Consider the following 115343-nt stretch of genomic DNA (forward strand, 5'->3'; position numbering starts at 1 on the left):
GTTCTCGCCCCCGTCATTGCCGCCCTCTGGATGATGGCCGCACCCAGTGTCGTGGCCGAAGGCGGCAGCCAGAGCGCACATCATCATCACGCCGTTACCCAGACCGGCGACGCCAGCCACCAGAGCGTCATCAATGGTGGGGGCGCCAAGCTCAACAACCAGTGGTGATGCGGCCTCTGCCTATCGGGTACCCCAATGCCATGACGGGGCTCTCAGCGCGTCAAGTCCCACGATCTGCGTCTCGCCCCAGTCTTTGACGAGTTCGAGCCGCACCGCTGATCCCGCATCGTCGAATCGATCCTCATCGCCGGCGAGGATCTCGCGCAGCGGCCGCGCCGCAAGATGATCCACCAACGCATTGGCGTGGGTGATTACCACCACCTGGGTTTTCGCCGCAGCGGCGCGAATGAGTGTCGCCAGCGGTGCGATGAGATCCGGATGCAGCGACGTCTCGGGCTCGTTGAGCACCATCAGTGGTGGTGGTTCAGGGCTCAGCAGCGCCGCCGCCCACAGCAGGAAACGTAGAGTGCCATCGGATAATTCGGCCGCACGCAATGCGCGCAGCATGCCGGCCTGCTGCACCTGCAGATCAAAGACCCCGTCGCGTACCGCGACGGCCACCGAGGCGCCGTCGAATGCGTCGGCGATGACCCTGTCCAGGGTGTCACTGCGAGTCTCGATGATGGTCTGGATAGCGGCGGCCACATCGCTGCCGTCATTCGAGAGCACCGTTGTGCGCGTGCCGATCTGGGGCTGACGTGCCGGGGAGAGCATGTCGACACGGAAACCGTCGTAGAACCGCCAGCCGCGCAGCGTGTCCCGGACGGCGCCCAATTCAGGAAACCTGCCGGGGAATTCAGAGAGCATGCTGCGGTAGGTCGGCAGCGAGCGACTGAAATCCTTGAACCCGCGCCCCGACTCCGCGCGGGCTTCAACCACGGGGCGGGTTCTGCGGGCCAGGGTCGAACTCGGGCGAACCGATGGTCCGGTGAATACGACCTCGCGCTTGATCTCCGGGTCGCGGCCGAAGGCGGAATCGCTGGGTATCGGCAGGCCGAGGTCCACCAAGTAACCAAAATCTGTTGACGCAAAACCTAATTCGATGGATACGGGACGTGTGCGGATCGTGGGCTGAACGGCGCCTGTGCGTCGTGCGCCCTTGAGAAACTCCGGCCCGGCCCACATCGCCGATTGCAGTCCACCCTGGCGCGCCAGCGAGCCGATGACCTCGCCGCGGCCGCAGTCGGCCAGTAGCTGCAGTGCCCGGTACAGGGAGGATTTTCCGGTGCCGTTAGCGCCGGTGACGACCGTGAGTTGGGTAAGCGGCAGCACAATATCGCGCAAGGACCGGTATCCCCGGATGGCGACGGTGGTGAGCACGGCGTCAGGTTAGCCAAGGGCACCGACATCTGACGGTGAACGGTTACGCTGCGACTGTGCTCCGGGTACGAGGCTTGTTCGCGGTTTTCGCGGCGCTGCTCTGCGCTGCGGGGGTGCCGTCGTGCCGTGTCGGCACCGATTCGCTCGCGCAGTGCAGGAACATCCTCAGTAGCGCCGGTGCCAAGAACTGCGAGTTCACCTCGACCGACGCGCTGGGGCTCCGGTTCGAGAAACGGATTGTTGGTACATCTGCCCGGATTCGCATCTTCACGCGTTCCGGAGTGATGGTTCAAACGGTCAGCCACGCCATCGAGGACTCGCTCGAATCCGGCATCATGCTGTTGCGAGATTTGGACGGCGACGGCCGCGATGAGCTGCTCCTTTCATTGGACACCGGTGGCGCGCATCCGAATTCGCACTGGGCGCTGTGGCGGACGACGGGTAACTCCACACAGTTCCGTGCGGTGCGTGCTCCGCACCTGCGTGATGACGTGATGCATGATGTCGGTGCACTGTTCGGCAGTGACTTCTGGCATGCCGGAGACGGTTTTATCGCGGAGTACGGGACCGGCCCAACACGCAGCTGGCTCACGCGGATCTATCGGTTCGATGGTGACGAGCTTGCGCCGATCGTGTCGGTTCAGAACGATGGAGTCGGCATGGACGGAAGCATGAGTCCGTGCCAGTTGGAGAAGGTGTACGACCTTGCGCGCACCGGTCTCGCGGCCGACGAGGCGCGGGATCGTTTCTGCACCAGCACCGAAGAGCGTGAACGGCGCTAGAGATCACCAGGTTCTACGCCTCAAAGGTGTTCGGTACCATCATCCGGCATGGGACCCGGGGGGATGCGCAGGCTAGCCATCGCGACAGCCATTTTGATGATCAACCTGGTCGGATCACTTTGTTCCGTTGCGCCGGCGAACGCGGACCCCGCGTTCCCGGACATCGACTCGCTGCCCATGGCCTCGATCAAATATCCCGCGGGCTTCGATCCGACCGACGGGAAACAGTGGCCGATCGAGAACATCTTCTCGCCCGCCGATGGGGTGTATTGCCGGTTACGTCTGCAGGCATGGGGGACCTTCCAAATGCCACCCGCTGATGTCGCCTGCGCGGGTCAGTTGCCGGGAATGCCGAGCGGCGAGAACATCGCCCGTATTGATATCGGTACCTCAGGCGCCCCTTATGCAAGATTCCTCAAAGGATCTAACTCCTTGGGGGACCTCAATACGTACCCGCACTTTTCTGCCGGGAAACAATTGCAGGTGTTCCTCAATACTCGGAGCATTCTGATGTCGTGCGGTAGCGGCAATGGGGACGATTTCATCTTCGCCTGCCATGCCTGGCAAAGCCTTGGCCAGGCTGATTTCCCTCCGCACGGCTTTGTGCTGGCCGCGTCCGGCAGCTGGGTGTTCTGAGGGGCGATGAAGCCCTCATTGACCTGGCACAGCTTGGCGATCGAACAATTCAGGAAGGGGATCACGTACTGATCGACGTTGCCGAATACGTGATTTGGTACATCGATCCGGCCCCACGAACGCTCAATATCGAACCAGGTATGACCCCGGCTGTCCTGATGATCCGGAAGCCCGAGGAGGATTTCCGTTCCGCCTACCGTCCGAAACCTGCGTTGCGCAACGCATCGGCCATGGAGCCACCGGGCCGGGTCTCTTCTCGCGGACGGGAATTCTTGCTGCGGTTCTGGTTTGGCCGTCCCTGATTCCTGTCGTCGCGTCGGGGAGTGCTGGCGCGGTCGGGACGCTTACCCTGCTGCGGATCGTCATTGAGGCGCAGGGTCAGACCGATGCGCTGACGCGGAATGTCGACCTCGGTGACCTTGACCCGCACCACCTGGCCGGACTTGACCACCTCATGGGGGTCCGACACATACCGGTCTGCCATTGCGGAAACATGCACGAGGCCGTCCTGATGCACGCCGACATCGACAAAAGCGCCGAAGGCGGCGACGTTGGTCACCACACCCTCGAGCACCATGCCGACCTTCAGATCCGAGACCTTCTCGACGCCCGCGGCGAAGGTGGCCGTGGTGAACGCGGGCCGCGGGTCGCGTCCGGGCTTCTCCAGCTCGCCGAGAATGTCTGTCACGGTAGGAATCCCGAACCGGTCGTCGGCGAAATCGGCGGGTTTGAGCGAGCGCAGCGAGCGCTCGTTGCCGATCAGTTCGGCGAGGGTGACACCGGAGCGGTCCAGAATCTTGCGCACCACCGGGTAGGACTCGGGATGCACGCCGGATGCATCGAGCGGGTCGTCGCCTTCACGGATACGCAGGAACCCGGCGCACTGTTCAAAGGCTTTGGGGCCCAGACGGGGAACCTCCAACAGGCCCTTGCGGCTACGGAATGCACCCACCTTCTCGCGGTGCGCGACGATGGACTCTGCCAGGGATTCCGTCACCCCGGAGACTCGCGCCAGCAGCGGTACCGAGGCGGTGTTCAGGTCGACACCAACGGCATTGACCGCGTCTTCGACGACGGCATTGAGGCTGCGCGCGAGGGTGCCGGGAGTGACGTCGTGCTGGTATTGCCCCACGCCGATCGATTTGGGCTCGATCTTCACGAGTTCAGCCAGCGGATCTTGCAGGCGCCGCGCGATCGAGACCGCACCCCGCAGCGTCACGTCGAGTTCGGGGAGCTCATGCGCGGCGTAAGCGGAGGCCGAATACACCGATGCGCCCGCCTCACTGACCATCGCCTTCGTCGGGGCCTTGGCACCGGCGGCCTTGATGTCGGCGATGAGTTCGGCTGCCAGGGCATCGGTTTCGCGTGAGGCTGTGCCGTTGCCGACGGCGATCAGCTCGACACCATGGCGAGCGACGAACGCCGCGAGCGTGGCCTTGGCCTCGTCCCACTTCTTCTGCGGCTGATGCGGGTAGACCGCGCAGGTGTCGACCACCTTGCCGGTGCCGTCCACCACGGCCACCTTGACGCCGGTCCGGAACCCGGGGTCCAGGCCGAGGGTGGCGCGCGTGCCGGCGGGGGCCGCGAGCAGCAGATCCTTGAGGTTACGGGCGAAGACGCCGACGGCGTCTTCCTCAGCGCGTTGACGCAGCTTGAGGCGGGCATCGACGGAGGCAGAGAACATGAGCTTGGCCCGCCAGGCGACCCGGACGGTACCGGCCAGCCACGGCGTTGCCGGGGTCTTGGCGGTCAGGTTGACCCCGAGCGACTGCGCGACCATGGCCTCATATGGTGCGTCGTCGCCGCCGTCGAAATTCAGGGCCAGGACCTGCTCCTTCTCGCCGCGCATGACGGCGAGCACGCGGTGCGAGGGCATGGTCTCCAGGGATTCGGAGAACTCGAAGTAATCACGGTACTTCTGTGCCGCTTCGGTTTTCGCGGCGTCCTCCGACCACGGGGCGGTGCGCAGCGCGCCGTCTGCCCAGAACTTGGTGCGAGTGGCGCCGACGAGCTCGGCATCCTCGGACGCGCGCTCGATCAGGATGTGGCGCGCGCCGTCGAGGGCGGCGTTGGCGTCGGCGACCTCCTCGGTGAGGAACTCGGAGGCCACCTCATCGGGCACCAGGTTCGGGTCCGCCAGCAGCCGGTCGGCCAGCGGCTCCAGCCCAGCCTCACGGGCGATCTGCGCCTTGGTGCGACGCTTGGGCTTGTACGGCAGATAGATGTCTTCGACACGCGCCTTGGTATCGGCCGAGAGCAGTGCCACCTTGAGCTCGTCGGTGAGCTTGCCCTGTTCCTCGATGGAGGACAGCACCGCGGCGCGGCGCTCATCGAGTTCCCGCAGGTAGCGCAGCCGCTCTTCCAGACTGCGCAGCTGGCCGTCGTCCAGGCTGCCGGTGACTTCCTTGCGGTAACGCGCGATGAACGGGACCGTCGCGCCCTCGTCGAGCAGCCGCACAGCCGCCGCGACCTGGGCCTCGGCGACCTCCAGTTCAGCAGCGAGGCGGGCATTTACAGATTTCACGGTCACGCTCTGAGTCACGCCGAGGGACCCTACCCAATCCGGAGGACAAGCTACGCTCACCGGGTGCGTGTCTGGAGCGTGTTGTGCCTGATCTTCCTGGTCGCGGGTTGTGTCGCACACACGCAGCAGCAGGCGCCGACCTCCTCCACATCTCCATCCGCCAGCGCACCGTCCACGGCGCCGGCAACAACGACGTCGACGGCCACGACAGCCCCGGGCACGGAGGCGTCCGTGGAGTCGGTGACCCGTTGGATCGAGGCGGGTGAGCCCGTCGACGCCGAGAAATTTCGCACGGTCGATCAGGACGGCGCACCGTCTCAGCTATCCGAAGGTGGGGTGGCGTTCCGCTCACCCGGTGAGCTTGGCCCCCGGATCATCGGGGGATGCATCACAGCGTTCAAGTACAAGATGCCGCTGTCCTGTCTGCCGGGGATTCGCAATGCGCCGCCCCGTCCTCCCGATTTACCCGGCCAATGGATCTCGGGCTGGGTGAGTTTCGATGGAGCGACCGTCACCGTGGGCAGCCTGCATGGAGACCCCGGGCCGTTCAGCGAGGGAGTGGGCCTGCCGTTGGAACACGGCAAGCGGCTGAAATTTGGTGACTACCAATGCAGATCGGACCAGAAGGGTCTGTGTTGCGTGAACTACCCGCATCACTCGGCTATCCGAATGAGCGACGAGCTTGAGGTGTACGGATGCACCAAGCGGGCAACTCCGCCGCGCGGTATCGGAGTGCAGTACGACTGCGGGTGAGTGCCGGTCAGCTATGGCATACGTCAAGAACTACCGCCGCTTCGTCATACATTTGAGCGATGAGCTTGGTGTAGGCGTCTTGCTGCCGTAGCTGCTCGAGTTGCGTTCCTGGTTCTTGACGGATCTGGCGGACAACAGAGACGGCGTGCTCCGACAACTCGGCAACGTGTTGTGCCCGCGGCGCCAGATCGGATCTGGTCACCTGAGCCGCCCGAGTGCGAATCTCGTTCGACCACTTCTCGTAGTCGGCCAGGCTCGGCCCGCCGGGGAGGATAGATCGAGAGTCCGTGAGATCCTCGCGCTCGCTGAAGACAGCCAGGGTTGCTATTGCCTTACCGCATTCGCTGTCCTTTGTGACGCCATGTCCGGGCTGCGTGCGCTCCATTGAATAGGCGGCGGCACCGGCGATTACGGACATGGCGATCACGACGCCGACGACGATCAGCCACACCTTCCGTGACGGCGTCACCGACGGGTACTCGGACTCGGCGAGGGCGGGAACGTCTCCGAGTGACGAGGCAGCTGTGGCACGTAACAGGTTCAGCTGCTGTTGCAGTCGACGCAATGTGCGTGCATCCCACCAAAAAATCACCGCCATCAGCACGGCCACCGCAAGCCACGCCATGGCGCGCCAGACATCGTGATCTACGAGGCGGGCGACTGCGATGAGCGCTGCACCTGCTGGAACTAGGTATGCGACCCATCGCGCCCATGTGGGTGTCCGCAGCCTGGTTCCAACAAGGAGCGCGCACAGCCGCACAGCCGCCGACAGCACCGGCGCCTCGGTGGGTGCGGCACCGCGCTGGGTTGCCCCGATGGCCTGGCGTCGCTGCGTCGCGTCCAACCCATCAAGGACGGCGAGAAAGGACTGGCGGAATCGTTCCTGAACAACGATGAGCAGGGTTGCAACACCGATGCTGAACACCGGTATCTGCACCGCGCGGGCTTTCCAGTCCGATCCGTCGTCGGGCATGAGGAAGATCCACAGCGGGCCGCCGATTGCTGTCATGAGGGCGACCATCACCAACCAGCGCACCCACCGCGGAGCAAGTAGCAACCGAATGTTCACAGCAAACATTCTGACAGGTCGAATGGTTGTCGTGTGTCCGGGTAGCCACTGCTACATCAACGAGGCCGCTGCTGCTTCAGCAAGGTCGCGGAGAACGGTTACGCCGGCTGGGGTGGCGCGGGGTTCAGCGCATTCGGGCACAGCTCACTTTGCAGAATGTCGACATACACGTTGGGGGCGGGTGCGGGCGCGACACCGGAGCCCACCGGGAACTGCGATCCCACTTCTTCGGGTGGCACACCGTTGCGTAGATCGCGGCAGGCCTGGTGTCCCGCCTGAACCACATACGGTTCGGCATCCTTGTGGATGAAGACTCCCGCGGCGCGCAGGCTGTCCAGGAATGTGTGGTCATTAGCCTGCGCAGTCCCCATGCCGAACAGGCCGCCAGCTGACATGCCAGCGGCAGTGATCCCGACGACGATCCTGGTGCATAGCTTGCCCATCGTTGATTCCTTCCGGCCACCAGCATTATTGCCAGGGGAGCGGGCCCTACATCGGCGAACGGGCGAAGAAGGGCCGTTTAGTTCAGGCCGCCACCGATGACCAGGATCTCTCCAGTGATCCACGAGGCGCGGTCCGAGGCCAGGAATGTCAATGCTGGTGCGATGTCCTCCGGGATGCCGATCCGGCCAAGGGGTGTGATCTTCTCAATCTCGGTGCGGAATTCGCGGCTTGAGAAGGCGCTGGATTGCATGCCGTCGGTCACGGTCAAGCCGGGATTGACCGAGTTCACCCTGATGCCTCGTGGGCCCAGCTCCTTGGCGAGTGTGCCGGTGATCGCGTCCACCGCCCCCTTCGAGGCGGTGTACACCAGCGAGTTGGCGGGCGTGAAGCTAGTGACACTCGATCCGATGTTGACGATGCTCGAGCCGGGTCCAAGGGCGCTGCCGAGTGCTTCGGTGATTGTGATGGTCAGGCCGAAGACGTTCAGGCCGAACTGGCGTTGAAGTTCATCTGCCGTCACTGATTCAACCGCGCCCATCTCGTACACCCCGGCGTTGTTAACCAGGATGTCGAGTGCCTCGAACTGAGTGCTGAGCTCGGCGAACAGTCCTTTGACGCTGGCCGGATCAGAGATATCGGCTTGGAGCGCGAAGGCTTGTCCGCCAGCGTCGCGTATTGACTTCACGACATGATCAGCGCCACTCTTGCTTGACGAGTAGTGGACTGCCACGTGCGCGCCCGCCGACGCGAGGTCTCGCGCGATGGCCGCCCCGATTCCCTTCGACGCGCCCGTGACAAGTGCCGTCTTGCCTGCCAGTATGCCCATTGATTCCTCTCTTTCGTTTGGCCGCAATATGTTTCGCCTCTATCTGATTGCTTTTCAGCGTAGATTTGCGCGCGTCGGCGTGGAAGGGTGTGCTGCTCCTACCCAGGCACCTGTTGCGGCCGAGGTGATGCGTCACTGGGTGGGTGTATTACACCCTGGTTGGGTCGCTTTGCCGTGAGTATGTTGAGGACATGGATCGGCGAAATGAGTTGGGCGACTTTCTGAAGGCGCGCCGTGCTCTGGTCTCGCCGCGGCAAGCGGGGCTGCCGGAGGATGAGCCGCGCCGTGTCTTGGGCCTACGCAGGCAAGAGGTTGCCGCGCTGGCCGGGGTGAGTGCCGACTACTACAGCAGGCTTGAACAAGGGCGTGAGCGGCATCCCTCAGACCAGGTGCTGCGGGCGATTTCCCGTGCACTGCAGTTGGATACGCATGCGACTGAACACCTGGCGAGCCTTGCGCGGCCGTCTGGAGCAGCACCCGATGCGGCTGGCCTACGCGATGCCAGCGAGGGGACCATGAGGATCGTCAACAACGTGGTGCACGCCCCGGCATTGGTAATCAGCCCGGCGCTGGACATTCTGGCCATGAACACTCGCGCGCAGGCTCTTTACAGTGACTTCTCGGAAGTGGACAACTTGGCGTACATGGTCTTCCTCGACCCGGTGGCCAGGCAGTTCTACGCAGAATGGGACGACGTTGCGCGGGATACCGCCCGAAACCTGCGCGCGATGTCGGTGTCGTTTCGTGATGACCCGCGCATAGCAGAAGTTGTGGGTGAGTTGACGATTCAGAGCGACGTCTTCACCTTCGTGTGGATGCAGCATGACGTCCGGCCGCGCACGAGCGGGACCAAACGCTTCCGCCACAGCCAGGTCGGGGACATCAACCTTCAGTACGACAGTTTCGCGGTAGGTGGGGCACCGGGGCAGCAGCTGCTCATCTACTCGGGCGACCCTGGCAGCGCCGATGCCGATGGGCTTGAGCTACTGGCCCGGCTTGCGTTGGACCAGCAGCCCGAATCGCAGTAATCACATCCAAATCCATGTGAGGTGAGCGATATTCGCCACCTCATGAGTTCAGATTGCGCAGGATCGAATCGTGACATCAACACGGCCCGTCGGAGCGGGAACGCTCACTCTCGGCGGCGATATCACCGTTAATCGGCTTGGCTACGGCACGATGCAGCTGACCGGGGCAGGGGTGTGGGGCCCGCCGCGAGATCCGGCATCGGCGGTGCGGGTGCTCAAACGCGCGGTTGAGCTAGGAGTCAATTTTCTGGACACCGCTGATGCGTACGGCCCGCAGACCGTCGAAGACTTGATCACCGAGGCGCTGCACCCGTATCCCGGTGATCTCACGATCGCCACAAAAGTCGGTCTCGTACGCACTGGCCCGGCGGAGTGGGGCTGGATTCCGTTGGGGCGGCCCGAATACTTGCGCCAGCAGACGGAAATGAGCCTGCGTCGCCTGAGGCTGGAACGCATCGACCTGCTGCAGCTGCATCGAGTCGATCCCACTGTTCCCTTCGAAGACCAGATCGGCGAACTCAAGCTCCTGCGAGACGAAGGCAAGATCCGGCATATCGGGCTCTCAGAAGTCTCGGTGAGCCAGTTGCACGCGGCACGGCAGATCGTGCCCATCGCCTCGGTGCAAAACCTGTTCAACCTCGCCAATCGGTCAGCGGCTGACGTGGTGGACTACGCCACTGCTCACGGCATCGCGTTCATCCCATACTTCCCGCTGGCTACCGAGGGCCTGGAAGGTCCCGGCGGTGCTCTGGATCTCGTGGCGCATGCCCACGGCCGTACCCCAGCGCAGATAGCCCTGGCATGGCTGCTTCGCCGCTCACCGATTGTGTTGCCGATCCCGGGAACATCGTCGGAAGCGCACCTCGCGCAGAACGTTGCCGCGGCGGACATCGCGCTGAGCGATGCCGAGTTCGAGGTCCTTTCCGCAGCGGTACCGCCGCTGGACGACAAAGAGGTTTAGCTTCATGCGGATTGGTGTTTTCACCGCGCTCACCGACGAAAGCCTGGAGCCCGGTGAACTAGCGGTCGAGATCGAGACGCGCGGTTTCGAATCCCTTTTCGTGCCAGAGCACACGCACATTCCCGTGACGATCGAAGCGATCCATGACGGTTGGGATGAGATACCCCACGACTATTGCCGCACCCTCGACCCGTTCGTAGCGTTATCCTTCGCGGCGGCCGCGACGAGGGACCTGCGCATCGGTACCGCTGTGGCGCTGCTTGTTCAGCGAGATCCGATCACGTTCGCCAAAGAAGCCGCGACCCTGGACAGGGCATCGGGCGGACGGCTGGAACTGGGAATCGGCGTCGGGTGGCTGCGCGAGGAGATACGAAATCACGGCACCGACCCGCGCACGCGGGTGGCATTGCAGAGCGAGCGCATCCAAGCGGTCAAGAAGATATGGACGGAAGAAGAGGCCGAATTTCACGGCAAGTATGTGGCTTTCGATTCGATCCGTTCCTGGCCCAAGCCTGTTCAACGACTACACCCGCCGGTGTGGTTAGGAGGTTGGGGGCGGTCTACCCACGAGCGGATACTTGACCACGCCGACGGCTGGATGGCACCGACAATGCTTGGAGTCGAAGAGCTTCAGAAGGGGATCGGTGAACTCAACCTGCTGGCAGCGCAGATGGGCAAGCCGACGGTTCCGGTAACCGCGACCATCCTGGCACCCCAGCCTGGAGATATCGAACGCCGAGCCGACCTTGGCGTGCATCGTGTGCTGTTGGGGCTGCCGGTGGATTCCCGCGACACGACATTGCGCAACCTGGACCGCTTGGCCGCGCTGACGGCGTGAGAACGTTGTGGTTCCGTCAATACCTCATCGGATATGGCGGTGATGATTACGATGCGAACAGACTCAGCTATTCGAGCTAAGGGCGGTGCACATCGTGGACGCAGTATGGGCCACCGGGGCATTGCCGAACTGCTCGAAGGTCCTGTAGAAGATGGCCGGATCCGCGGGTGTAGACGCCATCGAACTCGCGGAGTTGGAGTTTTTCGCAGGTAATCCGGCCAGTGCGCTTGCTCCGCTAGCCGAGCTTCTTTCGCCCCTTGAAGCGGCTCCCGGGCAGGTGCTGATGCGTCAGCGTGAGCCGGCCGATTGGTTCCTGCTCGTCGGCTCGGGTGGCGGCGAGATCCTTCACGCCGGCGACAACGGAGATTCGGTCGTCGCGCATCTGGTGCCCGGCATGGTCGTCGGTGAGATCGCGCTCCTGCGTGGGAACGCCCGGACGGCGACCGTCGTGGCGACCGAACCGCTTCGCGGCTGGGCTGGTGGCAGCGATGCGTTCACCGCGATGCTTGAAATCCCTGGTGTGTCAGATGCATTGGTATCGACTGCGCGTCAACGGCTAGCCGCATTCGTCACACCTATTCCGGTGCGGCTACGCGACGGCGCTCAGTTCTACCTGCGGCCGATCCTTCCCGGTGACAGGAGGCGGCTGGCGAGGATGTCGCGACGCACGGTGTACCGCCGGTTTCTGGGAGTGCCGAACAAGCGGATGATTACCTATCTCTTCGAAGTGGACTATCGCGACCACTTCGCATGGGCACTCACCGCTGGACCCGACGGTCTTGTCGTGGCCGATGCTCGATTCATCCGCCATCTCGATGAGCCCGACAGTGCCGAACTGGCTTTCACTGTCGGTGACGACTACCAGGGCCGTGGGATCGGAACACTGCTGATGGAGGCGTTGGCGGTGTCGGCCCATGCCGACGGTGTCCACAGATTCACGGCCTCGGTGCTCTCAGAGAACTACGCGATGCGCAGCATTCTGAATCGATACGGTGCGCAGTGGGAATCGGATGGGCCGGGGGTGGTCACCACAGTCATCGATGTTCCCCATCTGAGGGAACTCAGTCTTTCTTCCCAGTTGTTCCGGCAGATCCATGTCGCTACGCGGCAGGTGGTTCAGACGTTGTGTTGATGATTCGGTAAGCATTTCCGGCAGGAATCGGATCTGCGGGAATCGTTGATTTCTCGTACCTTGACGCGCTGGGTCGGCTGGCTGACGGGCTTTGAGCAACATTGAGGGAGTAGTTGTCCGCTGGTGGGGGCGTGATTGATCTTGGTGGTTCTACGGCAGGGTGGGCTATGTAGATGCTGTTTGCCACCGCTGCTCACGCGATCTTGACTATTGGCTTATGCTGGTCTGATTGGTGGGTCGCAATGCACATTGTGATTGCGGAAGTGGGGAAGGTGACCGTCGGTGGGTTCCGTGGATCGTAATGTGACCGAGGCGACAAAGGTTCTGACATGTCGTGATCTGACGCACTCCAGCGAATCGAAGACGGCACCGTTGGCTGGTTCTTCCACTACAGGTGACCCGGGTCGCCGCGTGGCTGCCGTGGGGGCCGGCGCCGTGTTGACGGTAGCGGCGGTCGCTGGCTTGCATGGTTTGTACCGGGCAGGTGGCGATGTTGCGGCCTGGGGTGTGTGGGTGGTGCTGCTGCTGGCCGGTATGACGGCACTGGGCGGCGGGGTAAAGCTCATCATGTGGGGTGCCAAGCCGATGATCGCGGCCGCGTCCACGGCCGGTAAACAAAGGTTGTCTGAACCGCTGCAGGCCGTGATTGCCGCTGTCGGGCTGATCGCCGGGTCTTTGGGTGTGTGGTGGACGCTGCGCGGCGGCTACAGCAGCTGGTGGCAACACCTTTCTGGGGAACCCCGCTGGACACTGATCCTGGGCATCGGGCAGATGCTGGTGGCCGTTGTGGCGGGGGCTGGATTGTTCGCGGGCGGTAAGTACCTGACCGGACTGATCAAAGAGGTATTGACGGACGCCGGATTGCTCGGCGCTCGTGACCGCGCCGCTGTTGTCGATGGTGTTGGGGCACATCGCCAACCAGTTGGCATGGATTCTGGGGGCCGGGAGAGGCTGTGGCATCCGGGCCTGGTGGCGGCGTTGATCGGGGGTGGTTTGGGGTTGGTGTTGCTGACTGCTGGGATTGCTCCGCGGTTGTATGTGTGGATCACGGGTCCGGATGTGTTTCCTGCGGTGGCGGCGATCACTCTGGTCCTTCTGTGGGCAATCGCCTCCAATTTGGGGTGGTGGAAAGGTCTTGTGGGTCTGTGGAAGTGGGCCATGGATGCTTCGCAGAAGGCTGCCGCGACTGCGGGTGTGGTTGCGGTGTTGATGTTTTCGGCAAGTGGTTTGGGTTTGGGGTGGTTTTCCCCGGCGACGGTGCCGCAGGCGCGGGCGGCGTGTCCGCCGGATTGTGGTGGTCCTGGTGGTAGTGATGGTCCGCCTGGGGGTGGGCAGATGTTTCAGCCGCCCAGTCAGGGTGGGCCGCAGATGCCGGATTATCAAGGTGGCATCAATCAGGCGCCGCTGGATCAGAACAACGGCATCAGTATCTATAACACTCAGGCACCCTCGGTCAGCAATAACGGTGTGAACGGGTCTAGTGGGCAGCAGGGCTCTCAGCAGGGGTGGGATCAGCCCGCACACGGTACTCAGATTCCGGATTATCAGAACGCGACGCCGTATACCCAAGGACCGGGTAAGCCGAATCCGGATTTCAACGGCGGACAAACTAACCCCGGTAGCAATGCGGGATCGCAAGGTGGTCAATCGAATCAGGGCGGGCAGCAGCCAGCCCAACAACCGCAGCAGGGCGCGCAGCGGGCACCTCAGCAGCAGCCGCCGCAACAAGATGCGGGGCAGCAGCCGAACCAGTCACCGGATCAGCAGAAGATCGATGACCTGACCAAGCAGCTGCAGGAAAAGCAGCAGCAGTCCGGTCAGGATCGGCAGCGCATTGACGATCTGACTAAACAGCTGCAACAGGGAAAGCAGCAGAACGGCAATCAGAAGCTCCCCAAGGCTCCGTCCAAGGACAAAAAGAAGGACGACAAAGAGGACGAGCAGCAGGACCGTGACGAGCAGTCGGGCACAACGGATCTGGCATCGCTTCTACTTGGTGCTGGTTCGACGCGACGCCGCAAACAAGACGACCAACAGCAAGAGCAGGGGCCAGACACCCAAGCCCGCGCCGAAGACGGGGCACAGTTGGGCCAATCCTTGCCAGGCGACATCGCCAACACGGTGTCCGACAGCGTAAATCTGGGGCAATCGGCGGGATCAGCGGCTCAGAACTTCGGCTCGGCTGCCCAAGCCGGAGCTTCGCTGGCATCCTCCGCACAGTCCGGCGCGGTCAACCCAATGGACGCAGTTGCCTTGGTGCAGGGAGTTTCTGGGGGCATCAGTGACACGGCCGACGCCGTGAGTTCTGGGGCTTCGATCGCGTCCACGTGGATCAACAACGCGGGTCAGGGTGCGCAGCTGGCTGCCGATGCCAACCCACAACTCAAACCGCAAGCCGAACAGGTGCAGCAGCTCACCCAGGCCGGTGGCCAGGTCGCCGACCTCACCGGCCAGGTCGCTGGCGGCGTCTCCCAGGTCTCCGGGGTGGTCAACACCGTGTCCAGTCTCGGCGCCTCCGGGATGCCCGACACCTCTGGTGCCACTGATGCGTTGTCGGGGACTGCGACAGCCGTCAACGGACCCACCGATGTCCCCAAACCACCCACACCACCGGCACCGTCATCAAGCTCGACGCGAATCGCAACCGCCACCGATGCGACCAAGCCGGCCCCTCTGCCGGGTGATCCGGGCTTTATCGGGCCTGTTGCTGTGCCGGATTCGTCGTCTCAGCCCTTCATATCTGCCTCGCAACGCGAGTTGTTCCGCAAAGAGCTGTTAAATACCGGCGTACCAGCGGACCAAGTGGATAAACGGCTCGATGATCTGATTGACAGGGCATCCAAAATGCCAGTTCCACGAGCCGAGAACTATCAACCGAGTGATTCAGGGCCCGCTGACATATCGCCGCAGAAGTTCTTTGAAGGACTAGTGGGCCGTGGTGTTGACGAGTTCAAGTCCAACTGGCAGTTCATGAAGACCGCCGACCCAATGATTTCCAGTGTTCGGGGCATTATCGACCCACAAGGCCTAGCGCAGGACCGAACCCAAATGGCACAAGGTCTTGCACCGCTGGTGGGAGCTGGCGGTGACAATGCCCCAGGTGTCGGTCAGTCTTGGACAAATGTAGGCAAAGACGCCATCTCGTATGACGAGTGGAAAGACGGTAATCCCGTCAAAGCTGCGGGGCAAAACGCATTCGATGTCCTCGGTGCCATGATTGGCGGCAGAGGTATTAACAACGCTGCCCGGGCCCCTGAACGCGCCGTTACCGAAGGGGCTGTTGAGAGAGCTGTGCCCGTCTCGCCAGTAACAAGCTTTGCTACAAAAACAGAGTTTACATCCGCTGACATAGACGGTGTGGCAGCTCATTTGGGTCGCATGGACCCATTTGAGCCAAACGATGCTATGATTTCGCGCATACGCGACGCCATTTCGCAAGGTAAGCCGCTAAGTGACACTCAAGTAAACTTCATGCGGCATGAACTGACAGAAAATAGCCTTATGAAGCAAGGTATGGACTATGAATCAGCACATACAAAGGCGCTAACGACACATCCTCCTGGAAAGAATTACGATCTCGATCTCATACAGGAAAATCCTCTATTTGGCCGATGGTGGAAGCAGATGAACGGATTACTACCGGAATGATACTGAACATTGATCGCGCTGGGGCGGCGGCTGTAAGTGTCGATATTCCACAAGCTGCATATAAAACCACTGCGGAAGTCGGGTTTTCATTGCAGGCTTCGACAGACTTACGTGTAGTAGCTCATGGTGTGCGATACACCGTGGAAGTGCAAAGAAGAGGTGGAATAACGCCACGCGCCCTTCTTGGTGGTGAATTTCTGGTTTCTACCGGTGACGCCTCGACCGTCAATATTCTTGTGGGTGATCCTTGGGATGAAGCAGGTAAACATGTCATTAAGAGCGAATTGAACCGGTTGAGGGGGTTTGTTCCCGGACTGCCGACAGATTTCGTGGAAGGCGTTCGTTCCGGTCTTATGCAAAACGATTGGCCACTCCCTCCCGGGGTGCTGACTATCGACCGTGCTGGATACGATGTAATGGAGTCTAGCTCGCCGATATTTATGGCGGCAGCAATGGTGTTGCGGGCTTGTATTAGTGCAGAATTTACCGGTCATGCGGTAGAACATAATGCGAAGGAAGCTATGCTTAAATTTGCGTCGATGGTATATCCTTCGGGACGCGAAGGCTGACAATGGATATTAACGCTGACGCATAAGATCCATTGCGGACTGGCTGCGTACTGGAGAAGCTCGTTGTAGGAAGAAGCCTGTATCTGACAGCGCCCCCGGCAGGAATCGAACCTGCGACCTAGGGATTAGAAGGCCCTTGCTCTATCCAACTGAGCTACGGAGGCATGCGGCGCTAGCCGGACCGCAGTCTATCGAACCGGTGACCGTGCGGATCGCATCTCGCCATACCCTTGACTGGTGACCACCACCTCCACCGCCAGCAAGACCGATTCGCCGATCTGGACGATCGTCGTCGGCCTTGCGGGACTGGCGGGCCTGGTCGCGGCCGCCATCGGCGCGCTGTCACTGGCAGAGGCCCTGCTCGCGACCGGTCTGCCCAACCCTGGCCCCGTCACCTCGTACGGTCTACCGTTCGTGCGCGCGGCCGCCGAAATCGTCGCCGTGGTTGCCGTCGGTGCGTTCCTGCTCACGGCCTTCTTCGTCCCACCGCAGTCCACCGGCGTGCTCGACGTGGATGGCTACCGCTCGCTGCGCGTCGGCACCGCGGCATCGACTGCGCTTGCGGTGCTCTCGGCGGTCATGGTGCCGTTGTCGATCTCCGATGTGGCCGGTCAGCCGGTGAGCGATTTCGGGCTCGGGGAGCTGTGGACGCTCGCCGGTGAGATCGAAACCGTGAATGCCTGGCGCTGGATGGCCTTCATCGCGGCCGGGGTCGCGATCGCCAGCCGGGTGGTGCTGCGCTGGTCGTGGACACCGCTGCTCGTGGTCGGGTCGGTGGCGACGCTGATGCCGCTGGCCCTGGTGGGGCATTCGGCCACCGGCGGCGCACATGATCTGGGCACCAACAGCCTGATCATCCATTTGGTATCGGCGGCGCTGTGGGCCGGCGGCCTTGTCGCATTGCTGATCCACGCGCTGCGCGGCGGCGGCTATCTCGACGTGGCCGCACGCCGATTCTCCACACTGGCCCTGTGGTGCTATGTCGCGATTGGGCTCAGCGGAATCATCAACGCGCTTATCCGGGTCCAACTTTCGGACCTGTTCACCACCCGCTACGGCTGGCTGCTGGTGGGTAAGGCCACCGCGCTGCTAGTCCTCGGTGTCTTGGGGTATCTACAGCGGCGATCGGCGATCACGGCACTGAGTGAGGAACCGCAGAACCGTCGACCGCTGATCCGGCTCGCCGGGATGGAGGCCGTCATCTTCGCGGTCACGTTCGGTATCGCCGTCGGCCTGGGTCGCACCCCACCGCCACCTCCGGTCAATCTCAACCCCTCACCGGTCGAGGTCGCTATCGGCTATACGCTCGACGGCCCGCCGACCCCGCAGCGGTTGATGTTCGACTGGCGCTTCGATCTCATCTTCGGAACGGCCGCCATCGTTTTCGCGGTCACCTACTTGGTGGGCGTCCGTCGCCTCAAGGCACGTGGCGACGCGTGGCCCGTGGGGCGCACCATCGCCTGGCTGTCCGGCTGTGCCTTCCTGCTCATCGCCACATCCTCGGGTGTCGGCCGGTACATGCCCGCGATGTTCAGCATGCACATGGTGGCGCACATGATGCTCTCGATGCTGGTGCCCGTGCTGCTGGTCCTCGGTGGCCCCATCACGCTGCTACTTCGCGTGTTACCCGCTGCAGGCAAGGGGGATCCGCCGGGTCTGCGTGAATGGGTGCAGCTGCTGTTGCACAGCAGCTTCTCTCGCTTCCTGACCCATCCACTGGTGGCGACATCGCTGTTCATCGGCGGGTTCTACGGCCTGTATCTCAGCGGGCTCTACGACGCCGCCGTCGATGTGCACGCTGCGCACCTGGCGATGAATCTGCACTTCCTGCTCAGCGGATACCTGTTCTATTGGGTGGTCATCGGCATCGACCCGTCGCCGCGCCGCCTGCCGCCAGTGGCCAAGCTGGGCATCGTGTTGGTGTCGCTGCCACTGCATGCCTTCTTCGGTGTCATCTTGATGGGCACGAAATCGATTCTGGGCGAAAAGTTCTACAGCAATCTGGCCCTGCCGTGGCGGATCGACCTGGCCTCCGACCAACACATGGGCGGCGCCATCACCTGGGCAACGGGAGAGCTGCCGCTGCTGGTGGTCATGATCGCCCTGGTCATCCAGTGGTCGCGTTCGGACGAACGGCTGGCCCGCCGACAGGACCGCGCCGCCGACCGTGACGACGACGCAGACCTGGCCGCCTATAACGCCATGCTCGCCAAAATGGCTCAGCTGGACGAGAACTCGCGTTAGTTCACCGCGCCCGCAGCGATGGCCGCCGGCCAGCTGCCATGTTCGCTGATGTCGATACCTGCCTGCGCGGCGGCACCGTCACACCCGAAGCCGGTGCGCCACACGCCGTCTTCGCACTCCACCTTGCCCAGCAGCATGGGCTCGGGCAGCTGCGCGAGGAAAGTGCCCAGTGCTGCGGGGGACAGGCGCCAGATTTCTCCGCCGATGCTCACCCCGTCCTCTTCCGAGCGGGTCAGGCCAGGCTTAGGTGGAGTGGTGCGCAGCGCCGCCATCCGGTACTTCGAAGCGGTACGGACCGGACCCACCCAGCGCGCACCCAGATCGGTGAGCTGAAACTCCAAGGGACCGCCCTTGAGATGCGCGCCGAACACCGCGAGCTCATAGGACAAGGTGATCGCGGTCGGCCAAACATCTTGTTCTGCAGCATCTCCGGTGATCAGAGCGGCGATGTCCAAGGCCACCGCATCATCGAAGGCGCGCGCCAGGACCGTCACCCCGAACTGGGCGTCACCGGCGGTACCGGCAGGCACCGCGACCGCGCACAGGTCGAACAGGTTGCAGAAGTTGGTGTAGGTGCCCATCGTCGCGTTGACGCCGATCGGGTCGGCCTGCACCTGCTCGATCGTCGGATGCAGCGGCGCTGTGGGTACCAACAGCGCATCCGCGCCCGCCAGGGTGGCCATGGCCTCGTCGCGCAGGCGCTGCACCTCGGCGCGATCGCGCACCAAGCGGTGTGCGGGGATGTCACGTGCACCGGAAACAATCTGCGCAACAGTGGGATCGAGTGCCGCCCCGGGATTGGCGTCGATGAACTCGCCGACGGCCGCGTAACGCTCACTGACCAGAGCGCCCTCGTACAGCAATTTCGCGGCGGCAAGGAACGGGGCCAGATCGATTTCGACGATCGTCGCGCCCGTCGCGCGTAGACGCTCTACGGCCGCGTGAAAAGCGTTGCCCCACACCTCGTCGAGTGCGGGCAGCTCACGCGGGACGGCGACGGTGGGCTGAGGAGGCGCCGCGAGACGGGTGTTGGCGGGCCAGAGCCGGGGCCCTGACGCGGCACTCATGGCGGCCATCGCCCGATTGGCGGTAGCCAGTGACGCGGCGAAAATAGTTACACAGTCATAGGATTCACAGGCCGGGACCACACCTTGGGTGGAGATGACGCCGACGGTCGGTTTGACCCCGACAATGCCCTGCAGCCCCGCAGGGACGCGCCCCGAGCCGGCGGTGTCGGTACCGATCGCGATATCGACCTCGCCGGTGGCCACGGCTACGGCGGAACCCGAACTGGAGCCACCGCTGATGTATTCGGGACGGCGTGAATCCGGCACCGGGCCGTACGGGGAGCGCGTACCGACGAGGCCAGTCGCGAACTGGTCCAGGTTGGTCTTGCCGACGACAACGGCACCGGCCGCGCGCAAGGCCGCGACCACCGGTGCATCGTGCTCGGGAATGTAGGCGTACTCCGGACAGGCGGCCGTGGTCGGCACGCCACCGACGTCTACGTTGTCTTTCACCGCGAGCCGAATACCGGCCAACGTCCCTGATGAGGCCTGCAATTCGGCGGCGATGTCGTCCTCGGGGCGCTGCATGATCCAAACCGTCATGTCAAGCAAGGTACGGGGGGCCGGACTCATCGGCCAGTTGTCCCCAATCTCGCATTCATCCACAGCTGTCACCGGAACGTGCCCACATGTCGGTCCGCGGTGTCGGTGCGTGGCGGGTTACTGGAGTGGCCAAGGGCACCCGTTCGGCGGTGCCGAGAAGAGATATAGAGATTGAGGAAAGGCACGAACCATGTTTGAAACTCCAGTGACTGTGATCGGCTCCATCGTCGGAGACCTCAAGCGGCGCCAGGTCGGCTCCGACGAAATGATCAAGTTCCGCGTCGCCAGTAATGCACGCCGACGGCGTGACGACGGCAGTTGGGTGAATTCGAACTCTCTCTTCATCAATGTCACCTGCTGGGGACGTCTGGTCACCGGGGTGGGTGCCGCGCTGGGGAAGGGTGCGCCGGTGATCGTGCACGGTCATCTGCACACCAGCGAGTTCGAGGACAAGGACGGCAACCGCCGTCAGGTCACGGAGATGAAGGCGATCGCCGTCGGGCCGGATCTATCGCGGACCATCGCGCGGATCGAGAAGGTGGGCTACACCGGCAAGCAGGAGGGCGCTGAGGCGCCGGAGCAACCCGATACCGGCACCGAAGACGCCACCCCGGAGCTCTCGGAAACCGACGAGAGCAGCGAGGAGTCGGTGAACCTGCGCCTTAGCGCGTGATCTGCGAGCTGACACCGGCGACCGCGCGGTCGCCTCTCACCTAGGATGGTTCGGGCAGCCCACCAGAATGGTCGTGAGCTGCGGCTAAAGAACTTAGAGGAGAGGCGACAGCGCGGCAATGGCTGAGTACATCTACACGATGATGAAAGTCCGCAAGGCGCATGGCGACAAGGTCATCCTCGACGATGTCACCCTGAACTTCCTGCCCGGCGCCAAGATTGGTGTGGTCGGTCCTAACGGTGCCGGTAAATCCAGCGTCCTGAAGATCATGGCCGGGCTGGACAAGCCGAACAACGGCGAAGCATTCCTGGCCAACGGGGCCAGCGTCGGAATCCTGATGCAGGAGCCGGAGCTGGACGAAACGAAGACGGTGCGCGAGAACGTCGAGGCCGGCGTCGCGCTCAAGGGCAAGCTGAATCGGTACAACGAGGTCGCCGAATTGATGGCCACCGACTACTCCGATGAACTCATGGAAGAGATGGGCAAGCTCCAGGAAGAGCTGGATGCCGCCGATGCCTGGGACATTGACTCGCAGCTGGAGCAGGCCATGGACGCGCTGCGCTGCCCGCCACCGGACGAGCCCGTGACACATCTGTCCGGTGGCGAGCGCCGCCGGGTCGCGTTGTGCAAGCTGCTGCTGTCCAAGCCTGATCTGCTGCTGCTCGACGAGCCCACCAACCACTTGGACGCCGAGAGCGTGCTGTGGCTTGAACAGCACCTGGCCAGCTACCCGGGTGCCATCCTGGCCGTCACCCACGACCGGTACTTCCTGGACAACGTGGCCGAGTGGATCCTCGAGCTGGACCGCGGCCGCGCGTACCCCTATGAGGGCAACTACTCCACCTACCTGGAGAAGAAGGCCGAGCGCATCGCCGTACAGGGGCGCAAGGACGCCAAGCTGCACAAGCGCCTGCAGGAAGAGCTCGCATGGGTGCGTTCAGGCGCCAAGGCCCGTCAAGCCAAGAACAAGGCACGGCTCGGGCGCTACGAGGAGATGGCCGCCGAGGCGGAGAAGACGCGGAAGCTCGACTTCGAGGAAATCCAGATTCCCACCGGCCCGCGCCTGGGCAATGTGGTGGTCGAGGTGAGTCATCTCGACAAGGGATTCGAGGAACGCGCCCTCATCAAAGATCTCTCGTTCACGCTGCCCCGTAACGGCATCGTCGGCGTGATCGGCCCCAACGGTGTCGGTAAGACCACCCTGTTCAAGACCATTGTCGGGTTGGAGAATCCCGATGGCGGCGAGGTCAAGGTGGGCGAGACCGTCAAGCTGAGCTACGTCGACCAGAGCCGTGCCGGTATCGACCCCAAGAAGAACGTCTGGGAGGTTGTTTCCGACGGGCTCGACCACATTGTGGTCGGTCAGAATGAAATGCCTTCGCGGGCTTATGTTTCCGCATTCGGCTTCAAGGGGCCGGATCAGCAGAAGCCTGCGGGCGTGCTCTCCGGCGGTGAGCGCAACCGTCTGAACCTGGCGTTGACCCTCAAGCAGGGCGGCAACTTGATCCTGCTCGACGAGCCCACCAACGACCTGGACGTCGAAACCCTGAGCTCACTGGAAAACGCGCTTGAGCAGTTCCCGGGCTGCGCGGTCGTCATCTCGCACGACCGGTGGTTCCTGGACCGCACCTGTACGCACATCCTGGCGTGGGAGGGAAGCGACGATAACCCCGCTTCCTGGTTCTGGTTTGAAGGCAACTTCCAGGCCTACGAAGAGAACAAAGTGGAACGTTTGGGTATCGATGCAGCCAGACCTCATAGAGTTACCCACCGCCGCCTGACACGCGACTAGGGTGAGATTGCGTGCCGAAACCCGGTACGCAAACTCGGCCAGGAGCGTTCTGCGTGACTGTTAACACAGGGACCACAACTTCCGAAAACACGCCATCTGCCAATGGATCTGGCGTGCCCACCATCGAGGCGCTGAGCGCTGCGTTCAGCCACGCCCGGTACGCGGGGGAGATGGATTGGGACGAGGTGGTCGACGCAGATGGGCACACCGCGACACCGGCGCCGCCGGTGCGCGAGGCCCTCATGCGCGCGCTGCTGCGGTTGGCCGCACGGCGAGCGCCGCACGAGATAACGATGGCCACCTATCGCAACGGTGACGACGCGGGGCTGGGAACCGCTCTACAACTGGTCACCGATTACACGCCGTTGCTGACCGAATCCATCACGGTGCTGCTGCGCCGTCAGGGTGTGGCGATCGTCGACCTGATGGACCCGGTCTTCACCGTGAAACGTGCCGCCGACGGCACGCTGCTGTCGGCGGTCCCGGTGGAAAACCTGCAAAGCGATATCGCGCCCGATACCGAGTGCTGGATCCACCTGCAGCTGCCGCCCTCCATCGACGCCGAGCGTCTGGGATTCATCGAAACGCAGCTGCCGCACACCCTGGAGGACGGCAGCCACGTCGCCGCGGATACCGATGCCATGCGCGATGCGGTTGTCGAGCTGTCCGGCGCTCTGGACGCCTCGGCCGGTAGCGCCAGGTTCTCGTCCGCCGAGCTGACTGAGGTCGCCAACCTGCTGCGCTGGCTCGTCGACGGAAACTTCACCATATTGGGCTACCAGCGCTGCACCGTCGAGAACGGTCGCGCAACCGCTGACGAGTCGAGCCGGCTCGGCCTGCTCAAACGCCGCGAAGAGGTGCTGCCGCAGCTCACCCACAACGACCAGCTGCTGGTCCTCGCGCAGGCCACCACACCTACCTATCTGCGATACGCCATCTATCCGAACATCGTGGTGATCAGACAAGAAGACGGCAACGGTCCGGCCGTCGAGCATCGCCTTGTCGGTGTCTTCACCGTCGCCGCGACCAACGCCGATGTGCTGGCCATCCCGGTGATCTCCGACCGCGTGCATCAGGTCCTCGGCCGCTCAGACGCCAGCCAGGACTCGTTGGCGGGCCACATGCTGATCGAGTTCATGCAGAACCTGCCTCGTGCCGAGCTGTTCGCATCGAGTGTCGATCGGCTCTACGACGTGGTGACCGCCGTGAGAAACATTGGTGCGCATCCGGGTTCACTACTGTTCCTGCGCGCCGACGAGTTGGGGAACTTCGTCACGGCGCTGGTATACCTGCCTCGCGACCGCTACACCACCACGGTGCGGCTGGCCATGCAAGACATCTTGGTGCGCGAACTCGGCGGTACCGGTATCGACTACACCGCCCGTGTCAGCGAATCACCCTGGGCATTGGTTCATTTCACTGTCCGCATGCCGGAGAACAGCCTGCACGGCAGCGTCGACACCTCGGAAGCCAACCGGGTACGCATCCAGGCGTTGCTCACCCAGACCACCCGGACCTGGAGCGATCGTCTGGTCCGCGCGGTGCGCCCCAATTCACCGATCGACCGCGCCTGCGCGGAGCGGTACTCAGTCATCCTGCCTGAGGTTTTCAAGACAAATGTGCCGCCCGCTGAGGCCATTGCCGACATCGCAAGAATCGAAGGGCTGCAAGAGAACTCTATCGACCTGGCCTATGACGCCGACGAGCTGGGCACCGGCGTGCTCAGCATGTACCTCGGTGGTCGCTCGGCCTCCCTGAGCCAGGTGCTGCCGGTGTTGCACAGCATGGGCGTCGACGTGCTCGAAGAACGCCCGTATCACTTCACCCGGCCGGACGGTCTGGCGGTCTCGCTGTACGCATTCCGCATCGTGGTGCACCCGGCGATCACACGTACCTTCGATGCCGAGGGCACCGCGCGCCGCGCCGAGCTGCTCACCAACGCCATCGACGATGTGTGGCACGGCCGTGTCGAAATCGACAGATTCAATGAGCTGGTGCTGCGCGCCGGGCTCACGGCCGGTCAGATCACGATTCTGCGCGGTTATGCCAAGTACCTCCGGCAGGCCGGCTTCCCCTACAGCCAGGCGCATATCGAGACGGTCCTGGCCGATAACTCCCAGACCGCACGCGATTTCGTCGAACTGTTCGAGGCCCGGTTCGACCCCGCCGTCACCGACGACACGCTGGCCGATGCCAAGGCCGCCCAAGTGCTCGCCGAGATTGACAAGGTGGTCAGTCTGGATACCGATCGGGTGCTGCGCGCGTTCTTCGGCCTGATCCAGGCCACCTTGCGTACCAACTACTTTGTGACCAAGCCGGATTCGGCGCGCGCCAACGGTGTGCTGTCCTTCAAGCTCAACCCGCGCGAGATCACCGAGCTGCCCGAGCCACGGCCCCGCTTCGAGATCTTCGTGTACTCCCCGCGGGTGGAGGGAGTGCACCTGCGCTTCGGCCCGGTCGCCCGCGGCGGGCTGCGCTGGTCGGACCGCCGCGAGGACTTCCGCACTGAGATCCTGGGTCTGGTCAAGGCGCAGGCCGTGAAGAACGCGGTCATCGTTCCGGTCGGCGCCAAGGGCGGATTCGTCGTCAAGAATCCGCCGGCCAGCACCGGCGACGCCGCCGTCGACCGCGACGCGTTCCGCGCCGAGGGAGTCGAGTGCTACCGGCGCTTCATCAGCGGTCTGCTCGATATCACCGACAACCGCGACCGCGCCACCAATGCGGTCGTGGCCCCCGAGGGAGTGCGGCGCCGCGACGGCGACGACCCCTACCTCGTTGTCGCCGCCGACAAGGGCACCGCCACCTTCTCCGATATCGCCAACGATGTCGCCCTGTCGTACGGGTTCTGGCTCGGCGACGCGTTCGCCTCGGGCGGCTCCGTCGGCTACGACCACAAGGCCATGGGCATCACCGCCCGCGGCGCCTGGGAGAGCGTGAAACGTCACTTCCTGGAAATGGGGATCGATACCCAGACACAGGATTTCACTGTCGCAGGCGTCGGCGACATGAGCGGAGATGTCTTCGGCAACGGCATGCTGCTGTCCCAGCACATCAAGCTGGTGGCTGCCTTCGACCACCGGGACATCTTCTTAGACCCGAACCCCGATCCGGCATCGTCCTGGGCTGAACGTAAGAGGATGTTCGCGCTGGAACGCTCCAGCTGGGCCGACTACAACTCGGCGCTCATCAGCCCGGGAGGCGGTGTCTTCAGTAAGGCACAAAAATCCATACCGATCAGCCCCGAGGTTCGTGACGCGCTCGGAATCGACAGCGACGTCAAAGAAATGACACCTCCGCAGCTCGTCCGCGCGATCCTGCTGGCCCCGGTCGATCTGTTCTTCAACGGCGGCATCGGCACCTACGTCAAGGCCGAGAGCGAATCACACGCCGACGTGGGGGACAAGGCCAACGATGCCGTGCGCGTCAACGGAAACCAAGTGCGCGCGCGAGTGATCGGCGAAGGTGGCAACCTTGGACTGACATCGCGGGGCCGTATCGAGTTCGAACTCAACGGCGGTCGGGTCAACACCGACGCACTGGACAACTCCGCCGGAGTGGACTGCTCGGACCACGAGGTCAACATCAAGATCCTGATCGATTCGCTGGTCAGCGCCGGCAAGGTCGAAGCCTCCGAACGGACGGCATTGCTGGAGTCGATGACCGACGATGTTGCCACCCTTGTGTTGGCCGACAACGAATCCCAGAACAACCTCATGGGCACCAGCCGGGCCAACGCGGCCTCGCTGCTGAGCGTGCACGCGCGCCAGATCGCCTACCTGGTTGCCGAACGTGGACTCGATCGTGAACTGGAGGCGTTGCCTTCCGAGAAGGAGATCGAGCGCCGCGCGGCACTCGGGATCGGTTTGACCTCACCGGAATTGGCAACCCTCATGGCGCATGTCAAGCTCGGGCTCAAGGACGATCTGCTGGCCAGCGACGCCCCGGATCAAGAGGTCACCCTGCGCCGCATGGTGCACTACTTCCCGAACGTGCTGCGTGAACGGTTCGACGCGGAGATCCGACAGCATCCGCTGCGCAAAGAGATCTACGCCACCATGCTGGTCAATTCGGTGGTCGACTGCGGCGGAATCACCTACGTGTACCGGCTCTTCGAGGATGCCGGAACGGGTTCGGTGGACGGGCTCAAGACCTATGTGGCCGTGGAGGCCATCTTCGGACTGCGCTCATTGTGGGACCGCATCCGGCATGCCGATGTGCCAGTGGCGGTTTCGGATCGGCTGACGCTGGACATGCGGCGCCTGCTGGACCGCGCATCGCGGTGGCTCATCAGCTACCGGCCGCAGCCTCTGGCTGTCGGCGCCGAGATCAACCGGTTCGCGCAGGGTATCGCCGAGCTGACCCCAATGCTCACCACATGGCTGCGTGGTCACGACCTGGAGATCGTCACCAAGCAGGCCGAAGACCTGATGGAGCTGGGCGTTCCGGCCGATCTTGCCCGTGATGTGGCCGGCTGCCTGTACGGCTTCAGCCTGCTGGACATCATCGACATCGCCGACATCGCCGATCGTGACGGTGCGGAGGTTGCCGATCTGTACTTCACCCTGATGGACGACCTGCGGGTGGACGATCTGCTGACCGCGGTCTCCCAGCTCGAGCGCAATGACCGTTGGCATTCCCTGGCCCGGTTGGCGATCCGCGACGACATCTACTCCTCGTTGCGGGCGCTCACCATGGATGTGCTCTCCGTCGGCGAGCCCGATGAGACCGGCGAGCAGAAGATCGCCGAGTGGGAGTTCACCAATGCCTCGCGCCTGGAACGGGCCCGAGGCACGCTCGCGGAGATCTTCGCGTCGGGTGAACCGGACCTGGCGACGTTGTCGGTGGCAGCACGCCAGATCAGAGGGATGATCAGGAGCAGCATCAGCGGTCCTGCATGATGGTGCGATGAGCTTTAGCGGAGAGCAGCAGACACCGGTGAGCATCGACGACAAGCCAGGTTATGTCGCGGCGGTGCCGGTCCGCTGGTCCGATATCGACATGTACCAGCACGTGAACCACGCGACGATGGTGACGATCCTGGAAGAAGCGCGAGTGCCGTTCCTGCGGGACGTGTTTGGCGCCGAGATCACCACCACGGGCCTGCTCATCGCCGATGTCCACGTGAAATACAAGGGGCAAGTGCGGCTCGCCGACTCTCCACTGCAGGTGACCATGTGGGTCTCGAAGATCAGAGCGGTGGACTTCACGATCAACTACGAGGTGCGTTCGGTGAACGCGGCGCCGGATTCCAAACCCGCGGTGATCGCGGACACCCAGCTGGTGACTTTTCACCTGGACAGCCAAACCCTGTTGCGTCTCACCGACACCCATCGCGAGTACCTGCAACGCTGGTCGCGACCGTGACCGAGGCCCCGCTGCGGGTGCCCGACGCCTTCGACCGCAAGGACCTGGCGACGTTCCTCACCCGCGCCGCACGACTGGACGAGTCCGCAGTGGTGCGGCTGCGTCTTCGAGACGACGGCCGGATAGTCGTCTGGACCGCAACACAATTCGACGTGCTGGCCTGCCGCGCCGTGCGCGGTGAGCTGAGAACCCCCGATATCACCGCCGCAGTCGACGAAGTGCTGCGCGGCCTACAGGCCCCGGACGCAGACGGCTACGTGCACACGGGTTTCCCGATGGACTCGGTGTGGCGGGGTGCGTTGCCCGCCGATAGCGGATTTGAGTATCTGGACGACATTCCGGCACGGACAGTGCTCGAACTGGCGCAGCGCGGGGGAGAGCTGGCACGCGAACACGGCAGTGCCCACGGTCCACCGGTGTCGCTGCTGGACCAATCCGTCGTGACGGTCGATGGAACCGATGGCCGACCGGTCGACGTGCCGATGCGATGCGTATTTGCTTTGGCAGCAATGGGATTTGTGCCCACCAACCCCGCCGAGGATGAACCGGTGCGGGTGCGCGCCGTGCCCGCATGGTTACGGCTGGACGCCCGCTTCGGGTCGGTGTACCGCCGCCGGACCGATCTGACGCTATCGGTCCGCTAGACGATCCAGGCCGCGGTGTTGCGTGGCAGCTTGCCGTTGACGAGCGGCCCGCTGGTCAGGATGACCTCGCCCGCAGGCAAGTCCACCAGGTCACTGCTGACATTCAGGGCGCAGGTCAGTCCGCCGCCCTTGACGCGGAACGCCAGCGCACCCGGTGGGCTGCCATACCACTCCAGGCTGGTGCCGTTGAATTCTTTTCGGTTCTTGCGTAATTCGATGGCACGCCGGTACAGCGACAGCGTGGAGTCGGCCTGTTCCAGCTGATGTTCGACGGTGAAGTCGGCCCAGCCATGGGGCATCGGCAGCCAGGTCTGATCGTTGGACGAGAAGCCATACGGGGGATCGGTGCCCTCCCAAGGGATCGGAACCCGGCAGCCGTCGCGACCCCGTTCGGTGTGGCCGGAGCGTTCCCATACCGGGTCCTGCAGGGCCTCGTCGGGTAGATCCACATTCGGCAGCCCCAGTTCGGAACCGTTGTAGATGAACACAGTTCCGGGCAGCGCCAGCATCACCAGGGCCATGGCGCGGGCCCGCCACTGGCCGATCTGGCCGTTGCCGTAGCGCGTCACCTCGCGCTCCACGTCATGGTTGGACAGCGTCCAGGTGGGGGTTGCGCCTACGGAATCGACTGCAGCAAGCGAATTTTCGATGGCGGCGCGGATCTTGTCCGCGTCGAAGTCGGCCTCTACCAGCTTGAAGTTGAATCCGAGATGCAGCTCGTCGGGCCTGACGTACTCGGCGAAGCGAGTGTTGTCGTTCACCCAGATCTCGCCGACGGCGACCACATCGCGGTACTGGTCGAGCACCTTGCGGATCTTGCGGTGGTACTCGTGTACACCCTCGTTGTTGAAACGTGGGTCCTCGTCGGCGATGTGCAGCATCGAGGTCTCGGTGTCCTCGATATCGGGAAGGCCCGGCGGCTTGGCCATGCCATGGGCGACATCGAGCCGGAAGCCGTCAATGCCACGGTCCAGCCAGAACCGCAGGGTCTCGGCGAAGTCATCGAACACTTCCGGGTTGTCCCAGTTGACATCTGGCTGTTCCGGGGCGAACAAATGCAGGTACCACTGGCCGGGTGTGCCATCGGGCTCGGTCACCCGGGTCCAGGCCGGACCGCCGAACACCGAAGGCCAATTGTTAGGCGGCAGTTCGCCGTTGACGCCCTTGCCGTCGCGGAAGATGTAACGCGAGCGAGCCTCACTGCCAGGTTCGGCGGCGAGAGCCTCGATGAACCAGCGATGCTCGGAGCTGGTGTGGTTGGGCACCAGGTCCATGATGACCTTGATGTTGTGGCGGTGGGCGGAGGCGATGAGCCGGTGCATCGCGATCGATCCACCGAACAACGGGTCGATCTCCCGGGGGTTCGACACGTCGTAGCCGTGGTCGGCCATCGGAGATTTGGTAACGGGATTTAGCCAGATCCCTTGGATGCCGAGCAAATCAAGGTAGCCGAGTTTTGCTGATATGCCATCGAGATCACCGACGCCATCGCCGTCGCTGTCGCCGAACGAGCGTGGGTAGATCTGATAGAAGACGGCTCGCGACCACCAGGGGTCGTCATGTTGGCCCAAGTAGGCGGCGGTCACGGTTGATCATTCTGCACCACGACGGCGCTGGCCTCGAATCGCGATCGACGTATCAGAACGGTGAGTTGACCATCGACTGCGCCGCCATCTCCAGGTAGCTCCACAGCTGGGCGCGATGGTCGTCGTCAAGGGTGTTCCGGTCGATGGAGTCAACGGCGGTCCGCATGCAGCGCAGCCACGCGTCACGCTCGATGGGGCCGATCCGATACGGCGCGTGGCGCATCCGCAGTCGAGGATGTCCGCGCTGGTCGGAGTAGGTGCGCGGGCCGCCCCAATACTGTTCCAGAAACATCCGCAGTCGATCCTCGGCGCCGGTGAGGTCTTCCTCCGGATACAGGGGCCGCAGTACCTCGTCGTCGGCGACAAGCTCGTAGAAACGAGCCACGATCGCATGGAAAGTGGCGGCGCCACCGACGGCGTCGTAGAAGTTTTCAGGGGTGGGGGCTGCCACGTCGTCCATTGTGCCGGTACGCACTTGGGTCGGTCAGCCGGGTTGGTTACGCGATGTTCATTGGATTGACCTGCGAACACGGCGCAAATTGTCGTGCGAAGACCGCCGAATCGTGGTGCACTGGTTGTAATGGTGCAACACAAGAAGAGCCGCGGGCACCGGCATAACAGTGCCAGCGCTGGGCCGACCCAGAACGGGTCGGCCCGAATACTGCACAGTGTCCCAGGGACGAGGGTCCCCGGGACCATCCCCCCACAGCAATCCAACGACGCCGGTTCCCTATGGGGCCGGCGTCGTGTGTTATTGCTGAACTCCACATATGAGCCGCTCACAGCGCTGCCGATGCGCCGTGCGGTGATCATGTTGCTGTGCGGCAAGGCCGATGTGGTGCACGACGATCCGGGTGCTCCCGTCATCCATTCGGCCACCACGTCGGTGGCGGTGCCGTCGGTGATCAGGCTCAGGACCTTCGTGCGTGTGCCCTACCGGGCCCGGGTTCCGATGACGCGGGCCGCGCTGATGCATCGCGATCGGTTCCGCTGCGCGTACTGCGGTGGACGCGCCGACACCATCGATCACGTCATCCCGCGCAGTAAGGGCGGCGCGCATTCCTGGGAGAACTGCGTGGCCTGCTGTTCGTCGTGTAATCACCGCAAGGCCGACCGGCTGCTGGCGGACTTGGGCTGGGCGTTGCACACCACACCGATGCCGCCGAAGGGCCAGCACTGGCGGCTGCTGTCGTCGGTCAAGGAACTCGACCCGGCATGGGTCCGATATCTAGGGGAGGGCGCGGCATGACTTCCCGGCGCGGTCGGCTACGGTTTGCATCGTGAGCTTTCTCAACAGCCCCACATACATCGGGATGCCGGTCTGGGTAGCCCTGATCACGCCCGTCTTCTTTGTGCTCGTCGGATTGTGGACGATGCGCAAGAAGGGCCCGCACCCCGCGACCTTCAACATGAACGACGGCTGGACGCACGCCCCGATCCTGTGGGCCGCTGTCGACGAGAACATTGGTGACGCGCACGGGCATGGCCACGGCCATGGACACGCAGGCACCGAGGCGATTGGAGGGTCCGCAAGTGGCAAGTGGTGAAGTCATCAAGACTGCTCCCGCCGATCTGCCGCGCGGGTGGGCCGAGACCATCAGCGGACGCCTCTCGGGGGTTACCGAGCCGGGCGCGCTGTCGGTCGAGTACCCGTTCCCCAACTACGAGCTAGCCACACTCGACGATGCGCTGACCTACGGGTCGCGTCAGTCGAAGGCGCGATTTTCCGTGTACATCGGCGATCTGGGATCGGACACCGCCGCAGGAGCACGCGATGTGTTCCTGAAGGTGCCGACGCCGGATGAGGCCGTGCTGATCGCGGTGTCGCCCAACCAGCATGTCGTGGAGGTCGTCTACGGCGAGGGACTCAAGGGTCGCGGTGCCGAGTCGGCCGCCGACCTGGGGGTCGCTGCTGCTGTGGCGTCGTTCAAGGAAGGCAACCTGCTCGACGGGATCATCAGCGCGGTGCGCGTGATGAGCGCCGCCATCTCGCGCCCCTGATCCCCACCTCTCTCTGCGCCGAGCGCATACCGCATGCATGCGAAATCTCTGAATTCGCTGCTTCTGGTATGCGCTCGATGCTTTTGTCGGTGGCCTGTCGCATGATTCGGCGATGGGGAGCGGGGTAATCCTTGGGAGCGAGGCGATTCACGCGGGTTTGGTGACCCGGCATGAGCTGTCGACGACGTACGTGGCCAGGCACAAGGACGTCTACGTTCCGCGGGGCATCGCGGTAACGCCGACCATCCGTGCGGAGGCGGCATGGCTGCGATCGCGTAGGCAGGGAGTGCTTGCAGGGTTCTCTGCGGCAGCACTGCACGGTGCGCAATGGGTTGACCCATCTCGACCGGCGGAGATTGTTGACGACCACAACCGGCGTCGCGAGCCAGGCGTAGTGACTCTTCGATGCACCCTCCAGGACGACGAGGTGTGTGTAATCGGCGGGATGCGGACCACGACCGCGGCTCGCACGGCGGTTGATCTCGCCTGCCGCTATCCGCAGGGCGTCGCGGTGGCCGCGCTGGACTCTCTTGTGCGCGCTACGCAACTCGCACTGTCAGACGTCGCTGAACTCGCGTCGCGACATCCGGGCATGCGTGGCATTCGTCGGGCGCATGCGGCGCTTGATCTGGTGGATGCTGGGGCGCAGTCGCCCAAGGAGACCTGGCTGCGGCTGCTGCTGGTACGGGCCGGGTTGCCGCGCCCTGCCACGCAGGTCATGGTGCACAACGGCGACTTCGTTGCGCTCGCGTACATCGACATGGGGTGGGAGGACCTCATGGTCGGCATCGAGTACGACGGAGACCAGCACCGCAGCGACCGTCGGCAATACCTCAAGGACATCAAGCGTCTGGAGATGCTCGAGGGCATGGGCTGGCTGATTGTCAGGGTGGTCGCGGAAGACCACCCGGACGACATCATCCGGCGCGTGCGCGAGGCCCTGGCTCGCCGAGCGCATACCGCAGGCAGGCGAATCGCGTGAAAGGCCTGCGCCTGGTATGCACTCGGCGTCAAACGAAGGGGCGCTACTGGGCGTCGAACTCGCGGGCCCGCAGTGACCTGACGATGCCCGCGCGCCCCTCGGAGACCAGACGACGCAGCGCCGACGGGATCTCCTTGGCCAAGAAGCCATCTGCTGACTCCACCGCACGCTGCGAGATATCCCACGACGGGTACAGGCCGATCACCACGGTCTGCGCCACCTCGCTGGAACGCCGTGCCCACACATCCTCGATGACATCGAAGTAGCGACCCGCGAACGGTGCCAGCAGCTCAGCCTGTCCGGGCTGCACGATTCCCGCGATGACCGAACGCGCGGTGATGTTCGGCAGCGTGTCATCTTCGATGACCTGCTTCCACGCCGCCTCTTTCACCTCCGCGACCGGCCTGGCCGCGCGAGCCTGGGCCGCCTGACGCTTGCCTGCGGCCGTCGGGTCGCGCTCCAGCTCGGCATCGATGAACACCGACGCGTCCGGCTCCAGCGCTCCGGAGGCCGCCAGCGCGTTCACGATTCGCCACCGTAGGTCGGTGTCCACCGTCAGACCGGGCAGATCCAGCGACGCCGGATCGGAGTCCAGCAGCGCCTGCAGCACGACAGTATGCCCCGCCGACAACACCGAGTTGGTGAAGGCATTCACGAATGCCAGCTGGTGATCCGAGCCTGCCTCGGCGGCGCGCGCCAGTTCCAGCAGACGATCGGCGAACGCCGGCCAGCCATGCTCGCGTGCCCACTCGGGCTCCACATACGAGCTCAACGCCGTCTGCGCCTGCAGCAGCAGACGCTGCGCCACACCGACTTCCGACTCGGCATGCACACCCGAGGACACCAGTGCCACGAAGTCGCGCGCCCGCAGCTCGGCCTCGCGGGTCATCTCCCATGCTGCCGACCACGCGAGCGTGCGCGGCAGCGGCTCGGCGATATCGGCTACCCGCGAGAGCACCGTCTGAAGTGACTCGTCGTCCAGGCGCAGTGAGCAGTAGGTCAGATCGTCGTCGTTGACGATGATCAGCTTCCCGCGGGAAACACCAACCAGCCCGGGCACATCCGTCGAGGATCCCTCGACATCCAACTCAAGCCGGTGCGTGCGCACCAGCTTGCCGTCCACGTCGTCGTAGATCCCGACGGCCAGGCGATGCACCCGCGTCTCGCCGGCACCCGGGGCGGCCCCGGACTGCTTGACGGCGAACCGGGTGAACTTGCCGTCCGCGTCCACCTCGAAGTCGGGGGAGAGCGTGTTCAGTCCGGTGGTCTTGAGCCACTGCGTGCCCCAGTCCGACAGATCGCGTCCTGAGGCCTCTTCCAGCGCGCCCAGCAGGTCGTCGAACGTCGCGTTGCCGAACGCGTGCGCCTTAAAATACGCGCGCAGACCAGATAGGAAGTTCTCCAAACCGACATACGCCACAAGCTGTTTGAGCACACTGGCGCCCTTGGCGTAGGTGATGCCGTCGAAGTTCACCTCCACAGCGGCCAGATCGGGGATGTCGGCGGCCACCGGATGGGTCGACGGCAGCTGATCCTGGCGGTACGCCCACGACTTCTCGACATTGGCGAACGTGGTCCATGCCTCGGTGTACTCGGTGGCCTCTGCCTGGCACAGCACCGAGGCGAAGGTCGCGAAGGACTCGTTGAGCCACAGGTCATCCCACCAACGCATGGTGACCAGATCGCCGAACCACATGTGCGCCATCTCGTGCAGCACGGTCTCGGCACGTCGCTCATAGGAGTACTTGGTGACCTTGGAACGGAAGACGTAGTCCTCCAGGAAGGTCACCGCACCGGCGTTCTCCATGGCGCCCGCGTTGAACTCGGGCACGAACAGCTGGTCGTACTTGCCGAACGCGTACGGAGTGCCAAAGTTCTTGTGATAGAAGCCGAATCCCTGCTTGGTTTCGGTGAAAAGCCGGTCGGCGTCCATGAACTCCGACAGTGAGGCGCGGCAGTAGATGCCCAGGTCGATGGTGCCGTGGTCATCGGAGTACACGTCGTTCCACCGCGCGTACGGCCCGGCGATCAGCGCGACCAGGTAGGTGCTCATCTTGGCGGTGGTCGCGAAGGTGTGCACACCATCAGCAACCGACAGCGGGGCACCGTTGGAGATCACCTGCCAGTGCGCCGGGGCGGTCACCGTGACATCGAAGGCAGCCTTGAGATCGGGCTGATCGAAGCACGCGAACATGCGCTTGGCATCGGCGGTTTCGAACTGCGAGTACAGGTACACCTCGTCGTCCACCGGGTCCACGAAGCGGTGCAGACCCTCACCGGTGTGCGAGTACTCGAGGTCGGCCTCGACCACCACGGTGTTCGTGGCGGCCAGCCCGTCCAGTGTGATGCCGTTCTCCTCGTCGTACCCGCTGACGTCCAGTTCGACGCCGTTGAGCTCGGCGCGGCGTACGGTGCGGGCCGCGATATCGATAACCGTTGAGGCCCCCGGCTGCGCGGTGAAGGTGACGGTGGTCGACGAGTGAAAGGTTTCTTCGCTCGGACCGCCGTTACCGTCGGTGAGGTCGAGGGTTATCGCGTAATGCTCGACGTCGATCGCAGCGGCGCGGGCCGCGGCCTGGTCACGGGTGAGGTTGGGGAGTGCCACGTACCCAACGTAGCCGGTAGACGCGTCGGGAACACGGCGGCGGGAACGTGAGTTGGGACAAACTGGAGCTAACCCTGCCCGACTCACATCCGAAAGGCGCGCAATGTCTGCAGACAAGAAGGATCTCGCCGAGTTCTGGTTCGACCCGCTATGTCCGTGGTGCTGGATCACCTCGCGGTGGATCCTGGAGGTCCAGAAGGTTCGCGATATCGACGTGAAATTCCGGGTGATGAGTCTGGCCGTCCTCAACGAGGGCCGCGAGGACCTGCCGGAGCGCTACCAGGAACTCATGAAGACGGCCTGGGGACCGGTGCGGGTTGCTATCGCCGCCGAGCAGGCCAAGGGCCCCGAGATCCTCGAGCCGCTGTACACCGCGCTGGGCACCCGGATCCACAACCAGGACAACAAGGACCTCCCGGCGGTCATCGCGGAGTCCCTGGCCGAGGTGGGCCTGCCCGCCGAGCTGGCCGATGCGGCCGAGTCGACCGAGTACGACGCGGCGCTACGCGAGAGCCACCACGCCGGCATGGACAAGGTGGGCCCGGATGTGGGCACCCCGACGATCCACGTCAATGGTGTGGCTTTCTTCGGTCCGGTGATCTCCAAGATCCCGCGTGGTGAAGAGGCGGGGAAGCTCTGGGATGCGTCGGTGATCTTTGCCTCGTACCCGCACTTCTTCGAGCTCAAGCGCACCCGCACCGAGCCGCCGACGTTCGACTAGTAGCGCGGCGGCGGATTGTCGAAGGTGTACGCCTGCTGATGCGGCAGGTAGCCGTGCGGTATCGGCGGCGGCGCGGGCGGTAGCAGCGGCGGCACCGGAGGAATGGGAGTCGGCGGCAGCAGCTTGGGCCGGAAGAACAACGACCCGGCCTGCTGCCGATTCCGCAGCGCCGCCGCGCGCCAGGTGTGCACAGGATGGCTGGAGAGCATGTTGACCAGCCAGACGAAGAACCCCGTCTCCAGGGTGGCGCGGTTGGCCAGTGTGTCGAACTCGACCCGCTTGAGCAGGTACTTACCGGCCGCCATGACGCCGATCGCCCCCTGAATTCCGGTGGGGCGCATGGCGTATCCGTGGTTGTCGGCGGTGTACTCCATGGACCGCGACAGCGAGGTGCCCAGGAACGGGACGAAGTTCATCGCGGTCTGGGCGAACTGTCGCCAATAGGAGGCGTGCCCGGCGGCGATGTGGCCGACCTCGTGCCCGATGATGAAGGCCAGGGCCTCCGGATCACGCGCCTCGCCGCCGATCTCGAACAGGTCGCTGTAGACGACGACGAACCGGCGGAAGCCGTGGCCGCTGGCGAAGGCGTTGATCTGGCCGTTGCCCAGCACGACGTAAGCGTCGGGCAGCTCCTGCAGACCGAAACGCTGCGCTGCCTCGACGACCAGCGCGTACCCCTCGGGGAACTGGGTGGGGGACATCTTCACGCCGTTCACCCGCTGCTGCCCGTAGAGAATGCCTCGACCCAGGTACAAGGTCAGGGGGGTGGCGGCCAGCGCGACGATGATGATGTTCAGATCGGCGTTCTCGGGGTCGGCGAGATACCCGACGATGCTGAAAATCGCACCGATGTACAGCAGCACTGTGAACAGGATCACGACGACGAGCAACCCGATCTCCCAGGGATGTCGACGTGGGGGATAGGTGTACTGGGGCAGTCCGACCGGGTACATGCGCGCCACGGTAACCGACCGCAGGGCAACCTGACACAATCAGCGGCATGCGCGTCTATGTCGGAGCCGATCACGCCGGATACGAGTTGAAGCAGAAGATCATCGAGCATCTTCGTGGCCGTGGCCACGAGCCGGTGGACTGCGGTGCCTTTGAGCTGGACCCGCAGGACGACTACCCGGCGTTCTGCATCGATGCCGCGCGGCGCACCGTCGCCGATCCGGGCAGCCTCGGCATCGTGCTGGGCGGTTCGGGTAACGGTGAGCAGATCGCGGCCAACAAGGTCCCCGGCGCTCGATGTGCGCTGGCCTGGAGCCTGGAGACTGCGGTACTGGCCCGCGAGCACAACAACGCCCAACTGATCGGCATCGGCGGACGCATGCACACCGTGCCCGAGGCACTGGCCATCGTCGACGCCTTCCTTGCGGCCAAGTGGTCGGAGGAGCCGAGGCACCAGCGCCGCATCGACATCCTGGCCGAGTACGAGACCACCCACGAAGCGCCGCCGGTACCGGGCGCCGACGCGTAAACGCCTGTGCCGGAGGGGCATACCCTGCACCGGCTGGCGCGGCTGCACCAGCGCCGGTTCGCCGGTTCGGCGGTGGCTGTCAGTAGTCCGCAAGGCCGATTCACCGAAGGAGCGGCCGCGGTCAACGGACGCACCTTGGTGAAGGCCCATGCCTGGGGCAAGCATCTGTTCCACGATTACGGCCCAGCCGGTGTGGTGCATGTGCACCTGGGGTTGTACGGCACGTTCACCGAGCTGCCGGTTCCGATGGGTGTGCCGGTGGGACAGGTGCGGATGCGCATCGAGGGCCCGCAGTTCGGTACCGATCTGCGCGGCGCGACGGCATGTGAGCTCATCGACGCACCGCAGGTCGACGCCATTCTGGCGCGCCTGGGTCCCGACCCGCTGCGCCCCCGATCCGACCCGTCATCGGCCTTCGAGCGGATCGTTAAGTCGCACAGGCCAATCGGTGCGCTGCTGATGGACCAGAAGATCATCGCCGGGGTTGGCAATGTGTATCGCAGCGAGGTGTTGTTCCGTCAGCGGATCGACCCGTACCGGCCCGGCAGCCACCTGCAATCCGAAGAACTCACCGCATTGTGGGATGACCTTGTGGACCGCATGCGTGTCGGGCTGCGCGTCGGGAAGATCGTTGTCGTCGACCCCGAATACGACCATGGCGAGCCCTCGTACGCACCGGACCGCCCGCGCACCTACGTGTATCGGCGCGCGGGTGCGCCGTGCCGGGTGTGCGGCACGTCGATCCTCACCGCGGAGATGGACGCGCGAAACCTGTTCTGGTGTCCCTCATGTCAAAACGCGTGATGTCAGCCACGGTGACGTGTCGAGTTGTAAGCTGCACTGGGTGGGACCGCGAGTACCAATAACCCGAAGGGGAGCTCATGACGCGACCGGGTGCGCCATTGGGAAAGCTCATGGCGCGCGCGGTACGCGGACTGGGTTCGCACCCCGAACCCGACGATATCGAGATCCGGTTGCTGGACGCCGCCATTGAAGTACTGGCCGAGCGAGGCACGCAGACGGCCACTATCGACGAGGTCGCGCGGCGGGCGAAAGTGGGCCGCGCCACAGTATTTCGGCGGTTCTCCAGCAAGGATCAATTGTTCGAGCGAGCCCTTGCTCAAGAAATGCAGAAGTTCCTGGACGAGCTGCAGGAACGCGCGGGCGGTTTCGACGACATCGGCGAGCGGGTTGCCGAGGGGTTCGCGGTTTGCATCGAGGTTGTGAATCACCCTCTGCTGCGCGGTGATTCACTCATCGCGAGGATGACGGCCATAGAAGCGATCACGCAGGGTGACCCTGCCCCCATCGAGCTGGCACGGAACTATCTCGCCGCCCAGATCGACCAGATGCGGGCGGAAGGGCGTATTCCGCCGGGCGATTCCAGGCGGCAGGTCGATGTCTTGATTCATCTGGTGTTGGGATACATGGCCTCGCCCGCGACAACGATCGACCTCGGCAACACCGAAGAGGTGCGTGCGCTGGCGCGCGAGACATTCGCGCCGATCCTGCTCGCGCCCAATGTGCCCGTCAACGCGCAATAGCGCGCCCTAGAAGTCGCCGAAGTCCCCGCCGAAGTCGCCGCCGCCACCATCCCAACCGCCGCCGTCCCAGCCGCTGCCGCCGCCCTGGTCCCAGCCTCCGCCGCCTTGATCCCAGCTGGAACCACCCTGGTCCCAGCCGCCTTGATCGGCCCCGCCCGAACCCTGATCCCAACCGCCCTGATTCGCGCCGCCGTCGTTGCCTGCGTTCAGGCCGGCGTCGTATCCGTCCGAATAGCCCTGGCCGAAACCGCTCTCGAAGCCCGAGGCGCCGTACCCGACACCGTGCATACCGGAGAAGAGCGAGTTGAACAGCAGTGCCGAACCCACGCCCCAGGCACCGGCGACAAGAGCGGGCTTCCACCAGGGTTCGGAGTACCAGCCCGCGGGTACGGGACGTCCGGCGACGGTGCCGCCGGGGTAGTAGTTGGGGGTGCGGCCCGACGGCTCCGGGGAAGCCTCGATCTCGCGTCCCTCGAAGTTGATGCGCCGATCCTCGCTGACGGATCCGGCCTTGCTCTGCCCGGCGGTGGAGGGGAGTTCGGGTCCGGGGTCCATGCCCATGGCCAGGCGGGCTGCTCGCACGTAGTACAACCCCTCGATGGCGCTTTCCTTGGCCAGCGTTGCCTGCGCGGGGGTCCGGGCCTGCTCGATGGCCGAGGACGCTGCGGTATAGCGCTCGGAGGCGTCGGCGAGTGCCTGCCGGGACGCGTCATCGTTCCCGCTCAGCCCCAGCACCTGACCGCCGAGGCGTTCGGTGAGGCGGCGGGCGTCGGCCTTGGCGTCCTCGAGCTGGTCGCCACGTCGGCGGCTCGATCCCTGTGTGTAGATGATCGCGCCGCCGACGATCACGCCGAGGAGAAGCAGGCCCAGGATGATTTCCATGGCACCTACGGTACTGATGTGTGGAGCGGGTGACGGGAATCGAACCCGCGTAGCTAGTTTGGAAGACTAGGGCTCTACCATTGAGCTACACCCGCATGCTTGCGAGGTTGTCCCGCACGCGCTGACGAATGTACAGCGCCGGGGCGGATCAAATCCAATTCATGCCGTTGCATGTCGAGGCCGTAAGATCGCTTGGTCTCGTACGGAGTCTTGGACGAAGTATGGACGCAGGTCCGACGGGGTGTAGCGCAGCTTGGTAGCGCATCCGCTTTGGGAGCGGAGGGTCGCAGGTTCAAATCCTGTCACCCCGACAGCACGACAGCACGAAGAACCGCAGGTCACGACGATCTGCCGCGAACCATAAAGGAGCACTGCACGTGAAGAGCACCGTCGAAAAGCTGAGCCCGACCCGGGTTCGCATCAACGTCGAGGTTCCCTTCGCAGAGCTCGAACCAGATTTCTCAAAGGCCTACAAGGAGCTCGCTCAGCAGGTCCGCCTGCCCGGTTTCCGCCCTGGCAAGGCCCCCGCGAAGCTGCTCGAGGCACGCGTCGGCCGCGCCGCGGTGCTGGAGCAGGTCGTCAACTCGGCGCTCCCGGGCCGCTACAGCGAGGCCGTCACCGCGTCCGACGTCAAGCCGCTCGGACAGCCGGAGATCGAGGTCACCAAGATCGAGGACGGCCAGGAGCTGACCTTCACCGCCGAGGTGGATGTGCGTCCCGAGATCGAGCTGCCCGACCTGAGCACCGTCGCGGTCACTGTTGAGCCCGTCACCGTCGAGGACACCGAGGTCGACGCCGAGCTGGAAGCGCTGCGCGCGCGGTTCGGAACCCTCAAGGGTGTCGAGCGTGCCGCCGAGAACGGCGACTTCGTCTCGATCGACCTGTCGGCCACCGTGGACGGCAAGGAGGTCGAGGAGGCCTCGACCACCGGCCTGTCTCATGAGATCGGCTCCGGACAGCTGATCGACGGCCTCGACGAGGCCATCATCGGCCTGAAGTCCGGCGAGGAGAAGGTGTTCACCACCAAGCTGGCCGCCGGCGAATTCGCCGGACAGGACGCCGAGGTCACCGTCAAGGTCGGCTCCGTCAAGGAGCGTGAGCTTCCTGCCGCTGACGACGATTTCGCCCAGCTGGCAAGCGAATTCGACACCATCGGCGAGCTCAAGGACAGCCTCATCGAGCAGGTGAAGGGTCGCAAGCGGATCGCGCAGGCCGACGAGATCCGTAACGAGACCATCACCGCGCTGCTCGACCAGATCGAGATCCCGGTGCCCGAGAAGATCCTCGAAGAGCAGATCGGCAACAGCCTGCACGAGGCCGTCCACGGTCTGGACCACAACGAGGAGCGCCTCAACGAGCTGCTCGAAGAGCAGGGCACCTCGCGTGAAGAGTTCGACAAGGACATGCGTGAGTCCGCCACCAAGTCGATCAAGACCGAGCTGCTGCTCGACGTGATCGCCGACAAGTTCGACATCAACGTCGACCAGCAGGACCTCACCGAGCGTTTGGTCCTGATGTCGCGTCAGTACGGCATCGAGCCGCAGCAGCTGATCCAGTACCTGACCCAGCAGCAGCAGCTGCCCGGCCTGTACGTCGACGTGCGCCGCGGTAAGGCCATCGCCGAGGTCATCCGCCAGGCCAAGGTGACCGACTCCACCGGTGCGAACGTGGACGTCGACGCCGTGCTGGGGCCGCGTCGCGGTGGGGCCGACGAGGCCGCTGCCGAGCCTGATGCCGAGGAGAAGCCGGCCAAGGCCAAGAAGAGCGCGGACAGCGAGAAAACAGACAAGTCCGAAAAGGCCGAGAAGAAGGCCAAGAAGAAGAGCAAGGACGACGACGCCGAGTAGTCCGCGTCACGCTCTGAGCGAACTCGCCCGTGGCGGGGAGTGCGCAGCACCCGATGTTGGTTAATGTCGGCAGTACACGGAATTGGTTTCTTAAGCGGAATCCCGAAGAGCTAGACGAAGGCAGGTTGCACAGTGACTGAAATGCGTTCGGCGACAGCCGGGCTCAACCTGATCGACTCGGTGTATGAGCGTCTGCTCTCCGAGCGCATTATTTTCCTGGGCCAGCAGGTGGACGACGACATCGCCAACAAGCTGTGCGCGCAGATCCTGCTGCTGACGGCCGAGGACCCCACCAAGGACATCCACCTGTACATCAACTCTCCGGGTGGGTCGATCAGCGCCGGCATGGCGATCTTCGACACCATGCAGCTCTCGGAGTGCGATATCGCGACCTATGCGATGGGTATGGCCGCGTCCATGGGCGAGTTCCTGCTGGCCGCCGGCACCAAGGGCAAGCGCCACGCCCTGCCGCACGCCCGCATCCTGATGCACCAGCCCCTCGGTGGTGTGACCGGAAGCGCCTCGGACATCGCCATCCAGGCCGAGCAGTTCCAGGTCATCAAGAAGGAAATGTTCCGGCTCAACGCCGAGTTCACCGGCAAGAGCATCGAGCAGATCGAACAGGACTCCGACCGCGACCGCTGGTTCACCGCCCCGGAGGCACTCGAATACGGGTTCGTGGACAAGATCATCACCCGCGGCAATCTCAACGGCAGCAAGGGAGCCTCCAAGTGATCTCGAAGCACCTCAACCCGGAACTGGCTCCGCAGGCCCGCTACATCCTGCCCTCGTTCATCGAACACTCGAGCTTCGGTGTCAAGGAGTCGAACCCCTACAACAAGCTGTTCGAGGAGCGCATCATCTTCCTCGGCGTGCAGGTGGATGACGCCTCGGCCAACGACATCATGGCCCAGCTGCTGGTGCTGGAGTCGCTGGATCCCGACCGTGAGATCACCATGTACATCAACTCCCCGGGTGGTTCTTTCACCTCGTTGATGGCGATCTACGACACCATGCAGTACGTCCGCTCCGACATCCGCACAGTGGTACTGGGCCAGGCCGCCTCGGCCGCCGCGGTGCTGCTCGCCGCCGGTACCCCCGGCAAGCGGATGGCGCTGCCGAACGCGCGCGTCCTCATCCATCAGCCCGCGCTGTCCGGTGTGATCCAGGGTCAGTTCACCGACCTGGAGATCCAGGCCAAGGAGATCGAGCGCATGCGGGTGTTGCAGGAGACGACCCTGTCCCGGCACACCGGTAAGGATGCGGAGATCATCCGTAAGGACACCGACCGCGACAAGATCTTCACGGCCGAGGAGGCCAAAGAGTACGGGATCATCGATGTCGTCCTGGAGTACCGCAAGCTCTCCGCGCAGGCAGCTTCGTAGCTGCCTGCCGGCGGGCCCGGATAACAGTTGCAACACACCGGTCTCGGGTGCGCGTCATCGGCAGCTTCGGTCGGTGCGAGGCGATATGTTCTCCAGCACGGCAGGGTGTAAATGCCGTCGGTGCTATTCGGTTTATCGGTCGCGGGGTGTCCGGTATAGCGGGTAGCGTCGGGACCAACAGGTCAGAGGACGTGCTGACACCACGATCCACCACCATGTGACAGGAAGTAGGACTGGCCACCATGGCACGTATCGGAGACGGCGGCGACCTGCTGAAATGCTCGTTCTGCGGAAAGAGCCAGAAGCAGGTCAAGAAGCTCATCGCCGGCCCCGGCGTGTACATCTGCGATGAATGCATCGACCTCTGCAACGAGATCATCGAAGAGGAACTGGCCGACGCCGACGACGTCAAGCTCGATGAGCTGCCCAAGCCCGCGGAGATCCGTGAGTTCCTGGAGAACTACGTCATCGGCCAGGACACCGCGAAGAAGACGCTGGCAGTCGCCGTCTACAACCACTACAAGCGCATCCAGGCCGGTGATAAGGCCCGCGACGCCCGTGGTGAGACCGTTGAGCTGGCCAAATCCAATATCTTGATGCTGGGCCCCACCGGTTGCGGCAAGACCTACCTGGCTCAGACGCTGGCCAAGATGCTCAACGTGCCGTTCGCCATCGCCGACGCCACCGCCCTCACCGAGGCCGGATACGTGGGCGAGGATGTGGAGAACATTCTCCTCAAGCTGATTCAGGCGGCCGACTACGACGTGAAGCGTGCCGAGACCGGCATCATCTACATCGACGAGGTCGACAAGATCGCCCGCAAGAGCGAAAACCCGTCGATCACCCGCGACGTCTCCGGCGAGGGTGTACAGCAGGCGCTGCTGAAGATCCTGGAAGGCACGCAGGCTTCGGTGCCCCCGCAGGGCGGCCGCAAGCACCCGCATCAGGAGTTCATCCAGATCGACACCACCAACGTGCTGTTCATCGTGGCCGGCGCCTTCGCGGGCCTGGAGAAGATCGTGTCGGACCGCGTCGGCAAGCGCGGCCTGGGCTTTGGTGCCGAGGTCAAGTCGAAGGCCGATATCGACACCACCGACCACTTCGCCGAGGTCATGCCCGAGGATCTGATCAAGTTCGGGCTGATCCCCGAGTTCATCGGTCGTCTGCCGATTGTCGCCTCGGTGACCAACCTGGACCGCGAATCGCTCATCACGATCCTGTCCGAGCCGAAGAATGCGTTGGTGAAGCAGTACACCCGTCTCTTCGACATGGATGGCGTCGAGCTGGAGTTCAGCCAGGATGCGCTGGAAGCCATTGCCGATCAGGCCATCCACCGTGGCACCGGTGCTCGCGGTCTGCGCGCCATCATGGAAGAAGTGCTGCAGCCGGTGATGTACGACATCCCCAGCCGTGACGATGTCGCCAAGGTTGTCGTGACCGGGGAGACCGTCATCGACAACGTGCTGCCGACGATTGTGCCGCGCAAGCCCTCCCGTGCCGAACGGCGCGATAAGTCCGCGTAGTTCGCCGTGCTGAGCGCCATGGAGCTGGCGCGGGCCGAACGTATCGACCTCGCCGATTTCCTGGCGGGTCTAACCCCCGAACAGTGGGATGCGCCGTCGTTGTGTACCAAGTGGCGGGTGCGCGATGTGGTGACACACATGATCGGCTACGAGGACCTCAACCGGGCAGAGTTCTACTCGCGGGTGGCCAAGGCGGGTTTCAACCCGAATAGGGCCAACGCGAATCGTGTTGCCGAACTGGCCGGGCGGACCCCCGCGCAGCTGCTGGAAATGGTTCGGGAGGCGGAAGTGCCGGGAGTGTTGACATCGGGATTCGGTGGCCGGATTGCCCTGCTGGACGGCATCGTTCATCAACAGGACATCCGTCGCCCACTCGGGCTCCCGCGCGACATTCCGGCAGAGCGGATGCGCGTCGCCATGGATTTCGCGCGCTGGGCACCCCCGATCCGGGGCGCGTTGCGCGCCCGCGGTGTGCGGCTTGTGGCTACCGACATCGACTGGTCACGCGGCAGCGGGCCCGTGGTCACCGGCCCCGCCGAGGCGCTGCTGATGGCAATGGCCGCGCGGCCCTGTGCGCTCGCAGATCTCGAAGGCCCGGGTAAATCGACCCTGGCGCAACATATTTCGTAAACCCTCGTAAGCTGGTAGCGATGTCCACCGAGTTCATGAGCCAGCCGACGCTAGAGGGGCCAACGCTCACCCTGCGTCCATTGGCAGACGACGACCTTGAGCCGCTGTACCGTGCCGCCAGCGATCCGCTCATTTGGGCGCAGCACCCGAGCTCGGACCGTCACCAGCGGCCGGTCTTCGAGAAATGGTTTCTGGAGGCCCTCGCCGCAAAATCGCTTGTCATCATCGATCACTCCACCGGGGAGATGATCGGCTCATCCCGTTTTTACGAGTGGGACCCGGACAAGCGCGAAGTGGCGATCGGATACACCTTCATCACGCGCGAATACTGGGGCGGCACGGTGAATGCTGAGCTCAAGACCCTCATGCTGGACTACGCGTTCATCAATGCCGACCTGGTGTGGTTCCACGTGGCTGCCGACAACGTGCGGTCGCAGAAGGCGCTCGCCAAGATCGGTGCCCGCGAGCATCACCGCCAGAAGAGGGAAATCAACGGTGCGCTGGAGGATTACGTGTACTTCACCATCACCGCCACCGACTGGCGAGACGCCTCCGACTGAGCGCGACGTCCACTGCGAAGTGGAACGTCGCGCTCAGCCGATGACCGATCAGTGCGTAGCCGGATCCTCGTCGACGTCCACGGCGTCCCGAGACTGATCCTGCTCGGCGCGCTTGGCCGCCTCGCGCATCTCGAAGGCGTCGGTGGCGATCTCGCCGATCTGCCGGGTGACATCAACCACCGCGTTGGTGATGATCTTGGCGATCTCGCCGACGTGCTCGGCGGTTGACGATACGACCTCTTGGGCCAGGTCCTTGTTGCGTTCGAACTTGCTCACCACCTCACCTAACTTACGCGTCGACCAGCTCACCGCGCTCGTCGACGACAACGACCTCTGGTTCGGCGGCAGCTTCCTTGCGCTTGTCCCGCTCGATGTGCACGACGAGCTCCTCGTCGTCGCGGAACCAGCCGTTAGGCAAGGACAGGCGAGCGATCTTCTTCCAGGTAGACGAGAGCTGGTCGAAGAGGCTCCCCGTGTTGTAGGGCAGGCCGTACTTCTGGCACAGCTCGCGCACCTCGGTGGCCATCTCCGGATAGCGATTGGCCGGCAGATCCGGGAACAGGTGATGCTCGATCTGGTGGGACAGGTTGCCGCTCATGATGTGAAACAGCCTGCTGCCCTCGATGTTCGCCGAACCAAGCAACTGCCGGATGTACCACTCGCCGCGCGTTTCGTTGGCGGTCTCCTCCTTGGAGAAGGTCTGGGTGCCGGACGGGAAATGCCCGCAGAAGATGATCGAGAACGTCCACACGTTGCGCACGAAGTTGGCGGACAAGTTGCCCAGGAAGGTGATCGGAAACAGCGGGCCGGTCAGCGCCGGGAAGATCACGTAGTCCTTGAGAACCTGCTTACTGGCCTTGCGCCACATGCCCTTGATCAACGGCTTGAGGTCGTACCATTTGCGCTTGCCCCTCACGATGTTCTCGGCCTCAAGCTCGTGCACCATGACGCCCCACTCAAAGAACACCATCAGGGCGGTCGCCCAGGCCAGGTTGCCCAGGTAGTAGGGGTTCCACTTCTGCTCGGGCGCCATCCGCAGGATGCCGTAACCCACGTCGCGGTCCATGTCGACGATGTTGGTGTAGGTGTGGTGCATGTAGTTGTGCGAGTGTCGCCACTGGTCGGCGGGGCACACGGTGTCCCATTCGAACTCGCGTGAGTTGAGGCCCTTTTCGCGCATCCAGTCGTACTGGCCGTGCATGACGTTGTGGCCGATCTCCATGTTGTCGAGGATCTTGGAGACGGACAGCGCGCCCACCGCGGCGAGCCACACGGGCGGGATGAATCCCAGGTACATCAGGGCGCGTCCGGCGGCCTCGCAGCCGCGTTGGGTCTTGATGATCGAGTAGATGTACTCGCGATCGCGCTCGCCCAGATCGGCGACAATGCGGTCGCGCAATTCATCGAGATCCTTGCCCAGCGCCTCGATATCCGATGCGCTGATGGTGATTTCGTTGCTTGGCATCTGGCTGCTCTCCTTGGGGTCTGTTTAGAGGTTGATCGAGACGTCACCGACGGGGGCGGTGATGCAGAGCTGGATGTGCTGATCGGGGTCGTCGTTCTCATCGCCGGTGCGCAGGTTCCGGGTGCATCCGGATGTCTTCACCGCCGTGCAGGCGAAGCAGATTCCCATCCGGCAGCCGAATTCGGGCTGCAGCCCGGCGGCCTCGGCCTGTTCGAGGATCGGCCTGCCGTCGTTTTCGGCGGTGATATCGGAGGTGGCGAACCGCAGCACGCCTCCGGCCTCCCCGGTGGAGCTCGACGTGGTGACGTAGAACTCCTCGGTGTGCAGACGGTCGGAGAGTCCACGCTCGGCGTACAGCGTGCTCACCGCGTCGTGCAGCGAGGGCGGTCCGCACAGGAACGTCTGGGCATCCGCGCTCCAGGGCGCGAGCGCATCGAGCTGCTCGGCACTGAAGTGCCGGCCGCCGTCACGGGTGTACACCGTCTGCACCGTCACCGAGGGCACCTCGCCCAGGGCGGTGAGTTCGCGTGCGTAGGCGTTGTCTGCGGCTGTCGGTGCGTAGTAGAGCACCGCGAGCTGTCCGGGATATCCATTGCCGATGAGGGTTCTCGCCATTGAGAGAACGGGTGTAATCCCACTACCGGCCGCGATCAGAACGGTCCGAATGGGGCGCGGCGACGGGAGGACGAACGTGCCGGCGGCCGGGGTGATGCTGTACACGTCACCCACCGCGGCGTGCTTGTACAGGTAGTTCGACACCAGCCCTTCGGGCCTGCGGGCGATGGTCAGCTCGATGAGGTCGCGGGCGTCGTCGGCGCCGGACGGCGAGAAGCAGCGGACGTGGCGCACGCCATCGATCACGACACCCAGCTGTACGAACTGACCTGCGCGAAAGCCCTTGAACTGGTGGGTTGTGCGCAAGGTCAAGGTCACCGATCGGGTGGTGCGGCGCTGCACGCGAACGACGCGGGCGCGAGCCTCTTCCCAGGTGATCATCGGGTCGACCAGCTCGAGATACCGGTCGACGGCGTGCGGGGTGAGGGCGGCGGTCAACAACCGGCCCAGTGACGACTCGGGGGTGAGGATGCGTCGGGTGGCTTTAGTTAGAAATGTCATTCGAACTCCCTCCGTTAGGTTAACGAATGTACACTGAAATTGTGAACCAACATGCCCCCACTGAGTCAAGCCGTAATCACCGTGTCGGTCATCACAGCGATACAGTGATCGCCATGACCAGTCGTCGAGAGCGGAGCTCGCATGCGGGCGCCTCCGCGCGACGTGACTCGGTTCGCGGTGAGCAGAAGCTGCGCACCCGTACCGCATTGATGGAAGCCGCCCTTGAGCTTTCGCGCACCCAGGCGTTCTCGGGACTGAGCCTGCGTGACGTCGCCCGGGGCGCGGGAATCTCGCCGACGGCCTTCTACCGGCACTTCGCGTCCCTGGATGACCTGGGCGTGGCGCTGGCCGAAGAGGGAATGCGCATCGCGCGGGGGATCGCCCGGGAGATACGCCGCCGCGAACCGGCGACATTGGCCGAGGCCATGCGGATACTTGCCGAGCAGGTACAGGAAAACCCTGATCAGCTGCGGTTTGTCGTCACCGAGCGGTACACCGCACCCACCGAGGTGCGCAGGGCCGTGAACATCGAGATGCGGCTGCTCGCCGGTGAGCTGGCCATCGACCTGGCGCGTCGCGAAAAGATGCGGCTCTGGGATTCCGCCGATCTCACGACAGCGGCCAGCCTGCTGCTATCGATCGGCGCCAATGCGGTGGCCGAGTTGGTACAGCCCGACGCCGACACCGACGATGTCGTCGACAGTGCCACCAGCGCCCTGACCATGGCCTTCGTCGGCCTGCAGAATTGGCGCTCCAGTTAGTGTGAGGACTCGTTAGTCCCCGCGCCCGATTCGCCGAGTCGCTGGTGCAACCGGTCGCGGATCTCATCGACCGTGTACGCCTCGCGTTTGCGTTGATCGCGGGCGACCAGCACGCCTCCCGCTGCCACCCCGACAGCCCCGGCGAGCCCGAGCCACTTCCACATGTTGGCCATCGCTCCAGGCTACGGTGCGGGAATGAGTGAGATAGGAGCCGTGTCGATCGACGAGGCGCTCGATGCGACGCGGACGGGCGACATCTGGGTGTTCCGTGGACGGTCGGGTCCCGATCGCCTTATCCAGACCTTGTCGAACAGCCCGGTCAACCATGTCGGTATGACGGTGGCCATCGATGATCTGCCACCGCTGATGTGGCATGCCGAACTCGGTAACAAGCTCACCGATGTGTGGACCGGCGATAACCATCGGGGGGTGCAACTGCACGATGCGCGTGAGGCGATCGAGCGATGGGCGCACGTGTATGGACAGCGGTGCTGGCTGCGGCAGCTGAGCCCGCGGATAACCCGCGAGCAGGAAGACATCGCACTGCGCGTGGTGGCCCGGATGGACGGGACGCCGTTTCCGGCCACCGCGCGGCTGACCGGCCGCTGGATGCGGGGCCGGCTTCCTACGGTCAGCGATCTCACGCGGGGACTTCCCTTCGTGCACAAGAAGGTTCGGGAGGTGGCCGAGCGGGACATCACGAAAAAACGGCAAGCCGGGCTAGAGACGGCGTTCTGCGCCGAGACGGTGGCGATCACTCTCGAGGAGATGGGGTTGCTCATCACCGAGAAGCGCTCGAACTACTTCGATCCGGGGTCGTTCTGGAGCGGTGATGATCTACCGCTGGCGCCGGGCTACTCACTGGGCAGGGAGATCGCCGTCGAGGTGCCGGAGGCTTAGAGCACCCGATCCGCCCGGGTGTAGACGTTCATGCTGTCCTCACGCAGGAACGCCACCAGCGTCATCCCGGACTGTGCCGCGAGATCCACAGCCAACGAGGACGGCGCCGACACCGCGGCCAGGATGGGAATGCCCGCCATGGTGGCCTTCTGGGCGAGCTCGAAGGAGGCCCGCCCGCTGACCAACAGTGTGGTCCCGGTGAGGGGCACCCTGCCGTTTTCGAGAGCCCACCCGATGACCTTGTCCACCGCGTTGTGCCGGCCGATGTCCTCGCGGACCGCCAACATGGTGCCGTCCGTGGTGAACAGGGCCGCGGCATGCAGCCCGCCGGTGGTCGCGAAAACCTTTTGCGCCGAGCGAAGTTTGTCGGGCAGACCCGCCAGCGTGGTCGATTCGATGGTGGATGGGTCGTCGCCGGGGGAGAAGCGGCTGATGGTGCGGACCGCCTCCAGTGATCCCTTGCCGCAGACACCGCAGGACGAGGTGGTGTAGAAGTTTCTCGTCACCGCCGGGTCGGGGGCGGGAACGCCGGGGGCGAGGGTCACGTCCAGGACGTTGTAGGTGTTCAGGCCGTCGGGCCCTTCGCCCTGGCAGTAGCGCACGGTCAGCAGATCGTCGCGGCCGGCGATGACCCCCTCGGTGAGCAGGAATCCCTGGGTGAGTTCGACATCCGATCCAGGGGTGCGCATGGTGACGGCTACTGGCTGCCCATTGACCCGGATCTCCAGGGGCTCCTCGACGACGAGTGTCTCGCTGCGCTCGCCCCGTCCGACCCCGTCGATGCGGCGTATCTTGCGCCTGTCGGTGACCCTACCCACGAGCCACCAGACGGATGACGACGGCCTTCGACACCGGAGTGTTGGACCGTTCCGCTACATGGTCCAGGGGCACAAGTGGATTGGTCTCTGGATAGTAGGCGGCGGCATTACCGCGCGGGGTCGAGTACGGCACCACCAGAAAATCCTCGGCACGCCGCTCCTCAAGCACCCCGTCGGCGCTCGGGTACTCGGACACCAGATCAACCCGCGCACCCTCGGACAACCCAAATGCGGCAAGGTCTTCGGGATTGACGAAGACCACCCGGCGGCCGCCCTTGACGCCGCGGTAGCGGTCATCGAGGCCGTAGATGGTGGTGTTGTACTGGTCATGGCTGCGCAACGTCTGTAGCACCAGTCGGCCTGCCGGTACCGGTACCCACTCCAGTGGTGCCGCAGAGAAATTGGCCTTACCCGTGTGCGTGGGAAATTGGCGATCGTCGCGCGGCGGATGCGGCAACGCGAACCCATCCGGTTGCCGGACCTTGGTGTTGTAGTCGGCGCATCCGGGTACCACCCGCGAGATGGCATCGCGGATGGTGTCGTAGTCGTCGACAAACCTTTCCCATGGCACCGGGTGTTCCGGCCCCAGGACGATGCGTGCCAGTTGACAGACGATGGCGACCTCGCTGCGTAGGACGGTGCTCGGTGGATGCAGACTGCCACGTGAGAGGTGCACGATGGACATCGAATCTTCCACGGAAACAAGCTGTTTACCCGAATCTTGGATGTCGCGATCGGTGCGTCCGAGAGTGGGCAGGATCAGCGCGGTGCGCCCGTTCACCAGATGACTGCGATTGAGTTTGGTGGAGATCTGCAGGGTCAGTGAGCAATTGCGCAGCGCGGCTTCGGTGATGGCGGTGTCGGGAGTTGCAGAGGCGAAATTGCCACCCATGCCGATGAAGACGGAGACCTTGCCGTCCCGCATGGCCCGGATCGCGTCCACCGTGTCGAACCCGTGCTTGCGGGGAGTCTCAATGCCGAACTCGGAATCCAATGCGGCCAGGAAGGATTCGGGCATTTTCTCCCAGATGCCCATGGTGCGGTCGCCCTGGACGTTCGAGTGGCCCCGCACCGGGCACACCCCAGCACCCGGCTTGCCGATCATGCCGCGCATCAGCAGCAGGTTGGTCGCCTCACCGATGGTGGCGACGGCGTGCCGGTGTTGGGTGAGGCCCATGGCCCAGCAGAAGATCGTGCGCTGTGATTCGGCCAGGAGTGTGGCAACCGTGGTCAGCTGCTCCATGTCGATACCCGTTGCCTGCGCGACGGTTTCCCAATCAACCGCCCGTGTCCGCGCGGCCCATTCCTCGTACCCTGCGCAGTGCTCCTCGATGAATTGCCGGTCGACGATGCTGCCGGGGTTCGCGTCGTCGGCCTCCAGTAGCAGTCTGCCAAGCCCTGCGAAGAGCGCCATATCGCCGCCGAGCCGGATCTGCACGAACTCGTCGGCGATGGCCACACCGTGCCCGACCACGCCGTTGACCTTCTGCGGGTCCTTGAACCGGAGCAGTCCGGCCTCGGGGAGCGGGTTGACGGCAATGATCTTGGCGCCGTTGGCCTTTGCCTTCTCCAGCACCGAAAGCATGCGCGGATGGTTGGTGCCGGGATTTTGGCCCGCGATGAGAATGACGTCCGCGTGCTCGATATCGGGTACCGACACCGAGCCCTTGCCGATTCCGATCGAGTCCGTCAGCGCGGTGCCCGAGGACTCGTGGCACATGTTGGAGCAGTCGGGCAGGTTGTTGGTACCCAGGCTGCGGACCAGCAGCTGGTAGCAGAACGCGGCCTCATTGCTGGTGCGCCCGGAGGTGTAGAAAACCAGCCGGTCCGGGTCGGCGGCCGCCCTGACCTCATCGGCGATGAGCGCGTACGCGTCGTCCCAATCAATGGGCCGGTAATGGGATTCACCGGGGCGCAGCACCATGGGGTGGGTGAGACGGCCTTGTTGGCTGAGCCAGTACTCGGGGAGTTCGCGGAGTTCCTCGACCGAGTGCTGGGCGAAAAATTCAGGGGTGACCGTGCGTTTGGTGGCCTCTTCGGCGACTGCCTTGGCGCCGTTCTCGCAGAACTCGGCGAGTTTGCGGTGTCCCGGTGTTTCCGGCCAGGCACATCCGGGACAGTCAAAGCCGTGACGTTGATTCAGCTTGGACAGCGTTGCGACGGTGCGCAATGGACCCATCTGTTCGAGGCCGCGTTGCAGGGAAACGCCGACCGCGGTCATTCCCGCGGCGACGTCCTTCGCGCCGGTGACGGCGATATCGGGTTCGCCGATCTCGCCCCGTCCGGCTTCCTCGTAGTGGCCAACCGTCGGTATCCGGTGCCCGGTCATGCTTCTCATTCTGGACCCGTTGTCGAGCCGGGGTGCCGCAACCCTCGGATGGCTGGCCTGCGGTGACGGCGCCGAGAGGTAACCAAGCAGATGCTTGGCCTCTCCTTGTGATTTGCCTCACGTCTACTGGCGGGTAGTGAGGCAACGGCACTGGCCAGGCGGCAGGGGAGAACTCGACAGGTGTCAAGTTCTGTGCCTGCGGGTATGCCCTCGTCAAGGTCAGCGGCGTGAAAGTGCAATAATCGGTACCAAGAGTGACAGAAAACTCTGCGAAATGGTGGCGCACGTACCGTCACCGCCAGAGTTCGTCGTGAAAGGTAGGTCACCGGTGGGCGACGGAGCCGTATCGGAGAAGCTGGAAAAGGTCGTCATCCGGTTTGCTGGAGATTCTGGTGACGGTATGCAGCTCACCGGAGACCGATTCACCTCTGAGGCTGCCGTCTTCGGCAATGACCTCGCGACCCAGCCGAACTATCCCGCCGAGATCCGGGCCCCTCAGGGCACGCTCCCCGGTGTTTCGTCCTTCCAGATCCAGATTGCCGACTACGACATCCTCACCGCGGGCGACCGGCCCGACGTGCTGGTGGCGATGAATCCGGCGGCGCTCAAGGCCAACATCGGCGACCTGCCGCGTGGCGGCATGGTGATCGCCAATTCCGATGAGTTCACCAAGCGCAACCTGGCCAAGGTCGGCTACCAGTCCGACCCGCTGGAGCACGACGACATGTCGGACTACGTCGTCTACCAGGTTCCGATGACCACGCTGGCGCTCGGCGCCGTCGAGCCTGCCGGAGTCTCCAAGAAGGACGGCGCACGCACTAAGAACATGTTCGCGTTGGGGCTGCTGTCCTGGATGTACCACCGCCCACTCGAGGGCACCGAGCAGTTCCTGCGTGAGAAGTTCGCGAAGAAGCCCGATGTGGCCGAGGCCAACATCCTGGCCTTCCGTGCCGGCTGGAACTACGGCGAAACTACGGAGGCCTTCGGCACCACCTACGAGGTGGCGAAGGCATCGCTGCCCGCCGGCGAGTACCGGCAGGTCTCGGGTAACACAGCCTTGGCTTACGGCGTTGTGGCCGCCGGCCAGCTTGCAAAGACTCAGGTGGTGCTCGGCACCTACCCGATCACCCCGGCATCGGACATCCTGCACGAGCTGAGCAAGCTCAAGAACTTCGGTGTGCTGACCTTCCAGGCCGAGGACGAGATCGCCGGAATCGGTGCAGCCCTGGGGGCTTCGTTCGGTGGCGCCCTGGGCGTCACCAGCACCTCCGGTCCCGGTGTGGCGCTCAAGAGCGAGGCAGTGGGTCTTGCGGTGATGACGGAACTGCCGCTGCTGGTGATCGATGTGCAGCGTGGCGGACCGTCGACGGGTCTGCCCACCAAAACCGAGCAGGCCGACCTGCTGCAGGCCCTGTACGGCCGCAACGGCGAATCGCCCATTGCGGTGCTCGCTCCGCGTTCGCCCTCGGACTGCTTTGACATCGCCGTAGAGGCGGTGCGGATCGCGCTCACCTACCGGACTCCGGTGATGATCCTGTCCGATGGCGCGATCGCCAACGGCTCTGAGCCGTGGGCCATCCCGGACATCGCGAGCTATCCGGCGATTGAGCACACCTTCGCCTCACCTGATCAGGATTTCGCGCCCTACAACCGAGATCCGGAGACGCTGGCCCGCCAGTTCGCCGTTCCGGGTACTCCGGGCCTGGAGCACCGTATCGGTGGCCTGGAGAAGGCCAATGGTTCGGGCAACATCTCCTACGACCCGGCCAACCACGACTTGATGGTGCGGTTGCGCCAGCTCAAGGTCGACGGAATCAGCGTGCCGGACTTGGAGGTTGACGATCCCACCGGTGACGCACAACTGCTGATGATCGGGTGGGGCAGCTCCTACGGCCCCATCGGCGAGGCATGCCGGCGCGCCCGCCGCAAGGGACTCAAGGTGGCTCACGCTCACCTGCGCCATCTCAATCCGTTCCCGGGGAACCTGGGCGAGGTGCTGCGCAAGTACCCGAATGTCGTCGCGCCGGAGATGAACCTCGGACAGTTGTCGCTGCTGCTGCGCGGCAAGTTCCTGGTGGATGTGCAGTCGGTGACGAAGGTGCAGGGCATGGCCTTCCTCGCTGATGAGGTCGAAGAAATCATCGATGCGGCCCTGGACGGGTCGCTCGCCGAAAAGGAAAGCCAGAAGGCCGTTCTCGCGCGTGAATCCGCGGTGGCCGTAGGGGATCGAGCATGACTGACGTTTTGAACGGAATCAACGGAATCAGTGGCCTGGCCGGTACCGATCTGGGCCTGACGGCCAATGCTCTGGTGCCGACCACCGATGTGGAGCAGAAGTCGAAGGACTTCACCTCCGATCAGGAAGTGCGCTGGTGCCCCGGTTGCGGTGACTACGTCATCCTCAACACCATCCGTGGATTCCTGCCGGAGCTCGGGCTCAAGCGCGAGAACATCGTGTTCATCAGCGGCATTGGCTGCTCGAGCCGGTTCCCGTACTACCTGGATACCTACGGTATGCACTCGATCCACGGGCGTGCCCCGGCCATCGCGACGGGCCTGGCGCTGGCTCGCGAGGACCTTTCGGTATGGGTGGTGACCGGTGACGGTGACGCGCTGTCCATCGGCGGTAACCATCTGATCCATACCCTGCGCCGCAACGTGAACCTGACGATCCTGTTGTTCAATAACCGGATCTACGGCCTCACCAAGGGCCAGTACTCGCCGACCTCGGAGACCGGCAAGGTCACCAAGTCGACCCCGATGGGTTCGCTGGACTACCCCTTCAACCCGGTGTCGCTGGCCCTGGGGGCCGAGGCCACGTTCGTGGGACGGGCCCTGGATTCGGATAAGAAGGGTCTCTCGGAGGTGCTGCGTGCCGCGGCGGCGCACCGCGGTTCGGCCCTGGTCGAGATCCTGCAGGACTGCCCGATCTTCAACGACGGGTCCTTTGACCTGCTGCGTAAGGAAGGCGCCGAGCAGCGCGTCATCAACGTGAGCCACGGCGAGCCGATCACCTTCGGTGCCGAGGGCGAACTCTGCGTCATCCGTTCGGGTTTCGGACTCGAAGTAGCCAAGACCGCGGATGTGAAGGCCGAGGACATCGTGGTGCACGACGCGCACTCGGATGATCCGGCCTACGCCTTCGCGCTGTCGCGGTTGTCCGAGCAGGATCTGGAGCACACCGTGATGGGTGTATTCCGCAGCGTGCAGCGGCCGACGTACGACGATCTGGCCCGTGAGCAGCTGACCACCGCTGCGGCCGCCAAGCCGAGCGACACCGCGGCGCTGCAGGCGCTGCTGACCGGTCGCGACACCTGGACCGTCAGCTAGGTGCTGGCGTGCTGCCGAGGAAATAGCGTCGGCAGCACGCATTTTGGCTTCTTTGTCGTCCGCTCGTTCGGATGCTTCGGCGTCTCCTCGCGCGCAATGTGCGGTTGCTCTCGTAGGATGCAGGGACGTTGATGTTCCGGGCCGCCGGTGTGGAACGCAACCTTCATGCCCTAGATGCGAGGTGAGAAGGCCGTGAGGCAGTCGCTGATTGCGATAGCAGCAGTAGTGGCGATGATCGGTGTCTCGTTGGGGGGCGCAGACACCGCGGCAGCCGCTCCGTCGGGCGGCAACGCCAACGATGTCATCAACGAGCTCAAGGCCAACGGGTATCGGGTGATCATCACTCGAAGCGGGGGTGGCGACCTGAGCAAGTGCACGGTCACCTCTGTGGAGAAGCAGTCTCCGGTGACGGATGTGGGGGCGGGCCGCGATGCGCAGAACTATCCGACCACCGTCCCGGTGACTTCGCGCAAGATCGCTGTCGTCGCATTGCGCTGCTAGCCCGGTAGCGCTGAAAAGACCTCTGCTGCAAGTGGTTCTGAGCGGCACAGTGGTAAATGCTGCCGCTGCGGCAGTCACGTCGCGTATGGTGCTCGCGCACTGAGCTTTTGGCATCCGCGCGGCGAATCAGTCTGCATATCAGCGTGTCTCACTTGCATTGGCCACCAAGGCGGGGGAATGGCCGCATTGGTTCCTCGTTAATAGTGTGCCGCAATTGATAAATGGCAAATAGTGGTGCAATTGATAACAGAGTGAATAGAGTGAACTTGTCAATTCGCCACGCCGTGTGTTGTTAAAGTTCCTAATGTTACTTGAGTGATTTGCCACATTCGTGGCGCGGCTCACAAAATCTGCGTGATCTGACTCACTTTTCGCAGGTGAGGGCGATCCTAAGAGAACCTGAGAATTTCCTAAGCGACCTGGGGTTAGTCGCTGAAGATTGGCTCTGTAATTGTTTCGTTATTGGTTTGGGATGTGCGTGTCGTGAGATGACTTTCGCTGAGTGGTTCCGTACGGTCCGACACGTCTACAAATCGGAGCAAAACTCCGAACCGTGAACCCTGTGTGCAAATGGGGCCTAGAACGCCGCGAGGCGGTCTGGCCGCCGGCCACCACGAGCCGGTGAGGCAGCAGCCGCCTCCCTTGTCGCGCCCGACCGAGACGGCGCGATCCGACGAAGATGTCCACCTCGCCTGGAGGTGAACCAGACCCGCTGCGGTATCCGCTGGCGGGTGGTGTTCGGTGCGTACCCGGCGAGAGGAACGACATGAATTACATCCGCAAAACGCTTACCACGCGTGCTGCTTTCGGGGCCCTGGCCGCTGCACTTGTCGCGGCTCCGCTGGCACTGGCTGGAACAGCGAGTGCGGATCCGGTCAACTGGGATGCCATCGCCAACTGCGAGTCCGGTGGCAACTGGGGAATCAACACCGGAAACGGCTACTACGGCGGTCTGCAGTTCAACATGGGCACCTGGCGTGCCAACGGCGGCTCCGGCTCCCCGCACCTCGCCTCGCGCGAGGAGCAGATCCGGATTGCCGAGAACGTGCTGGCCCGTCAGGGCATCGGCGCATGGCCCGTCTGCGGACGGCGCGGCTAGACCCCGAGCAACAGAGATCTATTTCAACAAGCCATCAAGAGCGGAACCTTCGGTGACCCGCCTCTTGGTGGCTTGTTGGCATCTGTGCGTACCTTTCTTCCATGAACCAACTCGCGGCGGTGGTGCTCACCGGCGGGGCGTCGCGCCGTATGGGGCGCGACAAGGCGGCCATCCGCTGGGGTGGGCAGACGCTGACACAACGCATCGTGCGGACGGTGGGTTCACGATGCGCACCGGTAATCGTGGTGCGCGCTCCGTTTCAGGACATTGCCGATGTGGACGCGGTCATCATCGACGACCGTGAGCCCGGCCAGGGTCCACTGGTGGCGCTGGGGCAGGGGCTACGGGCCGCGGCGCACGTGGGCGCGCGCAGAGCCTTTGTCTGCGCCGTCGATATGCCGCTGGTGCGCGCGGCACTCATCGAGGAGCTCGCGACCGGCACCGGCCGCATCGTCCTTGCCGCTGCCGAGGGCCGGGATCACTACCTGGCCGCCGTCTATGACGTAGGCCTATGCGACACCATTGATGAATTGACCACTGCCGGGGAACGCCGACTCGGCGCACTCGTTGAGCACGTTGGTGCGCAACGAATTTCGATATCCGACCCGAATTGGGTCGTGAACGTGAACACAGAGGCGGAGCTGAATGCGTTGCCACCTCTACCCTGACAGGCGTGTCGCATTCTCATAGCCATTCCCACGCGATGTCGACAGGGCCGGCGCCTCTCGGATCCAACGCGGCCCGGATCGTGGTGGGCCTGCTCGCCGCGATGGGCGTCGCGGTTCTCATCGGGCTGGTGACGTTGTGGCCTGAGCACCGCACCGTGGACATTCCGCTGCCCTACCAAAACGCGCACGGTGGCGCGGTGACCACGGAGTCGGGCACCGTGCTCTCGACGCGCCTCGGCGAATGCGGCAGTCCATCCACCGGGCAGGTTCTGACCGCCGATCCCACCGGGGGACAGACCCCCGAATCAACATGTGCGCTCGACCTGATCGCCATCACGTCCGGCCCGAATTCGGGTGCGAAGACCCAGCTGGAATTCACCTCTGGCGGGGGACAACCGACTCTTGCCGCAGGCGAGCACATCCGGATCACCAGACAGGTCGACGCGCAGGGCGCCACCACCTACAGCTTCTACGACTACGAACGCACCTGGCCGCTGGTCGCCGTCGCCGCGGCGTTCGCGATCGTCATCTGCCTGGTGGCGCGCTGGCGTGGGCTCCGTGCGTTGGTGGGCATCCTGGTGGCGTTCCTGGTGCTGGCGGTGTTCCTGCTTCCGGCGCTGCGGGACGGCGGGCCCGCCTTGCCGCTGGCCCTGGTCGCGTCGGCGACGATCCTGTTCGTGGTCATCTACCTTGCCCACGGTGTCAGCATGCGTACCAGTGCGGCGCTCCTGGGCACGCTCACCGCGATGCTTTTCGCGGCGGCCCTGTCCTGGGTCGTCATCGAGGTGACGCACCTGACCGGTCTGTCCGACGAGCAGAACAACGAAGTCGCCGCGTACATGGGGGGAGTGTCGATATCGGGGCTGCTGCTGGCCGGGTTCATCATCGGTTCGCTCGGTGTCCTCAACGATGTGACCGTCACGCAGGCCTCAACGGTCTTCGAACTGGCAGAGCTGGGCGACGGTTCTACGCGCAAGGACGTGTTCCTCGGTGCCATGCGGGTGGGGCGCGATCACATCGCCAGTACGGTCTACACCCTCGTGCTCGCCTATGCGGGTAACTCGCTACCGCTCATGTTGTTGTTCAGTGTCGCCAATCGATCCCTGGGGGATGTGCTGACCAGTGAGGGTGTGGCGATCGAGATCGCCCGATCCGCGGTCGGTGGTATCGCCTTGGTGCTGTCTGTTCCGTTGACGACCGCGATCGCAGCGGCCCTGGCGACTCCGGGCAAGCGCACCCAACCGAAGGCGGGCTTGGCGGCCTAACCGAAGGCGGGCTTGGCGGCCTAACCGAAGGCGCAGAACTCGTTTCCATCCGGGTCGGTCAGCACGGTCCAGCGGATATCGGTATCGGGGCCGCGCAGCGCGCGGGCGCCGTCGTGCACCAATGCAGCGGCATCGGCGCGAACATCCCAGTGCCAGCGGTTCTTCACCACGCGCTCATCGGCAACCCGGACAAATTTCCAGATCAGCTCACCCCAGCCAGCGGCGCCACGCAGCCATCGCAGTGTGCCGTCGGGCCCGGGTGTAATCGTTCCACCCACGAGCTCATGCCACCACCGAGCGATTTCGACGGGTTTGTCACTATCGGTGCACACCGCGAAGAGTTTTGCGGGCGTATCACTTTCGAGTTCGGGGTCCAGAAACGCACAGAACTCGTTGCCCTCTACGTCGGCCATCACGACCCATTCCGGCTCCTGCGTCAGCACCGTCGCGCCCAACGCGACGAGATCTTCGGCAGCGCGGGCGTAGACATCGAAATGCACACGGTTCTTGACGGACTTGGCCTCCGGGACGCGATTGACCCAGATGTCCACGTCTTTGCCGCGCCGGATCAGCGCCTCACCGGCCTCGTCGATATCGGCCTCGCCGCCGATGGCCGCCGCCCAGAACTTGGCGACGGGAACGGGCTGTATCGCGTCGATACAGAAGTCCTTGAGGCTGGCGCTAGGCGCGGGCTCGGGGTGGGACACAAGGGAATCCTATGGGTGAACCGTGATGTCAGATGCGTCATATCCCGCGATGTTCTGCAGCTGTCGCCAGAACAAGGAGGCGGGTATCCGTCCCGAAGCGCGCATCAACAACCCACTCAACGCCGCGGGCCGTGCGTATGTCGCGTGTCCGATCTGGCGGCTGCGGGCAACCACCGTGCGGGTGCGCGACTTTCGTCTGCGCGCGTACTCGCGGAAAGCACTGGGGAGAGAGGATCGTTCAGACACTGCGGCTCCGAGTACCGCGGCATCCTCGAGCGCCTGGCATCCACCCTGACCCAGGTGCGGTCGCATCGGATGCGCGGCGTCGCCCACCAGCACCACCCTGCCGCCGGTGATTCGCCGCAGTCGTCCGCGATCGTAGATATCGCCACGCAGCACCGAGGACTCACCGCTCTGGCTCAGCAGGTCAGGTATGGGCTTCGCCCACTCGGCGAACTTTCCTGTCAGATAGTCGATTTCGCGGCCGGATGCGCGTTGTGCTTCGTGTGATCGTTCGCCCGCGAACCAGTAAGTGCGGCCGCCGGGCATCGGCAGGTGGCCGAACTCGATCCCCGGGCCTACGGTGATCCCAGCCAGCTCATCCGAAATCGCGATATCGGCGACGCCGCGCCACGCGGTGTATCCGGAGTATCGGAAGGACAGCGGCCCGTTGAGATACTGCGCGGCCAACGATCCGATTCCGTCGGCTCCGACGACCGCGGCGGCGGTCAGTGAATGACCGTCGGCAAGCTCGACAGAAGTTCCGTGCAGCCCATCCCGAACGTTGCTCACCCGGGCGCCGTAGCGCACCGTCCCGGGTGCCAGCCGGGCGGACAGAATCGCCAGGAGTTGATTGCGTTCGGTGACTGCCACCGGCTCGCCCATGGCTTTGGTGAGCTGTCCGTTCGGGGGCTCTCGCAGTATTCGTCCGTCGTGCCAGCGCACCATGCCGGCCTCCACGCGCGCGCTCACATCACGTACATCATCCCCGACGCCGAGGGCATCGCAGGCTGCTAGTGCGTTGGGCCACAAGGTAATCGCGTATCCGGCAGAGGAGCCGTCGCGGTCCTCGAGAACGATGGCATCACGTCCGGACTGTTGTAACGCGACTGCGGTGGCAAGGCCGGCGATACCGGCACCAACCACGACGATGTGGTCGCTCATAGCTCGACGTTATGGGTGGACCCCACAGCGGTAAAGGGTCTGGGGTTGTGATGTTCGGCATTCGTTCACTCGGGGCTGATCTGCTTGGCTAAGGTTTACCAAACCCCAGTTATCTAGGAGGAGACCCATGGCCACACTCGACGAGCTGCTCAACGAGATTCCCACCGACCAGATCGCAGCGAAGCTCGGGGTCGACAACGAGACGGCCGACAAGGCGATCAAATCCGTGGTTCCGCTGCTGGTCGGCGGTTTGCAGGCCAATGCGGACGATCCGGACAAGGCCGCCGATCTGCAGGCCAATGTCAGCAGCGCCCCGAGCACTCTCCTCGACGGCGGAGTCAACGTTGAGGACGTCGACCAGAACGCGGGCAGCGCGGTGGTCGCCTCGCTGTTCGGCGACAACAACGCCGACGATGTCGCCCAGAAGCTGGCCGGTGCCGGTGCGGGTAACAGCGACCTGATCAAGCAGCTGCTCCCGATTCTCGCCCCGATCGTCCTGGCCTTCGTGGCCAAGAAGCTCACCGGTGGCGGCGCCGCGCCCGCGCCCGCCGAGGCCCCCGCGGCCAGCGGCGGCATCGGTGACATCCTGGGGAACATCCTCGGCAGCGCCGTCGGTGGCGGGGCCGCCGCGGGCGGTAACAACCCGCTCGGCAGCATCCTGGGCAGCGTGCTCGGCAGCAAGGGCGGGAGCGACGCCCTCGGCAGCATCCTGGGCGGGCTCCTCGGCGGCAAGAAGTAGCCGCACCGCCGCACACCTTCACACGAAACCACCCGGTGCGTTGTTCGCCGGGTGGTTTCGTCATCTCTGGGCGCGAGAAAACGCCCGTGAAAATGGGCGCGACAGACAACCCTAGAATCTGATGGGTGACCCAAAGCCCTGATACGAACGCCGCCAGCTCCCTGCCCACCTCATGGGACCCGGGAGCGGTAGAGGCGGATCTCTATCAGGGCTGGGTGGACGCCGGATACTTCACCGCCGATCCCATCAGCGACAAGCCTGGCTACTCGATTGTGCTGCCGCCCCCAAACGTCACCGGCAGCCTGCACATGGGCCACGCGCTCGACCACACCCTCATGGACGCGTTGACCCGCCGCAAACGTATGCAGGGTTACGAGGTGCTGTGGTTGCCGGGCATGGACCATGCGGGCATCGCCACCCAATCGGTGGTGGAAAAGCAGCTGGCCGCCGACGGCAAGACCAAAGAAGACTTCGGTCGCGAGCTGTTCATCGACAAGGTGTGGGACTGGAAGCGTGAGTCCGGCGGCACCATCGGCGGGCAGATGCGTCGTCTCGGTGACGGCGTGGACTGGAGCCGCGATCGATTCACCATGGACGAGGGCCTGTCCCGCGCGGTGCGCACCATCTTCAAGAAGCTCTTCGACGCCGGGCTGATCTACCGGGCCGAGCGGCTGGTCAATTGGTCGCCCGAGCTGAAGACCGCGATATCGGACTTAGAGGTCAAGTACGACGAGGTCGAGGGCGAGCTGGTGTCCTTCCGATACGGCTCCCTCGACGACAATGAGCCGCACCTGGTGGTGGCGACCACGCGTCTGGAAACGATGCTGGGTGACACCGCGATCGCTGTGCATCCCGATGACGAGCGCTACCGGCATCTCGTCGGCACCGAGCTCCCGCATCCGTTCCAGGACCGCAGCATCCCGATCGTCGCCGACACCCACGTCGACCCCGAATTCGGCACCGGCGCGGTCAAGGTCACGCCCGCCCACGACCCGAACGACTTCGAGATCGGCTTGCGACACGGCTTGCCGATGCCCACCATCATGGACATCCATGGCCGCATCTGCGACAGCGGAACGCAATTCGACGGGATGGACCGGTTCGAGGCGCGGGTGAAGGTGCGCGAGGCGCTGGCCGAGCAGGGCCGCATCGTTGCCGAGAAGCGCCCGTACCTACACAGCGTCGGCCATTCGGAGCGCTCGGGTGAACCGATCGAGCCACGCCTCTCCCTGCAGTGGTGGGTCAAGGTCGAGTCGCTGGCAAAGGCCGCCGGCGATGCGGTCCGCAACCGTGACACCGTGATTCACCCGGCCAGCCTGGAGCCGCGCTGGTTCGCCTGGGTCGACGATATGCACGACTGGTGCATCTCTCGCCAGCTGTGGTGGGGCCACCGCATCCCCATCTGGCATGGCCCGGACGGTGAGATCGTGTGTCTGGGACCTGACGAGACCGCGCCCGAAGGTTACGTGCAGGACCCCGATGTGCTCGACACCTGGTTCTCCTCGGCGCTATGGCCGTTCTCCACCATGGGATGGCCCGATGCCACCCCGGAGCTGGAGAAGTTCTATCCCACAAGCGTTCTCGTCACCGGATACGACATCATCTTCTTCTGGGTGGCTCGGATGATGATGTTCGGCACCTTCGTGGCCGGCGACCCGGTGCTGCACGGGGGCAAGGTGCCCTTCGACAACGTCTTCCTGCATGGTCTGATCCGCGACCAGTTCGGCCAGAAGATGAGCAAGTCCAAGGGCAACGGCATCGACCCGCTGGACTGGGTGGAGATGTTCGGCGCGGATGCGTTGCGCTTCACTCTGGCCCGTGGCGCCAGCCCCGGCGGTGACCTGTCCATCGGCGAGGACGCGGCACGCGCCTCGCGCAACTTCACCACGAAGTTGTTCAATGCCACCCGATTTGCGTTGATGAACGGTGCCGCGCTGGGTGAGCTGCCCGACGCCGCCGAGCTCACCGACGCCGACCGGTGGATCCTGGGCCGCCTCGAACAGGTGCGGGCCGAGGTGGACACCGCGCTCGATCGCTACGAATTCAGCGTGGCCTGCGAGGGGCTGTATCACTTCGCCTGGGACGAGTTCTGTGACTGGTACCTGGAATTGGCCAAGGTGCAGTTGGCCGAGAAGCCCGACAGCACCCGCATTGTGCTGGCTACGGTGCTGGATACCCTGCTGCGGCTGCTGCATCCGGTGATTCCGTTCGTCACCGAGGTGCTGTGGAAGACGGTCACCGGCCGGGAGTCGGTGGTCATCGCTGAGTGGCCAACCGAATCCGGGATCGAGCTGGACGATGTTGCCGTGCAACGCATCGCCGACATGCAGAAGCTGGTGACCGAGGTCCGCCGGTTCCGCAGCGATCAGGGTCTGGGCGACCGGCAGAAGGTCGCGGCCCGCCTCGCCGGTGTCTCGGCTGCCGGCCTGGACGGCCAGCTCGCCGCCGTGACGTCATTGGCCTGGCTGACCCCGGCCGAGGACGGTTTCAGCCCGACGGCCTCGGTGGAGGTCCGACTGTCCGGCGCCACCGTGACCGTCGAGGTCGACACCTCCGGCACCGTCGACGTCGAGGCGGAACGGCGACGGTTGGAGAAGGATCTGGCTGCCGCGCGCAAGGAACTCGATGGCACCACAAGCAAACTGGGCAACGATGCGTTCCTGGCAAAGGCGCCTGACGCCGTCGTCGAGAAGATTCGGGCTCGTCAGCAGGTGGCCACCGAGGAGGTCGAGCGGATCACCGCGCGTTTGGCAGGGCTGGCGTGAGCGAGTCATTGGGCATCGAGCCCACTCCCGACGAGATCGCGGCCCTGCTGCAGATCGAGTATCTGCTTGACCAGCGCTGGCCCGAAACGAAGATCGAGCCGTCCACCGACCGCATCGTCGCGCTGATGGAACTGCTGGGCTCGCCCCAGCGGGCGTATCCGTGTATCCATGTCGCCGGGACCAATGGCAAGACGTCGGTGACGCGGATGATCGACGCGCTGCTGACGGCACTGCACCGGCGCACCGGACGAACCACCAGCCCGCATCTGCAGTCGGCTGTCGAACGCATCGCCATTGACGGCCAACCGATCTCACCGGCAAAGTACGTGGAGATCTACTCCGAGATCGAGCCGTTCGTGGAGTTGGTGGACAAGCGCTCGCAGGAGCAGGGCGGGCCCGCGATGAGCAAGTTCGAGGTGCTGGTCGCCATGGCGTTTGTGGCGTTCGCGGACGCGCCCGTCGATATCGCCGTGGTGGAGGTCGGGCTTGGCGGGCGTTGGGATGCCACCAACATCATCGACGCCCCGGTCGCCGTCATCACTCCGATCGGTATCGACCACGTCGAGTTCCTGGGCCCGGACCTTGCCTCCATTGCCAATGAAAAGGCCGGAATCATCAAGCGGCACAAGCTTGATGCGATGACCGGTGAGGCGGGTCCCGATACGGTTGCGGTTATCGCCCAGCAGGCCCCCGAGGCGATGGAGGTGCTGCTGCGCCAAACCGTGGAAGCGGATGCGGCCGTGGCTCGCGAAGGCTCTGAGTTCTCGGTGTTGTCGCGCCAGGTCGCGGTGGGCGGGCAGGTGCTCGAACTGCAGGGGCTCGGCGGGGTCTACCCGGAGATATTTCTGCCGCTGCACGGTGAGCATCAGGCGCATAACGCGGCCGTCGCGCTGGCCGCGGTGGAGGCGTTCTTCGGTGCGGGCAGCGACCGTCAGCTCGATATCGATGCGATACGAGCAGGATTCGCGTCGGTAATCGTTCCCGGGCGGCTTGAGCGAGTGCGCAGTGCGCCCGCGGTCTTCCTGGACGCCGCGCACAATCCCCATGGTGCGGCCGCGTTGGCGGACACCCTGCAGTCCGAGTTCGATTTCCGGCGTCTGGTCGGTGTGATCAGTGTGATGGCCGACAAGGACGTGCCCGGGATTCTCGCCGCCCTCGAGCCTGCGTTCGACGAGATTGTGGTGACACACAACGGTTCTCCGCGTGCATTAGAGACGGATGCCTTGGCCGGTATCGCTCTGGAACTCTTCGGTGAGGACCGCGTTGTCGTTGCGCCCACATTGCTCGACGCCATCGAAACCGCCACCGCGATGGTGGAGGAGGCCGCCGAAGATGGGGGAGCGGAAGGCTTTTCCGGCACCGGCATCGTCATCACCGGGTCGGTCGTCACCGCGGGTGCGGCACGGACACTGTTCGGAAAGGACCCGCAGTGAGCAACCCCGAGGGCGAGAACCAGGAGAAAGACGGCCAAGCTCCGGTTGACCCTTGGCGGGGATTTCGTGGGGTGATGGCGGGCACGCTCATCCTGGAGACCATCGTGGTGTTGTTGGCGGTACCGGTGGTCAAGATGGTGGGCGGCGGGCTCTCGCCGCTGTCGCTGATCTACCTCATCGGGGTCGCCGTCGCCATGATCCTGCTCTCGGGCATGCAGGGCCGGCCGTGGGCGCTTCAGGCCAACTTGGCACTCCAGGTGGTGCTGGTGGCAGGTTTCTTCGTGCACGCCGCCATTGGCTTCGTCGGGCTGTTGTTTCTGGGTGTCTGGTTGCTGATCTGGTACATGCGCAACCAGGTTCGTGACCGTCAGGGCCGCGGGGAGCTGCCGGGTCAGCGGGGGACTACTACCGACCAGTAGGCTGTCGCCCGTGACTGAGCGGACGCTGGTTTTGATCAAGCCCGATGGTGTGCGACGGGGACTTGTCGGTGAGGTGCTGAACCGTATTGAGCGCAAGGGCCTGACGCTGGCTGCCCTTGAGCTCAAGAACGTCGATGAGTCGCTGGCAAGCGCGCACTATGCCGAGCACAAGGACAAGCCGTTCTTCGGCTCGCTACTGGAATTCATCACTTCGGGGCCCGTGGTGGCAGCCGTGCTGGAGGGGCCGCGTGCCATCGCCGCCTTCCGTCAGCTCGCCGGTGGCACGGATCCCGTCGAGAAGGCTGCGACCGGCAGCATCCGCGGCGACTTCGCCCTGGAGACCCAGGAGAACCTGGTGCACGGATCCGACTCACCTGAGTCGGCGGCGCGTGAGATCGCGCTCTGGTTCCCGGCCCTCTGACCCAATCCATCTGATCTGAATCCGCGAGTGTGCGGTTTGCGCCGGTTTCTCCTGAAATCTCGACGTAAATCGCACACTCGCTTCGTTTTGTGACCCTGCGGATCGCGCGGGTTCCAGGCTTGGTGCCCACCGTCTGATTCGTATGGGATACTGAGTGTGGGCCACGGCACTTCGACCCCAATAGGGGCCGGCCGGAAACCCGAATGACGACACGGCGAGCGCGATTACCATTGCAGCACGTCAAGCCATCATTCCAGCCAGGCACTGGGTGGGTTCGGAACTGCGGCATCGCAGCTACGGATCGCTCGGAGCAAGACCCCCACAAACCCGGACCTAGCCCGGGTACATAGAGAGAAAAGCCCTCGCGTGGCCGCGTCTGAAGGACGCGCCCGGGGGCTTGAGGAGAATAAGTGGCCGATTATGAGCTACCAGAAGACCTACACACCAGCGCTCCAGAAGGGGACAACGCCGCGCTAGCGCCGGACACCCCGCAAGCCCCTGCTGAGCAGGGAGAATTACCCGAGAAGCTGAGGGTGCACACCCTGGCGCGCGTGCTCGGGACCTCCACCCGCCGTGTGCTCGACGCGCTGTCCAAGCTGGACGGGCGCGCCCGCAGCCCCCATTCGAACGTCGACAAGCAGGACGCCGCGAAGGTTCGTGAGGCGCTTGCCGGCGAGGCGGAGCCGACCGCTGCCGCGGAGACCGTGGCACCGGCACAGACCGAGGCCCCGGCGAAGGTTGTCGCCGAAAGCCCGGCCGAGGACCCCGACAACCCGCCGACCGCGCCGATCCTTGTCGCGGAGCCGACCATCATCGAGGCTGCGGCAGTACCGGCACCGGCGACCGCGGGACCCACCGCGTACGACTACGGGCCGCTCTTCGTGGCCCCGCAGGCTCCCGAGCCGCAGGAGGATCGCCACGCGTCCGCCGTAGCGGCGAGCGCCGAGGACGTCGATGAGGACTCCGGCGACGGAGACGATCCCGAGGCCGAGGGCGACGGTGACCGTCCGGCCAACCGGCGCAGGCGGCGCGGACGTCGCGGGCGCGGACGCGGCCGTGGTGAGCAGGCCGGTGGCGACGGTTCCGACGAATCCGCGGAGGACTCCGCAGCCGAGGGTGGCGAGAGCGCCGACGACGAGGACGCTGCCGAGAACGCTGATGGCGATGTCGCTGCGGCAGACGGCGATGAATCGAGTGCCGAGGATGGCGACACGCCCGAGGGGGCGAGCCGTCGGCGGCGTCGCCGGCGCCGGCGTAAGGCCGGAAGTGGTGACGAGGGTGACAGCGCATCGGAAGACGATCCGCCGAACACCGTGGTGCATGAGCGCAAGCCCCGCGCCGAGCGAGGCGACGAGATTCAGGGTATTTCCGGGTCCACCCGCCTGGAGGCCAAGCGTCAGCGCCGCCGCGACGGGCGGGATGCCGGACGGCGCCGCCCACCGATCCTGACCGAGGCGGAGTTCCTGGCCCGGCGTGAGGCCGTCGACCGGGTGATGGTGGTTCGGGACAAGACCCGTACCGAGTCGCCGCACGAGGGCGCCCGGTATACACAGATCGCCGTCCTGGAGGACGGTGTGCTCGTCGAGCACTTCGTGACGTCGGCCGCGTCCGCCTCGCTGGTGGGCAACATCTACCTCGGTGTGGTGCAGAACGTACTTCCCTCGATGGAGGCTGCCTTCGTCGACATCGGCCGTGGTCGCAACGGCGTGCTGTACGCCGGTGAGGTCAACTGGGACGCTGCCGGTCTGGGCGGTTCGAACCGCAAGATCGAACAGGCACTCAAGTCGGGCGACTACGTCCTGGTCCAGGTCAGCAAGGACCCGGTGGGGCACAAGGGCGCCCGACTGACCACCCAGATCTCGCTGGCGGGTCGCTACCTGGTGTACGTGCCGGGTGCGTCCTCGACCGGAATCAGCCGCAAGCTCCCGGACACCGAACGGCAGCGTCTCAAGGAGATCCTGCGCGATATCGTCCCCTCGGATGCCGGCGTCATCATTCGCACCGCATCAGAAGGTGTGCGCGAAGAGGATATTCGCGCCGACGTGCAGCGGCTGCAAGAACAGTGGCAGGGCATCGAGCAGAGCTCGGCGGACCTTTCCGCTAAAGCATCCGGTGCCGCCATGGCGCTCTACGAAGAGCCCGATGTACTGGTCAAGGTGGTCCGCGACCTGTTCAACGAGGACTTCTCCAAGCTCATCATCGAAGGTGATGCGGCGTGGGAAACCATCGACGAATACGTGAAAACCGTTGCTCCAGATCTTCTTTCGCGTATCAACCGGTATGAGCCCGCCGACGGTCCGGATGTCTTCGCGGTGCACCGCATCGACGAGCAGCTGGCCAAGGCGCTTGACCGCAAGGTGTGGTTGCCCTCCGGCGGCACGCTCGTCATCGACCGCACCGAGGCCATGACGGTTGTCGACGTCAACACCGGAAAGTTCACGGGTGCCGGCGGCAACCTGGAGGAGACGGTCACCCGTAACAACCTGGAAGCGGCCGAGGAAACCGTTCGGCAATTGCGACTGCGCGACGTCGGCGGGATCGTCGTCATCGACTTCATCGACATGGTGCTCGAATCGAACCGGGATCTGGTGCTTCGGCGCCTGACCGAGGCGCTGGGCCGCGATCGCACCCGCCACCAGGTGTCGGAAGTGACATCGCTGGGCCTGGTGCAGCTGACTCGTAAGAAACTCGGCACGGGCCTCATCGAGGCGTTCTCGTCGACCTGCGCGCACTGCGCGGGGCGCGGCATCGTGCTGCATGTCGACCCGGTCGATAACGCCGGCACCGCCGCTACCGGCGCCAAGAAGCCTGAGACCGGGCGGCGTGCCAAGCGTTCCCGCAAGGGCAAGGCGGATGAGCCCGAAGTAGTGGTCGCCCGCACCCCACCGCACCCGCAGGGCGAGCACCCGATGTTCAAGGCGATGGCGGCGGCGAACGGCCACCACGAGGACGACGAAGAGGGCGTCTCGGCGGAGGACGTGCCGGATAACGACGTGATCGACGAGGTCGACGAGATTGTCGAGATCGTCCAGAGCGCGCCGACTCCGGGCGACCCGGAAACGACGCCCGAGCCCGCCGACGGTGACGTCGCGCAGGACACCGAGGCCGTAGACGTGCCCGAGGTTTCTTCCGAAGACTCAGATGAGCCCGCGGTGGCCGAAGCCGAACCCGAGCCCGCTGCCAAGGCGCCCGCCCGGCCCCGGCGCAGGCGGTCCGCCGCGCGTGCGGCCGGGCCTCCGGTCGAGCACTAGGCCCGGCCTGCGACTACTTGCAGCGTTCCCGGAAATCGCCGAGGGGCTGACGGATCTCCTGTAAATCCGCCTTGACCTGCGGATTTTCGTCGAGGTACTGCCGTGCCTTGTCGCGGACCTGGTCCTTGGGCTGACCCTTGAGACTTGTGAAGAACTCGTTCACGTCGGGGTGTGTGAACAGGTATGTCGACGTGGCCGCCGATACCCCCGTTGCGACACCTGCCATGTCGGCGGCGGTGCAGTTGGGTGGATCGGCCGCGGCGATGGCGGGTCCGCTCAGCGCCAGCGCGGCGACCCCGCCGAGTACCACCACGGCTGCCCTGCCCGCGGTCCATGCTGTCATCGTGACTCCTCTGCAATCGAATTCTTCACTGCGAGAACAATATTGATCAACGTGGACCGACGATGCCGCCTCCTCCGCCACCGCCTCCCGGTCGGCCGGGGCGCCCGAAATCGGGCGGTGGCGACGGATTGACGGTGGGGGGTCTGTATTCGGATCCGAGGATGACGTCCATTCCCCAGTTGTCGCAGTACCAGTCGTTTTCGCAGGGGTAGGGGACATACGGCGTCGACGAGGTGGTGCTGCCACCGCCGCGCACATCGCCTTGTGCGCACAAGGTGGTGCCGTTGGCGTTCACGCAGTCGGCGGTGGAGGGCGGTGCCGCGGTCAGGCTCAACACGGGCAGGGCTGCGACCAGGGCGGCCGAGAGATAGCGCCGGATCATGCGCACCGTCGTTACCTCCGCACTCAGAGGAGCTGATCGCCGGCTGACCTATAGGGTTGATCAGCGACGTCCCGGGCTCGGTGAGGTGAGTGTAGTGCCGATCACGGCTCGTGAGAGTGCGAACGGGTTGCGAGAGTGCCGCACGGAGGGTGTCGGTTTGACCCTTAGCCCGCTGGTCACGTAGCCTTGAGCAGTTGTCACGAGGCTTCCGGCCCGCGGCATGTGGCCCAGTGGAACAACCGAGCGGGCCCGCCCCACGATCCAGATGCGTCAGCCGACCTGGTTGCGCGCGTCCGAACAGCAGAGCAGAGGTAGACGCAACGATGGCGACCTACGCAATCGTCAAGACCGGCGGCAAGCAGTACAAGGTTGCCGTTGGTGACCTGGTCAAGGTCGAGAAGATCGAGTCGGAGCCCGGCTCCTCGGTGCAGCTGCCCGTCGCCCTGGTCGTGGACGGCGCCACCGTCACCACCGACGCCGACAAGCTGGCCAAGGTCTCGGTGACCGGCGAGATCGTCGAGCACACCAAGGGCCCGAAGATCCGCATCCACAAGTTCAAGAACAAGACCGGCTACCACAAGCGGCAGGGTCACCGTCAGCGGCTGACCGTGCTCAAGGTCACCGGAATCAAGTAGGAGCGTCTGACACATGGCACACAAGAAGGGCGCGTCCAGCTCGCGCAACGGTCGTGACTCCGCCGCACAGCGGCTCGGCGTCAAGCGGTTCGGTGGCCAGCTCGTCAAGGCCGGCGAGATCCTGGTCCGTCAGCGCGGCACCCACTTCCACCCCGGCGTGAATGTCGGGCGTGGCGGCGATGACACCCTGTTCGCGACCTCCGCGGGCACCGTCGAGTTCGGCGCACGCCGTGGTCGCCGGGTCGTCAACATCCTCCCGGTCGACGCTTAATTGGTGTTCTGTGTTCGGTGTATGACCGGACGCAGGACAGTGTGAAGGAGGCTTCATGCCTCGTTTTGTTGACCGCGTTGTCATCCATGCCAAGGCAGGTACCGGTGGTCACGGCTGCGCTTCGGTGCACCGTGAGAAGTTCAAACCACTCGGCGGGCCTGATGGCGGTAACGGCGGTCGCGGCGGCAGCGTAATTCTGGAAGTGGACCCGCAGGTGCATACCCTGCTGGACTTCCACTTTCATCCGCACGTGCAGGCACCCAACGGCTCGCAGGGCATGGGTGGCCACCGCAGCGGCGCCAACGGCGACGACCTGATCCTCAAGGTGCCCGACGGCACCGTGGTGCTCGACGATGACGGCCGTATCCTCGCCGACTTGGTCGGGGCCGGTACACGTTTCGACGCGGTCGCCGGTGGCCGGGGCGGGTTGGGGAACGCCGCATTGGCGTCCCGGGCCCGCAAGGCCCCCGGATTTGCCCTGCTCGGTGAGGCCGGTGCCGAAGCCGATCTCACCCTCGAACTGAAAACCGTCGCCGATGTCGGGCTGGTCGGATTTCCGTCGGCCGGTAAGTCCTCGCTGGTCTCGGTCCTTTCTGCGGCCAAGCCAAAGATCGCCGACTATCCGTTCACGACATTGGTGCCCAACCTGGGCGTGGTCACCACCGGCGAGCACTCCTTTGTGATGGCCGATGTCCCCGGCTTGATTCCCGGCGCTGCCGACGGGCGCGGACTGGGTCTGGAGTTCCTGCGGCACATCGAGCGCTGCGCAGTGCTGGTTCATGTCGTCGACTGCGCGACACTGGAGCCGGGCCGCGACCCCGTCTCCGATATCGACGCCCTGGAAAATGAGTTGGCGCGGTACCAGCCGACGTTGCAAGCTGATTCTGTGCTGGGTGATCTGGCCGACCGGCCTCGCGCGGTGGTGCTCAACAAGGTTGACGTGCCCGAAGCTGCTGAGCTTGCCGACTTCGTCACCGAAGAGGTCTCCAAGCGTGGTTGGCCGGTGTTCAAGGTGTCCACGCTGACCCGTGATGGATTGCGTCCGTTGACCTTCGCGCTGTGGGAGATGATCGAGGCGGCTCGCGCGGCACAGCCCGCGCCGGTGAAGACCCGCCCCGTCATTCGGCCCATCCCGGTCGACGAGAGTGGCTTCTCGGTGACTCCCGACCCGCAGAACCCCGGTGGGTTCGTGGTCCGAGGAGTGCGCCCCGAGCGTTGGATCCGTCAGACCAACTTCGAAAACGACGAGGCCGTCGGCTATCTCGGTGACCGGCTGGCACGCCTGGGAGTGGAAGACAAGCTGCTCAAGCTGGGGGCACAGCCCGGCTGCGCGGTGACCATCGGCGATATGACCTTTGACTGGGAGCCACAGACCCCGGCGGGTGTCGATGTGACCATGAGTGGGCGCGGCACCGATGCCCGTATCGACAAGACCGACCGTGTGGGCGCGGCCGAGCGCCGACAGGCCCGGAGGGTACGCCGCGGGCAGGTGGAGCCGGAGTGACCACAGGTGTGCACGCGCGCCAGGCAATTCAGGCGGCACGCACCGTCGTGGTGAAGGTCGGCACCGCTGCCCTCACCGATGCGACCGGAACATTCAGTGCCGACCGGATGGAATACCTCGTCGAGGCCATCGAGGGCCGGATGAAGGCCGGATCCGATGTGGTGATCGTCTCTTCGGGAGCCATCGCGGCCGGCATGGTTCCGCTTGGACTGACCAAGCGCCCAACAGATCTGGCGACCAAACAGGCGGCGGCCAGCGCGGGACAGGTTGCGCTCATCAGTGCCTGGAGCGCGGCGTTCGCGCGCTATCAGCGCACCGTGGGCCAGGTGCTGTTGACGGCACACGACATTTCGATGCGCGTACATCACACCAACGCGCAGCGCACGCTCGACAAGCTGCGCGCGCTGCACGCGGTCGCTGTCGTGAACGAGAACGACACCGTGGCCACCAACGAGATTCGCTTCGGTGACAACGATCGGCTGTCGGCGCTCGTCGCCCATCTCGTGGGTGCCGACGCGCTCATCTTGCTCTCCGATATCGACGGGCTTTACGACTCTGATCCTCGAAAGGGGAACGCCCGCTTCATTTCTGAGGTGGCCGATCCGGAAGATCTGGACGGTGTGATCGCCGGGCCGGGTGGTTCCCGTGGCACCGGGGGAATGGCCTCGAAACTCTCCTCGGCGTTACTGGCCGCCGACGCCGGTGTCCCGGTGCTGCTGGCTTCGGCGACGGAGGCGGCGGCCGCGTTGGGGGACGGCTCCTGCGGAACGGTCTTCGCCGCGCGACCGCAACGCATGTCGTCGCGCAAGTTCTGGGTGCGGTACGCGGCCGAGGCGACCGGATCGCTGACCCTGGACGAGGGCGCCGTACGCGCGGTGGTGGCCTCACGACGTTCGTTGCTGCCCGCCGGGATCACCGAGGTATCCGGGCGCTTCCACGGCGGCGATGTCGTCGAACTTCGCGATGCCGAGGGCGCCATGGTCGGCCGTGGCGTGGTGGCCTATGACGCGGCCGAATTGGCGACCATGCTGGGCCGATCCAGCGGTGAGCTGCCCGAGGACCTGCGGCGCCCGGCCGTACACGCCGACGACCTCGTCACCTGAGCGCTTCGCGCATTTGCTCGAAAGAGTGGCGCATCGCAACCGCGCCTGATAGAACTTGTCAGCTGGTTCACAGCTTGGGGAGGCTATCGATGGCTAGGCGATTCACCGGATTCGTGAGTGCGGTGGCACTCGTGCTTGGAGTGCTGAGCCCGCCGGCAGTTGCCGCCGCGACATCGACGGACGAAAGCCAGATCCGGCAGGTTGTCGCCGCCGAGCTGACCGCGCTGCGGGCGCTCGATCCTGCCGCCTACGCGCAGAGTTTCTGCGCCGAGCACCGCGACGCATACGAAGCGTGGATGCAACGCAACATCACGCCGCCGCCCTTTGAGGACCTTGAGGGCGCCAACTCGAAGCGTCTGACGTCGGTGCTGCGCAAGAACTTCCCGTCGGTGTCGGATGCCGCGATCAATGCTTTCGTCGAAGCCGTTGCCGACGGCGACCGCGACGCGTATCACCGGACGTGGCTGGGGATTCTTCGGGAAGAGTTCTCCCACTACTCCTATCGGGTGCGACAGGTGGAGATCACCGGCGACCAGGCGGACGTGACGGTTCAAGCCAGATTGGGCAGGGCCTCGGGCACGGTCCAATGGCAGTTCCTTCGCGAGGACGGCGACTGGAAGGACTGCACGGCGCCTCCCGCGGAATCCGACTCGGCGGTGCCGTCATTGAAGGGCGAAGCGCCCCAAGGGCTTCTCGGTGCGATCGACGATGTGCGTGCCGCGGGATAGGGACGAGAAAATTCCAGATCGGAGGACAATGATCGTGTCAAGGAGCGTCTTCACATGGTTGGCCGCGTTTTTCGTAGCCATCGGGCTGGTCGCACAGACCGCGGTCGCAAGTGCCGCGCCGGCCGATGAGACCGAGATCCGGGATGTCACCGCCGGACGGCTTTCGGCATTGCAGGCGGTAGATGCGATCCAGTACGCGTCGTACTTCTGCGCCGATGTCCGGGACAAGATCGAATCGAATTGGGAGCAGTCCTTCACCCCGCCAGAGGTCGGCCGGCTGGAGGGGGCCAACCTCAAGAAGCTGCGCGCGAAGGTTCACGAGGTGTTCCCGCTCGCCTCGGATACCGCCGTCGAGGACTTTGTGACCGCGGTGGACAACCAGGACCAGCAGGCGCTGTCGGCGGCCTGGCACCGTTTCTGGGTGGAGACCTTCGCGCACCTGACCTTCAAGGTCAGCAAGGTGACGGTGACCGGCGATACCGCCAAGGCGACCATCGCGTTCCGTAACACCATTGGACGCGGGAACGAGCCGAGGAAGTTCGTGCACGAGGACGGCTTCTGGAAGGACTGCACACCCGAAGCGACGCAGACTGAGACGGCGATCGGTAACGACGAGCCTCTGCTGGAGGCTCTGACCGGCGCCGAGGGCTAAGAAGCTCCCGCTCGGCCGGGGCGCCCATGAGCACGATCCGCGCACCGTATTCACTGGTAAGTTTGCTCGGTGAGGGTGCACGAGCTGATCTGTACTGATAGAAATTAGCTCGGAGACGAGTGGGCGATACGAGCGAGGGTTGTCATGGTTTGCCGGAGATGGACCGGAGCGGTGCTGTTGGTGGCACTGTTGTTCGGTGGTGTGGGGTGTACGCAAACGGTGGACGGAGACGGTCAGCCCAACGCTGAGGCGCTCGCGACCGCGCGCGACGAGAATCAGATCAAGGCGCTGATTGCGCAGCAGAACACCTACACCGCCAGCTTCGACTTCGCGAAGCTGGCCGAGACCAAGTGCGCCAAGTATCGGGATGCGACCGCCCAGAGCGGACCGCCCATCCCGCCCATGAGCGAAATCGCACCGCCTGAGATCGCCACGGTGCCCGGTGCGGGCGATGCGTTGCGGGGGTTGCTGGCCCAGAAGTTCCCGACGGTGCCGCAAGACGTCATCAACGCCGTGGTCGACAGCCTCGTCGCCCAGGATGAGCAGGCGTATCAAGCGGCGATGCGCAATCTGCTGAAATCGCTCATCACCGTCAAGGTCACCGATGTCCAGAACATCGAAATCAAGGGCGACCAGGCCACCGCAGACATCACGATCACCACCACCTCCGGGAACAAGACACCTTCCGAGGAGAAGCAGACCGTCAAGTACGTCAAGGAAGACGGAAAGTGGCTGGACTGCGCGCCGCCGACCGGCGGTGCCTAGCCCACACGTAACGGACCCGGTGTCCTGCGGCGATAACGTCATGAAGTACTGCCAACCAGGGGAGGGAACCGTGAAGCGCACGCTCGTCGTCACCGCAGCGGCTGCCGCACTGGCAACTTTCGTCGTTCCCATTGCCGACGCGGCACCCAACCGCGACGCGGTGACAGAACATGTGCGGGCCTGGGAAAAGGCCTACAACGATGTCGACACCAACAAGATCGGCGACCTGACCTGCGATAAGTATCGCGATCGCGAAATGGCGAACAACGAGTCGCGAATCCCCACGTGGGACGACTTCGTCAAGCCGTCGGACCTGTGCGCCAAGTTCCCCAAGCTCTCGCAAGGGACCCTCGATCAGCTGCTCGACGCCGCCAAGCGCAAGGACGCCGCCGCCTTCCGGCAGGCATCGGTGCAGGTAGTGCGCGAGAACGCGCACCTGACAGTCACCAACATCGACAAGGTCAACGTCATCGAGGCCAAGAACGCGACGGCGACGGTGACCACGTCGTCGGTGTGGGGCAGCGACGCGCCCAAGACCACCACCTCCGACTGGTATCTGACCTACGAGCGTGACGCCTGGCGCTACTGCAACCCCGTGCTGACGGTCCGCTGATTCAGGCCCCCTTGAGCGACAGCTCGATCCTGGCGGCCGACGGCGCGCAGTTCCCGGCGCCTGAGCGCAGGGTGGCAAGCGCACCGGCCACATTGGCCCGGCGCAGCGCCGTCTCGGCTCCGTGCGGCCACCAGGCCGCCAGCACACCGGCGAACACATCGCCGGCGCCGGTGGTGTCCAGGGGGCGCACCGGATACGACGGAACCGTGATCTCACCCTGAGGGCTGCGGTAGCGCGATCCCTCGTCGCCCAGGGTGGTCACCAGGTGCCGCGACGGGTACAGCCAGGATTTGGCCTCGGTCTCGTTGACGACGACCACGCTCGCACGAAAGGCCAGCTCGGCCAGGTCCGGGGAGCGCACAGGGGCTGGCGAGGCGTTGAGTACGAATTGCTTTCCGGCCTCGGCGGCCCACCGCGCCGCTGTCAGCGCGACCTGCACCGGGATCTCCAGCTGGCACAGCAACACATCGTGCGAACAGATGATGTCCTTGTGCAGCTTCTCATCCAAGGTGAACGCGCTGTTGGCGCCGGGTGCCACCACGATGCTGTTCTCGCCGGAGTCCTCCACGGTGATGGCGGCCATTCCGCTGGGCCCGTCGACCTCGACGAGCCCGTCTAGGCCAATGTTGTTGTCTGCCAGGTGAGATCGCAGCATTGGTGCGGCACCGTCAGAGCCCACGGCGCCGATGAACTGCACCGAGGCGCCCGCGCGCGCCGCGGCGACGGCTTGATTGGCGCCCTTACCGCCCGGGGCGGGCAGGGCCGACGTCGCCAGCACCGTCGCGCCCGGGGCGGGCAGCTCCTCCACCCGCAACGTCAAATCCATGTTGACGCTGCCGAGGACACATACCGTGGCTAACTCAGTCACCCGACTAGGCTAGTCCTGGCGCAGCTACATTTCGGGCACCCGGATACCCTGACACGATGAGCGTTTCAACCAACGAGTTGGCCGCACCCACGGCGGACGTCTCCGGCGTCGCCACGGATCTGCGCGCGGACGTTCATGATGCCGCCCGGCGGGCACGGGTCGCGGCCCGCGACCTGGCCAGGCTGACCGCCGATACCAAGAATTCCGCACTGCTGGCGGCGGCCGACGCGATCGTGGGCGCCACCGCCTCGATCATCGCGGCCAATGCCGATGACCTGCGGCGCGCACGCGATGCCGGTATCGGTGAGGCCATGCTTGATCGGCTCGCGCTGGACGATCGCCGGATCGTCGGTATTGCCGAGGGACTGCGTCAGGTCGCGGGCCTGCCGGACCCCGTCGGCGAGGTGCTGCGGGGCTCCACCCGGCCCAATGGATTGCGGCTGCGTCAGGTCAGAGTGCCGCTCGGGGTGGTCGGCATGGTCTACGAAGGGCGCCCGAACGTCACGGTCGACGCATTCGGCTTGACGCTCAAGTCGGGCAACGCGGTGCTGCTGCGTGGCAGCTCCTCGGCCGCAACCTCCAATACCGAACTCGTGCGGGTGCTGCGTGAATCGCTGATCGCCAGTGGGCTGCCCGCCGATACCGTGCAGCTGCTCGACAGCCGGGACCGGGCGACGGTGACCCACCTCATCCAGGCCCGCGGCCTTGTCGACGTGGTGATTCCGCGCGGCGGAGCGGGTCTCATCGATGCCGTGGTCCGTGACGCGCAGGTGCCCACCATCGAAACCGGGGTCGGTAACTGCCACGTGTACGTGCATGCCGATGCCGATCTCGACCTGGCCGAGCGCATCCTGTTGAACTCCAAGACCCGTCGGCCCAGCGTGTGCAACGCCGCGGAGACGCTTCTGATCGACCGGACCATCGCCGAGGTCGCGGTGCCGCGACTGGTCGGCGCACTGCAGGCCGCCGGAGTCACGGTTCACGCCGATCTTGCGGTACCGGGTGTCGTTCCGGTGACGGCGGAGGACTTCGACACCGAATACCTGTCCCTGGATATCGCGGCCGCCGTCGTCGATGACCTTGACGCTGCGATCCGTCACATCGAGCGGCATTCCAGCGGCCACACCGACGCCATCGTCACCGCGAATCTTGGTGCGGCCCAGGAGTTCACCGACCGTGTCGATAGCGCGGCCGTGATGGTCAACGCCTCCACCGCGTTCACCGATGGCGAGCAGTTCGGGTTCGGTGCCGAGATCGGCATCTCCACCCAGAAGTTGCATGCCCGTGGCCCCATGGGGCTGCCCGAACTGACCACCACCAAGTGGATCGTCCTCGGAGACGGTCAGATCCGCCCCGCCTAACACCTGGAGTACGAGTGGACCGAACGCAGACCGCGCCGATGTTCAGCAGCATCGACGACGTGACCGCCCGGCTGGCCGAGACCGGATACCTTGCCGACACTGCCACGGCGACAGCGGTATTCCTTGCCGACCGGCTCGGCAAGCCACTCCTGGTGGAGGGCCCCGCGGGTGTCGGCAAGACCGAATTGGCCAGGGCGGTGGCACAAACCACCGGCTCGGGTCTGGTACGTCTGCAGTGCTACGAGGGTGTCGACGAGGCACGTGCCCTGTACGAGTGGAACCACGCCAAGCAGATTCTGCGTATCCAGGCCGGATCCGGTGACTGGGATGAGACCAAGACCGATGTCTTCGCCGAGGAGTTCCTGCTTTCACGGCCGCTGTTGACGGCGATCCGCCGCGAGGATCCGACGGTTCTGCTCATCGACGAGACCGACAAGGCCGATATCGAGATCGAGGGCCTGCTCTTGGAGGTGCTCAGCGACTTCGCCGTCACGGTTCCCGAACTGGGCACCATCAAGGCCAGCAGGCAGCCCTTCGTGCTGCTGACCTCCAACGCCACCCGCGAGCTTTCCGAGGCCCTCAAGCGGCGCTGCTTGTTCCTGCATATCGACTTTCCCGATGCCGAACTGGAGCGGCGCATCCTGCTCAAGAGGGTGCCCGAGCTGCCGGCCGCGCTGGCCGAGGAGCTGGTGCGCATCATCGGTGTGCTGCGCAACATGCAGCTCAAGAAGGTCCCCTCGGTGGCCGAGACCATCGACTGGGGGCGCACCATCCTGGCGCTCGGCCTGGACACCCTCGACGACGCCGTCATCGCGTCGACGCTCGGCGTGATTCTCAAACATCACTCCGACCAGCAGCGGGCCGCGGGAGAGCTGAGGCTGAACTGATGAGCGCTCGAGCGAACAAGAGACGGCACTAATGCCCGCGCGTAAGCCCGCGAAGGTGGTGCTGCCCCTGGCGCCGCACGGTCTGCCGGGTCACCTGGTGGGTTTCGTGGAAGCGTTACGCGAACAAGGCATCTCGGTAGGTCCGTCGGAGACGGTGGACGCGGGCCGAGTCATGACGGTGCTGGGGCTGCAGAGCCGCACGGAACTGCGCGAAGGGCTGGCATGCGCGGTGCTGCGCCGCGCCGATCACCGGCCCACATTCGATGTGTTGTTCGACCTGTGGTTTCCGCCCGCGCTCGGTGCCCGTTTCGTCGAGGTCGACGACGACAGCATTGATATTCAGGACATCGATCAGGTGCGTGATCAGCTCGTGGACCTGTTGGCCTCCGATGCCGGCGACCTGCCACTGAATTCGTTGATCGCGCAGATCGTGGAGGCTTACGGCAAGTACAACTCCACCCGGGGAACGTCGTACTCGGCGTACCAGGCCATGAAGTCGCTGTCCCTGGACCAGATCGAGGCCAAGCTGCTGCTGGGCCTGCTCGGCAGTGCCGACGATGCATCACCCTCGGATGAAGCCGTCGCGAAAGCGATTGCCAAACAACGTATCTCGAAGGTGCGTCAGCTCGTCGAGGCGGAGACCAAGCGTCGCACCGCCGAACAGCTGGGGCGCGAGCGCGTGACCGCATACGGGGTGCCGCAACTGGCGGAGAACGTGGAGTTCCTGCGGGCTTCGGGGGAGCAGTTGCGCAACATGCGCCGAGTGGTGCACCCGTTGGCACGGATGCTGGCCAGCCGGCTGGCGGCACGGCGCCGGCGTGCGCACACCGGTCAGATCGATCTGCGCCGCACCCTGCGTAAGTCCATGTCCACCGGCGGTGTGCCCATCGATGTCGTGCAGAAGAAGCCACGCCCGGCGCGGCCCGAGCTGGTAGTGCTGTGCGATGTGTCCGGGTCGGTGGCAGGGTTTTCGCATTTCACGCTGCTTCTCGTGCACGCATTGCGTCAGCAGTTCTCGCGGGTGCGTGTCTTCGCGTTCATCGACACCACCGACGAGGTGACCCACCTGTTCACCCCCGATACCGACCTGGCCGAGGCCATTGTGCGGATCACCCGGGAGGCCCAGGTGTTCACCGGCGACGGGCATAGCGACTATGGGCACGCGTTCAAGACGTTTGTCGAGAAGTTCCCGACGGTCCTTTCCCCGCGCAGTGCGTTGCTCATCCTGGGGGACGCACGCACCAACTACCGCAATCCGGCCGTCGAGGTGCTCTCGACGATGGTTTCTGCCAGCCGGCACGCCCATTGGCTCAACCCCGAGCCCAAGAACCACTGGGGAACCGGTGATTCGGCCGCCACGCGGTACCAGGACGCCATCGCCATGCACGAATGCCGATCGGCCAAGCAGCTGGCCACGGTGATCGACAACCTGCTGCCGGTCTAGCCCCGGTCGTTGGTCCAGTAAGCTGGCAATTCGTGCAATCTGACCCCGACGTTCCTGGCGCAAGCGGCTCAGTGCAGCGGCGCCGGCTCGGGGTGATGGGCGGGACATTCGATCCCATCCACAATGGTCACTTGGTTGCCGCCAGCGAGGTCGCCGACCGATTCGAGCTCGACGAGGTCATCTTCGTGCCGACGGGTCAGCCGTGGCAGAAGCAGGGGCGCAAGGTCAGCGCCGCCGAGCACCGGTATCTGATGACCGTCATCGCCACGGCGTCGAATCCGCGGTTCACCGTCAGCCGGGCCGATATCGACCGGGGCGGCGCGACCTACACCGTCGATACGCTAATCGATCTGCGTGACGCGCATCCCGATGCGGACCTGTACTTCATCACCGGTGCGGATGCGTTGGCCTCGATCCTGTCGTGGGAGAACTGGGAGCAGCTGTTCACCTTGGCCAAGTTCATCGGTGTCAGTCGGCCAGGGTACGAACTGAGCTCCGATCACATCGCCCATGCCGAGCTGCCGCCCGACGGGCTCTCGCTCGTCGAGGTGCCCGCGCTCGCCATTTCGTCGACCGACTGCAGAATCCGGGCTGGGCAGGCTCGCCCGATCTGGTACCTGGTGCCCGACGGCGTGGTGCAGTACGTCGCCAAACATCGCCTTTACGGCGGAAACAAGGAAGATCGAGGAGTCCACGCATGACCGCCGCAACAGACGCCGTTGAGCTGGCGACGCTGGCCGCACAGGCCGCCGCCTCCAAGCTCGCCACCGACGTCGTCGTCATAGACGTCTCCGAACAGTTGGTCATCACCGACTGTTTCGTCATCGCATCCGCCTCCAACGAGCGTCAGGTGAACGCGATCGTCGACCAGGTCGAGGAGGTGCTGCGCCGGGCCGGACAGAAGCCGGTGCGCCGCGAAGGTGGCCGCGAGGGGCGCTGGACACTCCTGGACTATGTGGACGTGGTGGTGCATGTCCAGCATGAAGACGAACGTAATTACTATGCACTGGAACGGCTTTGGCGTGACTGCCCGACCATTGCGGTGGACCTGGACGCGTTGCCGGCGGATCTTTCCGTCGATGGCGACGCCGACGCGGAGGACGGCGCATGATCCGCCGGTTGGTGTTACTGCGGCACGGGCAAACGACCTTCAACGCCGATAGCCGAATGCAGGGGCAGCTGGATACCGGACTTTCGGATCTGGGCCGGGCGCAGGCGGTGGCCGCGGCCGAGGTGCTGGCCAAGAGGCTCCCGCTGGTGATTGTGTCCTCGGATCTGCAGCGGGCGTACGACACCGCGACGGCCCTCGCGGACCGCTGCCATGTGGGGGTATCCGTCGATGAGAGGCTGCGCGAAACACATCTCGGCGATTGGCAGGGCCTGACCCATCACGAGGTCGACGCCATTGCCCCCGGTGCCCGGGCTGAGTGGCGCGATGACGCGACGCTGGCACCGCACGGCGGCGAGAGCCGCATCGATGTGGCCAATCGCAGCGTGCCCCTAGTAGCCGAACTTGTTGAGTCGGTGACGGAATGGGGAACAGACGAGCGCGATCACCCGGTGGTTCTTGTCGCTCACGGTGGTCTGATCGCTGCACTGACCGCCGCACTGCTGCGGCTGGACGTCAGCAATTGGCCGGTGCTCGGCGGGATGGGCAATGCGAGCTGGGTTCAGCTGGGCGGACATTCGGCCGACGGCGCCGGATTCGAGGACATCCGGTGGCGCCTGGATGTGTGGAACGCCTCGGCGCAGGTGACCAATGACGTCCTCTGACGAAGGTGCAGGGCGTAAGAAGCTACTGATCTTCGCGGACTCGTTGTCCTATTACGGGCCCACCGGGGGCCTACCCGCGGACGACCCCAGAATTTGGCCCAATATCGTTGGGCGGTATCTCGATTGGGATGTCGAACTGATCGCGCGCATCGGCTGGACCTGCCGGGATGTGTGGTGGGCGGCCATCCAGGACCCACGCGCGTGGGCGGCGGTCCCGCATGCCGGGGCCGTCATCTTTGCGACTAGCGGCATGGATTCCCTGCCGTCCCCACTCCCGACGGCGCTGCGCGAGTCGATCAGACTGATCCGTCCACCGCGGCTGCGGAGCTGGGTCCGGGACGGTTATGGCTGGTTGCAGCCGCGGCTTTCACCGATCGCGCGGGTGGCGCTGCCACCCAAGCTCACCGTGGAGTATCTCGAAAAGACCCGTGGTGCACTCGATTTCAATCGCCCCGGGCTGCCCATGATCGCCTCGCTGCCATCGGTGCACATCGCCGAGTCGTACGGTCGTGTGCACTCCGGCAGGGAAGCCACCGCGACCGCGATCCAGACCTGGGCGGCCGAACACGAGCTGCCCGTGGTGGACCTCAAGGAGGCCGTCGGCGAGGAGATCTTCTCAGGCCGGGGAAACCCGGACGGGATCCACTGGAACTTTGTCGCACATGAGCGCGTTGCCGAATTGATGATCAACGCATTGCGGAGTGTGCTGCCCGAGCTTGGGGTTCGGTGACCCATGCCGGTCGTGGTGGTGACGGATTCAGGGGCGCGACTGCAGCCGCAAGATGCCGGCATGCTGGGTATTCGGCTAGTGCCGTTGCACGTGTTGACCGGTGAGCAGGATCTGCGCGACGGTGTGGATCCCATCCCCGCCTCGGTGTACGAGAAGGGCCGTGCCACCACCGCGGGTGCGTCGCCCGCCGAGCTCAGCGAGGTGTATCGGCAGGCCCTGATCGACAGCGGCGGTGACGGCGTGGTCGCGGTCCATCTATCCGGCAGACTGTCCAGCACATTCGAGGCTGCCGAACAGGCCGCCCGTGAGTACGGCGATCGCGTGCATGTCGTTGATTCGCGGTCGGCCGCGATGGGCAGTGGTTTCGTCGCGCTGGCCGCGGCGCGGGCCGCGGCGGCCGGTGCCGATCTGAGTGCGGCATACCAGGCGGCACGGGATGCGGTCGGGCGCAGTCGATGCGTGATGGTGGTGCACAAGCTGGATCATCTGCGGCGTAGCGGGCGTATCAGCGCCACCTCGTCGTGGTTGGGTACCGCGCTGGCGCTCAAGCCGGTGCTGCAGATCGACGATGACGGCAAGCTGGTGCTGGCGCAGCGTGTTCGCACCGCCACCAAGGCGATCGGGGCGATGGTCGACAACATCGTCGAGTTCGTGGGGGAGCGCCGTGTCTCGGTGACGATCCACCATGTCGACAACACCGAAACCGCGGAGAAGGTCAACGAGCTGGTGTGCTCGCGATTACTCACCGCTCATGATCCGGTGATCTCGGAGATGGGGCCGGTGCTGGCGGTGCATGTGGGCCCTGGTGCCGTCGGGGTGTGCGCCGAACCTGTGGATTGACGCCGTCCGGTTTCCACAGTTCCGTATTCATCCACAGATCGCGGGTCGTCTCTGTCCGGATGCCGTCGCGCTTTCTAGCGTCGAGATATGGATTCCGAGCTGCTGCACCGACGCCTCGCACCGCCCGGGCGCGAGTCCGATGACGATGACGACGACGTGGGGGCGGCGACAGGTGCGGAACCGGATTCCGCGTTGCGTTGGCTTCCGGATTCACTGACGACAGACGGTGCGCGGAGTTGGCTGGAGTCTGTCCGTACCGACCCTGGTCGTGCCGGGGTCGTTGCCCTGGGCGCCATCGGCGTGCTGGCAGTGCTGGTCACCGTCTTCACCGTGATGCGTCAGCCGCCGCCTCCGGTGAGTGCGCATCTGCCTCCGGTGCAACCGGTTTCATCGAGTTCTGTGTCGGCACCCAGTTCATTGGTCATCAGTGTGGCCGGTTTGGTGACAAGACCGGGTCTGGTGACGTTGACCAGTGGCGCGCGGGTCGCCGACGCGGTGACGGCGGCCGGCGGGGCGGCCGACGGCGCCGATATCGTGACGCTGAACATGGCTCGGCCGGTTGCCGATGGCGACCAGATAGTGGTCGGCCTGGCCCCGGCGCCCGGTCAGCCCGCGGGGATGGCGAGTTCCATCATCGCCGCCGGGCAATCGCCGTCGGCGGGTAGCGCAGCCAGCGGGGCGGCACCGCCGGGGCGGGTAAACCTCAACACGGCAACGGAATCCGAGCTGGATGAGTTGCCCGGCGTGGGGCCGGTCATGGCGGCGTCGATTGTGCGGTGGCGATCCGAGCATGGCAAGTTCACCAGCATCGATCAGCTCTCGGAAGTAGACGGGATAGGCCCCTCGCGTCTGGACAAGCTGCGCGCCCTCGTCGTGCTGTGACTCGAACCAATCCGGTGAACGAGGTTCACCCCGAAGACACCGTCCTGGATCTGCGGCTGGTACCTCCCGCGCTCGCCGCTTGGGCGGCGACCGCCGCGGGAATCATGTGGCCAATAGGGTATTTCAGTGCTGCCGTACTGGGAGTCGGGGCACTCGCGGTGCACGTGTCCCGCCACCGCCTGAACAAGGCCCTCGCCGGTGCGGCGCTCGTCGTCCTGATTGCCGGTGTTGGATTCTCGGTGGCTGCGGCCATACGGCGCGACGGAGTGCAGAGCCATCCTTTGCGCTCGCGCGTGGGAGATGTTGTGGCGGTGCAGCTGCGGGTCTCCGATGACCCGAGGTCGATCGCCGGGGGACGGGCGATGCTGCGCGCCGACCTTGTCGCACTGGGGGATCCCGCACTGCCGAGCACCGGTCCGGTGGTCGTCTTCGGGTCGGTGTCGCTACTGGGTGCGATGGCGGTCGGCGACACGGTGCAGCTGCGTGCGGTGGTCACGCGCCCCACCCGCCGTGACCTGACTGTCGCGATGCTCAACGCCACGGGAGAGCCCAGGGTTATCGATCGCTCACCAATTCATGGGGCGGCCAATGGTGTTCGCGATCGATTTGTCGAGGTGGCGCGAACTGTACTGCCCGCCGACCAAGCCGCATTGCTGCCGGCCCTCGTGCTCGGGGACACCGGTGCGCTCGACGCGGGCACCGTGGCGATGTTCCGGACATCGGGACTCACCCATCTGATGGCGGTATCCGGGGCCAACGTGTCGATCGTGTGCGGGGCCATGCTGCTGCTGGGACGGCTGATCGGGCTGCGTGCCTCGGTGGTGTTGGCGGGGCTCGTCCTGGTCGGCTTCGTCATCCTCGTCAGGCCCTCACCGAGTGTGTTACGTGCCGCGGTGATGGGTGCCATCGGGCTGCTCGGCGTGTTGACCGCGCGGCGCCGACAGGCGATACCCGCCTTGGCCGCAACGACTTTGATTCTGCTGACCCTGTCGCCCGGTCTTGCCGTCGATATCGGTTTTGCCCTGTCGGTGGTCGCCACGGCCGCATTGGTGGTGTTGGCGCCGCGCTGGTCGCTACGTCTGACCGCGCGGGGCTGGCCCAAGCCCTTGGCCGACGCGTTGTGCATCGCGGTGGCCGCACAGGTGGTTACCGCACCGCTGATCGCCGCGATATCGGGAAGCGTCAGTGTGGCATCCATCGCGGCGAATCTGGTCGCCGGGTGCGTGATCGCGCCCATCACCATCCTCGGCACCGCAGCTGCGGGGCTTGCCGTCATCTCACCGCCGACCGCAGGTGTGCTACTGCGGTTTTGTGGCCCGGAACTATGGTGGCTGCTGCGCGTCGCCGATTACGCGGCCGCGGGTGGGTCGACAGCGGTTCCGGTGCCCTCGGGAGCGGTTGGATTCGTTATGGTTGCTGTGCTGCTTGGTATTTCGGTATGGCTGTGGCGCCGAAGGTGGTTTCGAGGGTTGGCCTGGTCCGCAGCGCTGTGCGTATTCGCGTTGGTTATCTCGGCAAGATTGTCGGGTTGAGGGTCGTCATTCGATCAGATCGTTGCGCGGCGGCCGGATGGACTCGTTACCGAGGGTGGGCAGAAGATCCCCCGGATCTCCATGCCAGGGGAGGGCCGACAGTTGTCGCACGCTACGTCGTCCGCCAAAGGCGCGGAGCGCCTCGAAGTCCGAAACCGAGAGGGCGAGTCTATCTGTGGCCGTGGCGGGTTCGCCGAGTTGTACGGAACCGGTCGTCGGGGTGTTCAGCATGAGAGTCAGTACCCCGTTCTGTCGAGCCATTCCGTCAAATCTCATCATCAGGAATTCCAGGGCGACGGCGAAGGCCGGATCCTCGGTGCGGGTGCCAGGTCGCCCGAGTGCGCCGCGGATGTCGTGCTCATGAGTGAGGGAATCGAAGACGAGTTGGGCGGCTGGCGCTTCGAGTCCATCCTGGCCCACCCGCTCGATCACCGTGTCGATCGCCTCGCTCCAGAGATCGAGCAACTCATCGACAGTCTTACCTGCCAGGCGATCAACCTGCGCGCGGGTCCACGCCTCGGTACCTATACCTTCAAGATTGAACGACACGATGTCTTGCGCGAGTCCAGTGAGGTGAGCGAGCGTCTGGCGCACGGTCCAGGCCGGGCATGCGGGCACAGGCAGTTCGGCGATCTGGGCGCGCTCTCGAAGGAGGGCGTCAATACGTTGGTAGACAAGGCGGTACGCGGCGACCGCCTCGCCACCCGGCCGTAGTGCTGGCAGCCGCCCGTCGGTGGGCACCGTGGGCTACGTCCCGGCAAGGACGAGTTGACGCTCGGGTGCCGTCGTTACGTGTGTGTCGTGACGACGCCAGCAGTGACGGAGTACCCGTAGTAGGAACGCGGGCCGCCGCATCAACAACGGTGAATCGTGCATGTTGTTGATACGCAGAATCGTTTCGGTGATCTGAATGTCGTTGCGCGCTGCGATCATGACCCTGTCCGACCACCATGCCGTCAGCTTCCACAGCACGCGCTGGGTGAGGGGGATGTCGGCAGGCATTGCGGTGAACAGCGGTGCCGATAGCTTGTTGTGCTGCCACACCGTGTTGATGTGCCGACCGACGGTGCGGAAGTACCGGCGGGCCAGCTCGGCGTCGCCCTCGACGAGGCAGTCCCGGAGCGCGACCGCTTCCAGCAGCGCCATGGTCATGCCCTGGCCCTTGATGGGGTCCAGACTGCAGATCGCGTCACCTATCACCAGCAGGCCCTCGGGGAACTGCTCCATCTGGTCGTAGCGTCGCCAGAGCGCCTCGCGGTACCTAAAGACGTGCACATCACCTATCGGTACCGCCGAGCGGATGGTGTCCAGGAGTCTTTCGGGCACGAATTGTGCTGCAAAAGAGTTCATTTCATCGAAAGTGCTGGGCGGTTCGTCCAGATTGAACTTGCCCAGGGTCAGCATCACGGTGCCGTTTTCGCAGCGCGCAATGGCTCCGCCATACGGGCGTCCGGGCGCCGGGTTGAAGAAGGTGAGCTTGTCCATGTCGGTGTCGTCGGAGACATGCAGCAGTTGGCTCGCGTACGTCACCGGTGATTCCATGCGGACCGTGGCCGGCCGGGGGTAGCCGAGCCGATCGAGGAAGGTTTGGGTGCGCGGCGTGCGCCCGGTGGCATCGATTACCAGGTCCGAGATCAACGTCGTCACCAGGCCGGTGGATCGGCGCGCCACCCGAACGCCGGTCACGCGATGCCCCTCGGTCATCGGCTCGATGACGTCGTGGCCGTCCAGGAATTTCACGTTGTCCAGGCGCTGAATACGTTGCCGTACATGCATTTCCAGAAACGGTCGGGTCGCGAGGTAGAGCCGCAGTGTTTCCGGGTCGTGGAACTTCCCTGATCGAGGGAAGATCTCGCGAGATCCGATCAGCATCGTGATGCGTGACAGGTCGCCCTCGTCACACACCGTGGCGCCGTTGGTCTGGAGCTCGTCGCGGATTCCGGGAAACAACCGCTCCAGTCCTTGCGTGCCGGAGCTCATGAACATGTGAATGTGCCGCCCCTGGGGCACCCCGCTGCGTGCGGCGGCGGTCTTCAGGTCGTCGCGCTCGACCACGGTGACCATTTCGTACGACTCCGACAGCACCCTGGCTGCCAGTAGTCCGGCCATCCCGGCCCCGAGGACTACTGCGTGATCTCTGTGTTCCCGCTTGTCAGGTGTCATCGCCGATCCTTTCGTCCCGATGCACCCTACTCTTACTAACCTCTTAATTTCTTAGAAAAGCCTTAGATTTGCATGAGCCGGCCGTTAGCCACCGAACAGCAGGTACAGCCCGGTGAAGGTGTAGCCCACCATCACCAGCATCATCGCGAGCTGGCCCGTCACCTGGTGTTTCTTGGGCAGGACACGCAGCGCCCGGTCATGGGCGGCGACCACACCCGCGATGTGCCCGGCCAGTACGAATCCCACCTTGAGAGTGGAAAGCACCGCGGGGTGCATCGACAAGACGTAGGAGACGTCGACATCGGAGAGCCATCCCCGCCCGAGAGGGTCGGCGAGCCGCAGCAGCGTCTGCTGACCCCGCTCCACGAGATAAGTCAGATAGTGAGCGAACACGTATCCGATGACGATCGGGATCAATGAATGCGCCAGCAGGCCCGGCAGAGCGCGGCGAGTGGACGCGTCGACGCCGCCGGTCGTGCGCGCGGCGAGCCAGAAGGTGGTGGCAACGGTGGCCACGAAGACCGCCAGCCCGACGGTTCGGATCGTCACGGCCGCAACTGTCGAGCCACCGGCGAGCTCGTCGACAAACGCGCGCCAGCCGGGCATGGCGGAGAAACTGTCGAACGCGGTCGAACCCAGCAGCACCGCGAGCACCGCCACGATACCGGGCCGAATCGGCAGTGACGGCAGATGATCGAACGGATTGCCGACAGCGATACGGCCATCGGCGTTGCGCCGCAACGGTGACAACCGCGAGGCCACCATGCTGTAGACCTCGAACGGATCGGCCCGCGCACACCAGCGGGTACCGCAGGCCAGCGCGCCGGTGAGGGTTATCGCCACGTACACCACGAGCCAGATCTTCACCGCACCAAGCGATCCGGGGTCGGCACTGGCCAGCTCGAGCCATACAAACATGTACAGACCCGCAGCCGCGGGCCAATATCCCCATCGCTGTGGGTAATCGGCGGGTGTCGGCCGCCGCGAGAACGGTAGTACGCGGTACACGGCCCGCACCGGCGACAGCACCCGCCAGGCGGGCCCGCACAGCAGCGACAGCGCGACCACGCCAACCCACAGCAGAACGTAGAAGACACCGGGCAACGGATTCGTGGCGTCCTGTGGGCCGAGTGTCGCGGCCACGCCGATCCACGCGGTTGCCAGGAGCACCAGCACGGTGCCGGCCCGGCGGGTGACCGGGCTATCGGCGGCGGCGGTGACCCAGTCGGGCAGCGGTCGCCCGGGCCGACTCGCGTCGAACCGGGGCTTTTTCCAGGCCAGTGCGACCACGGCGAAGGTGAACGTCAACGCCCACGCCGCGCCAATCAGTGCGTAGGAGTAGGGGATCGGAAGATCGGACGAACCGCCCAGTCCGTGGGCGAGTACCGCCGTCGACCGATCAGCCGTCACGGCTGGACGGAGATCGTCGCGATCGTCTTCTTGAGTTTGTGAAGTTCGACATCGACCTTTCCGGGCACACTGACGCTGAACTGGAACGTCTGGCCGCTCTTCGGCTCGATCTCGAAGCTGTGGTCGGGAGTCGAGTGAACGTGCAACTCGTCGGCGGTATCGCTGTCTACGCGGATCACGATGGGTTCGGCGACGCGCGTCTGCAGCGTGGCATTGGTTGGCGTGACGACTCCGTTCTTGATGGTGACGCTGACGGTCAGCGGTGCCGGCGGCGCACTGGAGTCGGTGGCCGGAGCCTTCGTCGAAGTGGTGCACCCGGCACACGCCAGCACTGCGATGGTGATCGCGGTCAGGGCTCTCATCGTCATCCTTGATTCCTCCTAATCGGGGTGTTCTTCCTCGCCGAGCGGATCGTCCTCGTCGGCCTGGCGCCGGTCTCGCATCGCCACCCAGATGACGACACCCGCCACCACGACCGCGGGTGCGAACGCGGGCAACGCCAACAGCAGTGAATGGTCGGCCAGGTATTCGACGGTCATGGGCCGTGAGACACCGGCTCCTTGGGATCCGGAGTCGGCAATGCGTCACTGGCGCTGCGAGTTTCGGTGCCATTCATGCGCCCGGCGCCCCAGCTCAAGGCGGCGATGAGGACCAGCGTGCAGAACAGCACCACCAGTGATGCCACGTTGAACAGCCACGAGGGATGGTTCTGGTTGCGTTCACGTTGCAGGATCGTCAGCTCCTGGGTGAACGGACGGGTGCTTGACGTCAACGCCGGTGTCTCCGGTGCGCCGATGCCGGGATCGGCGGGAAGGAAGATCGGCACCCCGGTCATGGTGGTGCCGTCCTGCACGCGCAGCAGAGTCTTCCACGACCCATACACCGGAATGGGCTGTGTCGAACGGTAATGGCCCTCACTGATCTTCTGAAGCCTGTCGATGGCCAGACCATGATCATTGGCCAGTCCGCCCTGCCAGGACAGAATGGTCACCCATTCGGGGTCGTCACTGATGAGGTCGCGCGGGTTGATCACCACGTCCGCCGACACCATCCGCTTACCGCCGTCGTTGGACAGTTCGTTCAATGTGATTGTCGCGGTGGCATGTTCGGGCACCTCGGTGCGCAGGCCGTTGGCCACCGCGGCGCCCAGCACCAGCACCGTCAGGACGACTGCCGTGATGCTCACCGATCGCTTCGGCAGCTTCTGGCCGGTGAGCACCATGCCCAGCAGCGCGCCGCAGACGCCCATGGCGATGGCGGCAGGCACCGACATCGCCAGCGCTTCCGGCCACATGCTCAGTGGCCACGGGTAACGATAGACAGCACCGATCCAGAGCGATTCCAGCCACAGGCCGGCGGTGCCCACCCCGAGGCCCGCAATGGCGCCGAACAGTATGGGGCGCTTGATGAGCGGGGTCAGTGCGATGAGTTCGACGACCAGGGCCGGCCCGAGATACAGCGCGAACCAACTCGTCGGTCCGCCGAGGATGGGCCCGGCGAGCAACGAGACCGCCGCACGCAGGACGATGGCGAGCAGGGCGCCGATGATGGCCGCGCCGCGTCCCATCACGGTCCGCGCGCATACCGCGGCGAAGGCGGCAGCCGCGGCGATCATCATGGGCTGCTGGACCAGCCGGAACTGTTCGACACCGAAGTCGTACTCGATCTGGAACACCGACAGCCCGATGAACAAGCCCCCGAAGGACAAGTAGCGCAAGAACTTCACGAACTTGGTGTCGTCATCTGCATTGAAGCCGATGGCCCGGCGGCCTTCGTATTCCAGGATCAGCACGGAGACCAGCGACAGTCCGGCACCACCGATCAGCATCAGGTGCGTGGGACCCCACAGCGTGACGTCCTGGCCGAAGATGCGGTGCCAGATGTCATCCAGCGGGAACCCGATCAACGCATACAGGCCACACATCGCCATCAGCAGTCCGCCCACCGGCGCGTACCAGGTGCGGGTGATGCGCACCGCCGCCGAACCGGGCCTGTCATAGGGCAGAACTATCGCCAGCGTGCCCGCGATGAACAGCAGGAACAACCCGAACAGGATGAAGTAATGCGCGGGGTTGGCCAGCGGGCCCGCGTCGCGGCCCTTGCCGATGTGCAGGCTGACGTCCCAGATGAAACCGAACAGCGCGGCGACGATCGTCGAGACGAACAGGCAGATCTGCAGTGCCACCCAGGGTGGTCGATTGAACTTGTTGCCGATCTTGTCTGCCAGGTTCTGGAGCCAGGTGATGCGTCGCTGGCGGTGCAGGTACCCGATCCACAGCAGGCCGCCCGAGACGATCGTGGCGGCCACCGACATGCCGATCACCTGGTCGAGCGCGGCGCCGCCGCCTTCGTCGGCAGCAGCGATGATGTGCAGAGACTCCGTTGTCATTGGCCGGCCATCCTGTCCGCTGAGTGGGGGAGCAACAGTGCTACTGGTCGGTAATGTTTCCAGAATTCCTCGGCTCAAACAGGAGTACGTGCTAATCACTCACTGTCCCTGCGGCATGGGACGATCGTCAGGTGACCGATGCGCTGCACCTGATCCTTGGGGACGAAGAACTACTGATCGAGCGTGCGGTGACCTCGGTGCTGCACGCGGTGCGCGGCAAGGCGGGTGCGGACATCCCCGTCAATCGGCTGCGTGCGGGGCAGGTCGACGTGGCGGAGCTGGCCGAGTTGCTGAGTCCCTCGCTGTTCTCCGATGAAAGAGTCATCGTCGTGGAGGCCGCTGCCGAGGCGGGCAAGGACTCCGTCACCCTCATCGAGCAGGCGGCTGCCGATCTTCCACCGGGAACCTTTCTGCTCGTTCAACATTCGGGGGGTGGACGTGCGAAGGCGCTCGCCGCCACGTTGCAGAAGCTCGGTGCCGCGGTTCACGATTGCGCGCGGATCACCAAGGCCGCCGAGCGAGCCGACTTCGTGCACAAGGAATTCCGCCGCCTGGGGCAGAAGGTGGACGCCGATGTGGTCGCGATCGTGATCGATGCCGTCGGCTCCGATATTCGTGAACTAGCCGCCGCGTGCTCTCAGTTGGTATCGGACACCGACGGCAACGTCGATGAGGCCGCGGTGCGCCGCTACCACTCCGGACGTGCGGAGGTCTCAGGATTCGATATCGCCGACAAGGCGGTCGTGGGTGATGTCGCCGGCTCCACGGAGGCGCTGCGCTGGGCGATGCAGCGGGGCGTTCCGCATGTGCTGTTGGCCGATGCGCTCGCCGAGGCGGTGCACACTATCGCCCGGGTGGGGCCGATCAAACAGAACGCCTACGCGGCCGCGTCCGAACTCGGGATGCCGCCCTGGCGTATCGAGAAGGCGCAGAAGCAAGCGCGCCGGTGGTCGCGTGACGCGGTGGCCGAGGCCATCCGGGTGGTGGCCGCGCTCAACGCCGATGTGAAGGGGGTGGCGGCCGATGCCGACTACGCCCTGGAATCGGCGGTGCGCAAGGTGGCCGAGCTGGTGAACACCTGACCCCGCGGGGCTGCCTCAAGACACGAAAAACGCCGAGCGCGCTCGCGCGCTCGGCGTTGATCGGAAAATTAGATCAGAGCTTGTTCAGAGCCAGGGCGAGCGCCGACTTCTTGTTGGCGGCCTGGTTCTTGTGGATGACACCCTTGGTGACGGCCTTGTCCAGCTTGCGGCTGGTCGAGACGAGCAGCTCGCCCGCCTTCTCCTTGTCACCCTCGGCGAGCGCGTCGCGGAAACCGCGGACGGCCGTGCGCAGGGATGACTTGGTCGCCTGGTTGCGCAACCGGGCACGCTCGTTGGTGCGGATGCGCTTTTCCTGCGACTTGATATTGGCCACGCGTCTAAGTCCTTCGGTAAATCGTCTGGTAGGGCGGCGGCCTCCAGATCATTGGACCCGGGGCAGCTGAGCAGCGCCGCAAGGGAAGAGACTACCAGGAGTCTGGCCGAAACCTGAAACCGGCGGGTGGCCGCACAACGCCAGATTGCGTCCAGGTATCCAGCAAGTATCGGCGATACGCGCGCACGCACTGCCGAATCCGGCGAGTTGGTGCAGCATAGGCAAGGTGAGCCTGCGAACAGTGATGCCGAACTCGGGGCGACCCACACGCACGGCGGCAACGCCACGGCTAACCCGGCGAGATGACCAGATATTCGGCGGTTACCGCGAACTGGTGTCCGAGAAGGGTGCTTACGCCAAGGCCTTCGACGAGATGTTCGACGCCGATGGCAACGTGCGCGGGCCGTATAAGGGGATCTACGCCGAGCTGGCGCCCACCGATGCCGCCGACCTTGCCGCGCGTGCCGACGCGCTGGGCAGGGCATTCATCGACCAGGGGATCACCTTCTCGCTGTCGGGGCAGGAACGCCCGTTTCCGCTGGACCTGGTGCCGCGCGTCATCGCCGCGGCCGAATGGTCACGGCTGGAGCGGGGCATCGCTCAGCGGGTCCGCGCACTGGAGATGTACCTGGCCGACATCTACGGCGATCAGGAGATCCTGCGAGACGGGGTGATCCCGCGTGCCCTGGTCACGTCCTGCGAGCACTTCCACCGCGAGGCCGCCGGAATCAATCCGCCCAACGGGGTGCGTATCCACGTCGCGGGTATCGACCTGGTCCGCGACGCGCAAGGCACCTTCCGGGTACTCGAGGACAATCTGCGGTCCCCGTCCGGGGTGTCGTACGTGATGGAGAACCGTCGCACCATGGCGCGGGTCTTCCCGGACCTGTTCGCCACCCACCGGGTGCGCGCGGTGGACGACTACTCCTCGCATCTGCTGCGCGCCCTGCGTAAGTCGGCGGCCACCAATGAGGCGGACCCGACCGTGGTGGTTCTCACACCGGGTGTCGCGAACTCGGCCTACTTCGAGCACTCCCTGCTGGCCCGCCAGATGGGTGTGGAGCTTGTCGAGGGACGCGACCTGTTCTGCCGCGACAACCAGGTCTACATGCGCACCACCGAGGGTGAGCGTCAGGTCGACGTCATCTACCGCCGCATCGACGACACCTTCCTGGACCCCATGCAGTTCCGTCCCGATTCGGTGCTCGGTGTCGCGGGTCTACTCAACGCCGCGCGCGCCGGGAACGTCGTCATCTCCAGCGCCGTGGGCAATGGAGTGGGCGACGACAAGCTCGTCTACACCTACGTGCCGACCATCATCGAGTACTACCTCGGCGAGAAACCCATAGTCGCGAACGTGGATACCTACCGATGTTGGCTCGACGACGAGCGCGAGGAAGTGCTTGACCGCATCGACGCGCTCGTCATCAAGCCGGTGGAGGGGTCCGGCGGGTACGGCATCGTCTTCGGCCCCGACGCCACCGAGAAGGAACGCGCCGCGATCGCCAAGAAGATCAGGGCTGACCCGCGTGGCTGGGTGGCCCAGCCCGTGGTCCAGTTGTCCACGGTGCCCACAAAGGTCGGCGACCAGCTGGTACCGCGGCACGTGGACCTGCGCCCATTCGCGGTCAATGACGGTGACGACGTCTGGGTGCTGCCCGGTGGTCTCACCCGGGTAGCGCTGCCGGAAGGCTCGCTGGTGGTCAACTCCAGTCAGGGTGGCGGCTCCAAGGACACCTGGGTGCTGGCCTCGCGGGCTTCTGTCGCCGAGCGTGAGCTCTCGGGGGCCGAGGTGGTCCCCGAGCTGCCCAAGGCGGCGGAGGTCGAACAGGGGCCCGAGGCGGCCACCGCGGGTCTGCAGGTGCAACAGCAGCAACAACAACAGCAGGTGATGTCCTAATGCTGGCGCGAAACGCGGAGTCGCTCTACTGGATTGGCCGATATGTCGAGCGTGCCGATGACACTGCGCGCATCCTCGATGTCACCGTGCACCAGCTGCTCGAGGATGCCAGCGTGGATCCCGATCATGCCTCCCGCGTGCTGCTGCGCGTGCTGGGCATCGACGCGCCGGACACCGTGCTCGATGTGTGGTCACTCACCGAGCTCGTCGCGTTCAGCAGGGGAGTGCAGGGTGGGTCGATCGTCGACTCCATCTCCGAGGCGCGTGAAAATGCGCGCGGCGCACGCGAAGTGACGTCCACTGAGATGTGGGAGTGCCTCAACACCACCTACAACGCGCTGGCCGATCGCGAGCGCGCCGCCCGCAGACTTGGCCCGCATGAGTTCTTCACCTACGTGGAGGGGCGCGCCGCGCAGTTCGCGGGACTTGCCGACTCCACGCTCAGCCGCGATGACGGTTACCGGTTCCTGGTGCTGGGCCGCTCCATCGAGCGGGTGGATATGACGGTGCGGCTGCTGCTGTCGCGTGTTGGTGACCGCGCGTCCTCACCCGCCTGGGTCACGCTGTTGCGTAGCGCGGGCGCGCACGACACCTACTTGCGCACGTATCGCGGCGTCCTGGACGCGAGCCGGGTTGTCGAGTTCATGCTGCTGGACCGGCTGTTCCCGCGCTCGGTGTTCCACTCGCTGCGCCAGGCCGAGCTGAGCCTGGAGGAGCTGGATCACCAGCCGCACAGCCGAGTCGGTGCGCGTGCCGAGGCGCAGCGGTTGCTGGGGCGGGCCCGCAGTGAGTTGGAGTTCATGCGTCCCGGAGTGTTGTTGGAGGACCTGCCGACACGACTGGCCGGCCTGCAACAGACCTGCCGGGAACTGGGTGAGGCGGTGGCGCTGCAGTACTTCCACGCCGCGCCGTGGGTGGCGTGGACCGATGCCGGTGGCCGCCACGATGTCGATCCCATTGAAGAAGGCGAGATCTGACGATGTGGCCCCCACCCGCGGGAGGTACCCCCAACGTGCGCGAAGAGGAGAAGTAGATGTGGCGCTTGCGAGTCGTCCACGCCACCGGTTACGCCTACAAGACGCCGGTGACCGCCTCCTACAACGAGGCGCGGCTGACACCGCGCAGTGACGGTCGCCAGAACGTCATCCTCAATCGCGTGGAGACGGTGCCGGCCACCCGCTCGTATCGGTACGTCGACTACTGGGGTACCGCCGTCACGACATTCGACCTGCACGCACCCCATACCGAGCTGGAGGTGACAGGTCTGTCGGTGGTGGAGACCGATGTCGCGGAGAAGCCAGAGGAAACGGTGGGCTGGGATGACATCCACGCCGACGCCGTCATCGACCGATTCGACGAGTATCTGTCGCCTAGCGCATACGTCCCACACAGCAAGAAGGTGCAGTCGGTGGGCAAGCGGATCGCTAAGGATGCCACTCCCGCCGAGGCCATTGTCGCGGCATCGAGATGGGTGCACTCGGAGCTCGACTACGTGCCCGGAACCACCGGTGTGCACTCGTCGGCGCTGGATGCGTTGCGTGAGAGAAAAGGTGTGTGCCAGGACTACGCGCACCTGACCTTGGTCCTGCTGCGCAGCATGGGGATCCCGGCGCGCTACGTCTCGGGATACCTGCACCCCAAGGGCGACGCGGCGGTGGGCGAGACGGTGGACGGGCAGAGCCACGCGTGGATCCAGGGCTGGGCCGGTGCCTGGTGGGATTACGACCCCACCAATGACAGCGAGATCAACGAGCAGTACATCACCGTGGGCGTCGGCCGGGACTACTCGGACGTCAGCCCCCTCAAGGGCATCTACTCGGGGGGTGGCTCGACCGATTTGGACGTCGTGGTCGAAGTCACACGACTCGCCTAAACACCGCAGAAAAGCCAGTTATTGCACAGGTGTCTGGCAAGAAGAGTAATAATGCGTAGACCATGGTGACCAAACAAGCTACCGGGCTATACGGCGGACGAACGGCAGACGAGCGCCGCGCGGAGCGGAGGCGACGCCTTCTTGAGGCGGGGCTCGAGGTTATGGCCAGCTCCGGCTGGGCTGCGACAACGGTTCGGGAGATCTGCAAGACCGCCGGACTGAACACCCGTTACTTCTACGAGTGCTTCGACGGCCTCGACGAGCTGCTGGTCGCCGTTTTCGACTGGATCATCGAGGACAGCATCGCCACCGCAGGGTCCGCGATGGCCGCTGCCGAGAAGGACTCACGCTCGCAGGTGCATGCCGGTGTCGTGGGTGCGGTGACCGCACTGACCGCCGATCCCCGGCGCGCCCGCGTGATCGCCACCGAGGCGATGGGCAGCCAGCGGCTCACTCGTCGCCGCATGCGGTTGACGCACTACATGGCGTTGATGCTCGGTGCCGCGCGCGCCGAGTTCGATCCGGATGCCGACCCCAACTACACCGCGGTGCAGGCCGAAGCCCTGGCGGCCGGTGTCGCGGGCACGGTGCTGGCATGGCTCGACGGACGGCTGCGTCTTGAGCGTGAAGAACTGGCTGAGTACACCGCACAGTTCGTTGACCAGGCCATGTTCACGCCGTTGCCGGTGCGCAACTCCGTAGAGCACTGAGCTGGGCTGATCGGTTCGATCAGCTCCAGGAGAAGTGCGTGCGCAGGCGCATCGCGACGATGTTGAATCGCTCCACGTCCAAAATGGCGCCCTCACGCCGGATTCCCTCTTCGGGAACATCGAGCACGCGATCCAGGCGCACCCAGCTGGGGCGGCCGTCGTAATCCCAGCTACCGCTGCCGAGGGCCACCCAGTCCGGGTCGGTGTCGTGGCGTTCCTGGCTCGAGAGCATCAGGCCCAGCAGCACCGAGCCATCCCGTCCCACCACGAGCACCGGACGATCCTTGCCCTGTGACGGGTCATCCTCGTAGACCACCCAGGTCCAGACGATTTCGCCGGGATCGGCGCGACCGTCCAGGTCGGGCGTGTATTCGATGCGACGGGCCCGATGGGCCGTGGGCACACTGCGGTTGGTGACCGGACGCCCCGGAATGGCGGTCTGCTGCTCGGTCTCCACGACGCCGATCGCTTCCAGCCCGCGCTGCAGCCCCCGCTGAACGAATTCCGACCCCTGTAGTTGCCGCAGCACCTTCGGGCCTTCGCGGAACACGACTTGTTCAAGAGTGTCCACCGCGATCTTCCCGAGCTTCCGCCCGAGCGTCTGCCACTGTGACGCCATGCTGCGAGCATACTGACCGGTAGTCCCTCACGACGTGTGTGTCAGGAGCATGGCGCGCGGCATGGGAGCATGGTGCCGTGCCAAGTTTTGCCGACACGACGTTCACGGACCCGGCGCTTATCCGTAACTTCTGCATCATCGCCCATATCGACCACGGGAAGTCGACCCTGGCCGACCGGATGCTGCAGTTGACGGGCGTGGTCGATGAGCGGTCCATGCGTGCCCAGTATCTGGACCGCATGGATATCGAGCGTGAGCGCGGCATCACCATCAAGGCACAGAATGTGCGGCTGCCCTGGCAGCTCAAGGGCGAGAACGGGCCCGAGGACTATGTCCTGCACCTCATCGATACCCCCGGGCACGTGGACTTCACCTACGAGGTCTCGCGGGCGCTGGAGGCGTGCGAGGGCGCGGTGCTGCTCGTGGACGCCGCGCAGGGCATCGAGGCGCAGACGCTGGCCAACCTGTACCTGGCACTGGACAAGGACCTGACCATCATTCCGGTCCTCAACAAGATTGACTTGCCCGCGGCCGACCCCGAGCGCTACTCCGAGGAGATCGCGCACATCATCGGCTGCGAGCCCTCCGATGTGCTGCGGGTCTCCGGCAAGACCGGTGAGGGCGTCGAGGCACTGCTGGACGAGGTGGTGCGGCTCATTCCTGCGCCACAGGGTGATCCGGATGCTCCGGCGCGCGCGATGATCTTCGACTCGGTGTACGACATCTACCGGGGCGTCGTCACCTACGTCCGCGTCGTCGACGGCAAGATCACCCCGCGCGAGAAGATCGCGATGATGTCGACGGGCGCCACCCATGAGCTGCTGGAGGTGGGCATCGTCTCACCCGACCCCAAACCCTCTGCGGGCCTTGGGGTGGGCGAGGTGGGCTACCTGATCACCGGGGTGAAGGATGTGCGCCAATCCAAGGTCGGTGACACCGTCACCTCTGCGCGCAAGGGTGCGACCGAACCGCTCACCGGTTATCGCGAACCGCGGCCGATGGTGTACTCCGGGTTGTATCCGGTGGACGGATCCGACTACCCGAATCTTCGTGAGGCGCTGGACAAGCTGCAGCTCAACGACGCGGCGCTCACCTATGAGCCGGAGACGTCGGTGGCGCTGGGCTTCGGATTCCGTTGCGGCTTCCTGGGATTGCTGCACATGGAGATCACCCGTGAGCGGCTGGAACGTGAGTTCAACCTCGACCTGATCTCGACCGCACCCAACGTGGTGTACCGCGTGGTCAAGGAGGACGGCACCGAAATGATGGTGACCAACCCGTCCATCTGGCCCGAGGGCAAGATCCGCTCGGTGTTCGAGCCCGTCGTCAAGACGACTGTCATCGCACCAAGCGAGTTCATCGGTTCGATCATGGAGCTGTGCCAGTCACGGCGCGGTGAACTCGGCGGCATGGACTACCTCTCGCCGGAGCGTGTCGAGCTGCGTTACACAATGCCGTTGGGCGAGATCATCTTCGACTTCTTCGACTCGCTGAAATCGCGCACCCGCGGCTACGCCAGCCTGGACTACGAAGAGGCCGGCGAGCAGGAAGCCGACCTGGTCAAGGTCGACATCCTGCTGCAGGGTGAGGCGGTCGACGCGTTCAGTGCCATCGTGCACAAGGACGGCGCCTCGGCGTACGGCAACAAGATGACCGTCAAGCTCAAGGAGCTCATTCCGCGTCAGCAGTTCGAGGTGCCGGTGCAGGCCGCTGTTGGCTCGAGAATCATTGCGCGCGAGAACATTCGGGCCATCCGAAAGGACGTGCTCTCCAAGTGCTACGGCGGTGACATCACCCGTAAGCGCAAGCTGCTGGAGAAGCAGAAGGAGGGCAAGAAGCGCATGAAGACCATCGGACGGGTCGAGGTGCCGCAGGAGGCCTTCGTGGCGGCGCTGTCCACCGAGTCCACGGCGGACAAACCGAAGAAGTAGTGCTGGCGCAGGCTTCTCGCGGCGGGTGACCCAACCTCGCCGAGTGTGCGAATAGTGTCGATATTTCGGTGAATTTCGACCGTATCGGCACACTCGGGCTCAGTGCTCGCACTCCTGACTCGGCATCCCGACGACGGCCCCGCCCTGCGGCCAGCCCGCGGGCGATTCCTCCCACGGCTCCTGACGCCCATACGGTGTCAGGTCCAAAAACGGATACCCGACCGCGGAATGATCCAGCCCACGCGCGAAGGCCGAATAGGTGTGAAATACCTCGTCTCCACGGCGCAGGAAGACACTGGCGCCGGGCCAATCCCCGCGCAGGTCTTCCTCGCTGAATCCGTCGGCGTGTAACTCCTCGAGCGACTTGTAGTTGTACTCGATCGGCGTGCGTGACGGGTCGAGCGTGACGTGGAAGTCGTAGCTGAAATCGCCGTCATTGGTGGAGTACCACGGGAATGTCCACCCGTGTTCGTCGCGGTAACGGGCGATGCTGGCATACGGCGCACGGGACACGCAGGCGAAGGTGACGCCCTTGTCGGTCAACAACGCGCGATCTCGTTCGGTGAATGTCATATCGGCCGCGCCGGTGCAGCTGGGGCATCCGCGGTCGGCGGCGTCGATCCACATGAAATGGTGGATGTACAGGGTGTGCCGGCCCTCGAACATGTCCAGCAGCCGCACCGGCCCGTCGGGGCCTTCGAAGAGGTAGTCCTTCTCGACTTTCACCATGGGCAGGCGTCGGCGTTCGGCATTGACGGCATCGCGTAGATGGGTGACCTCGCGCTCGCGGGCCAGCAGTTGCTTGCGGGCCGTCAGCCATTCCTCGCGGGTGACGGCGGTGGGATAGGCGGATGAGGTTGTCATACCGATACCGACCCACCCCGGCCGGAAAACTCATCGCGTCGATACGCTGAGCGGCATGAGTACCGTGCTTGCCGGGCTTCGTCTTCCAGTTGTCGGCGCCCCGATGGCCGGCGGTATCACCGTTCCCGCGTTGGCGCGCGGGGTGAGTGCGGCCGGCGGTTTCGGTCTGTTGCCTGCGGGGTACCGCAGCGTCGAGCAGCTGGACCAGGACCGCGAGGCGATGGGCGGTCTTCCCTTCGGTTTCAACGTCTTCGTTCCCACGCCAGACCTCGGGGCCGACCTGGGTGAGTACCTGGACAAGCTGAAGATCTGGGCCGACAAACTCGAGGTGGCTCCGGGCGATCCGGTCTGGCACGACGACGCGTATGCCGACAAGATCGAGTATCTGGTGGCCAATCCTGTCCCGGTGGTGTCGTTCACGTTTGGCGTGCCGTCCGCGCAGGACGCGCACCGGCTGCGCGAGGCCGGATCCGAGGTGTGGATCACGGTCACCAGTGCCGTCGAGGCCACGATCGCCGAAGGCATCGGTGCCGACGCGCTGGTTGTCCAGGGCCCCGAGGCCGGCGGTCACCGCAGCAGTTTCGATGCCGGTGCACCCGAAGAACCGCTGGCCGATCTGATCGCGAACGTGCGGGCGGTCACCGCGTTACCACTGGTGGCAGCGGGCGGAATCATGGACGGCGCCGACATCGCCCGGGTACTCGCCGCGGGAGCCTCGGCCGCCCAGTTGGGCACCGCGCTGGTGGTCACCGACGAGTCGGGTGCCAAACAGGTCTACAAAGACGCTCTGCTGCAACCGGCCGAAACGGTGGTGACGCGGGTTTTCTCGGGCCGCCCGGCGCGAAGCATCTCGAATGCGTTTCAGCGAGATATGGAATCGGTTGCCCCGGTGAGCTTCCCGGCGCTGAACTCGGCGACCAAGGAGCTGCGGGCAAGCGGAGATCCGGACGTGATGTCGCTGTGGGCCGGCACCGAACATCATCGGGCCCGGGCGCTGCCAGTGGCGGAACTGATGTCTGTGTTGGCCGGCGAACTGGACGCGGCGCGGGGTCAGGCGACAGCATGAAACCGACCACCCTGATCTGGACCGCACTTGTTGCCGCATGCCTGCTAGTCGGCATCGACCTGGTGATCTACCTGGCAGGTCCGCGTAGCGGAGGGTCCACCGGTGTCCTTGTGTCGCTCTTGGTGTTCAACCTGCTGCTCTTCGGCGGGCTCGGCATCTACCTACTTCGCAAGCGCTAATGAGCCGGGCGGGTAGCCAGATCGCACCTACGATGGTCGGATGGTGTCGTCTCTTGATCCCGAGCTGTCGCTAGAAGGACTGCTTTCCAGTCAGTCTCCTGTTCAGCGGCGCGGCCCGTTTCCGCCCATTGCCGACTACGCATTTCTCTCGGATTGGGAGAACACCTGCCTGATCGCCGCCAACGGATCGGTGGAGTGGATGTGCGTTCCGCGGCCGGATTCGCCGAGCATCTTCGGGGCGATCCTTGATCGTGGGGCGGGGCATTTCCGGATCGCGCCATACGGGCACAATGTGCCGGCCGCGCGCCGCTACCTGCCGGGCAGCCTGATGGTGGAAACCACGTGGCAGACCAAGACCGGATGGCTGACCGTCCGCGACGCGTTGGTGCTGGGGCCCTGGCACGACGTCGATTCCCGGTCGAAAACCCATAAGCGCACCCCGACAGATTGGGATGCCGAGCACATCTTGCTGCGCACCGTGCGCTGTGTCAGCGGGACGGTCGAAGTACTCATGAACTGCGAGCCCGCGTTCGACTATCACCGTGAGGGTGCCACCTGGGAGTACTCCGGCGACGGCTACGGCGAGGCGACCTGCCGGGCCACCAAGAACCCCGACGCCAATCCGACGCTGAAGCTGACCACGAATCTTCGGCTGGGGCTGGAGGGCCGGGAAGCGCGTGCCCGCACCCGGCTCACCGAGGGCGACAACGTGTTCGTCGCATTGAGCTGGTCTAAACATCCTGTGCCGCAGACATATGCGGAGGCCGCCGACAAGATGTGGAAGACCGCCGAGGCCTGGCGGCAATGGATCAACATCGGCGAATTTCCCGACCATCCGTGGCGCTCGTACCTGCAGAGCAGCGCGCTGGTCCTCAAGGGCCTGGCGTACTCGCCGACCGGCGCGCTGCTGGCAGCCTCGACCACATCGCTACCGGAAACCCCTGGGGGAGTGCGTAACTGGGACTATCGCTATTCGTGGGTGAGAGACTCCACCTTCGCGCTGTGGGGTCTCTACACGCTGGGTCTGGACCGTGAGGCCGACGACTTCTTCTCATTCATCGCCGATGCTTCGGGTGCGAACAATGGCGAGAAACATCCGCTGCAGGTCATGTACGGCGTGGGTGGCGAACGCACCCTGACCGAGGGGGAGCTGCCCCACCTGTCCGGGTACGACGGGGCACGGCCGGTGCGCATCGGTAACGGTGCCTTTGATCAGATCCAGCACGACATCTGGGGCACCATGCTCGATTCGGTGTACGTGCACGCCAGGTCGCGAGAGCAGATTCCCGCGACGCTGTGGCCGATCCTGAAGAACCAGGCCGAAGAGGCGGCACGGCATTGGCGTGAGCCCGACCGTGGCATCTGGGAAGTACGCGGGGAGCCACAGCATTTCACCTCGTCCAAGATCATGTGTTGGGTCGCTATGGACCGCGGCGCGAAACTTGCCGAGATGCATGGTGAAAAGAGTTATGCTCAGCAGTGGCGTGCTGTCGCCGACGAGATCAAGGACGACATCCTGGAGAATGGCGTCGATGAACGCGGGGTGTTGGTACAGCGTTACGGCTCAACGGCTTTGGATGCCTCGCTGTTGCTCGCGGTGCTGAACCGTTTCCTGCCCTCCGACGATCCGCGGATTCGGGCGACGGTGCTGGCCATCGCCGATGAGCTGACCCATGACGGCCTGGTGCTGCGTTACCGGGTGGAGGAGACCGACGACGGACTTTCGGGTGAGGAAGGAACCTTCACCATCTGTTCGTTCTGGCTGGTGTCGGCGTTGGTCGAGATCGGTGAGGTGCGCCGGGCGCGGCACCTGTGTGAGCGACTGCTCTCCTTCGCCAGCCCGCTGCAGCTCTACGCCGAGGAGATCGACCCGCGCACCGGTCGGCATCTGGGCAACTTCCCGCAGGCCTTCACCCACCTGGCGTTGATCAACGCGGTCGTGCACGTCATCCGGGCCGAGGAGGAAGCGGACGTGAGCGGCACCTTCCAGCCCGCGAACGCACCCACGTGAGCGTCCGGGGCGCCGCCGCGGTCGCTGTGGTGATGTGCGTGGTCGCGTCCGGATGCGGACGCGCCGCCGATCCGGGTGCGCAGGCTCCCACCACAACCGAGCCTTCCTCGGGGACAACGTCGTCGGCGACTCCGGCGGGCCCCGCCCCGGCCTTTGGGTACACGCCGGTTTTGGAGCCGGTCAAGGGTGCCGAGGGGATGGTGACCTATGACGTGCCACTGCCGCAGCTCTCCGGCGGAGTGCCCGCTGTCCGCGATCGATTCAACGACGGGATGCGCAGCGCGCTGCGCGATGTGATCGACACGCTGTCCGGTCCCGCCAAGAGCCAGCAGGTGTCGATCAGCGAGGGCGATATTGGTCCTGAGCGGGAGAGCACTCGTGTCGCGATGATCGGACCGCACGTGGTGGCGGGCATCCAGGTGTATCTCTGGTACGCCGGCGGCGCACATCCGAATCAGTCGGTCTCGACGTTCGTGGTCAACAGCGATACCGCGCAACCGATTACCTATGACGACCTGTTCCCCAACCAGTATGCCGCCCTGGAACGGCTGCGGCAGGTGCTACCCGATCTGGACCCGACCGCGCGGGTGCGCCAGGAGACCGTCAACGGGCGGCTCGAACAATGGATACCCGTGCCGGCCGGGTTGCGGTTCTACGTTCCGGTGTCACATGCTGCCGGTGATTTCGTTCCGATCACCGTGCCGTGGGAAAAGATTCGTGATCAGGTGGCACCCGAAATCATTCCGGTGCTGAGCCAGTAACAAGGGGGGGCGGCTGTGAGATGTGGTCTTGCGTTGATGCTGGTGGTGACCTGCGGCGTGGCCGCCGGTTGCCTCAAACCACCCGCCCAACCCACGCAGACGCCCGAGGCTCCGCCGTCCACCACGACCCCATCCAAACCGGTTGTGTCCGTTACCCCGGCGCAAGCACCGCCGACCGCGAAGCCTGCCTTCGGTTTTAGTCCCACGCTGCAGCAGGAGAGTGGAAAGCAAGGCAAGGTCGACTACAACGTCAAACTCCCTCAGGTCACCGGCGATAAGGCCGGTGCCCGAGACCGATTCAACGACGGCATGCGCGTGGCGCTGAAAGACGTCGTGCGCACCCTGGACGATCCGAAGGCGGCCAAGCCCGCGACGGTGGGTGACGGGCAGCTGCAGGCGGGGGAATCGAGTCGGGTCGTGTTCATCGGCCCGCATGTGTTGTCGGGAGTCGCCGTGTTCCTTTCGAACAGTGGCGGCCCGTACCCCAGCAACAGGGTCGCGACCATCACGATCAACACCGATACGGCGCAGCCGATCATGTTCGGCGATGTGTTCGCAGACCAGGGGGCGGCACGGGAGCAGTTACGGAAGTTGGCTCAGGAGCTTGGGCCGCCCGATCGGATCAAGGCGGCCGGGGATATGAAGTCTGAGCAGTTTTTGCATTGGCTTCCGGTACCCACCGGACTGACTTTCTATGTCTCCGTTCCCCACGTCGCCGGAGATTATGTGCCGGTTACCGTGCCGTGGGCGAAGATTCGCGATCGGGTGGCTCCCGGGATGCAGACGATTCTCAGCCAGTAGGCGGACGCCGCGCGAAATCCGGTGCGTGTTCGGGCAGCGGCCCGATCGCCACCCCGTAGGCGGGAACTGCCTGTAGCCATGGGTATTTGGTGGCAATGGACAACACCGATGCCACTCTGCTGCTGGGAGTGACGGTGGTGTTCGACCCCACGGCCGAGAACACTCGCCGGTGGACGGCGCGCTGCACCCGCTGGATCAGTGCGGTGGGGGCCCACCGGCGCAGCTGTACCTTGCGAAGGTCTGCGGTGGTCAGAGATCCGGTGCGCAGCGGCTCGGCAAGGATACGGGCAGTCGCCACCGCGTCGGCGATCGCGAGGTTTATGCCGACCCCGCCGACGGGAGACATGGCGTGGGCGGCATCGCCGATGAACAGTAGGCCTTCGCGATACCACTTGCGAAGTCTGTTGAGCTGTACATCAAGCAGTTTCACGTCATCCCAGGTAGTGATGGCATCGGTGCGGTCAGCCAGCCATGGCACCATTTCGGCGATTCGGTCGCGCAACACCTGCACGTCGCCGCTGCGCATCTGCGAGTCGGTGCCCTTTCCGATCAGATACCCACACTGGAAATAGTCGCCACGATCGAGCATCACCATGAATCGGTTGGTGCCCACCCGGGCGCGTGGTCCCTGAGGATCGTCGGGATGCTTGGGAAGGCGGAACCACCAGACGTCGATGGGCACACCGAACTGCCGCGGCCGCATGCCCGCGGCGGCGCGCAGTACCGACCCGCGACCGTCGCAGGCCACTGTCAGGTCCGCCTTGAGCTGCCCGGTTTCTCCTGTAGCGGTGCGATATTCGACGCCGGTGATGCGGTCGCCGGCTCGCAGGAGCCCGGTCACCTCGGTACTGCGGAGCAAGGTGAAGGTGGGCTCGGTGGCTGCGGCACTGGCCAGCATCTCCAGGAAGTCCCATTGGGGTGCCATCGCGATGTGTTTGTGCGGTCCCGGAAGTCGGTTGAGATCGCCCAGGCGATATGTCTGCTCCCCGAGGTCGACGGTGACTTGCTCGACCAAGTTATGGGGCATGGCCGCGAATTTCGGGCCGAGCCCCAGTTCATCCAGCAGATTTAGTGTGCTGGCGTGCACCGTGTCTCCACGGAAGTCGCGCAGGAAATCGGGATGCTTCTCGAGCACCGTGACGTCGACTCCGCCGCGTGCGAGCAGCAGCGCCAGCATCATTCCGGCCGGTCCGCCGCCGGCGATAGCGCAGGTGGTGCTTTGCGAGGGTTCAGGTTTGGTCACGAGTTCTCCTCCACGCCACGATCAAAACTGCTGCCAACGCGAACACCGGTATCAACGAGACGATCCAGCTCAGGGCCAGCGGTGGTCCCGGTTGGGGCAGCACCTCCAGATCAAGGATGCCCTGCCCGGGCCCCTGTGGTCCGGTGATATCGAAGATGAACTGGTGACGGCCTTCTTCCTGCAGGGCCCGGACATCCAGCCCCCAGACCTCCCGCTTGCGCGGATGGCGTGCCAGCCGTTCGGCATGCCCCTGCTTCCCGTCGGGCGACACAATGGTGAGCGTGCCCGATTTGTCGGCGATCCCGCCGGCGGGGATGAACGTGAAGTCCAGTGATTGCATGGCGCGCAGCGGCCAGGTCGAGAACCCGACGGTCAGTGGATAGGGGCCGACGGTGACCTGTTCGGTGTGCACCACATTTACGGGTGCGTAGGCGTTGGCGGGGACACTAAGGCCCAGGGACAGGCCGATAACTGTGATGAGTGACAACAGGATTCGAATGTGTCTCACGCGGCTACCTCCGCAGTCTCGGCATCGCTTCCGGGCACCCGCAACATCAGTGCGATGCGCTGCGCCAGAAATCCGGCGAGTGCGCCCAACACCAGTCCCGCCGCGCCGACGGTGACGTAGTTGCTCACGGTTTCGGTGCCCTGCCGATATAGCATCGCGCCCTGCAGCAGATAGCCCATGCCCGCCACCGAACCCAGGATCGCGCCGATGACGGTGGTCGGCCACCGCTGCCATTTCCGGTCCCCGGCCAGGTGCAGCATCCCTGCGGCGAGTACTGCGAAGATCGCGAGGAACATGGGCATCATTCCCGGGATTGTGGGTGGACCGCCCCAGAGATCGTCGCGCAGCGGCAGCCCGACTGCCGCGGCGTATTCGTGTGCGGCCCAGGGAGAAAACCACCAGAAGATGGCTTGAATGGCACCCATGATCACAGCGACCCCGAGCGGCGCCAGCGTCGAGCGTACGACGCCCGCGATGAGCAGCAGCACGAGCGGAACGATGAACGCCGAGCCCAGCGAAATCGGGTTGAAATCGAACTTGAAGAGGAACAGCGCCGTGAACGGAATGGCAGTCATCGCCGCCACCAGTGAGGCTTGGGCCATCAAACCCACCACACCCCAACGGAATCGGCGTGCCGCCGCAAAGGTAACGATACTGCCGAGGTCGGTGACGGTTCCGGACACGAACAACGCGAAATGTGGGGGAGAGGCCAGGACGGCGTCGAACCCGTAGACCGTGTGCCACCACAGATCCAACAGCCCGTACATGAGAAACGAGGCCGCGCCGCAGCCGGAGAGCAGGAAGCCCAGGGGAGCGGTGAATCTGCCCCCGAACACCCGGATCGGTACGCCGCCCACCCAGCGGGGTACTTCCTCACCCGCGCGCTGTGCAGCCGTGACCATCAAAACCATGACGAGGCTGGTGATTCCGCCGATCGCGCTACCCGAGTACAGGAACAGATGTGGCAGCGTGAAGAACGTATCGGGACCCACATCGTCGTGCCATTCGACATCCCAGGTGGTCCCCACCGCGCCTACCACGCTGCCCAGCAGCACGCCGTAGGCACCCAATGGCGCGTACTTCTCGATGACGGCGCGGGTTATCCGCGGTGTCTGTTCGGCGCCGGTGCCTGCGGTGCTCGTCTCGGCGTTCACGTCAACCTCCACTCACCCATAGTGGCATCGTCGTGCGTTCATCGAGATCGCCGGAGGGTGGCGTGACGGTCACGATAATGTCCCAGGGCCCCGCCATCGACAGCATCACCTGGTCGAACTTCGTGCGGCCCGATATCACCTCGCGCAGCGGCGGCATGGCGTGGCCCATCAGTGGCATCGCCAATTCAACTGATACCGATTGAGATTCGGGGTAACCGTCGTCCTCTCTTTTGGTGATGGCGACTTCCAGAGCGGTCATCCCGACGCGGGGGTTATCCACCGTCACGGCGACGACATAGTGCTCGGTACCCGAGTGCAGCGTGACGGTCTCGGGGGCGCTGGGCCAGGCAATCCACGCCAGCCCCAGCACGGCGGCAACGATCAGCGCGAGCCCTGCCCACACCTGACGGGTCATGAGATGTCCAGTCGTACCGGGATCGTCAGCACCCGGTAGTCGCGCTGTGCCTGAATCCAGGCGAGGTACCGGCCGGGTTTGGGAAACGTAAAGGTGAACGGCACGTCCGGGCCGAAGGCGGCCACTGTCTCGTCGGGTGGACTGTCACCGTTGAGCGGTGGTGCCCCCACCATGGGTGGCATCGCATCATCTTGCGTGGGCACATGGCCGGTGCTGTGGTCCATGCCGGGCATGTCGGTACCGCCGTGACCGCCCATGGAATGAGCGTGGGCCCACACTGCCGAATCCTGCACCGCTGTACCGAATTCACCGGCGGGAACATCGCGCGGGATGGGGCCGGCGATCACCAGATGGCCGAGCATGCCCAGCCACGGTTGTAGAACGGGATCGGCCCCGATGGTCACCGAGAGCGTTGTCGGCCGTCCCGCACGCAGTCCGACGGCGTTCACGTGCACATGCTGCCCGTCGAGCATGCGCATACCGGGACCCTGGAATGGCGCCGGAGCCGCGGGTTTTCCGCCACGTGAAGTCAGTCCACCAGGCAGGCGCACCGTCTGTACGCCACCCCCGCGCCGCACGAACTCTGCCGAGACCGCGTATCTGCCGGCAACCTCGGGTGACAACTGCACCGAATAGCGACCCGGTGCAACCCTTATCGGATGTAGGTGAGATAGCCGCCCATCCGGGGCCACCACCAGCAGATGGATCAACGCGCTGTCGTGGATGACAAGGTCATCGGCGGGCAGTCCGGTCGCGGTGTCGATCAGGGAGAAATCGATGTCCGTCGTGCGTCCCGAATCCACGTCCGGCCGTTCGGCGATGAGCATGGCCGAAGGCCGCGAATAGTCGGTGACCGCGGGGCGGTCAAGGCGGTAGGGGTTGGCGGCGTTGTCGACAGTGGGATCGCGTTGCGGGCCCGGCTCGGGCGGTGGCGGGGCGGACGTGGACAGTACCGCCGCAGTGATGGCGATCGCCAGCGCCGTCACGGTCGCGGTCACGGGCACCGCGATCCATATCCCGCGGCGCACCCGGGTCGCGACCACCAGCGAGACCACCAGTAGCAGTCCGGTGGCCGCCAGCCCCAGATAGGCCACCCGCTCGGGTGGCGACATCGCCTGACCGACCAGGACCAACGGGATCCGGGCGGTGTGGACGCCGTCACTGATGGTGAGGTCGGTGGGCCCAGGGCGGTCCACGTCGAGAGTCGCGCCGTACGGGCCGGGTTTCTCACCGAGCACGACCAGCGCCGTTGCGGTGGGCACACCCGGCGCGGGCTGGTATTCATCGGTGCTGGCGCCCGTGGGCACGAGCTGCACGCGCAGTGGACCGGCCGCGGTGCCCCGGTGAGCGATCAGATCGACACGTAGCGGGCCGGGAATGCTGGTCACCCGGCGGGCCACCACGGTGAGCTCGCGGTCACCCAGGCTCTGTGCGACCTGCACGTCCGCGCCCGCGACGGCGGAGTCCGCCGCCGCGATGTGGGCCCCGCTGAACAGTGCGGAGAATGCGAGCACCAAGAACAGGCACTTCGCGCGCAAATGACTCATCGGTATCCAGTCTGCCCTGCGCCGAAAGGCCCGCGGCATGGTCCGCCTAAACTGGCCCGCGTGAACAGCGACAGCGTGATCGGCCTCCTGAGTTGGTGGGACGGCGTGGAGCTGTGGCTCAGCGGACGTGGGTTCATCCTTCAAACAATCATCGTGATGCCGGTTGTGCTGGTGCTGGCCTACGCGATGGCCGTGGCCGGTGACAAGGTCTTGTTTCTGCTGCTCAGCCTGGCGAATCGGCTCGGTCGGTGGTACCAGGCCGCGCGTCACCACGCCGTGGAAAATCGGGTAGCCCCGGCCACCCGGGCGGACCTCTCATGAGCGGCATGCCGCAGTCGCGTGTCACGTTGGCGCTGGTTGCGCTGGCGGTTCTGGTCATAGTCGCCTGGCTGTTGAGCCGGTAGTTACTGACTGTTGACGCAATAGTGCTTCTACCTGCCGATTCAGCCGTAAAGACGGCATTAAGGGGCTCTGCTACGCTTCCGCTCATGCATTCCGCAGCCCGGGGTAACCGCGTGCGCCACATCCTGGCGCTCATCGCGGTCGGTACATGCGCGGTCGCAGACGTTCACTGTTGTCGCTAGACCCATCCCGTCCGCGGTTTGGTGTCGGTAGCGGCTAGTTTGAAGCCCACTGGCTGTTTCGCTGCCTTTCTGTCGTCACGGGATTCCATGAGATATCTGTCCCAGGTAATCGTCATCCCACGAAAGGTCCTCATGCTCAAGATCGCGAAGACGGTCGGTGCCCGCCGGTGGCACCACATCGGAGTTCTTGCCACAGCGGCAACAGTTCTCGCCGCCTGCGGTGGGGGATCCAGTGACGTCGCCGGGGGCGAGTCGCATTCGGATGCCGACACCACCTTGACTCTCGTCGCCTATGCGGTGCCGGAGCCAGGCTGGAAGAAGATCATTCCGGCATTCGCGAACACCGCCGAGGGCAAGGGTGTCGCGGTCACTACTTCTTATGGTGCGTCCGGCGATCAGTCCCGGGCCGTGGTCGACGGTAAGCCGGCCGACATCGTCAACTTCTCGGTGGAGCCCGATGTGAGCCGCTTGGTCAAGGCGGGCAAGGTTTCCGAGGATTGGAATGCCGACGCCACCAAGGGTGTGCCGTTCGGCTCGGTCGTTTCTCTCGTGGTGCGCAAGGGCAACCCGAAGAACATCAAGGACTGGGATGACCTGCTCCAGCCTGGTATCACGGTCATCACGCCCAGCCCGTTGAGCTCGGGCTCGGCCAAGTGGAACCTGCTGGCTCCC

At 64.7% G+C, this 115343-nt stretch carries 112 protein-coding genes and 3 tRNA genes (2 of these 115 only partly in view); 77 read left to right on the forward strand and 38 right to left on the reverse strand.

The window, feature by feature from the left end; translation table 11 throughout:
• A protein-coding gene (locus RHO23_RS03665) for a hypothetical protein (protein WP_064408279.1) crosses the window boundary here: on the forward strand, nt 1-168 show its 3' portion. Its footprint begins 99 nt before the window's first position; only the last 168 of its 267 coding nucleotides appear in the window; the start codon falls outside the window, past its left edge; the stop codon is at nt 166-168.
• A 12-nt stretch (nt 169-180) separates the two neighbouring features.
• Here the strand turns inward: RHO23_RS03665 and RHO23_RS03670 are convergent, their stop codons facing one another.
• Entirely contained in the window at nt 181-1380 is a 1200-nt protein-coding gene (locus tag RHO23_RS03670) for an AAA family ATPase (protein ID WP_423488676.1), read from the reverse strand.
• Between the two features lie 56 nt (nt 1381-1436).
• On the opposite strand from RHO23_RS03670, the gene RHO23_RS03675 reads away from it, so the two are divergent.
• Nucleotides 1437-2162: a hypothetical protein gene (locus tag RHO23_RS03675; protein ID WP_064410223.1), complete on the forward strand. Its 726-nt coding sequence runs from the start codon at nt 1437-1439 to the stop codon at nt 2160-2162.
• A gap of 63 nt (nt 2163-2225) precedes the next feature.
• The gene (locus RHO23_RS03680; protein WP_070942859.1) at nt 2226-2798 is read left to right on the forward strand and encodes a hypothetical protein; all 573 of its coding nucleotides are present in this window, start codon (nt 2226-2228) and stop codon (nt 2796-2798) included.
• A 193-nt stretch (nt 2799-2991) separates the two neighbouring features.
• Here RHO23_RS03680 and RHO23_RS03685 read toward each other — a convergent pair whose 3' ends face one another.
• Complete coding sequence (locus RHO23_RS03685; RefSeq protein WP_070942637.1) at nt 2992-5340, reverse strand: Tex family protein; 2349 nt, start codon at nt 5338-5340, stop codon at nt 2992-2994.
• 45 nt (nt 5341-5385) lie between these two features.
• Between RHO23_RS03685 and RHO23_RS03690 the strand changes: the two genes are divergently transcribed.
• Complete coding sequence (locus tag RHO23_RS03690) at nt 5386-6075, forward strand: hypothetical protein (protein WP_423488677.1); 690 nt, start codon at nt 5386-5388, stop codon at nt 6073-6075.
• A 7-nt stretch (nt 6076-6082) separates the two neighbouring features.
• Here RHO23_RS03690 and RHO23_RS03695 read toward each other — a convergent pair whose 3' ends face one another.
• The 3 genes from RHO23_RS03695 to RHO23_RS03705 all read right to left on the reverse strand — a co-directional run bounded on the left by RHO23_RS03695 (nt 6083) and on the right by RHO23_RS03705 (nt 8414).
• Nucleotides 6083-7144: a hypothetical protein gene (locus RHO23_RS03695; RefSeq protein WP_064408285.1), complete on the reverse strand. Its 1062-nt coding sequence runs from the start codon at nt 7142-7144 to the stop codon at nt 6083-6085.
• A gap of 98 nt (nt 7145-7242) precedes the next feature.
• On the reverse strand, nt 7243-7587 hold the full coding sequence (locus RHO23_RS03700) for a DUF732 domain-containing protein (RefSeq protein WP_064408288.1): 345 nt from the start codon (nt 7585-7587) through the stop codon (nt 7243-7245).
• A gap of 77 nt (nt 7588-7664) precedes the next feature.
• Nucleotides 7665-8414, reverse strand: a complete 750-nt coding sequence (locus RHO23_RS03705) for an SDR family NAD(P)-dependent oxidoreductase (protein WP_070942635.1) — start codon at nt 8412-8414, stop codon at nt 7665-7667.
• Nucleotides 8415-8605: 191 nt separating this feature from the next.
• Between RHO23_RS03705 and RHO23_RS03710 the strand changes: the two genes are divergently transcribed.
• The 6 genes from RHO23_RS03710 to RHO23_RS03735 all read left to right on the forward strand — a co-directional run bounded on the left by RHO23_RS03710 (nt 8606) and on the right by RHO23_RS03735 (nt 16590).
• A complete protein-coding gene (locus RHO23_RS03710) occupies nt 8606-9442 on the forward strand; it encodes a helix-turn-helix domain-containing protein (RefSeq protein WP_070917156.1) in 837 nt (278 codons plus the stop codon).
• Between the two features lie 70 nt (nt 9443-9512).
• A complete protein-coding gene (locus tag RHO23_RS03715) occupies nt 9513-10403 on the forward strand; it encodes an aldo/keto reductase (protein ID WP_234798284.1) in 891 nt (296 codons plus the stop codon).
• A gap of 4 nt (nt 10404-10407) precedes the next feature.
• Nucleotides 10408-11241, forward strand: a complete 834-nt coding sequence (locus RHO23_RS03720) for an LLM class F420-dependent oxidoreductase (RefSeq protein WP_070942633.1) — start codon at nt 10408-10410, stop codon at nt 11239-11241.
• A gap of 151 nt (nt 11242-11392) precedes the next feature.
• Nucleotides 11393-12373 carry a GNAT family N-acetyltransferase gene (locus RHO23_RS03725; protein WP_070942632.1) on the forward strand — a complete coding sequence of 327 codons (981 nt, stop codon included), beginning with the start codon at nt 11393-11395 and terminating at the stop codon, nt 12371-12373.
• Nucleotides 12374-12664: 291 nt separating this feature from the next.
• Nucleotides 12665-16021, forward strand: a complete 3357-nt coding sequence (locus RHO23_RS03730; RefSeq protein WP_423489162.1) for a hypothetical protein — start codon at nt 12665-12667, stop codon at nt 16019-16021.
• Nucleotides 15985-16590: a hypothetical protein gene (locus RHO23_RS03735; RefSeq protein ID WP_123771719.1), complete on the forward strand. Its 606-nt coding sequence runs from the start codon at nt 15985-15987 to the stop codon at nt 16588-16590. Before RHO23_RS03730 ends, RHO23_RS03735 begins: the two co-directional genes overlap by 37 nt.
• Before the next feature lie 90 nt (nt 16591-16680).
• On the opposite strand, the gene RHO23_RS03740 is transcribed toward RHO23_RS03735, so the two are convergent.
• Nucleotides 16681-16754 (reverse strand) — tRNA-Arg (locus RHO23_RS03740).
• 73 nt (nt 16755-16827) lie between these two features.
• Here RHO23_RS03740 and RHO23_RS03745 point away from each other — a divergent pair.
• Nucleotides 16828-18834 (forward strand): cytochrome c oxidase assembly protein, encoded by a 2007-nt coding sequence (locus tag RHO23_RS03745; RefSeq protein ID WP_070942631.1) that lies wholly within the window; start codon nt 16828-16830, stop codon nt 18832-18834.
• On the opposite strand, the gene atzF is transcribed toward RHO23_RS03745, so the two are convergent.
• The gene (gene atzF, locus RHO23_RS03750; RefSeq protein ID WP_070942630.1) at nt 18831-20444 is read right to left on the reverse strand and encodes an allophanate hydrolase; all 1614 of its coding nucleotides are present in this window, start codon (nt 20442-20444) and stop codon (nt 18831-18833) included. The two genes, RHO23_RS03745 and atzF, sit on opposite strands and share 4 nt — an antisense overlap.
• A 190-nt stretch (nt 20445-20634) precedes the next feature.
• Between atzF and ssb the strand changes: the two genes are divergently transcribed.
• The 5 genes from ssb (at nt 20635) to RHO23_RS03775 (ending at nt 28917) form a co-directional block, all read left to right on the forward strand.
• Nucleotides 20635-21117, forward strand: a complete 483-nt coding sequence (gene ssb / locus RHO23_RS03755) for a single-stranded DNA-binding protein (RefSeq protein WP_064408300.1) — start codon at nt 20635-20637, stop codon at nt 21115-21117.
• A 118-nt stretch (nt 21118-21235) separates the two neighbouring features.
• Entirely contained in the window at nt 21236-22909 is a 1674-nt protein-coding gene (ettA, locus tag RHO23_RS03760) for an energy-dependent translational throttle protein EttA (protein ID WP_030095083.1), read from the forward strand.
• 227 nt (nt 22910-23136) lie between these two features.
• Entirely contained in the window at nt 23137-27807 is a 4671-nt protein-coding gene (locus RHO23_RS03765) for an NAD-glutamate dehydrogenase (RefSeq protein WP_423489163.1), read from the forward strand.
• A gap of 7 nt (nt 27808-27814) precedes the next feature.
• Complete coding sequence (locus RHO23_RS03770; RefSeq protein WP_423488678.1) at nt 27815-28273, forward strand: acyl-CoA thioesterase; 459 nt, start codon at nt 27815-27817, stop codon at nt 28271-28273.
• Nucleotides 28270-28917, forward strand: a complete 648-nt coding sequence (locus RHO23_RS03775; RefSeq protein WP_423488679.1) for a hypothetical protein — start codon at nt 28270-28272, stop codon at nt 28915-28917. Before RHO23_RS03770 ends, RHO23_RS03775 begins: the two co-directional genes overlap by 4 nt.
• On the opposite strand, the gene RHO23_RS03780 is transcribed toward RHO23_RS03775, so the two are convergent.
• Both RHO23_RS03780 and RHO23_RS03785 read right to left on the reverse strand, forming a co-directional pair.
• Nucleotides 28914-30503 carry a glycoside hydrolase family 13 protein gene (locus RHO23_RS03780; RefSeq protein ID WP_057964980.1) on the reverse strand — a complete coding sequence of 530 codons (1590 nt, stop codon included), beginning with the start codon at nt 30501-30503 and terminating at the stop codon, nt 28914-28916. The two genes, RHO23_RS03775 and RHO23_RS03780, sit on opposite strands and share 4 nt — an antisense overlap.
• A gap of 52 nt (nt 30504-30555) precedes the next feature.
• Nucleotides 30556-30963 carry a globin gene (locus RHO23_RS03785; protein ID WP_046253153.1) on the reverse strand — a complete coding sequence of 136 codons (408 nt, stop codon included), beginning with the start codon at nt 30961-30963 and terminating at the stop codon, nt 30556-30558.
• Nucleotides 30964-31200: 237 nt separating this feature from the next.
• Between RHO23_RS03785 and RHO23_RS03790 the strand changes: the two genes are divergently transcribed.
• From RHO23_RS03790 to RHO23_RS03805, 4 genes are all read left to right on the forward strand, one after another.
• The gene (locus RHO23_RS03790) at nt 31201-31752 is read left to right on the forward strand and encodes an HNH endonuclease (RefSeq protein WP_101312223.1); all 552 of its coding nucleotides are present in this window, start codon (nt 31201-31203) and stop codon (nt 31750-31752) included.
• Nucleotides 31753-31783: 31 nt separating this feature from the next.
• Nucleotides 31784-32050: a hypothetical protein gene (locus RHO23_RS03795; RefSeq protein WP_030095090.1), complete on the forward strand. Its 267-nt coding sequence runs from the start codon at nt 31784-31786 to the stop codon at nt 32048-32050.
• Nucleotides 32037-32504 carry a DUF5130 domain-containing protein gene (locus RHO23_RS03800; RefSeq protein WP_030095091.1) on the forward strand — a complete coding sequence of 156 codons (468 nt, stop codon included), beginning with the start codon at nt 32037-32039 and terminating at the stop codon, nt 32502-32504. Before RHO23_RS03795 ends, RHO23_RS03800 begins: the two co-directional genes overlap by 14 nt.
• A 112-nt stretch (nt 32505-32616) precedes the next feature.
• On the forward strand, nt 32617-33486 hold the full coding sequence (locus tag RHO23_RS03805) for a hypothetical protein (protein ID WP_217339627.1): 870 nt from the start codon (nt 32617-32619) through the stop codon (nt 33484-33486).
• A gap of 43 nt (nt 33487-33529) precedes the next feature.
• Here RHO23_RS03805 and pepN read toward each other — a convergent pair whose 3' ends face one another.
• Nucleotides 33530-36091 (reverse strand): aminopeptidase N, encoded by a 2562-nt coding sequence (pepN, locus tag RHO23_RS03810; RefSeq protein ID WP_423488680.1) that lies wholly within the window; start codon nt 36089-36091, stop codon nt 33530-33532.
• 103 nt (nt 36092-36194) lie between these two features.
• Between pepN and RHO23_RS03815 the strand changes: the two genes are divergently transcribed.
• Nucleotides 36195-36812 carry a DsbA family protein gene (locus RHO23_RS03815; RefSeq protein ID WP_030095094.1) on the forward strand — a complete coding sequence of 206 codons (618 nt, stop codon included), beginning with the start codon at nt 36195-36197 and terminating at the stop codon, nt 36810-36812.
• Here the strand turns inward: RHO23_RS03815 and RHO23_RS03820 are convergent.
• On the reverse strand, nt 36809-37765 hold the full coding sequence (locus RHO23_RS03820; protein ID WP_030095095.1) for a M48 family metallopeptidase: 957 nt from the start codon (nt 37763-37765) through the stop codon (nt 36809-36811). The genes RHO23_RS03815 and RHO23_RS03820 overlap by 4 nt on opposite strands.
• 47 nt (nt 37766-37812) lie before the next feature.
• On the opposite strand from RHO23_RS03820, the gene RHO23_RS03825 reads away from it, so the two are divergent.
• From RHO23_RS03825 to RHO23_RS03835, 3 genes are all read left to right on the forward strand, one after another.
• Nucleotides 37813-38292: a ribose-5-phosphate isomerase gene (locus RHO23_RS03825; protein WP_423488681.1), complete on the forward strand. Its 480-nt coding sequence runs from the start codon at nt 37813-37815 to the stop codon at nt 38290-38292.
• 6 nt (nt 38293-38298) lie between these two features.
• Entirely contained in the window at nt 38299-39096 is a 798-nt protein-coding gene (locus tag RHO23_RS03830; protein ID WP_423488682.1) for an Fpg/Nei family DNA glycosylase, read from the forward strand.
• Between the two features lie 77 nt (nt 39097-39173).
• Nucleotides 39174-39836, forward strand: coding sequence for a TetR/AcrR family transcriptional regulator (locus RHO23_RS03835; protein ID WP_423488683.1), 663 nt, complete (start codon nt 39174-39176; stop codon nt 39834-39836).
• Between the two features lie 6 nt (nt 39837-39842).
• On the opposite strand, the gene RHO23_RS03840 is transcribed toward RHO23_RS03835, so the two are convergent.
• Nucleotides 39843-40718, reverse strand: coding sequence for a DUF1542 domain-containing protein (locus RHO23_RS03840; protein WP_423488684.1), 876 nt, complete (start codon nt 40716-40718; stop codon nt 39843-39845).
• 21 nt (nt 40719-40739) lie between these two features.
• A tRNA-Gly gene (locus RHO23_RS03845) sits at nt 40740-40813 on the reverse strand.
• A gap of 142 nt (nt 40814-40955) precedes the next feature.
• On the opposite strand from RHO23_RS03845, the gene RHO23_RS03850 reads away from it, so the two are divergent.
• The 7 genes from RHO23_RS03850 (at nt 40956) to RHO23_RS03880 (ending at nt 46663) form a co-directional block, all read left to right on the forward strand.
• Nucleotides 40956-41029 (forward strand) — tRNA-Pro (locus RHO23_RS03850).
• 66 nt (nt 41030-41095) lie between these two features.
• A complete protein-coding gene (tig, locus tag RHO23_RS03855; protein ID WP_064408318.1) occupies nt 41096-42565 on the forward strand; it encodes a trigger factor in 1470 nt (489 codons plus the stop codon).
• Nucleotides 42566-42706: 141 nt separating this feature from the next.
• Nucleotides 42707-43300, forward strand: a complete 594-nt coding sequence (locus RHO23_RS03860; protein WP_005060147.1) for an ATP-dependent Clp protease proteolytic subunit — start codon at nt 42707-42709, stop codon at nt 43298-43300.
• Nucleotides 43297-43950: an ATP-dependent Clp protease proteolytic subunit gene (locus RHO23_RS03865; protein ID WP_046253161.1), complete on the forward strand. Its 654-nt coding sequence runs from the start codon at nt 43297-43299 to the stop codon at nt 43948-43950. Before RHO23_RS03860 ends, RHO23_RS03865 begins: the two co-directional genes overlap by 4 nt.
• A 242-nt stretch (nt 43951-44192) precedes the next feature.
• Nucleotides 44193-45473, forward strand: coding sequence for an ATP-dependent Clp protease ATP-binding subunit ClpX (clpX, locus tag RHO23_RS03870; protein ID WP_030095103.1), 1281 nt, complete (start codon nt 44193-44195; stop codon nt 45471-45473).
• An 18-nt stretch (nt 45474-45491) separates the two neighbouring features.
• Nucleotides 45492-46103: a maleylpyruvate isomerase family mycothiol-dependent enzyme gene (locus RHO23_RS03875; protein WP_423489164.1), complete on the forward strand. Its 612-nt coding sequence runs from the start codon at nt 45492-45494 to the stop codon at nt 46101-46103.
• Nucleotides 46104-46123: 20 nt separating this feature from the next.
• Nucleotides 46124-46663: a GNAT family N-acetyltransferase gene (locus RHO23_RS03880; RefSeq protein ID WP_064408322.1), complete on the forward strand. Its 540-nt coding sequence runs from the start codon at nt 46124-46126 to the stop codon at nt 46661-46663.
• 48 nt (nt 46664-46711) lie between these two features.
• On the opposite strand, the gene RHO23_RS03885 is transcribed toward RHO23_RS03880, so the two are convergent.
• From RHO23_RS03885 to RHO23_RS03895, 3 genes are read right to left on the reverse strand one after another with little or no spacing between them, the layout of a single operon-like run.
• Nucleotides 46712-46942, reverse strand: a complete 231-nt coding sequence (locus tag RHO23_RS03885) for a hypothetical protein (protein ID WP_064408324.1) — start codon at nt 46940-46942, stop codon at nt 46712-46714.
• 10 nt (nt 46943-46952) lie between these two features.
• Nucleotides 46953-48128 (reverse strand): fatty acid desaturase family protein, encoded by a 1176-nt coding sequence (locus RHO23_RS03890; RefSeq protein ID WP_070916362.1) that lies wholly within the window; start codon nt 48126-48128, stop codon nt 46953-46955.
• Between the two features lie 24 nt (nt 48129-48152).
• Nucleotides 48153-49244 (reverse strand): ferredoxin reductase, encoded by a 1092-nt coding sequence (locus tag RHO23_RS03895; RefSeq protein ID WP_423488685.1) that lies wholly within the window; start codon nt 49242-49244, stop codon nt 48153-48155.
• Between the two features lie 104 nt (nt 49245-49348).
• On the opposite strand from RHO23_RS03895, the gene RHO23_RS03900 reads away from it, so the two are divergent.
• On the forward strand, nt 49349-50005 hold the full coding sequence (locus tag RHO23_RS03900) for a TetR family transcriptional regulator (protein WP_064410226.1): 657 nt from the start codon (nt 49349-49351) through the stop codon (nt 50003-50005).
• On the opposite strand, the gene RHO23_RS03905 is transcribed toward RHO23_RS03900, so the two are convergent.
• Nucleotides 50002-50178, reverse strand: coding sequence for a hypothetical protein (locus RHO23_RS03905; protein WP_044104320.1), 177 nt, complete (start codon nt 50176-50178; stop codon nt 50002-50004). The genes RHO23_RS03900 and RHO23_RS03905 overlap by 4 nt on opposite strands.
• 40 nt (nt 50179-50218) lie before the next feature.
• Here RHO23_RS03905 and RHO23_RS03910 point away from each other — a divergent pair, with 40 nt between their 5' ends.
• Nucleotides 50219-50905, forward strand: coding sequence for a guanylate cyclase (locus RHO23_RS03910; RefSeq protein WP_193606310.1), 687 nt, complete (start codon nt 50219-50221; stop codon nt 50903-50905).
• Here RHO23_RS03910 and fdhD read toward each other — a convergent pair.
• On the reverse strand, nt 50902-51723 hold the full coding sequence (fdhD, locus tag RHO23_RS03915) for a formate dehydrogenase accessory sulfurtransferase FdhD (RefSeq protein WP_064408333.1): 822 nt from the start codon (nt 51721-51723) through the stop codon (nt 50902-50904). The genes RHO23_RS03910 and fdhD overlap by 4 nt on opposite strands.
• Complete coding sequence (locus RHO23_RS03920) at nt 51716-54052, reverse strand: FdhF/YdeP family oxidoreductase (protein WP_070942625.1); 2337 nt, start codon at nt 54050-54052, stop codon at nt 51716-51718. Before RHO23_RS03920 ends, fdhD begins: the two co-directional genes overlap by 8 nt.
• Before the next feature lie 274 nt (nt 54053-54326).
• On the opposite strand from RHO23_RS03920, the gene RHO23_RS03925 reads away from it, so the two are divergent.
• From RHO23_RS03925 to RHO23_RS03950, 6 genes are all read left to right on the forward strand, one after another.
• Nucleotides 54327-56288: a 2-oxoacid:acceptor oxidoreductase subunit alpha gene (locus RHO23_RS03925; RefSeq protein WP_070942624.1), complete on the forward strand. Its 1962-nt coding sequence runs from the start codon at nt 54327-54329 to the stop codon at nt 56286-56288.
• The gene (locus tag RHO23_RS03930) at nt 56285-57382 is read left to right on the forward strand and encodes a 2-oxoacid:ferredoxin oxidoreductase subunit beta (RefSeq protein WP_070942623.1); all 1098 of its coding nucleotides are present in this window, start codon (nt 56285-56287) and stop codon (nt 57380-57382) included. The genes RHO23_RS03925 and RHO23_RS03930 overlap by 4 nt, the downstream gene beginning before the upstream one ends.
• Nucleotides 57383-57574: 192 nt before the next feature.
• On the forward strand, nt 57575-57883 hold the full coding sequence (locus tag RHO23_RS03935; protein WP_046255672.1) for a hypothetical protein: 309 nt from the start codon (nt 57575-57577) through the stop codon (nt 57881-57883).
• A gap of 766 nt (nt 57884-58649) precedes the next feature.
• Nucleotides 58650-58982 (forward strand): transglycosylase family protein, encoded by a 333-nt coding sequence (locus tag RHO23_RS03940; protein WP_030095115.1) that lies wholly within the window; start codon nt 58650-58652, stop codon nt 58980-58982.
• 101 nt (nt 58983-59083) lie between these two features.
• Nucleotides 59084-59650 carry a molybdenum cofactor guanylyltransferase gene (gene mobA / locus RHO23_RS03945; RefSeq protein WP_423488686.1) on the forward strand — a complete coding sequence of 189 codons (567 nt, stop codon included), beginning with the start codon at nt 59084-59086 and terminating at the stop codon, nt 59648-59650.
• A 5-nt stretch (nt 59651-59655) separates the two neighbouring features.
• The gene (locus tag RHO23_RS03950) at nt 59656-60915 is read left to right on the forward strand and encodes a YibE/F family protein (RefSeq protein ID WP_423488687.1); all 1260 of its coding nucleotides are present in this window, start codon (nt 59656-59658) and stop codon (nt 60913-60915) included.
• Nucleotides 60916-60935: 20 nt separating this feature from the next.
• Here the strand turns inward: RHO23_RS03950 and RHO23_RS03955 are convergent, their stop codons facing one another.
• Both RHO23_RS03955 and RHO23_RS03960 read right to left on the reverse strand, forming a co-directional pair.
• Nucleotides 60936-61622: a VOC family protein gene (locus RHO23_RS03955; RefSeq protein ID WP_423488688.1), complete on the reverse strand. Its 687-nt coding sequence runs from the start codon at nt 61620-61622 to the stop codon at nt 60936-60938.
• Nucleotides 61623-61631: 9 nt separating this feature from the next.
• Nucleotides 61632-62786, reverse strand: a complete 1155-nt coding sequence (locus RHO23_RS03960; protein ID WP_423488689.1) for an FAD-dependent monooxygenase — start codon at nt 62784-62786, stop codon at nt 61632-61634.
• Nucleotides 62787-62913: 127 nt separating this feature from the next.
• Here RHO23_RS03960 and RHO23_RS03965 point away from each other — a divergent pair, with 127 nt between their 5' ends.
• The 6 genes from RHO23_RS03965 (at nt 62914) to RHO23_RS03990 (ending at nt 71814) form a co-directional block, all read left to right on the forward strand.
• The gene (locus tag RHO23_RS03965; RefSeq protein ID WP_423488690.1) at nt 62914-63525 is read left to right on the forward strand and encodes a DUF937 domain-containing protein; all 612 of its coding nucleotides are present in this window, start codon (nt 62914-62916) and stop codon (nt 63523-63525) included.
• Between the two features lie 125 nt (nt 63526-63650).
• A complete protein-coding gene (locus RHO23_RS03970) occupies nt 63651-66290 on the forward strand; it encodes a valine--tRNA ligase (protein ID WP_423488691.1) in 2640 nt (879 codons plus the stop codon).
• On the forward strand, nt 66287-67723 hold the full coding sequence (gene folC / locus RHO23_RS03975; RefSeq protein WP_064408340.1) for a bifunctional tetrahydrofolate synthase/dihydrofolate synthase: 1437 nt from the start codon (nt 66287-66289) through the stop codon (nt 67721-67723). The genes RHO23_RS03970 and folC overlap by 4 nt, the downstream gene beginning before the upstream one ends.
• Before the next feature lie 74 nt (nt 67724-67797).
• Complete coding sequence (locus RHO23_RS03980) at nt 67798-68142, forward strand: DUF4233 domain-containing protein (RefSeq protein WP_101312220.1); 345 nt, start codon at nt 67798-67800, stop codon at nt 68140-68142.
• Nucleotides 68143-68152: 10 nt separating this feature from the next.
• Nucleotides 68153-68563 (forward strand): nucleoside-diphosphate kinase, encoded by a 411-nt coding sequence (gene ndk / locus RHO23_RS03985; RefSeq protein ID WP_057964972.1) that lies wholly within the window; start codon nt 68153-68155, stop codon nt 68561-68563.
• Between the two features lie 410 nt (nt 68564-68973).
• A complete protein-coding gene (locus RHO23_RS03990; protein WP_423488692.1) occupies nt 68974-71814 on the forward strand; it encodes a translation initiation factor IF-2 N-terminal domain-containing protein in 2841 nt (946 codons plus the stop codon).
• Between the two features lie 13 nt (nt 71815-71827).
• Here the strand turns inward: RHO23_RS03990 and RHO23_RS03995 are convergent, their stop codons facing one another.
• Both RHO23_RS03995 and RHO23_RS04000 read right to left on the reverse strand, forming a co-directional pair.
• Nucleotides 71828-72157, reverse strand: a complete 330-nt coding sequence (locus RHO23_RS03995) for a heme-binding protein (protein ID WP_064408344.1) — start codon at nt 72155-72157, stop codon at nt 71828-71830.
• A 46-nt stretch (nt 72158-72203) separates the two neighbouring features.
• Nucleotides 72204-72545: a hypothetical protein gene (locus tag RHO23_RS04000; protein ID WP_064408346.1), complete on the reverse strand. Its 342-nt coding sequence runs from the start codon at nt 72543-72545 to the stop codon at nt 72204-72206.
• 317 nt (nt 72546-72862) lie between these two features.
• Between RHO23_RS04000 and rplU the strand changes: the two genes are divergently transcribed.
• From rplU to RHO23_RS04040, 8 genes are all read left to right on the forward strand, one after another.
• On the forward strand, nt 72863-73174 hold the full coding sequence (gene rplU / locus RHO23_RS04005) for a 50S ribosomal protein L21 (protein ID WP_030095128.1): 312 nt from the start codon (nt 72863-72865) through the stop codon (nt 73172-73174).
• Nucleotides 73175-73187: 13 nt separating this feature from the next.
• On the forward strand, nt 73188-73445 hold the full coding sequence (gene rpmA, locus RHO23_RS04010) for a 50S ribosomal protein L27 (protein ID WP_030095129.1): 258 nt from the start codon (nt 73188-73190) through the stop codon (nt 73443-73445).
• Between the two features lie 55 nt (nt 73446-73500).
• On the forward strand, nt 73501-74949 hold the full coding sequence (obgE, locus tag RHO23_RS04015; RefSeq protein ID WP_030095130.1) for a GTPase ObgE: 1449 nt from the start codon (nt 73501-73503) through the stop codon (nt 74947-74949).
• The gene (gene proB / locus RHO23_RS04020) at nt 74946-76052 is read left to right on the forward strand and encodes a glutamate 5-kinase (protein WP_057968525.1); all 1107 of its coding nucleotides are present in this window, start codon (nt 74946-74948) and stop codon (nt 76050-76052) included. Before obgE ends, proB begins: the two co-directional genes overlap by 4 nt.
• Nucleotides 76053-76141: 89 nt before the next feature.
• The gene (locus RHO23_RS04025; protein ID WP_064408348.1) at nt 76142-76780 is read left to right on the forward strand and encodes a hypothetical protein; all 639 of its coding nucleotides are present in this window, start codon (nt 76142-76144) and stop codon (nt 76778-76780) included.
• A gap of 28 nt (nt 76781-76808) precedes the next feature.
• Complete coding sequence (locus tag RHO23_RS04030; RefSeq protein ID WP_423488693.1) at nt 76809-77432, forward strand: hypothetical protein; 624 nt, start codon at nt 76809-76811, stop codon at nt 77430-77432.
• 171 nt (nt 77433-77603) lie between these two features.
• Entirely contained in the window at nt 77604-78197 is a 594-nt protein-coding gene (locus RHO23_RS04035) for a hypothetical protein (protein ID WP_070916352.1), read from the forward strand.
• A 70-nt stretch (nt 78198-78267) separates the two neighbouring features.
• A complete protein-coding gene (locus RHO23_RS04040) occupies nt 78268-78810 on the forward strand; it encodes a hypothetical protein (protein WP_423488694.1) in 543 nt (180 codons plus the stop codon).
• A gap of 1 nt (nt 78811) precedes the next feature.
• Here RHO23_RS04040 and RHO23_RS04045 read toward each other — a convergent pair whose 3' ends face one another.
• The gene (locus tag RHO23_RS04045; protein WP_075874199.1) at nt 78812-79678 is read right to left on the reverse strand and encodes a ribokinase; all 867 of its coding nucleotides are present in this window, start codon (nt 79676-79678) and stop codon (nt 78812-78814) included.
• Between the two features lie 56 nt (nt 79679-79734).
• On the opposite strand from RHO23_RS04045, the gene RHO23_RS04050 reads away from it, so the two are divergent.
• The 10 genes from RHO23_RS04050 to RHO23_RS04095 all read left to right on the forward strand — a co-directional run bounded on the left by RHO23_RS04050 (nt 79735) and on the right by RHO23_RS04095 (nt 89127).
• On the forward strand, nt 79735-81039 hold the full coding sequence (locus tag RHO23_RS04050; RefSeq protein ID WP_057964968.1) for a glutamate-5-semialdehyde dehydrogenase: 1305 nt from the start codon (nt 79735-79737) through the stop codon (nt 81037-81039).
• Nucleotides 81040-81077: 38 nt separating this feature from the next.
• A complete protein-coding gene (locus RHO23_RS04055) occupies nt 81078-81926 on the forward strand; it encodes an AAA family ATPase (RefSeq protein ID WP_044104601.1) in 849 nt (282 codons plus the stop codon).
• Nucleotides 81927-81957: 31 nt separating this feature from the next.
• Nucleotides 81958-83370, forward strand: coding sequence for a vWA domain-containing protein (locus tag RHO23_RS04060; protein WP_064408358.1), 1413 nt, complete (start codon nt 81958-81960; stop codon nt 83368-83370).
• Nucleotides 83371-83465: 95 nt separating this feature from the next.
• Nucleotides 83466-84071 (forward strand): nicotinate-nucleotide adenylyltransferase, encoded by a 606-nt coding sequence (gene nadD / locus RHO23_RS04065; RefSeq protein WP_057965165.1) that lies wholly within the window; start codon nt 83466-83468, stop codon nt 84069-84071.
• Nucleotides 84068-84481 (forward strand): ribosome silencing factor, encoded by a 414-nt coding sequence (gene rsfS / locus RHO23_RS04070; protein WP_030095141.1) that lies wholly within the window; start codon nt 84068-84070, stop codon nt 84479-84481. The genes nadD and rsfS overlap by 4 nt, the downstream gene beginning before the upstream one ends.
• Nucleotides 84478-85143 carry a glucosyl-3-phosphoglycerate phosphatase gene (gene gpgP / locus RHO23_RS04075; protein ID WP_057964966.1) on the forward strand — a complete coding sequence of 222 codons (666 nt, stop codon included), beginning with the start codon at nt 84478-84480 and terminating at the stop codon, nt 85141-85143. Before rsfS ends, gpgP begins: the two co-directional genes overlap by 4 nt.
• Nucleotides 85130-85873, forward strand: coding sequence for a diglucosylglycerate octanoyltransferase (octT, locus tag RHO23_RS04080; RefSeq protein WP_030095143.1), 744 nt, complete (start codon nt 85130-85132; stop codon nt 85871-85873). Before gpgP ends, octT begins: the two co-directional genes overlap by 14 nt.
• Before the next feature lie 3 nt (nt 85874-85876).
• Nucleotides 85877-86713, forward strand: a complete 837-nt coding sequence (locus RHO23_RS04085; RefSeq protein WP_030095144.1) for a DegV family protein — start codon at nt 85877-85879, stop codon at nt 86711-86713.
• Nucleotides 86714-86800: 87 nt separating this feature from the next.
• The gene (locus RHO23_RS04090; protein WP_064408360.1) at nt 86801-87595 is read left to right on the forward strand and encodes a ComEA family DNA-binding protein; all 795 of its coding nucleotides are present in this window, start codon (nt 86801-86803) and stop codon (nt 87593-87595) included.
• Between the two features lie 104 nt (nt 87596-87699).
• Nucleotides 87700-89127 (forward strand): ComEC/Rec2 family competence protein, encoded by a 1428-nt coding sequence (locus RHO23_RS04095; protein WP_423489165.1) that lies wholly within the window; start codon nt 87700-87702, stop codon nt 89125-89127.
• Nucleotides 89128-89133: 6 nt separating this feature from the next.
• Here the strand turns inward: RHO23_RS04095 and RHO23_RS04100 are convergent, their stop codons facing one another.
• The 6 genes from RHO23_RS04100 to RHO23_RS04125 form a co-directional block, all read right to left on the reverse strand.
• Nucleotides 89134-89868, reverse strand: a complete 735-nt coding sequence (locus RHO23_RS04100) for a maleylpyruvate isomerase N-terminal domain-containing protein (protein ID WP_423488695.1) — start codon at nt 89866-89868, stop codon at nt 89134-89136.
• 6 nt (nt 89869-89874) lie between these two features.
• Nucleotides 89875-91290: an FAD-dependent oxidoreductase gene (locus RHO23_RS04105; protein WP_070942611.1), complete on the reverse strand. Its 1416-nt coding sequence runs from the start codon at nt 91288-91290 to the stop codon at nt 89875-89877.
• A gap of 84 nt (nt 91291-91374) precedes the next feature.
• Nucleotides 91375-92700, reverse strand: a complete 1326-nt coding sequence (locus tag RHO23_RS04110) for a hypothetical protein (RefSeq protein ID WP_064408364.1) — start codon at nt 92698-92700, stop codon at nt 91375-91377.
• Nucleotides 92697-93062 (reverse strand): hypothetical protein, encoded by a 366-nt coding sequence (locus RHO23_RS04115; RefSeq protein ID WP_030095150.1) that lies wholly within the window; start codon nt 93060-93062, stop codon nt 92697-92699. The genes RHO23_RS04110 and RHO23_RS04115 overlap by 4 nt, the downstream gene beginning before the upstream one ends.
• Before the next feature lie 18 nt (nt 93063-93080).
• Nucleotides 93081-93239 (reverse strand): hypothetical protein, encoded by a 159-nt coding sequence (locus RHO23_RS04120; protein WP_044104331.1) that lies wholly within the window; start codon nt 93237-93239, stop codon nt 93081-93083.
• On the reverse strand, nt 93236-95089 hold the full coding sequence (locus RHO23_RS04125) for a hypothetical protein (protein WP_423488696.1): 1854 nt from the start codon (nt 95087-95089) through the stop codon (nt 93236-93238). The genes RHO23_RS04120 and RHO23_RS04125 overlap by 4 nt, the downstream gene beginning before the upstream one ends.
• 131 nt (nt 95090-95220) lie before the next feature.
• Between RHO23_RS04125 and holA the strand changes: the two genes are divergently transcribed.
• On the forward strand, nt 95221-96171 hold the full coding sequence (holA, locus tag RHO23_RS04130) for a DNA polymerase III subunit delta (protein WP_057964959.1): 951 nt from the start codon (nt 95221-95223) through the stop codon (nt 96169-96171).
• Between the two features lie 73 nt (nt 96172-96244).
• Here the strand turns inward: holA and rpsT are convergent, their stop codons facing one another.
• Nucleotides 96245-96505 carry a 30S ribosomal protein S20 gene (gene rpsT, locus RHO23_RS04135; protein ID WP_030095153.1) on the reverse strand — a complete coding sequence of 87 codons (261 nt, stop codon included), beginning with the start codon at nt 96503-96505 and terminating at the stop codon, nt 96245-96247.
• A gap of 244 nt (nt 96506-96749) precedes the next feature.
• On the opposite strand from rpsT, the gene RHO23_RS04140 reads away from it, so the two are divergent.
• The 4 genes from RHO23_RS04140 to RHO23_RS04155 all read left to right on the forward strand — a co-directional run bounded on the left by RHO23_RS04140 (nt 96750) and on the right by RHO23_RS04155 (nt 100988).
• Nucleotides 96750-98405, forward strand: coding sequence for a circularly permuted type 2 ATP-grasp protein (locus tag RHO23_RS04140; protein ID WP_057969648.1), 1656 nt, complete (start codon nt 96750-96752; stop codon nt 98403-98405).
• Nucleotides 98405-99382, forward strand: a complete 978-nt coding sequence (locus RHO23_RS04145) for an alpha-E domain-containing protein (protein ID WP_030095155.1) — start codon at nt 98405-98407, stop codon at nt 99380-99382. The genes RHO23_RS04140 and RHO23_RS04145 overlap by 1 nt, the downstream gene beginning before the upstream one ends.
• Nucleotides 99383-99438: 56 nt before the next feature.
• Complete coding sequence (locus RHO23_RS04150) at nt 99439-100278, forward strand: transglutaminase family protein (protein ID WP_064408371.1); 840 nt, start codon at nt 99439-99441, stop codon at nt 100276-100278.
• A 62-nt stretch (nt 100279-100340) separates the two neighbouring features.
• Nucleotides 100341-100988 (forward strand): TetR/AcrR family transcriptional regulator, encoded by a 648-nt coding sequence (locus RHO23_RS04155; RefSeq protein WP_057964958.1) that lies wholly within the window; start codon nt 100341-100343, stop codon nt 100986-100988.
• 19 nt (nt 100989-101007) lie between these two features.
• Here RHO23_RS04155 and RHO23_RS04160 read toward each other — a convergent pair whose 3' ends face one another.
• Nucleotides 101008-101607, reverse strand: a complete 600-nt coding sequence (locus RHO23_RS04160; RefSeq protein ID WP_030095158.1) for a type II toxin-antitoxin system PemK/MazF family toxin — start codon at nt 101605-101607, stop codon at nt 101008-101010.
• Between the two features lie 77 nt (nt 101608-101684).
• Here RHO23_RS04160 and lepA point away from each other — a divergent pair, with 77 nt between their 5' ends.
• Complete coding sequence (gene lepA, locus RHO23_RS04165; RefSeq protein ID WP_030095159.1) at nt 101685-103538, forward strand: translation elongation factor 4; 1854 nt, start codon at nt 101685-101687, stop codon at nt 103536-103538.
• A gap of 99 nt (nt 103539-103637) precedes the next feature.
• Here the strand turns inward: lepA and RHO23_RS04170 are convergent, their stop codons facing one another.
• Nucleotides 103638-104402, reverse strand: coding sequence for a DUF899 domain-containing protein (locus RHO23_RS04170; RefSeq protein ID WP_064408373.1), 765 nt, complete (start codon nt 104400-104402; stop codon nt 103638-103640).
• A 55-nt stretch (nt 104403-104457) separates the two neighbouring features.
• Between RHO23_RS04170 and RHO23_RS04175 the strand changes: the two genes are divergently transcribed.
• Genes RHO23_RS04175 through RHO23_RS04195 form a run of 5 tightly spaced genes read left to right on the forward strand, consistent with a single transcriptional unit; the run spans nt 104458 to nt 109220 of the window.
• Nucleotides 104458-105468 (forward strand): NAD(P)H-dependent flavin oxidoreductase, encoded by a 1011-nt coding sequence (locus RHO23_RS04175; RefSeq protein ID WP_070916338.1) that lies wholly within the window; start codon nt 104458-104460, stop codon nt 105466-105468.
• On the forward strand, nt 105465-105647 hold the full coding sequence (locus RHO23_RS04180; protein WP_064408376.1) for a hypothetical protein: 183 nt from the start codon (nt 105465-105467) through the stop codon (nt 105645-105647). The genes RHO23_RS04175 and RHO23_RS04180 overlap by 4 nt, the downstream gene beginning before the upstream one ends.
• Nucleotides 105648-105687: 40 nt before the next feature.
• Nucleotides 105688-107658 carry a glycoside hydrolase family 15 protein gene (locus RHO23_RS04185; RefSeq protein ID WP_030095163.1) on the forward strand — a complete coding sequence of 657 codons (1971 nt, stop codon included), beginning with the start codon at nt 105688-105690 and terminating at the stop codon, nt 107656-107658.
• Nucleotides 107655-108419: a hypothetical protein gene (locus RHO23_RS04190; protein ID WP_064408378.1), complete on the forward strand. Its 765-nt coding sequence runs from the start codon at nt 107655-107657 to the stop codon at nt 108417-108419. Before RHO23_RS04185 ends, RHO23_RS04190 begins: the two co-directional genes overlap by 4 nt.
• A gap of 15 nt (nt 108420-108434) precedes the next feature.
• Nucleotides 108435-109220, forward strand: coding sequence for a hypothetical protein (locus tag RHO23_RS04195; protein ID WP_070942607.1), 786 nt, complete (start codon nt 108435-108437; stop codon nt 109218-109220).
• On the opposite strand, the gene RHO23_RS04200 is transcribed toward RHO23_RS04195, so the two are convergent.
• From RHO23_RS04200 to RHO23_RS04220, 5 genes are read right to left on the reverse strand one after another with little or no spacing between them, the layout of a single operon-like run.
• The gene (locus RHO23_RS04200) at nt 109210-110463 is read right to left on the reverse strand and encodes an FAD-dependent oxidoreductase (protein WP_064408382.1); all 1254 of its coding nucleotides are present in this window, start codon (nt 110461-110463) and stop codon (nt 109210-109212) included. The genes RHO23_RS04195 and RHO23_RS04200 overlap by 11 nt on opposite strands.
• Nucleotides 110450-110971, reverse strand: coding sequence for a hypothetical protein (locus RHO23_RS04205; RefSeq protein WP_070921661.1), 522 nt, complete (start codon nt 110969-110971; stop codon nt 110450-110452). Before RHO23_RS04205 ends, RHO23_RS04200 begins: the two co-directional genes overlap by 14 nt.
• Nucleotides 110968-112125 carry a hypothetical protein gene (locus RHO23_RS04210; RefSeq protein WP_423489166.1) on the reverse strand — a complete coding sequence of 386 codons (1158 nt, stop codon included), beginning with the start codon at nt 112123-112125 and terminating at the stop codon, nt 110968-110970. Before RHO23_RS04210 ends, RHO23_RS04205 begins: the two co-directional genes overlap by 4 nt.
• Before the next feature lies 1 nt (nt 112126).
• Nucleotides 112127-112540, reverse strand: coding sequence for a hypothetical protein (locus RHO23_RS04215; protein ID WP_423488697.1), 414 nt, complete (start codon nt 112538-112540; stop codon nt 112127-112129).
• Nucleotides 112537-114087, reverse strand: coding sequence for a hypothetical protein (locus RHO23_RS04220; protein WP_423488698.1), 1551 nt, complete (start codon nt 114085-114087; stop codon nt 112537-112539). The genes RHO23_RS04215 and RHO23_RS04220 overlap by 4 nt, the downstream gene beginning before the upstream one ends.
• Nucleotides 114088-114147: 60 nt before the next feature.
• Between RHO23_RS04220 and RHO23_RS04225 the strand changes: the two genes are divergently transcribed.
• The 3 genes from RHO23_RS04225 to RHO23_RS04235 form a co-directional block, all read left to right on the forward strand.
• Nucleotides 114148-114408, forward strand: a complete 261-nt coding sequence (locus tag RHO23_RS04225; RefSeq protein WP_070916333.1) for a hypothetical protein — start codon at nt 114148-114150, stop codon at nt 114406-114408.
• A gap of 167 nt (nt 114409-114575) precedes the next feature.
• Nucleotides 114576-114671 carry an Ms4533A family Cys-rich leader peptide gene (locus RHO23_RS04230; RefSeq protein ID WP_367398660.1) on the forward strand — a complete coding sequence of 32 codons (96 nt, stop codon included), beginning with the start codon at nt 114576-114578 and terminating at the stop codon, nt 114669-114671.
• A gap of 132 nt (nt 114672-114803) precedes the next feature.
• On the forward strand, nt 114804-115343 hold the 5' portion of the coding sequence (locus tag RHO23_RS04235) for a sulfate ABC transporter substrate-binding protein (protein WP_423489167.1). Its footprint extends 504 nt past the window's final position; 540 of the gene's 1044 nt are visible here — the first part of the coding sequence; the start codon lies at nt 114804-114806; its stop codon lies beyond the right edge, outside the window.

This window comes from Mycobacteroides sp. PCS013 (assembly GCF_049532645.1).
Taxonomy (GTDB): domain Bacteria; phylum Actinomycetota; class Actinomycetes; order Mycobacteriales; family Mycobacteriaceae; genus Mycobacterium; species Mycobacterium gwanakae.

What these genes read in the sequence shown, in the direction of transcription:
- RHO23_RS04175 (WP_070916338.1), top strand. Translation starts at nt 104,458, where the DNA reads ATGAGTACCGTGCTTGCCGGGCTTCGTCTTCCAGTTGTCGGCGCCCCG.
- RHO23_RS04125 (WP_423488696.1), bottom strand. Translation starts at nt 95,089, where the DNA reads ATGACAACGGAGTCTCTGCACATCATCGCTGCTGCCGACGAAGGCGGC.
- RHO23_RS03840 (WP_423488684.1), bottom strand. Translation starts at nt 40,718, where the DNA reads ATGGAAATCATCCTGGGCCTGCTTCTCCTCGGCGTGATCGTCGGCGGC.
- RHO23_RS04145 (WP_030095155.1), top strand. Translation starts at nt 98,405, where the DNA reads ATGCTGGCGCGAAACGCGGAGTCGCTCTACTGGATTGGCCGATATGTC.
- RHO23_RS03785 (WP_046253153.1), bottom strand. Translation starts at nt 30,963, where the DNA reads ATGGACGACGTGGCAGCCCCCACCCCTGAAAACTTCTACGACGCCGTC.
- RHO23_RS03700 (WP_064408288.1), bottom strand. Translation starts at nt 7,587, where the DNA reads ATGGGCAAGCTATGCACCAGGATCGTCGTCGGGATCACTGCCGCTGGC.
- RHO23_RS04160 (WP_030095158.1), bottom strand. Translation starts at nt 101,607, where the DNA reads ATGGCGTCACAGTGGCAGACGCTCGGGCGGAAGCTCGGGAAGATCGCG.
- RHO23_RS03925 (WP_070942624.1), top strand. Translation starts at nt 54,327, where the DNA reads ATGGTGGCGCACGTACCGTCACCGCCAGAGTTCGTCGTGAAAGGTAGG.
- RHO23_RS04085 (WP_030095144.1), top strand. Translation starts at nt 85,877, where the DNA reads ATGCCGGTCGTGGTGGTGACGGATTCAGGGGCGCGACTGCAGCCGCAA.
- RHO23_RS04170 (WP_064408373.1), bottom strand. Translation starts at nt 104,402, where the DNA reads ATGACAACCTCATCCGCCTATCCCACCGCCGTCACCCGCGAGGAATGG.
- RHO23_RS03820 (WP_030095095.1), bottom strand. Translation starts at nt 37,765, where the DNA reads ATGTACCCGGTCGGACTGCCCCAGTACACCTATCCCCCACGTCGACAT.
- RHO23_RS03835 (WP_423488683.1), top strand. Translation starts at nt 39,174, where the DNA reads ATGACGCGACCGGGTGCGCCATTGGGAAAGCTCATGGCGCGCGCGGTA.
- ssb (WP_064408300.1), top strand. Translation starts at nt 20,635, where the DNA reads ATGTTTGAAACTCCAGTGACTGTGATCGGCTCCATCGTCGGAGACCTC.
- RHO23_RS03815 (WP_030095094.1), top strand. Translation starts at nt 36,195, where the DNA reads ATGTCTGCAGACAAGAAGGATCTCGCCGAGTTCTGGTTCGACCCGCTA.
- RHO23_RS03720 (WP_070942633.1), top strand. Translation starts at nt 10,408, where the DNA reads ATGCGGATTGGTGTTTTCACCGCGCTCACCGACGAAAGCCTGGAGCCC.
- RHO23_RS04180 (WP_064408376.1), top strand. Translation starts at nt 105,465, where the DNA reads ATGAAACCGACCACCCTGATCTGGACCGCACTTGTTGCCGCATGCCTG.
- RHO23_RS04150 (WP_064408371.1), top strand. Translation starts at nt 99,439, where the DNA reads ATGTGGCGCTTGCGAGTCGTCCACGCCACCGGTTACGCCTACAAGACG.
- RHO23_RS04140 (WP_057969648.1), top strand. Translation starts at nt 96,750, where the DNA reads ATGCCGAACTCGGGGCGACCCACACGCACGGCGGCAACGCCACGGCTA.
- RHO23_RS03725 (WP_070942632.1), top strand. Translation starts at nt 11,393, where the DNA reads ATGGCCGGATCCGCGGGTGTAGACGCCATCGAACTCGCGGAGTTGGAG.
- RHO23_RS03905 (WP_044104320.1), bottom strand. Translation starts at nt 50,178, where the DNA reads ATGGCCAACATGTGGAAGTGGCTCGGGCTCGCCGGGGCTGTCGGGGTG.
- RHO23_RS04155 (WP_057964958.1), top strand. Translation starts at nt 100,341, where the DNA reads ATGGTGACCAAACAAGCTACCGGGCTATACGGCGGACGAACGGCAGAC.
- octT (WP_030095143.1), top strand. Translation starts at nt 85,130, where the DNA reads ATGACGTCCTCTGACGAAGGTGCAGGGCGTAAGAAGCTACTGATCTTC.
- RHO23_RS04185 (WP_030095163.1), top strand. Translation starts at nt 105,688, where the DNA reads ATGGTGTCGTCTCTTGATCCCGAGCTGTCGCTAGAAGGACTGCTTTCC.
- RHO23_RS03680 (WP_070942859.1), top strand. Translation starts at nt 2,226, where the DNA reads ATGCGCAGGCTAGCCATCGCGACAGCCATTTTGATGATCAACCTGGTC.
- rsfS (WP_030095141.1), top strand. Translation starts at nt 84,068, where the DNA reads ATGACCGCCGCAACAGACGCCGTTGAGCTGGCGACGCTGGCCGCACAG.
- RHO23_RS03735 (WP_123771719.1), top strand. Translation starts at nt 15,985, where the DNA reads ATGGTGGAAGCAGATGAACGGATTACTACCGGAATGATACTGAACATT.
- atzF (WP_070942630.1), bottom strand. Translation starts at nt 20,444, where the DNA reads ATGACGGTTTGGATCATGCAGCGCCCCGAGGACGACATCGCCGCCGAA.
- clpX (WP_030095103.1), top strand. Translation starts at nt 44,193, where the DNA reads ATGGCACGTATCGGAGACGGCGGCGACCTGCTGAAATGCTCGTTCTGC.
- mobA (WP_423488686.1), top strand. Translation starts at nt 59,084, where the DNA reads ATGAACCAACTCGCGGCGGTGGTGCTCACCGGCGGGGCGTCGCGCCGT.
- RHO23_RS04095 (WP_423489165.1), top strand. Translation starts at nt 87,700, where the DNA reads ATGTGGCCAATAGGGTATTTCAGTGCTGCCGTACTGGGAGTCGGGGCA.
- RHO23_RS03930 (WP_070942623.1), top strand. Translation starts at nt 56,285, where the DNA reads ATGACTGACGTTTTGAACGGAATCAACGGAATCAGTGGCCTGGCCGGT.
- obgE (WP_030095130.1), top strand. Translation starts at nt 73,501, where the DNA reads ATGCCTCGTTTTGTTGACCGCGTTGTCATCCATGCCAAGGCAGGTACC.
- RHO23_RS03875 (WP_423489164.1), top strand. Translation starts at nt 45,492, where the DNA reads ATGGAGCTGGCGCGGGCCGAACGTATCGACCTCGCCGATTTCCTGGCG.
- nadD (WP_057965165.1), top strand. Translation starts at nt 83,466, where the DNA reads ATGGGCGGGACATTCGATCCCATCCACAATGGTCACTTGGTTGCCGCC.
- rplU (WP_030095128.1), top strand. Translation starts at nt 72,863, where the DNA reads ATGGCGACCTACGCAATCGTCAAGACCGGCGGCAAGCAGTACAAGGTT.
- RHO23_RS03965 (WP_423488690.1), top strand. Translation starts at nt 62,914, where the DNA reads ATGGCCACACTCGACGAGCTGCTCAACGAGATTCCCACCGACCAGATC.
- RHO23_RS03880 (WP_064408322.1), top strand. Translation starts at nt 46,124, where the DNA reads ATGTCCACCGAGTTCATGAGCCAGCCGACGCTAGAGGGGCCAACGCTC.
- RHO23_RS04220 (WP_423488698.1), bottom strand. Translation starts at nt 114,087, where the DNA reads ATGAGTCATTTGCGCGCGAAGTGCCTGTTCTTGGTGCTCGCATTCTCC.
- RHO23_RS03805 (WP_217339627.1), top strand. Translation starts at nt 32,617, where the DNA reads ATGGGGAGCGGGGTAATCCTTGGGAGCGAGGCGATTCACGCGGGTTTG.
- RHO23_RS04215 (WP_423488697.1), bottom strand. Translation starts at nt 112,540, where the DNA reads ATGACCCGTCAGGTGTGGGCAGGGCTCGCGCTGATCGTTGCCGCCGTG.
- RHO23_RS03705 (WP_070942635.1), bottom strand. Translation starts at nt 8,414, where the DNA reads ATGGGCATACTGGCAGGCAAGACGGCACTTGTCACGGGCGCGTCGAAG.
- RHO23_RS04055 (WP_044104601.1), top strand. Translation starts at nt 81,078, where the DNA reads ATGTTCAGCAGCATCGACGACGTGACCGCCCGGCTGGCCGAGACCGGA.
- RHO23_RS04050 (WP_057964968.1), top strand. Translation starts at nt 79,735, where the DNA reads ATGAGCGTTTCAACCAACGAGTTGGCCGCACCCACGGCGGACGTCTCC.
- RHO23_RS03770 (WP_423488678.1), top strand. Translation starts at nt 27,815, where the DNA reads ATGAGCTTTAGCGGAGAGCAGCAGACACCGGTGAGCATCGACGACAAG.
- RHO23_RS03895 (WP_423488685.1), bottom strand. Translation starts at nt 49,244, where the DNA reads ATGACATTTCTAACTAAAGCCACCCGACGCATCCTCACCCCCGAGTCG.
- RHO23_RS03920 (WP_070942625.1), bottom strand. Translation starts at nt 54,052, where the DNA reads ATGACCGGGCACCGGATACCGACGGTTGGCCACTACGAGGAAGCCGGA.
- RHO23_RS03825 (WP_423488681.1), top strand. Translation starts at nt 37,813, where the DNA reads ATGCGCGTCTATGTCGGAGCCGATCACGCCGGATACGAGTTGAAGCAG.
- RHO23_RS03960 (WP_423488689.1), bottom strand. Translation starts at nt 62,786, where the DNA reads ATGAGCGACCACATCGTCGTGGTTGGTGCCGGTATCGCCGGCCTTGCC.
- RHO23_RS04230 (WP_367398660.1), top strand. Translation starts at nt 114,576, where the DNA reads ATGCATTCCGCAGCCCGGGGTAACCGCGTGCGCCACATCCTGGCGCTC.
- RHO23_RS03860 (WP_005060147.1), top strand. Translation starts at nt 42,707, where the DNA reads ATGCGTTCGGCGACAGCCGGGCTCAACCTGATCGACTCGGTGTATGAG.
- RHO23_RS03890 (WP_070916362.1), bottom strand. Translation starts at nt 48,128, where the DNA reads ATGCCAAGCAACGAAATCACCATCAGCGCATCGGATATCGAGGCGCTG.
- RHO23_RS04105 (WP_070942611.1), bottom strand. Translation starts at nt 91,290, where the DNA reads ATGACACCTGACAAGCGGGAACACAGAGATCACGCAGTAGTCCTCGGG.
- RHO23_RS04025 (WP_064408348.1), top strand. Translation starts at nt 76,142, where the DNA reads ATGGCTAGGCGATTCACCGGATTCGTGAGTGCGGTGGCACTCGTGCTT.
- ettA (WP_030095083.1), top strand. Translation starts at nt 21,236, where the DNA reads ATGGCTGAGTACATCTACACGATGATGAAAGTCCGCAAGGCGCATGGC.
- RHO23_RS04115 (WP_030095150.1), bottom strand. Translation starts at nt 93,062, where the DNA reads ATGAGAGCCCTGACCGCGATCACCATCGCAGTGCTGGCGTGTGCCGGG.
- RHO23_RS03940 (WP_030095115.1), top strand. Translation starts at nt 58,650, where the DNA reads ATGAATTACATCCGCAAAACGCTTACCACGCGTGCTGCTTTCGGGGCC.
- RHO23_RS03710 (WP_070917156.1), top strand. Translation starts at nt 8,606, where the DNA reads ATGGATCGGCGAAATGAGTTGGGCGACTTTCTGAAGGCGCGCCGTGCT.
- RHO23_RS04030 (WP_423488693.1), top strand. Translation starts at nt 76,809, where the DNA reads ATGATCGTGTCAAGGAGCGTCTTCACATGGTTGGCCGCGTTTTTCGTA.
- RHO23_RS03980 (WP_101312220.1), top strand. Translation starts at nt 67,798, where the DNA reads ATGGCGGGCACGCTCATCCTGGAGACCATCGTGGTGTTGTTGGCGGTA.
- RHO23_RS04060 (WP_064408358.1), top strand. Translation starts at nt 81,958, where the DNA reads ATGCCCGCGCGTAAGCCCGCGAAGGTGGTGCTGCCCCTGGCGCCGCAC.
- rpmA (WP_030095129.1), top strand. Translation starts at nt 73,188, where the DNA reads ATGGCACACAAGAAGGGCGCGTCCAGCTCGCGCAACGGTCGTGACTCC.
- RHO23_RS04120 (WP_044104331.1), bottom strand. Translation starts at nt 93,239, where the DNA reads ATGACCGTCGAATACCTGGCCGACCATTCACTGCTGTTGGCGTTGCCC.
- RHO23_RS04090 (WP_064408360.1), top strand. Translation starts at nt 86,801, where the DNA reads ATGGATTCCGAGCTGCTGCACCGACGCCTCGCACCGCCCGGGCGCGAG.
- RHO23_RS03995 (WP_064408344.1), bottom strand. Translation starts at nt 72,157, where the DNA reads ATGACAGCATGGACCGCGGGCAGGGCAGCCGTGGTGGTACTCGGCGGG.
- gpgP (WP_057964966.1), top strand. Translation starts at nt 84,478, where the DNA reads ATGATCCGCCGGTTGGTGTTACTGCGGCACGGGCAAACGACCTTCAAC.